The organism is Marinobacter sp. ST-43 (assembly GCF_030541085.1).
GTDB lineage: Bacteria > Pseudomonadota > Gammaproteobacteria > Pseudomonadales > Oleiphilaceae > Marinobacter > Marinobacter nauticus.
In genome coordinates this window covers 228,781-340,939 of sequence record NZ_JASSVO010000002.1, presented here as the reverse complement: position 1 = coordinate 340,939, position 112,159 = coordinate 228,781, and the positions used below count along the sequence as shown (strand labels likewise).

The 112,159-nt window shown below is 57.3% G+C and carries 114 protein-coding genes and 1 pseudogene (2 of these 115 running past the window's edge); 54 read left to right on the top strand and 61 right to left on the bottom strand.

The features are described 5' to 3' along the window. The 7 genes from QPL98_RS05820 to mtgA form a co-directional block, all read left to right on the top strand. Positions 1-386, top strand: partial view of a diguanylate cyclase gene (locus tag QPL98_RS05820; RefSeq protein WP_303292886.1) — the final stretch only. The gene continues 1,234 nt to the left of window position 1, outside the view; the window shows 386 of its 1,620 coding nt (coding positions 1,235-1,620); the start codon falls outside the window, past its left edge; its stop codon occupies positions 384-386. A gap of 149 nt (positions 387-535) precedes the next feature. Beyond that, positions 536-865 carry a YqjD family protein gene (locus QPL98_RS05815; protein ID WP_011786381.1) on the top strand — a complete coding sequence of 110 codons (330 nt, stop codon included), beginning with the start codon at positions 536-538 and terminating at the stop codon, positions 863-865. Between the two features lie 20 nt (positions 866-885). After that, complete coding sequence (locus QPL98_RS05810) at positions 886-1,374, top strand: hypothetical protein (RefSeq protein WP_227501119.1); 489 nt, start codon at positions 886-888, stop codon at positions 1,372-1,374. A 17-nt stretch (positions 1,375-1,391) separates the two neighbouring features. Further along, the gene (locus tag QPL98_RS05805; protein ID WP_303292885.1) at positions 1,392-2,699 is read left to right on the top strand and encodes an MFS transporter; all 1,308 of its coding nucleotides are present in this window, start codon (positions 1,392-1,394) and stop codon (positions 2,697-2,699) included. A gap of 77 nt (positions 2,700-2,776) precedes the next feature. Beyond that, the gene (locus QPL98_RS05800; protein ID WP_023011197.1) at positions 2,777-2,956 is read left to right on the top strand and encodes a hypothetical protein; all 180 of its coding nucleotides are present in this window, start codon (positions 2,777-2,779) and stop codon (positions 2,954-2,956) included. Continuing rightward, positions 2,953-3,564 (top strand): amidohydrolase family protein, encoded by a 612-nt coding sequence (locus QPL98_RS05795; protein ID WP_023011196.1) that lies wholly within the window; start codon positions 2,953-2,955, stop codon positions 3,562-3,564. Before QPL98_RS05800 ends, QPL98_RS05795 begins: the two co-directional genes overlap by 4 nt. A gap of 11 nt (positions 3,565-3,575) precedes the next feature. Next, positions 3,576-4,283 carry a monofunctional biosynthetic peptidoglycan transglycosylase gene (gene mtgA, locus QPL98_RS05790; protein WP_011786377.1) on the top strand — a complete coding sequence of 236 codons (708 nt, stop codon included), beginning with the start codon at positions 3,576-3,578 and terminating at the stop codon, positions 4,281-4,283. A gap of 21 nt (positions 4,284-4,304) precedes the next feature. On the opposite strand, the gene QPL98_RS05785 is transcribed toward mtgA, so the two are convergent. Beyond that, positions 4,305-5,234 (bottom strand): helix-turn-helix domain-containing protein, encoded by a 930-nt coding sequence (locus tag QPL98_RS05785; protein ID WP_023011195.1) that lies wholly within the window; start codon positions 5,232-5,234, stop codon positions 4,305-4,307. Positions 5,235-5,357: 123 nt separating this feature from the next. On the opposite strand from QPL98_RS05785, the gene QPL98_RS05780 reads away from it, so the two are divergent. Next, positions 5,358-6,263: a DMT family transporter gene (locus QPL98_RS05780; protein WP_023009181.1), complete on the top strand. Its 906-nt coding sequence runs from the start codon at positions 5,358-5,360 to the stop codon at positions 6,261-6,263. A gap of 16 nt (positions 6,264-6,279) precedes the next feature. Here the strand turns inward: QPL98_RS05780 and QPL98_RS05775 are convergent, their stop codons facing one another. The 5 genes from QPL98_RS05775 to merT all read right to left on the bottom strand — a co-directional run bounded on the left by QPL98_RS05775 (position 6,280) and on the right by merT (position 9,457). Beyond that, positions 6,280-6,771, bottom strand: a complete 492-nt coding sequence (locus QPL98_RS05775) for a hypothetical protein (RefSeq protein WP_011786374.1) — start codon at positions 6,769-6,771, stop codon at positions 6,280-6,282. A gap of 358 nt (positions 6,772-7,129) precedes the next feature. After that, the gene (gene merA / locus QPL98_RS05770; protein WP_011783483.1) at positions 7,130-8,536 is read right to left on the bottom strand and encodes a mercury(II) reductase; all 1,407 of its coding nucleotides are present in this window, start codon (positions 8,534-8,536) and stop codon (positions 7,130-7,132) included. Then, positions 8,526-8,786 (bottom strand): mercury resistance system transport protein MerF, encoded by a 261-nt coding sequence (merF, locus tag QPL98_RS05765; protein WP_014421551.1) that lies wholly within the window; start codon positions 8,784-8,786, stop codon positions 8,526-8,528. The genes merA and merF overlap by 11 nt, the downstream gene beginning before the upstream one ends. Beyond that, positions 8,783-9,085, bottom strand: coding sequence for a mercury resistance system periplasmic binding protein MerP (gene merP, locus QPL98_RS05760; protein WP_011783481.1), 303 nt, complete (start codon positions 9,083-9,085; stop codon positions 8,783-8,785). The genes merF and merP overlap by 4 nt, the downstream gene beginning before the upstream one ends. Positions 9,086-9,100: 15 nt before the next feature. Continuing rightward, complete coding sequence (gene merT, locus QPL98_RS05755) at positions 9,101-9,457, bottom strand: mercuric ion transporter MerT (protein WP_011783480.1); 357 nt, start codon at positions 9,455-9,457, stop codon at positions 9,101-9,103. 73 nt (positions 9,458-9,530) lie between these two features. On the opposite strand from merT, the gene merR reads away from it, so the two are divergent. After that, positions 9,531-9,965 (top strand): Hg(II)-responsive transcriptional regulator, encoded by a 435-nt coding sequence (gene merR, locus QPL98_RS05750; RefSeq protein ID WP_303292884.1) that lies wholly within the window; start codon positions 9,531-9,533, stop codon positions 9,963-9,965. Positions 9,966-10,165: 200 nt separating this feature from the next. Here merR and QPL98_RS05745 read toward each other — a convergent pair whose 3' ends face one another. Together QPL98_RS05745 and QPL98_RS05740 are read right to left on the bottom strand one after the other, a co-directional pair. Beyond that, the gene (locus QPL98_RS05745; RefSeq protein WP_011786646.1) at positions 10,166-10,780 is read right to left on the bottom strand and encodes a tyrosine-type recombinase/integrase; all 615 of its coding nucleotides are present in this window, start codon (positions 10,778-10,780) and stop codon (positions 10,166-10,168) included. 159 nt (positions 10,781-10,939) lie between these two features. Further along, complete coding sequence (locus QPL98_RS05740; protein WP_072678514.1) at positions 10,940-11,956, bottom strand: AraC family transcriptional regulator; 1,017 nt, start codon at positions 11,954-11,956, stop codon at positions 10,940-10,942. A 291-nt stretch (positions 11,957-12,247) separates the two neighbouring features. Here QPL98_RS05740 and QPL98_RS05735 point away from each other — a divergent pair, with 291 nt between their 5' ends. Continuing rightward, complete coding sequence (locus tag QPL98_RS05735; RefSeq protein WP_165794768.1) at positions 12,248-14,086, top strand: alkyl/aryl-sulfatase; 1,839 nt, start codon at positions 12,248-12,250, stop codon at positions 14,084-14,086. A 17-nt stretch (positions 14,087-14,103) separates the two neighbouring features. Continuing rightward, a complete protein-coding gene (locus QPL98_RS05730) occupies positions 14,104-15,498 on the top strand; it encodes a hypothetical protein (protein WP_072678512.1) in 1,395 nt (464 codons plus the stop codon). A gap of 59 nt (positions 15,499-15,557) precedes the next feature. On the opposite strand, the pseudogene QPL98_RS05725 reads toward QPL98_RS05730, so the two are convergent. Together QPL98_RS05725 and QPL98_RS05720 are read right to left on the bottom strand one after the other, a co-directional pair. Beyond that, a pseudogene (locus QPL98_RS05725) lies at positions 15,558-16,185 on the bottom strand (transposase). 178 nt (positions 16,186-16,363) lie between these two features. Continuing rightward, positions 16,364-16,537 carry a hypothetical protein gene (locus QPL98_RS05720; protein WP_023011188.1) on the bottom strand — a complete coding sequence of 58 codons (174 nt, stop codon included), beginning with the start codon at positions 16,535-16,537 and terminating at the stop codon, positions 16,364-16,366. 301 nt (positions 16,538-16,838) lie between these two features. On the opposite strand from QPL98_RS05720, the gene QPL98_RS05715 reads away from it, so the two are divergent. Then, complete coding sequence (locus QPL98_RS05715) at positions 16,839-17,735, top strand: hypothetical protein (RefSeq protein WP_303292883.1); 897 nt, start codon at positions 16,839-16,841, stop codon at positions 17,733-17,735. A 181-nt stretch (positions 17,736-17,916) separates the two neighbouring features. Here QPL98_RS05715 and QPL98_RS05710 read toward each other — a convergent pair whose 3' ends face one another. Continuing rightward, positions 17,917-18,504, bottom strand: coding sequence for a sterol desaturase family protein (locus QPL98_RS05710; protein ID WP_114434123.1), 588 nt, complete (start codon positions 18,502-18,504; stop codon positions 17,917-17,919). A gap of 321 nt (positions 18,505-18,825) precedes the next feature. Here QPL98_RS05710 and QPL98_RS05705 point away from each other — a divergent pair, with 321 nt between their 5' ends. After that, on the top strand, positions 18,826-20,382 hold the full coding sequence (locus QPL98_RS05705; RefSeq protein ID WP_303292882.1) for a BCCT family transporter: 1,557 nt from the start codon (positions 18,826-18,828) through the stop codon (positions 20,380-20,382). Here the strand turns inward: QPL98_RS05705 and arfB are convergent. Beyond that, on the bottom strand, positions 20,379-20,792 hold the full coding sequence (gene arfB, locus QPL98_RS05700; RefSeq protein ID WP_114434125.1) for an alternative ribosome rescue aminoacyl-tRNA hydrolase ArfB: 414 nt from the start codon (positions 20,790-20,792) through the stop codon (positions 20,379-20,381). The two genes, QPL98_RS05705 and arfB, sit on opposite strands and share 4 nt — an antisense overlap. A 97-nt stretch (positions 20,793-20,889) precedes the next feature. On the opposite strand from arfB, the gene QPL98_RS05695 reads away from it, so the two are divergent. The 3 genes from QPL98_RS05695 (at position 20,890) to QPL98_RS05685 (ending at position 24,848) form a co-directional block, all read left to right on the top strand. Then, positions 20,890-21,567 carry an NAD(P)H-binding protein gene (locus QPL98_RS05695; RefSeq protein ID WP_303292881.1) on the top strand — a complete coding sequence of 226 codons (678 nt, stop codon included), beginning with the start codon at positions 20,890-20,892 and terminating at the stop codon, positions 21,565-21,567. Positions 21,568-21,630: 63 nt separating this feature from the next. Further along, the gene (locus tag QPL98_RS05690; RefSeq protein ID WP_303292880.1) at positions 21,631-22,485 is read left to right on the top strand and encodes a hypothetical protein; all 855 of its coding nucleotides are present in this window, start codon (positions 21,631-21,633) and stop codon (positions 22,483-22,485) included. Positions 22,486-22,706: 221 nt separating this feature from the next. Next, a complete protein-coding gene (locus QPL98_RS05685) occupies positions 22,707-24,848 on the top strand; it encodes a methyl-accepting chemotaxis protein (protein ID WP_303292879.1) in 2,142 nt (713 codons plus the stop codon). Positions 24,849-24,906: 58 nt separating this feature from the next. Here QPL98_RS05685 and QPL98_RS05680 read toward each other — a convergent pair whose 3' ends face one another. Both QPL98_RS05680 and QPL98_RS05675 read right to left on the bottom strand, forming a co-directional pair. Then, complete coding sequence (locus QPL98_RS05680) at positions 24,907-25,650, bottom strand: ABC transporter substrate-binding protein (protein WP_022991511.1); 744 nt, start codon at positions 25,648-25,650, stop codon at positions 24,907-24,909. A 140-nt stretch (positions 25,651-25,790) separates the two neighbouring features. Continuing rightward, complete coding sequence (locus tag QPL98_RS05675) at positions 25,791-26,729, bottom strand: sensor domain-containing diguanylate cyclase (protein ID WP_014422268.1); 939 nt, start codon at positions 26,727-26,729, stop codon at positions 25,791-25,793. Positions 26,730-26,860: 131 nt separating this feature from the next. Between QPL98_RS05675 and QPL98_RS05670 the strand changes: the two genes are divergently transcribed. Together QPL98_RS05670 and QPL98_RS05665 are read left to right on the top strand one after the other, a co-directional pair. Continuing rightward, entirely contained in the window at positions 26,861-29,440 is a 2,580-nt protein-coding gene (locus QPL98_RS05670) for a DUF2339 domain-containing protein (protein ID WP_303292878.1), read from the top strand. 96 nt (positions 29,441-29,536) lie between these two features. Beyond that, positions 29,537-30,235: a crotonase/enoyl-CoA hydratase family protein gene (locus QPL98_RS05665; protein ID WP_303292877.1), complete on the top strand. Its 699-nt coding sequence runs from the start codon at positions 29,537-29,539 to the stop codon at positions 30,233-30,235. A 38-nt stretch (positions 30,236-30,273) separates the two neighbouring features. On the opposite strand, the gene QPL98_RS05660 is transcribed toward QPL98_RS05665, so the two are convergent. Then, positions 30,274-32,139 carry an alkaline phosphatase D family protein gene (locus tag QPL98_RS05660; protein ID WP_303292876.1) on the bottom strand — a complete coding sequence of 622 codons (1,866 nt, stop codon included), beginning with the start codon at positions 32,137-32,139 and terminating at the stop codon, positions 30,274-30,276. Between the two features lie 203 nt (positions 32,140-32,342). On the opposite strand from QPL98_RS05660, the gene QPL98_RS05655 reads away from it, so the two are divergent. Both QPL98_RS05655 and yeiP read left to right on the top strand, forming a co-directional pair. Next, positions 32,343-32,840, top strand: a complete 498-nt coding sequence (locus QPL98_RS05655; RefSeq protein ID WP_022991506.1) for an acyl-CoA thioesterase — start codon at positions 32,343-32,345, stop codon at positions 32,838-32,840. 73 nt (positions 32,841-32,913) lie between these two features. Then, positions 32,914-33,480, top strand: a complete 567-nt coding sequence (gene yeiP / locus QPL98_RS05650) for an elongation factor P-like protein YeiP (protein WP_011786351.1) — start codon at positions 32,914-32,916, stop codon at positions 33,478-33,480. A gap of 15 nt (positions 33,481-33,495) precedes the next feature. On the opposite strand, the gene QPL98_RS05645 is transcribed toward yeiP, so the two are convergent. The 5 genes from QPL98_RS05645 to QPL98_RS05625 all read right to left on the bottom strand — a co-directional run bounded on the left by QPL98_RS05645 (position 33,496) and on the right by QPL98_RS05625 (position 39,255). After that, positions 33,496-34,188 (bottom strand): pseudouridine synthase, encoded by a 693-nt coding sequence (locus QPL98_RS05645; RefSeq protein WP_014422264.1) that lies wholly within the window; start codon positions 34,186-34,188, stop codon positions 33,496-33,498. Positions 34,189-34,246: 58 nt separating this feature from the next. Then, entirely contained in the window at positions 34,247-36,160 is a 1,914-nt protein-coding gene (locus QPL98_RS05640; protein ID WP_023011180.1) for a hypothetical protein, read from the bottom strand. 135 nt (positions 36,161-36,295) lie between these two features. Then, positions 36,296-37,057 (bottom strand): spermidine synthase, encoded by a 762-nt coding sequence (locus QPL98_RS05635; RefSeq protein WP_303292875.1) that lies wholly within the window; start codon positions 37,055-37,057, stop codon positions 36,296-36,298. Continuing rightward, on the bottom strand, positions 37,057-37,770 hold the full coding sequence (locus tag QPL98_RS05630) for a lytic transglycosylase domain-containing protein (RefSeq protein ID WP_303292874.1): 714 nt from the start codon (positions 37,768-37,770) through the stop codon (positions 37,057-37,059). Before QPL98_RS05630 ends, QPL98_RS05635 begins: the two co-directional genes overlap by 1 nt. A 129-nt stretch (positions 37,771-37,899) precedes the next feature. Beyond that, positions 37,900-39,255, bottom strand: a complete 1,356-nt coding sequence (locus tag QPL98_RS05625; RefSeq protein WP_153740982.1) for a dicarboxylate/amino acid:cation symporter — start codon at positions 39,253-39,255, stop codon at positions 37,900-37,902. A 181-nt stretch (positions 39,256-39,436) separates the two neighbouring features. Between QPL98_RS05625 and QPL98_RS05620 the strand changes: the two genes are divergently transcribed. Both QPL98_RS05620 and QPL98_RS05615 read left to right on the top strand, forming a co-directional pair. Beyond that, positions 39,437-39,676: a TIGR02647 family protein gene (locus QPL98_RS05620; protein ID WP_011786345.1), complete on the top strand. Its 240-nt coding sequence runs from the start codon at positions 39,437-39,439 to the stop codon at positions 39,674-39,676. A gap of 95 nt (positions 39,677-39,771) precedes the next feature. Continuing rightward, positions 39,772-40,668 carry a DMT family transporter gene (locus QPL98_RS05615; RefSeq protein ID WP_303292873.1) on the top strand — a complete coding sequence of 299 codons (897 nt, stop codon included), beginning with the start codon at positions 39,772-39,774 and terminating at the stop codon, positions 40,666-40,668. Between the two features lie 2 nt (positions 40,669-40,670). Here the strand turns inward: QPL98_RS05615 and QPL98_RS05610 are convergent, their stop codons facing one another. From QPL98_RS05610 to QPL98_RS05595, 4 genes are all read right to left on the bottom strand, one after another. Then, on the bottom strand, positions 40,671-40,847 hold the full coding sequence (locus QPL98_RS05610; RefSeq protein WP_011786343.1) for a DUF1328 domain-containing protein: 177 nt from the start codon (positions 40,845-40,847) through the stop codon (positions 40,671-40,673). Between the two features lie 129 nt (positions 40,848-40,976). Further along, positions 40,977-41,432 (bottom strand): hypothetical protein, encoded by a 456-nt coding sequence (locus tag QPL98_RS05605; RefSeq protein WP_199452390.1) that lies wholly within the window; start codon positions 41,430-41,432, stop codon positions 40,977-40,979. Continuing rightward, positions 41,432-43,090 carry a murein L,D-transpeptidase gene (locus QPL98_RS05600; RefSeq protein WP_303292872.1) on the bottom strand — a complete coding sequence of 553 codons (1,659 nt, stop codon included), beginning with the start codon at positions 43,088-43,090 and terminating at the stop codon, positions 41,432-41,434. The genes QPL98_RS05605 and QPL98_RS05600 overlap by 1 nt, the downstream gene beginning before the upstream one ends. Positions 43,091-43,252: 162 nt before the next feature. Then, on the bottom strand, positions 43,253-43,918 hold the full coding sequence (locus tag QPL98_RS05595) for a hypothetical protein (RefSeq protein ID WP_278350312.1): 666 nt from the start codon (positions 43,916-43,918) through the stop codon (positions 43,253-43,255). Between the two features lie 176 nt (positions 43,919-44,094). On the opposite strand from QPL98_RS05595, the gene QPL98_RS05590 reads away from it, so the two are divergent. Then, complete coding sequence (locus QPL98_RS05590; RefSeq protein WP_303292871.1) at positions 44,095-44,754, top strand: protein-L-isoaspartate(D-aspartate) O-methyltransferase; 660 nt, start codon at positions 44,095-44,097, stop codon at positions 44,752-44,754. Positions 44,755-44,767: 13 nt separating this feature from the next. Here QPL98_RS05590 and QPL98_RS05585 read toward each other — a convergent pair whose 3' ends face one another. Next, the gene (locus tag QPL98_RS05585; protein WP_278350310.1) at positions 44,768-45,568 is read right to left on the bottom strand and encodes a DUF1338 domain-containing protein; all 801 of its coding nucleotides are present in this window, start codon (positions 45,566-45,568) and stop codon (positions 44,768-44,770) included. Further along, positions 45,558-46,658 (bottom strand): arginine N-succinyltransferase, encoded by a 1,101-nt coding sequence (locus tag QPL98_RS05580; protein WP_011786332.1) that lies wholly within the window; start codon positions 46,656-46,658, stop codon positions 45,558-45,560. Before QPL98_RS05580 ends, QPL98_RS05585 begins: the two co-directional genes overlap by 11 nt. Positions 46,659-46,773: 115 nt before the next feature. Here QPL98_RS05580 and QPL98_RS05575 point away from each other — a divergent pair, with 115 nt between their 5' ends. Continuing rightward, entirely contained in the window at positions 46,774-47,202 is a 429-nt protein-coding gene (locus QPL98_RS05575; RefSeq protein ID WP_014422248.1) for an Lrp/AsnC family transcriptional regulator, read from the top strand. Between the two features lie 315 nt (positions 47,203-47,517). Further along, positions 47,518-49,200 (top strand): AMP-binding protein, encoded by a 1,683-nt coding sequence (locus QPL98_RS05570; RefSeq protein ID WP_183576608.1) that lies wholly within the window; start codon positions 47,518-47,520, stop codon positions 49,198-49,200. A gap of 85 nt (positions 49,201-49,285) precedes the next feature. Here the strand turns inward: QPL98_RS05570 and QPL98_RS05565 are convergent, their stop codons facing one another. Then, positions 49,286-49,480 carry a hypothetical protein gene (locus tag QPL98_RS05565; protein ID WP_014422246.1) on the bottom strand — a complete coding sequence of 65 codons (195 nt, stop codon included), beginning with the start codon at positions 49,478-49,480 and terminating at the stop codon, positions 49,286-49,288. A gap of 127 nt (positions 49,481-49,607) precedes the next feature. Here QPL98_RS05565 and QPL98_RS05560 point away from each other — a divergent pair, with 127 nt between their 5' ends. Then, entirely contained in the window at positions 49,608-50,507 is a 900-nt protein-coding gene (locus tag QPL98_RS05560; protein WP_031210210.1) for a LysR family transcriptional regulator, read from the top strand. A gap of 1 nt (position 50,508) precedes the next feature. Here the strand turns inward: QPL98_RS05560 and QPL98_RS05555 are convergent, their stop codons facing one another. Continuing rightward, positions 50,509-51,237, bottom strand: a complete 729-nt coding sequence (locus QPL98_RS05555) for a lysozyme-like domain containing protein (protein ID WP_303292870.1) — start codon at positions 51,235-51,237, stop codon at positions 50,509-50,511. A 90-nt stretch (positions 51,238-51,327) separates the two neighbouring features. On the opposite strand from QPL98_RS05555, the gene QPL98_RS05550 reads away from it, so the two are divergent. Next, positions 51,328-52,155, top strand: coding sequence for a DUF2059 domain-containing protein (locus tag QPL98_RS05550; protein ID WP_303292869.1), 828 nt, complete (start codon positions 51,328-51,330; stop codon positions 52,153-52,155). 57 nt (positions 52,156-52,212) lie between these two features. Here QPL98_RS05550 and QPL98_RS05545 read toward each other — a convergent pair whose 3' ends face one another. Beyond that, positions 52,213-52,491 carry a peptidylprolyl isomerase gene (locus QPL98_RS05545; RefSeq protein WP_008939100.1) on the bottom strand — a complete coding sequence of 93 codons (279 nt, stop codon included), beginning with the start codon at positions 52,489-52,491 and terminating at the stop codon, positions 52,213-52,215. A 180-nt stretch (positions 52,492-52,671) separates the two neighbouring features. Here QPL98_RS05545 and QPL98_RS05540 point away from each other — a divergent pair, with 180 nt between their 5' ends. Together QPL98_RS05540 and QPL98_RS05535 are read left to right on the top strand one after the other, a co-directional pair. Continuing rightward, positions 52,672-54,258, top strand: coding sequence for an ABC-F family ATPase (locus QPL98_RS05540; RefSeq protein ID WP_288033505.1), 1,587 nt, complete (start codon positions 52,672-52,674; stop codon positions 54,256-54,258). Next, complete coding sequence (locus tag QPL98_RS05535; protein WP_303292868.1) at positions 54,255-54,806, top strand: DUF1415 domain-containing protein; 552 nt, start codon at positions 54,255-54,257, stop codon at positions 54,804-54,806. The genes QPL98_RS05540 and QPL98_RS05535 overlap by 4 nt, the downstream gene beginning before the upstream one ends. A gap of 133 nt (positions 54,807-54,939) precedes the next feature. Here QPL98_RS05535 and QPL98_RS05530 read toward each other — a convergent pair whose 3' ends face one another. Further along, on the bottom strand, positions 54,940-56,352 hold the full coding sequence (locus QPL98_RS05530) for a sodium-dependent transporter (RefSeq protein ID WP_303292867.1): 1,413 nt from the start codon (positions 56,350-56,352) through the stop codon (positions 54,940-54,942). Between the two features lie 90 nt (positions 56,353-56,442). Continuing rightward, positions 56,443-57,540 carry a Glu/Leu/Phe/Val dehydrogenase dimerization domain-containing protein gene (locus tag QPL98_RS05525; protein ID WP_303292866.1) on the bottom strand — a complete coding sequence of 366 codons (1,098 nt, stop codon included), beginning with the start codon at positions 57,538-57,540 and terminating at the stop codon, positions 56,443-56,445. Between the two features lie 303 nt (positions 57,541-57,843). Here QPL98_RS05525 and QPL98_RS05520 point away from each other — a divergent pair, with 303 nt between their 5' ends. From QPL98_RS05520 to QPL98_RS05510, 3 genes are all read left to right on the top strand, one after another. After that, positions 57,844-58,590 carry an AzlC family ABC transporter permease gene (locus QPL98_RS05520; protein ID WP_303292865.1) on the top strand — a complete coding sequence of 249 codons (747 nt, stop codon included), beginning with the start codon at positions 57,844-57,846 and terminating at the stop codon, positions 58,588-58,590. Beyond that, positions 58,580-58,891 carry an AzlD family protein gene (locus tag QPL98_RS05515; RefSeq protein WP_011786320.1) on the top strand — a complete coding sequence of 104 codons (312 nt, stop codon included), beginning with the start codon at positions 58,580-58,582 and terminating at the stop codon, positions 58,889-58,891. The genes QPL98_RS05520 and QPL98_RS05515 overlap by 11 nt, the downstream gene beginning before the upstream one ends. Before the next feature lie 85 nt (positions 58,892-58,976). Then, a complete protein-coding gene (locus QPL98_RS05510) occupies positions 58,977-60,284 on the top strand; it encodes a hypothetical protein (RefSeq protein WP_303292864.1) in 1,308 nt (435 codons plus the stop codon). A gap of 216 nt (positions 60,285-60,500) precedes the next feature. Here the strand turns inward: QPL98_RS05510 and QPL98_RS05505 are convergent, their stop codons facing one another. Beyond that, complete coding sequence (locus QPL98_RS05505) at positions 60,501-61,274, bottom strand: DUF3750 domain-containing protein (protein ID WP_303292863.1); 774 nt, start codon at positions 61,272-61,274, stop codon at positions 60,501-60,503. 156 nt (positions 61,275-61,430) lie between these two features. Here QPL98_RS05505 and QPL98_RS05500 point away from each other — a divergent pair, with 156 nt between their 5' ends. Continuing rightward, positions 61,431-61,646: a dodecin gene (locus QPL98_RS05500; protein ID WP_014422233.1), complete on the top strand. Its 216-nt coding sequence runs from the start codon at positions 61,431-61,433 to the stop codon at positions 61,644-61,646. Between the two features lie 6 nt (positions 61,647-61,652). On the opposite strand, the gene QPL98_RS05495 is transcribed toward QPL98_RS05500, so the two are convergent. From QPL98_RS05495 to QPL98_RS05485, 3 genes are read right to left on the bottom strand one after another with little or no spacing between them, the layout of a single operon-like run. Then, positions 61,653-62,315: a hypothetical protein gene (locus QPL98_RS05495; RefSeq protein WP_303292862.1), complete on the bottom strand. Its 663-nt coding sequence runs from the start codon at positions 62,313-62,315 to the stop codon at positions 61,653-61,655. 47 nt (positions 62,316-62,362) lie between these two features. After that, positions 62,363-63,529, bottom strand: coding sequence for a GNAT family N-acetyltransferase (locus tag QPL98_RS05490; RefSeq protein ID WP_153740997.1), 1,167 nt, complete (start codon positions 63,527-63,529; stop codon positions 62,363-62,365). 58 nt (positions 63,530-63,587) lie between these two features. Further along, positions 63,588-63,947, bottom strand: a complete 360-nt coding sequence (locus QPL98_RS05485) for a hypothetical protein (protein WP_303292861.1) — start codon at positions 63,945-63,947, stop codon at positions 63,588-63,590. A 166-nt stretch (positions 63,948-64,113) separates the two neighbouring features. On the opposite strand from QPL98_RS05485, the gene QPL98_RS05480 reads away from it, so the two are divergent. Together QPL98_RS05480 and QPL98_RS05475 are read left to right on the top strand one after the other, a co-directional pair. Then, a complete protein-coding gene (locus QPL98_RS05480; RefSeq protein WP_226595575.1) occupies positions 64,114-64,800 on the top strand; it encodes a response regulator transcription factor in 687 nt (228 codons plus the stop codon). Next, a complete protein-coding gene (locus tag QPL98_RS05475) occupies positions 64,797-66,116 on the top strand; it encodes a HAMP domain-containing sensor histidine kinase (protein ID WP_303292860.1) in 1,320 nt (439 codons plus the stop codon). Before QPL98_RS05480 ends, QPL98_RS05475 begins: the two co-directional genes overlap by 4 nt. Here the strand turns inward: QPL98_RS05475 and QPL98_RS05470 are convergent. Beyond that, positions 66,093-66,299 carry a hypothetical protein gene (locus QPL98_RS05470; protein WP_223268788.1) on the bottom strand — a complete coding sequence of 69 codons (207 nt, stop codon included), beginning with the start codon at positions 66,297-66,299 and terminating at the stop codon, positions 66,093-66,095. The two genes, QPL98_RS05475 and QPL98_RS05470, sit on opposite strands and share 24 nt — an antisense overlap. Before the next feature lie 10 nt (positions 66,300-66,309). Between QPL98_RS05470 and QPL98_RS05465 the strand changes: the two genes are divergently transcribed. The 4 genes from QPL98_RS05465 to QPL98_RS05450 all read left to right on the top strand — a co-directional run bounded on the left by QPL98_RS05465 (position 66,310) and on the right by QPL98_RS05450 (position 69,190). Next, entirely contained in the window at positions 66,310-66,915 is a 606-nt protein-coding gene (locus QPL98_RS05465; RefSeq protein WP_022991475.1) for a YigZ family protein, read from the top strand. Between the two features lie 71 nt (positions 66,916-66,986). Next, a complete protein-coding gene (locus QPL98_RS05460; protein WP_219193741.1) occupies positions 66,987-67,514 on the top strand; it encodes a DUF4136 domain-containing protein in 528 nt (175 codons plus the stop codon). A 26-nt stretch (positions 67,515-67,540) separates the two neighbouring features. Further along, a complete protein-coding gene (locus QPL98_RS05455) occupies positions 67,541-67,894 on the top strand; it encodes a translation initiation factor Sui1 (protein WP_303292904.1) in 354 nt (117 codons plus the stop codon). 42 nt (positions 67,895-67,936) lie between these two features. Beyond that, positions 67,937-69,190, top strand: coding sequence for a D-amino acid dehydrogenase (locus QPL98_RS05450; protein ID WP_303292859.1), 1,254 nt, complete (start codon positions 67,937-67,939; stop codon positions 69,188-69,190). 83 nt (positions 69,191-69,273) lie between these two features. Here QPL98_RS05450 and QPL98_RS05445 read toward each other — a convergent pair whose 3' ends face one another. From QPL98_RS05445 to QPL98_RS05375, 15 genes are all read right to left on the bottom strand, one after another. Next, entirely contained in the window at positions 69,274-70,920 is a 1,647-nt protein-coding gene (locus QPL98_RS05445) for a fatty acid--CoA ligase (protein WP_303292858.1), read from the bottom strand. Positions 70,921-70,983: 63 nt separating this feature from the next. Further along, positions 70,984-71,265 (bottom strand): pyrimidine/purine nucleoside phosphorylase, encoded by a 282-nt coding sequence (locus tag QPL98_RS05440; protein ID WP_011786306.1) that lies wholly within the window; start codon positions 71,263-71,265, stop codon positions 70,984-70,986. Between the two features lie 66 nt (positions 71,266-71,331). Continuing rightward, on the bottom strand, positions 71,332-71,742 hold the full coding sequence (gene mnhG / locus QPL98_RS05435; RefSeq protein ID WP_153741003.1) for a monovalent cation/H(+) antiporter subunit G: 411 nt from the start codon (positions 71,740-71,742) through the stop codon (positions 71,332-71,334). After that, complete coding sequence (locus QPL98_RS05430; protein WP_011786304.1) at positions 71,735-72,007, bottom strand: monovalent cation/H+ antiporter complex subunit F; 273 nt, start codon at positions 72,005-72,007, stop codon at positions 71,735-71,737. Before QPL98_RS05430 ends, mnhG begins: the two co-directional genes overlap by 8 nt. Positions 72,008-72,017: 10 nt before the next feature. Then, positions 72,018-72,491, bottom strand: coding sequence for a Na+/H+ antiporter subunit E (locus QPL98_RS05425; RefSeq protein ID WP_153741004.1), 474 nt, complete (start codon positions 72,489-72,491; stop codon positions 72,018-72,020). After that, the gene (locus QPL98_RS05420; RefSeq protein ID WP_153741005.1) at positions 72,488-74,002 is read right to left on the bottom strand and encodes a Na+/H+ antiporter subunit D; all 1,515 of its coding nucleotides are present in this window, start codon (positions 74,000-74,002) and stop codon (positions 72,488-72,490) included. Before QPL98_RS05420 ends, QPL98_RS05425 begins: the two co-directional genes overlap by 4 nt. Continuing rightward, positions 73,999-74,346: a Na+/H+ antiporter subunit C gene (locus tag QPL98_RS05415; protein WP_153741006.1), complete on the bottom strand. Its 348-nt coding sequence runs from the start codon at positions 74,344-74,346 to the stop codon at positions 73,999-74,001. Before QPL98_RS05415 ends, QPL98_RS05420 begins: the two co-directional genes overlap by 4 nt. Before the next feature lie 34 nt (positions 74,347-74,380). Beyond that, positions 74,381-74,806: a Na+/H+ antiporter subunit B gene (locus QPL98_RS05410; RefSeq protein WP_011786300.1), complete on the bottom strand. Its 426-nt coding sequence runs from the start codon at positions 74,804-74,806 to the stop codon at positions 74,381-74,383. Next, positions 74,803-77,112 carry a putative monovalent cation/H+ antiporter subunit A gene (locus QPL98_RS05405; protein WP_113879971.1) on the bottom strand — a complete coding sequence of 770 codons (2,310 nt, stop codon included), beginning with the start codon at positions 77,110-77,112 and terminating at the stop codon, positions 74,803-74,805. The genes QPL98_RS05410 and QPL98_RS05405 overlap by 4 nt, the downstream gene beginning before the upstream one ends. Before the next feature lie 121 nt (positions 77,113-77,233). Then, the gene (locus QPL98_RS05400; protein ID WP_011786298.1) at positions 77,234-77,566 is read right to left on the bottom strand and encodes a Na+/H+ antiporter subunit G; all 333 of its coding nucleotides are present in this window, start codon (positions 77,564-77,566) and stop codon (positions 77,234-77,236) included. A 15-nt stretch (positions 77,567-77,581) separates the two neighbouring features. Then, complete coding sequence (locus QPL98_RS05395; RefSeq protein WP_011786297.1) at positions 77,582-77,851, bottom strand: K+/H+ antiporter subunit F; 270 nt, start codon at positions 77,849-77,851, stop codon at positions 77,582-77,584. Further along, positions 77,848-78,336: a Na+/H+ antiporter subunit E gene (locus tag QPL98_RS05390; RefSeq protein WP_023009135.1), complete on the bottom strand. Its 489-nt coding sequence runs from the start codon at positions 78,334-78,336 to the stop codon at positions 77,848-77,850. The genes QPL98_RS05395 and QPL98_RS05390 overlap by 4 nt, the downstream gene beginning before the upstream one ends. Then, complete coding sequence (locus QPL98_RS05385; RefSeq protein ID WP_153741010.1) at positions 78,336-79,853, bottom strand: monovalent cation/H+ antiporter subunit D; 1,518 nt, start codon at positions 79,851-79,853, stop codon at positions 78,336-78,338. The genes QPL98_RS05390 and QPL98_RS05385 overlap by 1 nt, the downstream gene beginning before the upstream one ends. Next, complete coding sequence (locus tag QPL98_RS05380; RefSeq protein WP_011786294.1) at positions 79,850-80,221, bottom strand: Na+/H+ antiporter subunit C; 372 nt, start codon at positions 80,219-80,221, stop codon at positions 79,850-79,852. Before QPL98_RS05380 ends, QPL98_RS05385 begins: the two co-directional genes overlap by 4 nt. Then, a complete protein-coding gene (locus QPL98_RS05375; RefSeq protein WP_022991463.1) occupies positions 80,221-83,022 on the bottom strand; it encodes a monovalent cation/H+ antiporter subunit A in 2,802 nt (933 codons plus the stop codon). Before QPL98_RS05375 ends, QPL98_RS05380 begins: the two co-directional genes overlap by 1 nt. Before the next feature lie 351 nt (positions 83,023-83,373). On the opposite strand from QPL98_RS05375, the gene QPL98_RS05370 reads away from it, so the two are divergent. Beyond that, positions 83,374-85,428, top strand: coding sequence for an NADPH-dependent 2,4-dienoyl-CoA reductase (locus QPL98_RS05370; protein ID WP_113879972.1), 2,055 nt, complete (start codon positions 83,374-83,376; stop codon positions 85,426-85,428). Between the two features lie 66 nt (positions 85,429-85,494). Here QPL98_RS05370 and QPL98_RS05365 read toward each other — a convergent pair whose 3' ends face one another. Both QPL98_RS05365 and QPL98_RS05360 read right to left on the bottom strand, forming a co-directional pair. After that, the gene (locus QPL98_RS05365) at positions 85,495-85,659 is read right to left on the bottom strand and encodes a hypothetical protein (protein ID WP_011786291.1); all 165 of its coding nucleotides are present in this window, start codon (positions 85,657-85,659) and stop codon (positions 85,495-85,497) included. Positions 85,660-85,799: 140 nt separating this feature from the next. Next, positions 85,800-86,792, bottom strand: a complete 993-nt coding sequence (locus tag QPL98_RS05360) for a GlxA family transcriptional regulator (protein ID WP_014422212.1) — start codon at positions 86,790-86,792, stop codon at positions 85,800-85,802. A gap of 290 nt (positions 86,793-87,082) precedes the next feature. Here QPL98_RS05360 and QPL98_RS05355 point away from each other — a divergent pair, with 290 nt between their 5' ends. Together QPL98_RS05355 and QPL98_RS05350 are read left to right on the top strand one after the other, a co-directional pair. Beyond that, positions 87,083-88,885, top strand: a complete 1,803-nt coding sequence (locus QPL98_RS05355; RefSeq protein ID WP_303292857.1) for an acyl-CoA dehydrogenase — start codon at positions 87,083-87,085, stop codon at positions 88,883-88,885. A 410-nt stretch (positions 88,886-89,295) separates the two neighbouring features. Next, positions 89,296-90,075: a crotonase/enoyl-CoA hydratase family protein gene (locus QPL98_RS05350; protein ID WP_303292856.1), complete on the top strand. Its 780-nt coding sequence runs from the start codon at positions 89,296-89,298 to the stop codon at positions 90,073-90,075. A 227-nt stretch (positions 90,076-90,302) separates the two neighbouring features. Here the strand turns inward: QPL98_RS05350 and QPL98_RS05345 are convergent, their stop codons facing one another. Then, on the bottom strand, positions 90,303-91,604 hold the full coding sequence (locus tag QPL98_RS05345; protein ID WP_011786287.1) for an alkane 1-monooxygenase: 1,302 nt from the start codon (positions 91,602-91,604) through the stop codon (positions 90,303-90,305). 182 nt (positions 91,605-91,786) lie between these two features. On the opposite strand from QPL98_RS05345, the gene QPL98_RS05340 reads away from it, so the two are divergent. From QPL98_RS05340 to QPL98_RS05320, 5 genes are all read left to right on the top strand, one after another. Continuing rightward, on the top strand, positions 91,787-92,038 hold the full coding sequence (locus QPL98_RS05340; RefSeq protein WP_011786286.1) for a hypothetical protein: 252 nt from the start codon (positions 91,787-91,789) through the stop codon (positions 92,036-92,038). A 79-nt stretch (positions 92,039-92,117) separates the two neighbouring features. Then, positions 92,118-92,432 carry a hypothetical protein gene (locus QPL98_RS05335; protein ID WP_011786285.1) on the top strand — a complete coding sequence of 105 codons (315 nt, stop codon included), beginning with the start codon at positions 92,118-92,120 and terminating at the stop codon, positions 92,430-92,432. A gap of 179 nt (positions 92,433-92,611) precedes the next feature. Next, positions 92,612-94,627, top strand: a complete 2,016-nt coding sequence (locus QPL98_RS05330; protein WP_303292855.1) for a PhoX family phosphatase — start codon at positions 92,612-92,614, stop codon at positions 94,625-94,627. A 237-nt stretch (positions 94,628-94,864) separates the two neighbouring features. Then, positions 94,865-96,505, top strand: a complete 1,641-nt coding sequence (locus tag QPL98_RS05325) for a methyl-accepting chemotaxis protein (protein WP_011786283.1) — start codon at positions 94,865-94,867, stop codon at positions 96,503-96,505. Between the two features lie 61 nt (positions 96,506-96,566). Continuing rightward, positions 96,567-96,935 carry a membrane protein gene (locus QPL98_RS05320; protein ID WP_011786282.1) on the top strand — a complete coding sequence of 123 codons (369 nt, stop codon included), beginning with the start codon at positions 96,567-96,569 and terminating at the stop codon, positions 96,933-96,935. A 15-nt stretch (positions 96,936-96,950) separates the two neighbouring features. On the opposite strand, the gene QPL98_RS05315 is transcribed toward QPL98_RS05320, so the two are convergent. The 5 genes from QPL98_RS05315 to QPL98_RS05295 form a co-directional block, all read right to left on the bottom strand. After that, positions 96,951-98,264, bottom strand: coding sequence for an MFS transporter (locus QPL98_RS05315; protein ID WP_011786281.1), 1,314 nt, complete (start codon positions 98,262-98,264; stop codon positions 96,951-96,953). Between the two features lie 80 nt (positions 98,265-98,344). Further along, positions 98,345-99,439 carry a DUF1513 domain-containing protein gene (locus QPL98_RS05310; RefSeq protein ID WP_222534448.1) on the bottom strand — a complete coding sequence of 365 codons (1,095 nt, stop codon included), beginning with the start codon at positions 99,437-99,439 and terminating at the stop codon, positions 98,345-98,347. Between the two features lie 12 nt (positions 99,440-99,451). Continuing rightward, positions 99,452-100,486, bottom strand: coding sequence for an imelysin family protein (locus QPL98_RS05305; protein WP_303292854.1), 1,035 nt, complete (start codon positions 100,484-100,486; stop codon positions 99,452-99,454). 9 nt (positions 100,487-100,495) lie between these two features. Next, entirely contained in the window at positions 100,496-101,905 is a 1,410-nt protein-coding gene (locus QPL98_RS05300) for a di-heme oxidoredictase family protein (RefSeq protein WP_303292853.1), read from the bottom strand. A gap of 139 nt (positions 101,906-102,044) precedes the next feature. Further along, positions 102,045-103,340 (bottom strand): imelysin family protein, encoded by a 1,296-nt coding sequence (locus QPL98_RS05295; RefSeq protein ID WP_011786277.1) that lies wholly within the window; start codon positions 103,338-103,340, stop codon positions 102,045-102,047. A gap of 169 nt (positions 103,341-103,509) precedes the next feature. On the opposite strand from QPL98_RS05295, the gene QPL98_RS05290 reads away from it, so the two are divergent. The 3 genes from QPL98_RS05290 to QPL98_RS05280 are packed head-to-tail and all read left to right on the top strand — an operon-like array spanning position 103,510 to position 106,401. Further along, complete coding sequence (locus QPL98_RS05290; RefSeq protein ID WP_011786276.1) at positions 103,510-104,352, top strand: 23S rRNA (adenine(2030)-N(6))-methyltransferase RlmJ; 843 nt, start codon at positions 103,510-103,512, stop codon at positions 104,350-104,352. A gap of 16 nt (positions 104,353-104,368) precedes the next feature. Beyond that, positions 104,369-105,580, top strand: a complete 1,212-nt coding sequence (locus QPL98_RS05285) for a hypothetical protein (protein WP_011786275.1) — start codon at positions 104,369-104,371, stop codon at positions 105,578-105,580. An 11-nt stretch (positions 105,581-105,591) separates the two neighbouring features. After that, on the top strand, positions 105,592-106,401 hold the full coding sequence (locus tag QPL98_RS05280) for a mechanosensitive ion channel family protein (protein ID WP_011786274.1): 810 nt from the start codon (positions 105,592-105,594) through the stop codon (positions 106,399-106,401). Between the two features lie 15 nt (positions 106,402-106,416). Here the strand turns inward: QPL98_RS05280 and dctP are convergent, their stop codons facing one another. After that, the gene (gene dctP / locus QPL98_RS05275) at positions 106,417-107,478 is read right to left on the bottom strand and encodes a TRAP transporter substrate-binding protein DctP (protein ID WP_303292852.1); all 1,062 of its coding nucleotides are present in this window, start codon (positions 107,476-107,478) and stop codon (positions 106,417-106,419) included. A 155-nt stretch (positions 107,479-107,633) separates the two neighbouring features. Then, positions 107,634-108,023 (bottom strand): DUF4168 domain-containing protein, encoded by a 390-nt coding sequence (locus QPL98_RS05270; RefSeq protein WP_014422193.1) that lies wholly within the window; start codon positions 108,021-108,023, stop codon positions 107,634-107,636. A gap of 221 nt (positions 108,024-108,244) precedes the next feature. On the opposite strand from QPL98_RS05270, the gene QPL98_RS05265 reads away from it, so the two are divergent. The 4 genes in view from QPL98_RS05265 to QPL98_RS05250 are tightly spaced (each overlapping or abutting the next) and all read left to right on the top strand, a layout consistent with a single transcriptional unit that may run on beyond the window. Continuing rightward, positions 108,245-109,717 carry an ATP-binding protein gene (locus QPL98_RS05265; RefSeq protein WP_022989986.1) on the top strand — a complete coding sequence of 491 codons (1,473 nt, stop codon included), beginning with the start codon at positions 108,245-108,247 and terminating at the stop codon, positions 109,715-109,717. Then, positions 109,714-111,099: a sigma-54 dependent transcriptional regulator gene (locus QPL98_RS05260; RefSeq protein WP_183576541.1), complete on the top strand. Its 1,386-nt coding sequence runs from the start codon at positions 109,714-109,716 to the stop codon at positions 111,097-111,099. The genes QPL98_RS05265 and QPL98_RS05260 overlap by 4 nt, the downstream gene beginning before the upstream one ends. After that, entirely contained in the window at positions 111,092-111,997 is a 906-nt protein-coding gene (locus QPL98_RS05255) for a DMT family transporter (protein ID WP_036219955.1), read from the top strand. The genes QPL98_RS05260 and QPL98_RS05255 overlap by 8 nt, the downstream gene beginning before the upstream one ends. Beyond that, on the top strand, positions 111,990-112,159 hold the 5' portion of the coding sequence (locus QPL98_RS05250) for a GIY-YIG nuclease family protein (protein ID WP_014422188.1). Its footprint extends 109 nt past the window's final position; the window shows 170 of its 279 coding nt (coding positions 1-170); the start codon lies at positions 111,990-111,992; its stop codon lies beyond the right edge, outside the window. Before QPL98_RS05255 ends, QPL98_RS05250 begins: the two co-directional genes overlap by 8 nt.

The following is a 112,159-nucleotide window of genomic DNA, read 5'->3' as shown; positions in this document are numbered from 1 at the left end:
TCAATGACACCCATGGCCACAATGTGGGCGACCTGGTTCTGGTAGAAGTTGCCTCCGTATTTCGTCAGTTCAGCCGGGACAGGGATCTGGTCGCGCGCTTCGGTGGCGAGGAATTCGTCATTCTCCTGCCGGGTGCGGATCTGGCAGAGGCGTTTGGCTGTGCTGAACGTATCAGGAACGCTGTCGAAGCCATGATCATTGATGGAGGCGATGGGTTGGTGGTTCAAGTCACAGTAAGTGTCGGTGTGGCTGAGGTAAACCCCCTTCTGGAATCTGTGGAGGGGGCGGTCAAACGGGCCGACCGTTCACTGTATGAGGCCAAGGCCGGGGGCCGCAACCGGGTTTGTGGCTATGATGGTCCGGCAGGCAAGGCCCTACCCACTTGAAGGAGGAGATCCTCCAATGGCGTCCCGCACATTAAGAAGCGCTAATCACGTTGTTTGAACCCTGTGCTAGAGTTGGAGTGACCGTGGTTGCTTTTGGATACACGCAGCCATAGCCGAAATAGCAGTAATCATACTGATAAGGAGGCAAGATGATGGAAGCGAAATCCGGTCAACAAAATGAGTACGAACAGGTACGTGAGGATCTGCGCCGTCTTCAGGAAGATATGGCCAAGCTGACCAGAAGCGTCGCTGAAGGCCAGAAGAACAACATCAGTCATCTCCGAGACGAGATACGCCGCGAAAGCCGGGAAGCGTTTGACCAGGTAAAGCGGCGGGGCGATGAAGCCCTTGATCGCGCAAAGGATGTCAGCGGCAAAGCGGTGGAAAACGTGGAACACAAAATTGAGGAGCGTCCCTTCCTCAGTATTGTTCTTATGTTTCTGGCCGGGTTGTTGGTGGGTCGCTTGTTGGATCGCTGATGATGCCTGACTCGGCCTGGTTGCAGGGCGCGCTGCGCAAGGTAGTCGCGGCAGTTCTGGGTTTACTGCTGGCGCTGGTTTTGCTGGTGGCCCTGCTCATTACCGGTTTTTACATGCTCGTCAACGCCGCCACGCTGGCCCTGGCTCCTGTCGTGGGAGAAGCTGGTGCGATGGCGATGACGGGTTTTTTCTGTATTCTTCTGCTCGTGCTTTTTTTCTATCGCATGACACGGCCGGCCAAATCTCGCGCACAGGCCGATGCCGGCGAAAGTTCAGGCATGTCATCGCCGGTAGAATCTTTACGGAACCTGATTCGAAAGAACCCTCTGGAATCGGCCTCCATTGCTTTTGTGCTGGGCATTGCCGAACAGGGAGATCCCCGGTTGAAGTCTCTGTTGCTTCAGGGCGGTATGGTTTTGATGAAGGAAGCTGAAGCTGAACGTGCTGCTAACCCCGAGCATACCTCTGGCTCACAACCTTCCGATAGCAAGTCTGAAACAACGCAGTAACAGACTAAGAGCAAGACATGCCACCATCATCAATACAGTCCAGCCTACCCGGTGCGAGGGAGAATAAGCCCGCACTCTGGTCATGGGCGCTCTATGACTGGGCCAACAGCGCCTTCTTCACGATCATTCTCACGTTCGTCTTTGCTCAGTATTTCAGCGTCTCGGTGATTCAGGATGAAGTGGCGGGCACGCGGGCATGGGGCAACATCGTTGGTATAGCCGGGGTGGTGATTGCCATACTTGCTCCAATTCTCGGTGCTATTGCCGATCAGTCAGGCCGGCGCAAACCCTGGTTGATCAGTTTTACACTCCTGTGTGTGGTTTCGTCGGCCATGTTGTGGACGGTGACGCCGGATCAGAGTCAGTTCTGGACGGCCGCTCTGTGGGTGGGGTTGGGTACACTCGGGGCTGAGTTCGCTTTCATCTTCTATAACTCGATGTTGCCGGATCTGGCTCGGCCGGAGCGTACCGGACGGTGGTCTGGCTGGGCCTGGGGACTGGGTTATGTGGGCGGTATCGCCAGTCTGGTGGTGGCGCTCTATGGCTTTATTGAAGCGGACGGTACGTTTTTTAACCTTGATCGAGACGCCGCAGAGCATGTGCGGGCAACCTTTGTTCTGGTAGCGGTGTGGTATCTGGTGTTTGCGTTGCCGGCGTTCTTTTTTATCCCGGATCGGCCATCAACCGGTTTGAGTCTGGGGGCAGCGACGCGGGCTGGACTGGTCCAGCTGAAAGAATCCATTGCTCACGTGCGGCAGTACCGGGACATCGTACGGTTTCTGATCGCAAGGATGCTGTACACCGATGGCCTGGCGACGATTTTTACCTTCGGTGGCGTCTATGCAGCCGGCACGTTCAACATGAGCCCCACTGAAGTGCTGCAGTTCGCCATTGCCCTGAACGTCACTGCCGGGCTGGGCGCGCTGGGCTTTGCCTGGATTGATGATGCCCTGGGCGGCCGCAACACCATCCTTCTGTCGTTGCTGGGTCTGGGCTGCAGTGCGTTCGCGATTCTGGTGGTAGATGGGGCCACCGCGTTCTGGATATGGGGCATGATTCTGGGCATTTTCGTTGGGCCGCTGCAATCGGCCAGTCGTTCTCATCTGGCCCGTGTGGCCCCGCCGCATCTGCAGACTCAGATGTTCGGCCTGTTCGCCTTTTCCGGGAAGGCAACCGCGTTTGCCGGCCCGTTGCTGGTGGGTTGGGTGACGTCGGTTACCGACAGCCAGCGTTGGGGCATGAGTACGATCTTGCTGTTCCTGCTGATCGGGTTTGTGCTGATGCTGAAAGTGCCTGCGACTGAGGCCCGAAAAGCGGAGGACTGACACGGTATCTGCCCCAGCTTCGGCTATTCTGATTCATAGCCATCCCACAACAACAAGATCCTAAGGGGCGTTTTGCCATGGCCAGATATGACTTCATCATCAAGGGCGGCCGCTATTTCGACGGCACCGGGGCACTCTCGTTTACCCGCAATCTTGCTATCAAGGATGGCCGGGTTGTCCGTGTGACGGCCGATCCGATTGCTGATGACGATGCCGAGCGCGTGATCGATGCCTCCGGGCTTTGGGTGATGCCATGATTATCGACTGCCCGGATGCAGCCCTGATCGGCAAGAATTTCGAAGAGGTGACCAGGGCCCGTGGTGTGCATGTCGTCGATCTGTTCCTGGATCTGGTGGTGGAGTTCGGCAGGAATATTCGTTGGTACACCACCGTCGGAAACCATCGAAAACAGGTACTCAAACGCCTGGTGAAAGACCCCCGGTCGCTGATTACCTTCAGTGATGCCGGCGCCCATATTCGGAATATGGCGTTCTACAACCTGCCACTGCGCATGCTCAAGCTCGTTCATGAGTCTATCAATGACGGAGACCCCATCATGACCACGGAGCAGGCCGTACATCGGTTGACGGGAGATCAGGCCGACTGGTTCGGTGTGGATGCGGGCAAGATTCGTGAAGGGGACCGCGCCGATGTTGTGGTTATTGATCCGGCGGGGTTCAATCAGGACCTTGAGCAGGTGCACTGGGGCGAGATGGAAAACTTTGATCTGCAGCGTTTGGTCAATCGCAATCCCGGCATCGTAAAAACGGTTCTGATCAATGGACGGCTGGCGGTCGACGACGAGCAATTCTCGCCGTCATTTGGCCGTGAAATGGGCTATGGACAGTTTATCCCGGCGAGGTAATTAATCAGGTTATGGCCAAGGCCTCTTTTGCTAGAAAGTCACTGCGGCTGATGTTCTGGGTAGTTGTAGCCGCACTGGTGCTGATGTTTTCAATTATCCTGCTGTTCAGGTTCGTGAACCCTCCGACCTCGGCCTTCATGCTGGGTTATCAGATGGGTGATGCCCGCGAGCCTTTGCAGCACGAATGGGTGCCAATATCTGAGGTATCCGAATGGATGGCGCTGGCGGTGATCGCCAGTGAAGACCAGCGATTTCCGGAGCACCACGGGGTTGATTTCAAGGCTGTTCATAAGGCGGTCTCTGAATATCAGGCTGGAGAGGGCTTGCGAGGTGCCAGTACCATCACGCAGCAAACGGCCAAGAATCTGTTTCTCTGGAATGATCGAAGCTTTGTCCGAAAAGCCATCGAGGCGGGTCTGGCACTGGCAATTGATGCGATCTGGCCTAAACAGCGGATTCTTGAAGTCTATCTGAACATCGCAGAATTCGGACCGGGCATCTACGGTGTACAGGCAGCCAGCCGCGCCTACTACCGAATTCCGGCGGGCGTGCTGTCGCCACTCCAGGCTGCACATCTCGCTGCAGTCCTTCCTAACCCGAACGTGTTGAGCGTGCTTTCGCCCACGCCTTACGTTCAGGAACGAGTGGCCTGGATTGAGGGGCAGATGGCTCGGTTATCGAGGGCGGGGTATCTCGCCGAAATCAACGCTGGCAGGTAATGCCAAACCGTTGTTGATGGTTCACCGGCTCTTTGATGAGTGGGCCTCGCTCCGGCACTGGGATGGTGTCATACCAAACCGGGCTTTGAATGCCCGGCTGAATTGGCTGGCGTCGTTGAAGCCGCAGGCGAGAGCGATGGCAGTGATTTTGGTGGTTGATTGGCGCAGATGATCGCGTGCCCGGATGAGCCGTTGTTCCTGTACATATTGGTAGGGGGCGCAGCCAAACGTGGCCCGGAACAGTCTTGCGAAATGGTAGGGGCTGAGATTCACCCAGCCGGCCATTTCCGACAGTGTGAGAGGCCGGTCCAGTTCCGCATGAATCTGCTCCTGTAACAGTCGCCGGTACTGATGGGACAGTTGCCCGGTAACTGCGGGAGGTGCTTTGGTGACGCTGGCGTGTCGGCTGACCACCTGTAGCAGGAGCCACTGTGCCAGGTGATCCATCGCCATTGCCTGGCCGGGTGCCTGCCAGTCGCTCAGCACCAGGAGTTTACCTGCATGGGCCAGGATAGGATCCTCACGGTGGTAGCGCTCGTTCAGTTGAATCTTATCCGGGTCGGAATCCCAGGTTTGACTGGCACATCGAGCGACATCGACATCATTGAAATAGAAATGGAAAAACTCGAATTGCCCGCCGATTTGCCAGATGGAGCGGCTGCCCGCAGGAAACAGGCACATGGCGCCGGGAAAGCCGCGGCTGACCGCCTTTCCGTTGACCATCCGCTGGGCTTGCTGGCCCTTGTCGATGTAGATGCTCAGGGCGTGATGACGAGGGCGCTCGTAGCGAACCTCCCCCTGACGGTTCTGCCATTGGGCGAGGGTTTTTCCATGCTCCAGGTTCATCATTCGCTGCGGCGCAACGCCCGCCGTGCGAAGGCTGTCGGCAATGTCCAGCTGCCCCCGTCTGTCTTGCAGCGGTGACGGGTTTGTTGTCGTTGGGTTGTCCATAATGCAAGGCCTCCGCAAGAATCATCCACGGTTCCGCAGGATCTGACAAGCTATCGCGCGTTCGTTTCCATAATCTGACCACCTGACGCCCGAACTTGCCATTTAACTGGGAGCCTCTGAATCATGCCCATTAGTGCCCATTATGGACTGACTGTATTGATATGGGGTCTGACCTGGACGGCGATTCGACTGCAGGTCGAATCTGCGTCTGTGGATTTGGCAGTGTTCTATCGCTTTGTGATGGCTTCTGTGGTTGCACTTGCGGTTCTTGCCGTTACCCGGCGGCTGAGCAGGTTGACGCCTGGCCAGCATGGCTGGCTTTTTTTGCAAGGGCTGACGCTATATAGCGTGAATTTTCTCCTGATCTATCGGGCCGCCGAATCGATGACCAGTGGGTTGTTGGCGGTCGTGTTTTCTCTGGCGGCACTGTTCAACGCGTTCAACGGTTGGCTCTGGTTGCGAACCAGACCGACAGCGAGGCTCTACCCCGCCGTGGCCCTTGGTGTGACCGGTGTCGCGCTGCTGTTCTGGCATGACCTCCAACTCGGCAATGCCACTGGCGCGAGCATACTGTTTGCGGTCGCTGGAACCTTCTGGTTTTCCATGGGTAACCTGGTGAGCGTGAAGGTGAGGGCCGCAGGGGTTCCGTTGTTTACGGCCAATGCCTGGGCAATGGTTTATGGAGCACTTATTCTCGGATTGTGGTGCCTGATCCAGGGGGTAGAGTGGATGCTGCCTGCCACCTCAGTATTCTGGGGAGCGACCGTGTTCCTTGCCGTTCCCGGCTCTATTGTGGCGTTCTACTGCTACATTACTGTCATCCAGGTGCTGGGCGCCGACAAGGCAGGCTATGCCGCGGTACTGTTCCCGGTTGTCGCTCTTTCGGTCTCCACCTGGCTGGAGGGATTCGAGTGGACGACGCCGGCTATGCTGGGCGCCCTGCTGGCCATATTGGGAAACTATGTGTTGTTTCGTCCCGGCAAGCGTCAGAGCGTCAGCGCAACCAGCGTTCCCGAGCAACGGACCTGACTCTGTTGCTATGGGCTCACTTTGTCGTGCAGGACTCATCGCACCCGTTCGCACCGATCTCTTTGGGGGCCATTTTTAAAAACACACCCAGTGCGGCCAACAACAATGCTGTACTCGCAATAATAGCAACCGGATAAACGAGATTCCCCGCCAAATCAAGCTGGCTGTATTTGATGATCATGATCAGGCCTTCAAGCGACATGGCCACGCAAACGGTACTGATGAAGCGGGGCAGGGTGCGGCGCATCATAGTCACTATATCGTGAGTTTCTGAACGGCCGCTGTATTCCGAGCGGATCACCATCGCCAGTTCGTAAACTGCCAGTGCGATAATGCTGCCGTTGACGCCATTAATCATGGCCTGCATCAAGGGCTCATCGGAATTCAGGAGCTCAAAGACATCGACGATGGTTGCTGCCACAAGAGCGAAGGCCAATCCGAAAAACAACCAGGAGAACAGCCTGGCGAACAAACCGCGTACTGGAATACTTCTCAACCTGTCGAGCATGCGTTTTCACCGTGACCTGTGGATGTGATGAGACAGGCTACGGATATTTCGTCGAGGCTGCGATTACAGGTTGCACACAGCGCGGTAACCTTGAAGCAAAGGACGAGTTGATTATTTTACCTCCGCTCATCGCCAGGCCTTGTGGTTGCGCCATTCACACCGGCTATCCTTGGGTTGCCAACACAGTTATCCACAGATTCTGTGGGAAAACTCTTTGCTGTTTGATCATTGTTTCGCTGGTTGTGGAGGCGGTTATTGAAACCATAACTTGGCCGCTTTCAAGGCGTAGTCAACGCTAAGGTCGCAAAGCGAACGTTCAAATTTTGGACAGTGCTCGCGTTGACCAGAGCCGGAGCGATTAACCGGCACAGCAGGACAACTGCTTTACATCCTTGGTGAACGTTTGCGCACAGAGTTTGAGTCCTTCAACCATGGTCAGATAAGGGAACAAGTCATCGCCGATTTCCTGAACGGTCAAACCTGCTCGTAACGCCATCACTGCCGTTTGGATAATTTCACCGCCTTCCGCTGCGACAACCTGCACCCCGAGCAAACGGCCTGTGCTGCGCTCTGCTACCATTTTAATAAATCCATGGGTGTCAAAGTTTACTAGCGCACGCGGCACGTTTTCCAAGTCGAGCAGCCTGGTGTCCACGCTATAACCCCGAGCAACTGCTTCGGCTTCAGTGAGGCCAACGGTGGCGACTTGAGGATCGGTGAACATGACCCCGGGCATGGCACTGAGGTCGAGTTTGGCCTCGCCTCCCGTCATGTTGACGGCGGCTCGGCTGCCTGCGGCAGCTGCGACATAGACAAACTGCGGTTGATTGGTGCAGTCACCAGCAGCGTATATTCCGGTGACCGTGGTTTGCAGATGCTCATCCACCTGAATTGCGCCGCGTGAAGTTTCCACGCCAATGCTCGCCAGGTTCAGGGCCTCGGTATTGGGCGTTCGACCGGTCGCCACCAGTAGTTGGTCGGCTCGCAAGGTGCCGGCAGGCGTCTCGACGATAAACTCGTTGTCGCTATAGTCCACGTTGCTGGGCGTGGTCTGGCGAAGCACCTCAATCCCTTCCCGTTTAAAAGCCGCCTCTATGGCCTCTCCGATCGTAGGATCTTCGCTGGACAACACACGGCTCCGGGCTAAAACGGTAACCTTGCTGCCGAGTCTGTCGAATGCCTGAGCCAATTCCAAGGAAACGAAACCGGCACCAATCACGATCAGCCGTTTGGGAACGGTATCCAGCGCCAAGGCACTGGTTGATGTCAGGTAAGGAGTGTCTGCCAGCCCCGTTATTGGCGGCTCTGCCGGTCTGGCTCCGGTTCCAATAAAGGCGCGATCAAAATGAACCGGTTTTTCACCACCCTCAGCCAGCGTGACTACCAGGCTATTGGTATCGACAAACCGGGCCTCACCGTTCAGGACTGTGATGTCCTTGTGTTCTCGAAGTATCTTTTCGTACTTGGTGTCACGCAGCTCCTCCACTCGTGCCTGCTGTTGCTGAAGCAGTTTTGCTCGGTCTACCTGAGGAGCCTCAGCACTGATGCCCGCGTCAAACGGGCTTTCTTTTCGCAGGTGCGCGATATGTGCTGCACGAATCATAATCTTCGAGGGCACGCAGCCAACATTTACGCAGGTGCCGCCGACAGTCCCACGTTCAATCAGGGTGACGCGGGCACCGCGCTCTGTTGCCTTCAGGGCAGCCGCCATGGCGGCACCACCACTGCCGATTACCGCAATATGCAGTTTGTTGTCATTTTTCACTCGGGAAACTCCTTGGAGCTTTGAAGTTGCTCTCGTAGCTGGCGTCATAGTGCTTTTTCCGCCAGAACGCATAAACCGTCAGGCCGATGAATACCGCCAGTGCCGGAAGAAGCACATAGTCGAGATAGCCCGTCAGGGCGGCCAGTCCCACGGTGGCCATCAAAATGACCAGAATCGGTGTGAAGCAGCATAGTGCAACCAGAATAGTCCCTACTATGCCGACCCTGAGCAGGTTCTTCGGATTCTTTATTGCCCCTCCGGAGTCGCCTCTGAGGCCGTGGGAGTGGAGGGGTAACCAGCGTCGCTCGTGGCCTCGGTGAGCGCCTCTATGGAAGTGAGCGCATCGTTAAAGGTGACGACGGCTTCTCGATCAGGGTAGCTCACGGAAACTTGCGACACCCCTTCCACCTTACTTAAGGCCAACTTGACGGTGATCGGACACGCGGCACAGGTCATGTCAGGCACCGAGAGAGTTACTGTTTGAGACGCAGCCCAGGAGGACATGCTGAGCAAAGTGAGGAACATGGCAAGTACAAACTGTTTACGCATGAGAAAAATCTCCGTTTAGTAGAATAGAGGCAAAATGTAAGGGAACACTAATGCGACCAGTACCAGAGCCGTAACTACCCAAAAGATCACCTTATAGGTCTTTCGGACTTGAGGGATCGCACACGTTTCACCGGGTGAGCATTGCTCTACAGGGCGATAGATTCGTCGCCAGGCAAAGAACATGGCGACGGTGGCCGCGCCAATGAACAGCGGTCGATAGGGCTCCAAAGCTGTCAGGTTGCCGATCCAGGCACCGGAAACGCCCAGAGTGATAAGTACCAATGGCCCGAGACAGCACGCCGAGGCGAGAAGTCCAGCCATGCCCCCGACAGCGAGAGAAGCACCTCCGGATTTAGATTTGAATTTCGACATGACGCTGACACCTGTTGCCCATGGACTCGATGCGATAAGGTTACTTCCGTAGTCAAGTACGGAGTCAAGCAGTATGTCGGTTAAAGCCAGTTCACTGACTATTGGCGGCTTGGCCAAGGCGGCCAATGTAAATGTCGAGACGATCCGCTATTACCAGCGGCGAGATCTGTTGTCGGAACCCAAACGACCTCTAGGTGGTATTCGACGCTACGGTTCCGCCGATATTGATCGGCTAACATTTGTTAAAACGGCGCAGCAGCTGGGTTTCAGTCTCGACGAGGTCGGCGACCTTTTAAGGTTGGAAGATGGCACTCACTGTCAGGAAGCCAGTGCGCTCGCCGAGCACAAGCTGAAGGATGTGCGTGAAAAGATCGAAAGGCTGGTCAAAATTGAGAAGGCTCTGAGCGACATGGTCAGTCAATGCCACGCACGGCCGGACAGCATCGCGTGCCCGCTCATTGCATCTCTACATGAGGGAGACATTGGAACAAAAAGCCAAAGGGATTAGCTTCTGAACCAATCGACCTCTTGAGGCTCTACCCCGTCACTGCGGACACTACGAAAAGATAGGCAGATTTATCGAACCGAGGTGCGCGAACGTTCGCTTTTGTTTACGACTGAAGGAGCCTGATCGAAACCCGAAGGTGTTCATCAACCGGATCTGCCAGCGTCTGCAACATCCAGCGACCAAGGAGCCAAGTTACGCATTTAGATCTCAATACTCTCGGCTATCTCCAGAGCATCCTCAACCTCCACACCAAGGTACCGCACGGTGCTCGACATATTCGTGTGTCCCAACAGCAACTGAACGGCTCGAAGATTTTTGGTCTTCTTGTAGATCAATGTCGCTTTGCTGCGTCTCATTGAATGGGTTGCGTAGACCGAAGGGTCAAGTCCGATGCTGGTAATCCACTTTTTGACAAGACGGGCGTATTGGTGAGTAGTGATATGGTCGAACTTTCGCATCCGGCTCGGCCACAAATAATCCATACCCGAAAGTCCGCGCAACTCGATCCATGCCTCGACCGATTCGCGCGTCTTTTTGGTTATCTCAAACTGAACAGGCTGACTAGTCTTCTGCTGGATGACTTGCGCCCGGTCCAGAACCTCACCGTTTCTGGAAATATCTCGAACCAATAGCTTTACCAGATCGCAGGATCGGAGTTTGCAGTCAATTGCCATGTTGAACATCGCCAGCTCGCGGATGTTCTTTGCTATCTCTAACCGAATACGGATAGCCCATATTTGTTCGAGTTTGAGCGGCAGCTTCTGGCCGACGAGCTTCCCTTTGTTCCAGGGAACTTTGCTGGTAGGAAACGTCATGACGTGGCCCTCTTCGGAGGGTAAGGGCCTTTAAGTATGGCTCAAAAGATTGTTCTCTGCTGGCCAACCTGGTCGCAAAGCGAACATTGAGATTTGGGGTTGACGCTGAAACACAGTGGGGCCCGACGGATTCTACCCCGTTAATACTGATACATCCTTTTATCGGGGTGCTATGCGATAAGCCGAGGGCGTCTTTCCGGTCCATCGCTTGAAGGCTTTCGTGAAATTGCTCTGGTCGGAAAAACCCAGCAAATAACAGATATCCGTCAGTGACAGTTCTGGGCGGCTCAGCAGTTCCTCAGCCATTTCACGCTTCGATTTTTCCAGAAGCTCGCGGAAACTGTAGCCCTCCTTTTCCAGTGCCCTCTGCAGCCGGCGGGCGCTCATGCCCAGCCGGCGGGCGACTGTGCCCTGATCCACGTTCCCGTCAATCGTGCCTTCAAGGAGCAGCTTCTGAACCTGGCCGGTGATGGAAAGCGAGTCTGTGCGCTCAAGGTACTCCTTCATCCAGCGGTCCATATTCTGAACCAGCTCCGGATTTGACTGGTAGCAAGGCAAGCGCAGCACCTGCTCATCGACGACAAACTTGCAGACCGGTGCATTGAAAAAAACCGGCGCCTCAAAAAAAGCCTCAAATTGCGCCCTGAGCCCAGACTTATCGTGACTGAAATGAACCTCGCGAGGGCGGAATTTGTCGTCGGTAATCTGTTTCAGAATGCGGCTGCCACAGGCCATGAAGGCCTCAAGGGCTTCGCCCGCCACCGGCATCTGCAGGTGGAAAACCACCTCCAGTGAGTTGTTCTTGCGGGGAATGGTTTCTAGATGGGCGGCACTACTGGCAACGCCGCTGTAACGGCACATTCGTTCGATGGCCTCACCCGTCGTATCGCTGAACATCATGGCCAGGCTGAGCCCGCTGAACATATCGGCGCGCGCAAGATCCGCAAGACGGAGAGTAAACAATGGGTCGGCGCTGTCGCGCGCAGCCAGCTCCCACAACTGGGTCATGTGAGCGACCTTGATCCGGCCATTGGGATTTTCAAGATCGCTGCTACGTATACCTGCTTCGCAAAGCAGTTTATCGGTATCAAGCCCTTTCAGCTTAAAACCGGCAAGGATGAAACGTGCCCAACTGGCAATCGTGGAAAAGTCTGCGACGGGTCGAGTTTTTGTCACTGTCGTAATTTCACCAAAGATTGGCGGCGTTCAACCAGCTTTAGCTGGTTGCGCCCTTATATCATTTTCAGTTTGTCATAGAACGATAACACGACCAACGTGACCGGAGCGCATTGAATCATGGAAAAGGTATCGGCTCGAAGCGGATTGTCCGCATTATTTGTCGGTTTATTCGCAGCAACACTTGGAGCCTGCAGTGGTGAGACAGGCAGGGAGCTCAGCGAGCACTCCCAAGGCTTCACTGCGGCCTCCACTTACACAGCCTCGAGCAATCAAAAGGCAATAGAAAGCTTGCCCCAACGCGACACCACCGACCATGAAGCCGCAAATCGTGGCTTCATCGGTACCTTCGAAGGTGAGAAAGCCATCATCAGGAATAAGCAGGGCGACCTAATCTGGGACCTCAACGAGTACACCTTCATTGACGGCGCATCACCGGACAGCACGCACCCTGGTCTCTGGCGCCAAGCCGGCCTGAATAATCTTCACGGTCTTTTTGAGGTTACCGACCGCATTTTCCAGGTCCGCGGGTTCGATCTGGCCAATATGACCATCATCCAGGGCGACACCGGACTGATCATCGTCGACCCTCTGACCTCAGAGGAAACCGCTGAGGCCGCACTCGCGCTGGTTCGGGAACACCTCGGCGATGTACCAGTGGTTGCCGTGATTTTCACTCACAGCCACATCGATCACTTCGCCGGTGCCTGGGGTGTTATCAACCGCGACGATTACGATGCCGGCAAGGTTCGCGTGATTGCCCCGATTGGCTTCATGGACGAGGCAACCAGTGAAAATATCATTGCTGGAACGGCCATGGCGCGGCGAGCTTCGTTTATGTATGGCCGCCGACTGGCGAAGGGTCCCCATGGCCATGTGGGCTCGGGGTTGGGGAAGTCACCTGCTTACGGCACCTTTGGCATTGCCACACCCACCGAAATTATCGACACCACCGGGCAGCGCCTGAACATCGACGGGCTGGATTTTGTTTTCCAGAATGCGCCCGGCTCTGAGGCACCGGCAGAGCTGACCTTCGGAATACCCGAACTGGCCGCATACTGCGGTGCCGAAATCGCAACCCGGACTATGCACAATCTGTACACGCTGCGTGGAACGAAAGTCCGGGATGCGCTCAAGTGGAGTGCCTACATCGACGAGATCATCGATCTTTCCGCCGACAGCGACGTCTACTTTGCCAGTCATCACTGGCCTGTGTGGGGGCGCACCGAAATCGTTGACTACCTGGAGCTGCACCGCGACACCTACAAGTTTATCCATGACCAGACGGTAAGGCTGCTCAATAACGGATTCACCTCCAGGGAGATCGCCGAACGGTTGCAACTGCCGCCAGAACTGGCTCAGACATTCTCCAACCGAGGCTACTACGGTACGCTGAAACACAACAGCAAGGCGGTCTATCAGTATTACATGGGCTGGTACGACGCCAACCCCGCGAACCTGGATCCGCTGCCGCCAGAGAAGGCCGCCAGCCGGTATGTCGCTCTTGCCGGTGGCGCTGATGCCCTGCTGGAAAAAGCGCGTGCCGCGTTTGACGAGGGTAGCTATCGCTGGACCGCAGAAATTCTGAACCATCTGGTCTTCGATGAGCCAGACAACGAATCGGCCAAAACCTTACTCGCCGAAACCTACGATCAGATGGGGTATCAGGCCGAATCGGGACCCTGGCGAGACGTCTATCTCAGCGGTGCCTACGAATTGCGCCATGGCGCACCCGAAGAACCACTGATGGATATGTCCACCCTACTCGGGATTCTTCAGCAAACACCGGTCGAAAAGTTCTTTCAGACTATGTCGGTGCGCCTGAATGCGGAGGATGCCGAAGGCGTGGAGCGACGCATTGCCATTGTGTTTACCGACCTCAATGAATCCTATCTGCTGACGGTTAAGAATTCCGTCCTGCATGTCCACAAAGATGCCAGCCTCGACCACGCCGAATCAACGCTGAGAGTCACTCGGGAGCTGTTCACCCGTCTGCTGATTGGAGAAGTCGGCGTGACCGAAATGCTGACATCCGACGCCCTGGAACTGGAAGGCAGCACGATTCAACTGGTGCGGTTCCTGTCGCTGTTCGAGACACCGAACAGTGAATTCAACATCGTAGTACCCTAAAGCAAAAGGACCATGAAATGACCATGAAAACAATGAAAAACAGGTTTCCCGCCAGGAGTCTGCTTCTGGTTGCGGGTACAGCAGCCCTGATGATGGGTTGCAACGGCTCTAGCAGTTCTGACACGACCATGGTGTCTGATACCACGGCGTTTTCAGCACCGCCCAGTGATTGTCTGTGGGTTGGGCCTTACGTCAAAGAGAACGAGGGTTTCAACTTCGCCTACCCGGATAGCGGCGCCATCTATTGGTCTGCCGCCTATACGCTTCCGGAGGACGGTGCCTACATCACCCTGGAAGCAGATTTCCCTTACTCCCGATACATGTCCTTCAACAGCTACCGGGCCAACACAACACCGGCGCAATCGTTGACAGACAAAAACATCATTGCCGAAGCCGGCTCTATCAATCCTTTTATTGATGGCGCGGTTCGCACCGATCCGTCCCGCCGTTATCTGGTCACGGTCAAACCCGGTGACCCAAACGACCCGGCAAACCCGTCTGAAGACAACACGTTGTATGACGCAACCAGCGCGGCGGGCGAGGAAGCGGTACTGATTTACCGCAACTACGTGCCCAACATCGGTGCCGATTGGACCGGCGATGTGGGGCTGCCAAGAGTGACGCTACACCTGGCCGACGGTAGCACTCTTCAGGGCGAAGAAGCCTGTGCTGCCATGTCTGCCGGCACTGACCCGCTTGGCATTCCATTTGTGCCAGCGGACACTTATGAAACCTTGCGCGCCAATTTCGAGCCGGCCCGTGAAACCCCGGCGTTCAGGGCCAGCTATGGAACGGCGTTTTTGTTTCAATGCGACTTTCAGGGCAACTGTAAAAACAACCCCCCACGGAACACCGCCTTTTACGCCAACGCAGATAACCAGTACCTTTACTCGTTCCTGAACCAAGATTTCGGGGACGTGGTCGTTATCAGGGGGAAAATTCCTGAAATCCCAGAAACGCTGAACGATCAGGAATTTTTCAACGAAAACGACCTGCGCTACTGGTCACTTTGCCAGAACGAATACTACTCCCAGGCGGTGAAAGAATGCCTGTATGACGAGCAAATCTTCATCAACCCTGACGGTTTTTACACCATCGTGACCAGCGAGCCCGAGAATCGCCCCGAAAATGCCGATTCTGACTGCGGGGTTGGCTATCTGCCCTGGCCCAACAAAGGCGACGGTTTCAGCATTGTTGACGGAAAAACCGACGACCCTGATTCCGCGTTTCTGATTGTGCGCAATATGCTGCCAGCTGATGATTTTAACCAGGCAATCCAGAACACTATGACCGCTGGCGATGAAGCGTCAGTATTGGGTGACTTTATGCCAAAAGCGACCTACATGAGCAAGGCTGAGTTTGAAGACTTGGGCTGTGCGCCCTATACGTCATTGGCCTACGACCAACTGTAGACATGAAACCCTGGCCACATCAAAAATGTGGTCAGGGTGGTTTGTAGTGGTCAAGTGTTTTAGGCCACCGTCTTTTGAGTTTTCCAATAGGCCTGTTCTGCCTCATTTGGCGGCAATCCGCCGTTGTATTTATGAGGCCGCAGTGCGCTGCAATAACCGATCATATAGTCCGTGACCGATTGCTTCGCCGTGGCAAAGCATGGACATCCGATTTCCGGCCCCCATTCTGCTTTCAGACTCCAGAAGATTCGGGATATCCAACTGTGGCTGATCCGCCTTCTTGTAAGCGTGCCCTAGCGGCTGCGAGCGCCAGCAGATCCGTTGCTGACAGCATGCGCCTCGACAACCTCGTCCAGCAGCGCTTTCTCAGCCTCGCAAGGCTCTCTGTCTCGGTCACGCCAGGCCCGGTAGCTGCTGCGGTACACCTCAAACACCCGACGCAGGCGCTGCACCGCATAGCTCTCTTCAAGTCGCTCGATTATCGAGAATTGCTCAGGGAGTCCGAGCTTCACCTTTTTGTGGTGCCTTGCCTGATCGCTCGGCTCGAAGCCTGCGCACCCAATACTCCATGATTGATTTACCAACCCCCATGGCATCGCAGGCCGCTTTCATTGTGTAGCCCTGGTCAATCACCAGCTGGGCCGCTTCCAGACGGAATTCCGGACTGAAATTTATTTTCTTTGGCATCCAATCCACCTGACTTGCTCTACGAGTGATCATACACTTAAAATCAGGTGGCCAGATTCACTATGCCACTACTCTTATAGTCAATTCGGTCGTTTCTGAATGTTCGCTTTTGTTTAGGTTCGGACAATTTATGATTGCACTACCAAAAAAGACGATGAAATAGACGGTTCAACGGTTGTTAGACAAAGGTGCGTAACTTCACTCCGAGAGGGTTGCATTCCGCGAGGTCCGGGTTCGCTTTAATGCGGGTCCCCATGATGTAGTCGAACCAGGGACGGGTGACGCACCAGTTGGCGTCCTGATTGGTGTTCATATGGTGATTGTAGTGCCAGGGAATGGCCTTCTTTCCCACTCGGGTTCCTCATAGACTTCGTCGCGGTCATCCTTGGTGCGCACGATCTTGTGATGCTGCCAGTGGCTTTTCATGGACTTTGCCAGCCTTTCTTGGGGCATTGTTGGCTTTGATTGGAAACTATGTGCTGTTTCGGTCTGCGGGACGGTAATCCAGCTTTGTGGTTCAATGGACAATGTCCTACAAGGAAGCAGGACAATATTGGGCATTGCTAAACGGCAGGTTTTGTTAACGTCCGCCCCCTTGGACGGGCCATCTACATGGTCGACATTCCTGGAAAACACATTAAGGACTTCCTGCTGTGAGCACCCCAACTGATACTTCTTACGACACCCCTGTTATCCCGAGAAAAGTTCCGGCCGGCCCACCACTGAACTGGATTTCGGCGGCGGTGCGACTGCTGCGCAGTAACTGGGGCGTGATTCTGCCCGCCTATCTGCTGGTGTTTCTTGTTCCGGCGCTGATTCAATATGGTGCGATGGAGATGATTTCCGGTGGCAGTGTCTTTGGCACCGTGGTGCTGGTGATTGTCAGCATTTTCGTAACGCTGCTACTCAACGCCGGTATGGTGGCTCTGTTCCACAGCGCAGCCGAGGGGACTCCCCGGTTTACCCAGGTGTTTTCCGGCTTCAGCGGGCACACGATCATTCATACTTTCCTGATGGTAGTGATGATGATTGTCGTCGGCATTGTACTGTCCGTTATTGGCTACGTGATCGCAAGTATTGCCGATTTTTCGTTTTCATCTGTTAGCCGCTATGGCATGGGTGGTTTCATGGATGATGGCTTCGGGCCCTCAGCAGGTATTGCTGCGATTCTGATCATGTTCATTGCAGTGCTTGGCGCGCTGGTTTTGTTCGGTGCGTTGTTCTTCTATGCAATCCCGTTGATTGTGGTTGCCAGACAGGGGGCTTTAGAGGCTGTTCGTAACAGCCTGCGCGCGTGCTTCAAGAACTTGTTTGTACTGCTTTTCTTTGCTGTAAACGCGATGGTTGTTACTCAACTGGTACTGTTCCCCACGTTCGCAATTGGTGCTTCAACCGCATCGGTTGTTGGCATGACGGTGATTACAATTATCGTGTCATTTGTCTGGGGTGCGGTTCTCGCGGGCGCGTATTATCTTTCGTTCCGGGATATTCTTTTGGGCAAAGGTGATACCGAATCAGGCAACGCTATCGAAGCCACTGTTCCCGCCTGAAGCGACCAAAAAACAAGCTATTGGTGGGTGTGCCAACACCCACCCAACCTGGCGAAGCGCCCATCTGTTCAGATTGATCATTTTACCTGCGCTTTCCGCCAGGGCCTGCCACTGCACGCTTTGCACTGCCTATCCTGTCGTTGCCAACAACGTTATCCACAGATTCTGTGGGCAAAACCAATCAGCCCTGTTGGTTCATCCGTAGCTGTGGAAAACACTTGTTCAAAAACCGGTTCATGGGGTTCTCGATGATCGAGGGCAGGTTGATACCCAAAGGGTTGGACTCGGCAAGCTCCGGATTTGCTTTGATACGGGTCCCCATAATGTAGTCGAACCAGGGACGGGTGACGCACCAGTTGGCGTCCTGATTGGTGTTCATATGGTGATCGTAATGCCAGGGAATGGCCTTCTTTCCCCACTCGGGTTCCAGGTGAGAGCGCCGGTGCACATAGAAGTACCGGCCGGCCGCGTAGTAGGTGCCCAGTGTAAAAAACGGGGCTACCGGTAGCGCCAGAGAGGTAACCGCAGTGAGCGCAAGCAGGGAGGCGACTTCGTTCCGGGTGCGCCAGTTGGACAACCCTTCTTCATAGCCTTCGTCGCGGTAATCCGTGGTGCGCACGATCTTGTGATGCTGCCAGTGGCTTTTCATGGACTTCGGTACCGGGCTGTATCTGGGTTTTCCCGGCCGTGGGGTCCCGTGGAGGATGTATTTATGGGCATACCATTCAACGCCGTTGGCAAAAATCAGGGCGACCGGAAAGCCAATCATGAATCACCTCTTTCAGAGAGTGGCTGAGTTTTCATCGTGCCATAGCCGCCTTGAATTTCTGTGCTCATTTGCGTCAGCTTGTCAGGCCCCGTTGGCGGAATCGGACAACCTGATCAAATTGCCTCCAACATCGGGTGCCCCAGGGATGACGAGGGTCGGGCGAACCTATCCTGAGACTTCGCACAGAGTTATCCACAGATTCTGTGGGCAAACCGCTGAGTGATCCGCAGCCGTGCAGGTTCGTAATTCCCCGTAGTTGGGTGCAATCGCTTGAGAGTTCCGGTAGTGTCGCGCCCTTTTTGCCGCAAGGACCCATTCCCAATGACCGCCGAGACTATCCCTAAACCCAAGGCAGGCGAGAGCGTCTGGAGCGACAGTGACCCCGTTGTGCTGGTTCTGACCATTGGCTTTATTCTGCTGTTTGTTGGTGCTTCTGTTGTCGATGCCGATTACGTGGCTGACCTGATTGGTCACGGTTTTTCGTGGACCGCAAAATATCTTGGTTCTTTTTTCCAGCTGCTCCTGCTGCTCACGTTTTTTGTGGCGGTTGCCACGGGCGTAAGCGGGGCCGGTCGGGCCAGGATTGGAGGGCTGGATGAGCCGGAGATTGGCCGGTTCCGCTGGTTATCGATGATCATGTGTACGTTGCTGGCCGGTGGCGGAGTCTTCTTCGCAGCCGGTGAGCCGATCTATCATTTTGTGGTCACCCCGCCGGCGTTTGATACCGAAGCCGCATCCCCTGCCGCCGTTGCACCTGCGCTAGCCCAGTCATTTATGCATTGGGGGTTTCTCGCCTGGGCTGTGCTTGGTTCATTAACGGCCATCGTGCTCTCTCGCGCGCATTACTCCCAAGGGCAGCCGCTGCAGCCACGTACGCTGCTTTATCCCGTTTTAGGTGAGCGCGTCGTCCGCGGGCGCCTGGGCGGAGTCGTGGATGCTGCCTGCGTGATCGCCGTGGTTGCCGGCACCGTGGGCCCGATCGGCTTTCTGGCGACACAGATGAGCTTTGGCTTGCATGAGCTTTTTGGTGTCTCCGATGATTATGGCACCCAGCTCATGGTTCTGACCGTGCTGGCCGGGGTATACATGACATCCGCAATGACCGGACTGCATCGGGGTATCCAGCTGCTCAGTCGTTTCAACGTCATCCTGGCGCTGGTCATCGCCGGCGTTATATTTGTGTTTGGCCCAACGCTATTCCTTACGGATGTCTACGTGCAATCCATGGGGCAGTATCTGGGCTCGTTTTTCTCCATGGCCACGATGACAGCACAAACGGCGCCCGATTGGTGGATGAAGTGGTGGACGGTGTTTTTCTTTGCCTGGTTTATTGGCTATACCCCCTTGATGGCAGTGTTTGTATCGAGAATCTCACGGGGTAGAACCGTCCGTGAAACCATCATGGCGGTCGCCATACTGGCACCCATCGCTACGACCATCTGGTTCACGTTGCTGGGTGGATCCGGCATCTATCATCAGCTGTCTGGCACGTTTGATTTGACCGACGCCCTCAACAGCTTTCAGTTTGATGTCGCCACATTGACGGTTGCTCAGGCACTGCCGGGGGGCACCTGGATGGCGGCTGCCATCCTGTTGTTGACCACTATCTTTGTGGCGACAACCGGAGATTCGATGAGCTACTCCATTGCGATGGTGGGGGCCGGCCATGACGAGCCGCAACCCTGGATTCGCGTTTTCTGGGGTGGCGCCATGGCACTGATGGCCGCGATTCTTCTCTATATGGGGGCCGGTCAGATTGGGGTGTTGCAACAGTTCATTGTCATCACAGCCATTCCGGTGTCGTTGATTATTCTCCCTTCTTTGTGGACCGGTCCCCGGGCCGCATCAGCCCTGGCGAAAGAGCAGGGGCTGACTTAGCCTTTTACTTTTCCCCTCAGGGATTTGATCTCCCCACGGCGGGTTTTGTTATCCACACGCCGCCGTTGGGAGGATTTTGTCGGTCGTGTTGGCCGGCGGGCTTTTTGCGGTTTTACTGCCTCCTGAATAAGAGTCTTGAGTCGGTTCAGCGCGTCCTCTTTGTTCTGCTCAAACGTGCGGAAAGACTGCCCCTTGATCACAATCACGCCGTCTTTACTGATGCGCTGGTCGGACAATGCCATCAAACGTTCTTTGTAAAACGGCGGCAGGGTGGAATGCAGGATGTCGAACCGGAGGTGAACGGCAGAGGCAACCTTATTCACATTCTGGCCGCCGGCCCCCTGGGATCGTATCTGCGTAATCTGGATTTCCCAGTCTGCCAGTTCGACGGCATTGGATAATTTCAGCATAGTGGCACGTGTTGAGAGCTCGGATTCGGGTGTTTACGAGTATCATCCTACGCAATCCGGCAACCAATCAGAAGCGATGAACACAGGGAGACACCGAATGAAGGTGATGGTTTTAGGCGCTACCGGCCTGACCGGAGGCATGGTGGTGGAGAAGCTCCTCGAGCAGCCGGAGATATCGACTGTGATCGCTCCGGTTCGCCGGCCGATGGTCGTGGAAAATTCGAAACTGGAGCAGCGCTTCATGGATTTTGATGCGATGGAGGCTCAGCCTGACGCTTTCCAGGTGGATGTCCTGATCTGTTGTCTTGGAACAACCCTGAAAAAGGCAGGCTCCAGAGAAGCCTTTCGCAAGGTCGATCATGACTATGCATTGAAGGCAGCTCAGATGGCCCGTAACGCAGGTGCACGGGCATTGATTCTGATGTCGGCCATCGGAGCATCTTCGCAATCCCCGGTTTTCTACAATCGAGTCAAAGGAGAGCTTGAGGAAAATGTCCGGGCGCTGAAATTTCCTTATCTTGCGATCTACCACCCGAGCCTGTTGCTGGGGCAGCGCAAGGAGGCTCGAACGGCCGAGGCTCTTGGTGTGGCCGTCATGCCGGTTGCGAATCGGGCGTTGATCGGGCCACTGAGAAAATATCGGGCGATTGACGCGGAAGCCGTAGCGTCGGCCATGGTCAACGAGCTTGAGACCATTAGCGGAATCACTTCGGGCGGTGCAGTGGTGAGAGTGTGGGAGTACGACGATATCTTAACGATGGGCAATCGTCGCTAATGCTGTCCTTCACCTGATGTAAAATCCGGGTCACTGTTCCCGAGCGATCGATGAGGTTGATCAATGAAATATGTACTTTTTCCTTTTCTGGTGTTTTTCGTACTCATGGCGACAGGGTGCAGTCGCCCGGAATCGCCCCAGGAAGTATCGGAAGCGTTTTGGCAAGCTGTACTTGAAGAGGATGCTGAAGCGGCCGCAGATTATTCAACCCTGGTCGATGAAGCGGCGTTCGATGGTTTTGAACAGCAATGGCAGAACGTGAGTGTTGAGTGGGGGCGTGTGGTCATTGACGACAATCTGGCCCGGGTAACCACCACCCTGAGTGGTCTGGAGGGCCAGAACGAAGCCACGGAGTCCTTAACCTATCTGGTACGTAAAGGTGACGACTGGCTGGTGGATTATTATCGCACCGGCGATGCCCTGAAACAGGGCCCGGTTTGGGGAAGTCTTGTTGGGCAGTTGGAAAAACTGGGTGAAGATCTCAAGAGTCGCTGGGCAAATCAATCTGATGAGATGGCGGTAGAGCTTGAGAGGCTGGGGCGGGAGTTGCAGCAACAGGCCCAGAGTATGAATGAAGATATGTCGGCGTTGGCTGAAGAGTACGGTGACCAGCTGAGCCAGCATCTGGAAGAGCTGTCTGAATCCCTGCGGGAAGCCCTTGAATCTACCCCATCTGCAACGCCGCAGGACAGACGTACCTTGAACGAAACGGTAATCAGGCTTGAAGACCAGCGGGAGCAGTTGTCTGAAGTCAACTTGAAAACGCTTGCGGAGAGCACTGCGACCGCCGCCGAAGCCCAGCTGCAATTGAGCGAATTGAGCGAGGAGTTTGCGGCCTACAAGGCGGAATGGCGGCAACGTGTTGTCGACATGCAAGCAGAAATGGCTGAGTTTCTGGAGAATCTGAAGACCCGCTGAGCCCAGGGGCGCCTCGCCCTTCTTTAGTGCATTTTTTTGATGGCGCACCTCGATGGTGCGCCTCTCTCATCGTTTGAATCCGGCAGTTGCTACTTCCCTTCAGGTTTTGACCGGTCCGCCGGTTCAGGCCCGCTCTTTGCTTAGCTTCCTTCTGAAAGCAGGTATGTTTGCACCACATCGTTGTCGTGCAGGCATGCAGTACCGATTGAGGAAGGCGCGCTATGACTTTACGCAGTGATTCCATGAACCTTTCATCCGATGAGCGGGGCTGGTTGCCCTGGTTTGGGGCCACAGGTAAATTGCGGATGGGATGGTCCTGTTTTTTGAACCGCCAGCAATATGCAACGAATGAAGAGATATTCGAGAGCATCGCGAAAACCCGTCGCGAAGCGCTGATTAACTGGGCAAATGGCAAGTGGGCCTTCCTTGAGGGGCTTGCGGCACGACTTGAGGGTAGCGAACACGATAGCATTTCAGAGGTACTGGATTCGGCCGTTACGCGCCTCCGGGAAATTTCCGAGCTTTTCGTTGTGAAAGAAGATGGCTCTGTTGTCGCCTCGACGGTGACCGGCAGAAACGGAGCCGCAGGCCTCATGCCCGCGGCCGTGCAACGAGGGGTGAGAGAGCGGTTTCTCCACGGGCCCTACAGTGACCCGGTCACCTTGCAGCTTGGTGCCACAACTTCCAGATTTCATGACGATGTCACGCTGATGTTCTACCAGCCGGTCGCTCTTGCTGGCAATCAGGCAGCGGCAGTCTGTGCCCGGGTTCCGAACGATGTCATGAGTGACCTGATTCAGCGCGAGGCCGGGCACATTTTTGAAGAGTCTGGCGACAACTACATTTTCATGATCGACAGTCAGTTTGATCCATCGATCAGACCGGGAGTTGCCCTGTCGCGCTCGCGGTTTGAAGACGCTACCTTCAGTCACGGCGACAACCTCAAAGACGGAATCCGTACGGGCTTCGGTACAGTACGGATTCGGGAACACACCGAATTCGAAATACGTTTTACCGACCCGGCTACGGGGCAGTTGCACCCGGGGGTACGGGAAACCATGGCCCGCGGTGAAAACCTCTACGTTAAGTACCCCGGCTATTCCGACTATCGCCACATACCGGTGATTGGCAAAGGCGTGACCTTCCAGTTACCCGGGTCTCCTGATCGTTGGGGCATGATGTGTGAAGGCGACCTGGAGGAGGTGTATCGGAAACGTTCGGTCAGCTATCGACTGACAGCGCGGCTCGGGGTCCTTATGGCGCTTATCTGGGCAGCCAACGTAGCGGTTTCGGCAAGCGGTGCTCCCCTGTGGCTGGAAGCCTCCGTGAACGCGATGGTTGCGCTCCTGGGTCTTGTCATCTTCCGGGCAAGTTCCGCCAAGCCATTGGCAGATAGCCTGTCATCACTCGCGGATGTCATACGAAACATTGCCGAAGGAGGCGGGAATCTGCGCCAGCGTCTCGATGTTGGCAAGACCAAGCGGGATGAGAGCGGGGATCTCGCGCGCTGGATGAACAGCTTTCTGGATACCCTCGACGGCATGGTGGGGCAGGTCATCAGTCTTGCGGGTGAATCCCGCTCCGCCAGTGAACACCTTGTGGGTCAGAACCGCCAGGCGGATGAAAAGATTCAGCAGGTGGTACACGACATAGAGCAGATGCTGAAGGGCGCAGATCTGCAGCAGAACGAAATCGAAAATGCCTCGACCACCGCACAGGAAATGCGGGTAAGCATGGAAGATGTGGTGGCTCGCGCTAAAGATCAGTTTGCCCGTGTCAGCCGTGAAACCGAGAGCATTCGCGACGTTATCGTGCGTTCGGCCGAGGGTATCCGCGCCGCGAGTGAACGCACGGATGAGATCGGCAAGGCGGCTGAAATGATCAACGACATTGCTGCCCAGACCAATCTGCTAGCGCTCAATGCGGCCATAGAAGCGGCTCGGGCCGGTGAGGCAGGGCGGGGATTTGCAGTCGTCGCCGATGAGGTACGGCAACTGGCCAGTCGGACAGCCCAGGCCACGACGGAAATTGATGAGCGTCTGTATCGGGTGCGGGAAGAAACTCAGCGCGCCGTAACCACGATGGAAGACGGCATGGCAGAAATGGAGACCCGTCTGGCTCAGGCCCGGGCAGCGTCGGATGACAATGCCGAGCTGCATCACATGGTCGACAAGCTCTTCCGGGCGATCTCGGGCATTGCGGAAACCAACGCGGTCCAGAGTGCCCAGACCAGTGGCGTTGCTGACAGCGTAAGCTTCATGACGACGGTGATCGCGGGGTTGACGGCCAGTTCTGAGATGACGCACGTGTCGGCAAACAAGCTGAAAAACCTGACCGGTCAGTTTCAGGTGAGCAATGCGTAAGCTGCTGGCCCCGCGTTAGCCTGAGAGCTGGCGGGGCCGGCAAAAAGCCACTTGGCGATCAGAGCCCGTAAGAACGCGAAATGGTGTCTATCTCACCGCTTTCCTGCATGGCCTGGTAAGCCGTATTCAGGGCTTTGATCAGGTCGGGATCAGAGTCCTTGTTAATGGCCAGATACATCGGGGTTTCGCGGAAAACAAGAACTGCCTCAAGGCCGGTCACGTCGGAGGCATCGGCGGCCAGGTAGGGGCCTGCCAGGCCATCGGCCACCCATAGATCGATCTGATCCTGTTCCAGCCGCTTGGCATTCAGTCCATTGTTGGTGATGGCGGAAACATCGAATCCTTTGTCTTCCAGGTATCCCGTCATCACATCGCCCTTGTAGCCACCGATACGGTAGTCACGGGCATCCTCAATATCGTCCAGTTTGATGCTGGAGCCGGGCTTGGCGAACAGGGTCCACTTGATGCTGGAGAGTGGTCCCACCCATTCAAAGAAGGGTTCCCGCTCGTCTGTCTTGGACACGCAGTAGATACCATGGTCTTCGTGCCGTTGAGCGCGGTTCATGCCATAGCTGAGGTCTCGCAGCTTGATGCTGTAGTCGACCTTGGCATTCTCTAGAACAGCTTTGAGCACATCGGTGCAGAGGCCGGTGATTTCGGATTCTGAATGGGCAAAGGGCTGACCATTGGTGGTCATGTTATAAGGAGGATACTGTTCGGTGTAAACGCGCAATTGCTCGGAAGCAGTGGCACAGCCGGCCAGAACCAGCATGGCGGCGAGAAGTCCGAGTTTCCCTTTCATGAGAATGCTCCGTTTTCGGTTGAGAATTTGGGAGCTCACTATGATATTCAACCGGTGTTCAATGAGGCAGCTCGGATTCCTCTGCTTTACATTTGTGTCTTTCAGTGGTTGCGGTTAGTTAATGTTGTGTCCTGAGTGATTCAGGCCGCAACAATACGGTTTCTCCCTGCGTCTTTTGCTTCGTAGAGCCGTCCATCCACAGTGGCCAGAAATTCGGTTAGTGAATCATTCTGCGACGGAATAATGGTACCGATACCCATGCTCAAGGTTACCAGCTGGCTCGCCGAATTATCTGCATGGGGAATCTGTTCACGAAGCAGCTCACTGATGCATCGCTCCGCCACTCTCACGGCGGCATCGGCATCGCTTTCCGGCAGAACAATGACGAACTCTTCGCCACCGAATCGTCCCACAAAGTCTTTGGGGCGTTTAATGGCTTTTGCTAGCACGGAGCTAACCCGTCGCAGGCATTCGTCGCCCTGAATGTGGCCATATAAATCGTTGTATTGTTTGAAATGGTCGATATCGAGAAGAATCAGTGATAACGGCTGACGGTTGCGCTGTGCGCTGAGCCAGGTGTCTTCAATAACGGTGTCGAACATCCGTCGATTGGACAAACCGGTCAGGCCATCCTTGAATGAGTACTCTTCGAGTTTCTTCTGAAGGGCTATCAGCTTCTCCTCGGTTTTCTTGCGTTCGCTGATGTCGAACATGAAGCCGATCAGGGCTTCTACTTCGCCACTGTCATCGCGAACAACATGCACGACGTCACGTATCCAGACATAGTGACCGTCCCGATGCAGAGCGCGGTAGTCTGCTTCATGATCGACGCCGCACTCCGATTGTTTGACGCAGAAATTGACGACCCACTCCTGATCCTCCGGATGCATACGGGTGGCCCAGTCTTCGACACTTTTCCAGCTATCCTGGGGCCAGCCCAGCAATGCATCTATCTGCGGGCCGATGTATTCGAACGCCATGGTCTGCCAGTTGATTTTCCATGGAATCGCCTTTGTGGATTCCAGCAGAGCCTTGTAGACAGAGCTGTCCGGCGTCATTTCGATGGATTGTTCTGGCATGTCTGGTTCCCCCGGAGATGTGCGCGGGCTACGGTCTGATATGTCGAGTATGTCATGACTTTGCGGCTAGAATACTGCTTTTATGTCACTGACAGTGATCTTTCGCAACTGACAAGACAAGGAAACGTCCATTGGAAGCATTACTCTTTCTCGTTATCGGAGCTGGCGTGCTGCTGGTGCCTGTGGGCTCACTTCTGGGCTTTCTGGCGTTCCGGCAAAGAGACCGTCACGCCTCCCGGGTCGAGGATCTGGCTCGGGAAGTCGCCGACCTCCGGGCAGAGGTTTCCAGGCTTCGCGATACCGGGGGTTCTCTGCTGGATCCGGTGACGCCGGCCACCCCGGATGTGCCGGCGGATGTCGGGTACGTGCGGGAGCCAGCAAGTTCGGTGGCAGAAACGACAGACGCAGAGACATCTCGGGAGCCGGTCGCGGAAGACTCAGCAATTGCCGTTCCCGTGAATCGGTCGGATGCTCTGGTATCCCGTGGCGTGGCGGCATTCAAAGCCAACTGGATGGTCTGGATTGGCGCGCTGAGTGTCAGTCTTGCCGGGATCTTTATGGTGAGCCATTCGATTTCCGCCGGACTTATCGGACCAGTGCATCAGTTGCTGATGGCGTTGTTGACCGGGTTGGGGCTGCATGCAGGCGCGGAATATCTTCGTCGGCGTCACATGGGTTCGTATCAGGTCTTTGCAGCACTGGCCGGCGGTGGCAGTGTCACACTCTATGCAGCCTTGTTGGCGGGCGTTCATCATTATGGATTGATCGGGCCCGTACCGGCGCTTTTCGCGCTGGCACTGGTTTCCGTCGTGACCATGTTTCTGGCGCTTGTGCATGGCCCATTACTGGCCATTATGGGGCTATCGGGTGCCTATCTGGTGCCGCTGCTGGTCGGGGGCGAAGGCGGAAGTGCCGTCTTTGTGCTGAGTTACAGCGTTGTGATCACCGTCAGCTCCCTGCTGTTGATGCAGTATGTCTACCGTCCCTGGCTTTGGTTTGGCACCCTGGCCGGCGCCGGACTCTGGTGGCTTCTGGTTGCCGTTAGTGGACGCCACGGCCTGGCGGTGTCCTGTTATCTTCCCGTGCTTTTCCTGTTGTTTTCGGTCTTGCCCGGAGATGGCCTGCTTCCCCTGCAGCGTCGAAGAGACGCCTTGCTGGCAACACTGTTGGCCTGGGGAGCGTCTATTGCCTGGCAATCGACGGATGATCCCGCTTTTCTGGCGTGGCTATGGATGCTACCGGTCGCCGTATTGTTGCCCCAAAGCCGACAGCGACTGTGGTTTTTGCCCTGGGCCGCGGTGTTGGCCACGTTTGCCGGCTGGCTTGTCTATTCTGCCGATCTGAGTCAGGACGTTCTGTTCAGGCCGTTGGGACAGAGTTTCCAGCAGCCCTTCATCACCTATCTGATTCTTGCCTCTGTGCTGGTGGTATTGAGCGTCCTCTGGCAGTGGCGGACGCAGCTGGAGCTGAGGCGGTGGGCGTCGCTGGCGATGCTGGCGCCCGTTATCTGGCTGTTACTGGGGTGGTTGCTTGTTCAGGGCGGGCAGGCTGCAGGCAACTGGGCGTTGGTCGCGCTCCTGGCGGCGGCGGTCTATGGTGTCGTTGCCTGGCGCTTGGAGCACTCGCAAGGTTATCGCGTTGGCCTGGTCTGGGCGATACTGGCTGCCCACGCGTGCTATTCCATGGCGGTTGCCATGTGGTTGCAGGAAGCGTCAATGACATTGGCGCTGGCCACTCAGTTCGTCAGCCTGGTCTGGCTTGGACGCCGATACCAGGCGCCCGAGCTGTTCCTGATTCTCAAGGTTTTACTGGCCATTGTGGTGGCGAGACTGACCTTCAATCCATGGTTGCAGAGCTACGATGCGGGTGGGCATTGGTCCCTTTGGACCTACGGAGGGGCCACGCTGTTTGCTGGCGCTGCTACCTGGCTGGCCAGAAAGGAGGCCATTCGGCCCTGGCTGGAAGCTGTCACCTTGCATCTGCTGGTTCTGTTCCTGGGCGTGGAGCTTCGTTACTGGCTATACAATGGTGATATTTTTGCGCGGCAATATGGCGTAACCGAGGCGTCAATCAATACCGTGCTCTGGGGCGCTTTGAGCATCGTCTACGTTTTCCGGTCCAGGGTCGCGGGAACGCTGGGGTGGCTTTACCGGTTGCTGGCGAGGGCACTGACGGTGATCGCTGTTCTGAGTTATCTCGTTGTTGCCGTGGTGCACAACCCCTGGTGGACCGACGGCACTATTGGCAGTACTCCGGTATTCAATCTGCTGTTGCTGGCGTATGGCGCGCCGGTCCTTCTGGCTCTGGCCAGCGCTCGATACTCCGATCTTGTGCCCGTTCGCTGGTCTCTTTGTACGGCTGCAGTGGCTTTCGGGGTGTTCACTTTGCTCGAAATCCGGCATCTGTGGCAGGGCAGTGCGATGACTCTGTCCAGTGGAATGGGGGAGGGCGAGCTCTATACCTACTCGGTGATTGGTATGCTCTACTCGATTGCCGCGATCCTTTGGTCCACACGTAACCAGAGCGAACTGCTGCACAAGGCAGGAATGATTCTGCTTGGTCTGGTCATCGGCAAGATCTTTCTGGTGGATATGGCCGGGCTGCAGGGACTGTGGCGGGTTGCTGCCTTTATGGGGCTGGGGCTGGCGCTGCTTGGCCTGGCGTGGATGTACCGGCGAACTTCCGGCTCCGGGAAGGCGTCAGAATCCTGAGACCGTTGATCGGGATTTTGGCGTTGCCCATGACCGGTGTTCGCTATACAGTTAACAAACACTCACTTAATTCTGGCAGTAGATGAGGAAATTCAGGTGACAGAACTCGTAACTTACGAACTGAACGACGGCATTGCCACCATTACCGTGAACAATGGCAAGGCTAATGCTCTGAGCCATGAGGTATTTGACGCGCTGAATGCCGCGCTGGACCAGGCAGAGCAGGATAAGGCCATTGTCATTCTCACGGGCCAGCCGGGGATGTTTTCCGGCGGCTATGATCTCAAGGAAATACAGAAAGGCCCGAAAGAGGCCATGGCGCTGGTTAAGGTGGGCTCTACGTTTACCCGTCGTCTGGCTGCATTTCCGCTGCCGGTTATTGCCGCCTGCAGTGGCCACGCCATCGCCAAGGGCGCGTTCGTTCTGCTTTCAGTGGATTATCGAATCGGGGTAGAGGGTGGCTTCAAGCTGGGCCTGAATGAAGTGGCCATTGGTATGACCATGCACCATGCGGGCATTGAGATTGCGCGCCATCGTATGCCGGCTCCTTACTTCTACCGCTCGGTGGTAAACGCTGAGATCTTTAACCCGGAAACGGCTATCGCGGCCGGCTTCCTGGATGAAATTGTGGCGCCGGAACAGTTGGCGGAGCGCGCCACAGAGGTGGCAACGCAAATGAAGCAACTGAACATGCGCGCCCATAAGCAAACCAAGCTCAAAACCAAGGCCGCTTATCTGGAGAAGCTGGACTGGTGCATTGAGCAGGATGCAGCCCACTTCGACGTACTGGGCTGATCCCTGCCGGGGCCACCTGTCTGGTGGCTCCTGTCGCTTCAGTTGGTTTCCCGGTAGTTCACCAGATCGTAACGCTTCTGGTAACTGCCGTTTTCTCCCGCACACAGCAATCCCGCCTGGACCGGGCAGCCCTGATCGTCAAGCATCAAGGTGCCGATATTGCGGTCACTGGTCAGGAAGAAGTCGCTGTCTTCCGGCAGCAGGTAACTTTCCTGGTTTTTGCCCAGTAACTCGCCGATCCTGTTGATGGCCCTCAAGCCGATATTCTCACCCATGGGTACGTTGTTGCAGGCGCTGCTGCAGATCTGCCAGAGAACGGGCCCCAGGCTGGTTTGACGCCTTCGGGCAAAGGCGTAGTGTACGTCGCCAGAGAAAACCACCACATGCTCAACACCGGGTAACTGACAGCAGGATGATTTCAGAGCCTCGAGCGATGCCGTGTCCGCATTCCAGGGTTCCCGATCCAGAGTGCGTTTGAACATGGGAAAATTCAGCTGCAGGTATTCGATATGACTGAACCCGTAGGTGGGGGTCGGTGAGACCACAATCAGAGTGCGACACTGATGAAACCCGGAGAGTCGCTGGCCCAGTTGCTGGATCTGCTGATCAGACATCAGGCCAAGGGAGTGTTTGCCTCGCTTGCTGAATTCCCGGTGGGTGCGGGTATCCAGCACCGCCACCGGCGGTGTCTGCTCCAGTTCGTAGCCCCAGTACCGCTCAAGCAACCAGTCCCATTCTTTGTGGTCGGCTGGCGTATCCTGTTCGAGAAGCGTTTTGAGTTTTGCCACTTCGGACTTCACCAGAGAGGGCTGATTGCCCCAGTGCTGGCAGAGGAAGTAAGTCTGCAGAGCGTTGATCAGCACGTACCGGCCAATGGGCGTGGTGCTCAGTTGCCGGGCGTTCTGTTTCGAGATGTTCCAGTCGTCGGTTACTTCATGGTCATCAAAGATCATGTAGGTCACCGTGTTGGCGAGCAGTTGGCGGACCTCCGAACGGGCCAGATGTGCAAAGCCAGACAGATTACGGTGGTCTTCTGCGTGTTGTCGCTCCGTGTAGACATATTGCACCGGCGGGTTCCGGCCATCCCGGGTATTGGCGGGCTGTTTGGCAAGCCGTGGCTTGAGTTCGTCGTGGCCCGCGAAGTCGAGGCCAAACTGGTGTCCGGCGCCTGAGAAGGCAAACAGGTACATGCTCAGATATTCGGCACGGGTCAGCAGGTGAGAGCTTTTGGCGCTGGAGCTGAATCCGTAGGGGCTTCGGGTTACCCAGTGCCGGTCATCCAGTTTCGACAGCCGGTGCAGGTCTTTGCCCGCCGGCAGGTTTTTCAGATCGTCGGCCAGTCCAAGGTGTTTCTGCAGCTTGCCCAGATAATCCAGCAGCAAGGGTGACACATCGTCGGCGTAGATCTGGTCGCCGGTCAGAAACAGCTGGCTTGGCCGGCTCTCCTCGCGCAGATTCTCCGCCAGCAAACGGGCGCCCCGGGCGAGTTGGTCCGGCTTTTTGTCTTGCCCCGGGGAGTGAGGACGCCGGCAGGAGGCCTGAATGAAATGCCGATGCTCCCGGGGCAGGTAAACACTGGGCAGCTTGTCCGTGCCAGGGCAAAGTGTCGCCAGCAGCTGGCTGTCTCCAAAGGGCTCGCCATCCAGTACTATTTCGTAGAAGAGCTCATTGGTTTGGTGATAAGGCTCGGCGTTGTCGAGGGGAAGGTCCGTCGACAGCATGCAGATATAGCAGTTATCGCCTGCTGGTATGAACTCGGCGTCGCAGTCTCTGGTAACTGGTGATGCTCTGGCATCATCCAGATAGGTATTCAGTTGAATGCTCTCGGGACGCTGGTCTAATACCAGCCATAGGTTGAGCATGGTGCGATTGGAGTGGCGTACGATAGGGCCGCAGACGATCATTGGAAACTCCTTTCCGGTATGTGAATCCTTTCGGGGGTAATGCCCGCTTTGTTGTTGTCATTAAAACGTGCAGTATATCTGATCAAATTAACCGCAGGGATCGCAAACGCAGTGTTTATGCTGCCTGTGATCGCATGTCCTTGCCTTGCTAACAAAGTTATCCACAGAAAGTGTGGGTAAACACACACAGGAATGACCGTTTCATGACCGATAAACCTGCAAAAGCTGTTTCTGCTTCAGCTATTGAAAAGCATGTGTATAAAGTGTTTCCGAACGATATGAACTCCCACAATACGGTGTTCGGGGGCATGATCATGGCGAAGTGTGACCGCTTGGCACTGGTGGTCGCGGAGCGGCACTCGGCCCATGTCTGTGTGACGGCGGCGGTGGATTCCATTCATTTTCGCGCTCCCGCCAAAGGCAATGACACCTTGTTGTTCAATCTGTCACTGAACCGTAGTTGGGGCTCCTCGATGGAGATCGGTGCGAAGGTGGAGGCCGAGAACAGCTATACCGGCGAGACTCGCCATATTTTGTCCGCCTTCTTTACCTTTGTGGCACTCGATGAACAGGGCAAGCCGGTGGATGTGCCCCAGGTAATCCCGGAAACCGAGGACCAGAAGCGCCGTTATGCCAAGGCACAGATACGCCGTGAAGGGCGTTTGCGCACCCGGGATGAATTGTCAAAGGCGAGTGGCTGAGGGCTATCGCATATTACCGCCAGTCGTGGTATACCAGCGCCCGTGATGACTAACTATTCTGGAACCGGATGTCATGCCTAAAGCAAGTGAAATCAAAAAGAATCAGGCGGTTGAATACGAAGGCCGCGTCTATTTCGTGAAGGATATCGAGCGCTCCGTGCCCCAGGGCCGTGCCGGAGGCAGCCTTTACCGGATGCGCATGTACGATGTGGTCACCAACCAGAAACTGGATGAGACCTTCAAGGACTCGGACATGCTCAATCTGGCGGATCTGGTGCGCCGGGAAGCGACCTTCTCCTACGCTGATGGTGATGAGTATGTGTTCATGGATACAGAAGACTTTACTCAGTACATGCTCAACCGCAGTGCCATTGAGGATGAGTTGCTGTTCATTACGGAGGACACCCAGGGGGTAATGGTGATTCTGGTCAGCGAAAACCCGGTGGCCATTGACCTGCCGCCGACGGTGGAACTGACCATTGAAGAAACCGATCCGTCCATCAAGGGTGGCTCGGCAACCGCCAGAACCAAACCCGCCCGCCTGACCACAGGCCTGGTGGTACAGGTTCCTGAGCACATTTCCACGGGTGACCGAATTCGCGTGAACGTGGAAGAGCGCAAATTCCTCAGCCGCGCCTGATGATATGGCAAGAGGTCAGCCGATTGAGCTGACCTCTTGTGCGCTGAGATGGCGGTAGCTGCCTGGCTCTAGCCCATCCACAGTCAGCCCGCCCATGCTTTCCCTGTGCAATGAGGTCACCCGGTTGCCCACGGCGTGAAACATGCGTTTCACCTGATGATAGCGGCCTTCGTAGATCGTCAGCCGTACTTCCCGCTCTCCCAATGGCTCCAGCGACGCGGGCGAGGTTCTGAGTTGTTCGTACTCGAACCAGATGCCTTCCCTGAACCGATCCTCTGTCTCCGGTGAGATGGCGTAAGCCGTGGTTACCCGGTATACCTTGGGGATTTTGACCGCCGGTTCGGTCAGCCGTCGGCTCCAGACTCCGTCACTGCTGAGAATCAATAGCCCGGTGCTTGCCCTGTCCAGTCGCCCTGCGATGTGCACATGTGGCCGAAGCGATGGGTCAATCAGTTCCATAACGGTGGGGTGCTGGTCATCGCGGGTGGCGCTCAGATAGCCCGATGGTTTGTTCAGCATCAGGTAATACGCAGGGGCCGCGCTCTGGATGATTCGCTGGTCAACGCACACTTCACGAAACCGCTGGATGTCCAGGTCCGGGTCATGGCAGCGCTCGCCATCAACCTGAACACGGCCGGCGGCGAGCAGGGTCTTGGCCTGTCGGCGGCTAATACCGTTCTGATTGGTGAGTATCCGTAAGAGTTTCATGTTGTGCCCGACAAAAAAGGAGCTCCGAAGAGCTCCTGGTGTGCTGTCTGATTTGCCATCAGTTATCGGCTGTGTCGCCCTCCCAGCGGGCAATCTTCTCACGGTCCTGATCGGACACCACGTCTGATTCCAGTGATGCCCGCTGCTCTGGTGCAACCAGGCCCTGGGCAGCCATATCCCCGGTTCTGCGCGCTTCCTGCTCCTGGCGGATATAGTCGAGCCGCTGTTCGCGGTCGGCCTGCTTTTCGTTCTTTATTTCGTCGTTGCGGCGACGGAACTGGTCTTCCAGGTCGCCAACCACGCTGTTGATGAATCCATCGCATGGCGACAGGGACAGCAGATACCTCGGCTGCTCCAGGTTTTGCTGGCCAGAGACTGCAAACGTTGAGCTGACCGCTTCAGTTGCCAGAGCGAAGTAGGTGGCGTCGAAACTGAATACATCCTGTTCACTGGACGCACTGTGACGGTCGGCGCCGCGGTAATGAGTTGCCCGCATCACCGTGCCTTCACAGTGCATATCGAACAGGTTGGACTTAAAGAAGATCTCGGCCCAGAACAGATGGCAGATTCTGGACAGTGTCCGGCCGAAGCCGAGCAATAGCAAGCTGGCAAGCAGGATGGCGGCCGTGGCGCCCGCGGGGACGAACAGCAGGTTCAATGCCTGGTCGACATCGAGCCGGGTAGCGCGAAGCTGATCCAGAGCGTAAACATGGTCCATCACGCGATCGGCACCCAGCCAGAGCAGCAGGGCACCCGCCAACAGGAGTATCTGGCCAGCGATGGTTCCGCTTGCCCGGGCCCAGCGCAGGGATTTTGGCTCTTCGCGGTCTTCGACAACAGGCTGTATTTCGACCAGAAGGTCGCCGTTGAACTGCTCATTCTCCCGGTTGGCATCACCGGTGTCGTTGCTGTCCAGATATACCCGGTTCGGCAGCTCCTGCTGACGTTTTTGCATCAACACCAGGTCGCGCAGCGTCGTGAAGATCTGGCGTGGGTGCAGATCGAATCGCCAGCTATTGTTGAGTTCAGAGCTGCTGGTTGCGATGGGCACCATGCCAATGCGTGCTTTGATCAAAACCACCGCAATGGCCGCTGTCGTCAGAGCACAGACGATAGTCAGGGTCAGCAGGGACCCGGTACGGAAAACCGGTTCAAGCAGGGGCATCAGGCCGGCCAAATCCTGGCGGGCACTGACGTGCAGACTGTCCCAGAAGCCAAGCCAGCCCTGGGCAGTCAGGATGGGCACTGCGATGGCACCAATGATCACCAGCGCCAGTCCCTTGCTGGTGGTCTGGCTCAGGCTGGTCATGTTACTGCGGGACAGCGGGTTGCCGAGTTTGACCCACAACAGCCCCAGGTACACCAGCAATGACGCTTGCAGGATCAGTGAGATAACCGTGCTGCCAACATCCGCACCTTCGGTGCCTGAGAACACCATGGTGACCACCAGGCTGGCCACCAGAAAGGCGGCGATGGCCACGAAACTCTTGGTCAGTTTCATGGCCAGATTCTGAGCGACGTTGCGAATTGGCCAGGGCGTGACAATCAGGTTGGGAAAGACCGAGTGAACCGCCCGGGCGAACCAGCCGGTGGGCTCGATAAAGGTCGGGTTGCTCTTGCTCATGAGCATGTTGTGGAGCATTTTAGAGTTATACAGGGTCGGCTCGCGTTCGTTCACGGCTTCACGGGCAACGTTTTTGGCCAGTGAGGCCGGCGCGGCGCGGCCCACGAAGAAACGCATGACCTGGAACAGGCCTCCGCCCAGCGCCTTCAACCCGCCCATTACAAACAGGCCGCCGATCAACAGGTTAACCCAGGCCCTGGGTTTGTCGGTACCAAGCAGGGGTTGAATCTGAAACAGGAGATAGACGCCAATCGCCAGCAGAATTGCACCACGAATGGACCGGACCAGCCCTTCGAACCGGAATGGATTCCGGATGTTGAGTTTTTGAGCTCCGTACTCAAATGCCATGCTTTGTTCCTTTACATGAGTAAGAGAGGGTGTAGAGAGGCGCAGAGTTTAGCCTGAAAACTATGAACAATTACCGGCAATTACATAAAAAAATGTAAAACGGAGTAAGATTTTTCGTGGTCGGCAGGGCGGATTTTATAAGACCCGGATTTTTTTCATCAGCGCGGGCCATCCAACCGGCAGTTGTTCTTCCAATGCCTTGAGGACTGAGTCGGGTATCTGCCAGGGATCAAACACCCGCTTGCAGCCATAGATAACCCAGTTGTTGGTTTTGCTTTTGAAGGTGAGCAGACACGGGAACTGGCGTTTCAGCTCGCGCAGCAGGTTACCGTCCGGCTCCGGCATGCGGTGATAGTTCAGAACGAGCCAGCCGTCAGGTTTGAGTGCCCGGGCACAGGCCTTGATGAACCGGCGTTGCGCTTGAAGGGGCGACATCCGGTCTGCGCTGTACAGATCCGTGACAATCATGGCGGTGCTGGCCCCCGGAAGCGTTTCCAGTGTATGCCAGGCATCGGCGACGGTGACATGAAGGCGCTCATGTTGCGGGAACGAGAACCAGTCCCGTGCGGTCTCGAACACCTTTTGACGCAACTCCACCACATGAACCTGACTGTCGGGTAACAGGCGGTGTATGCCGTGGGCGACGACGCCTGCACCCAAACCAAGCACAGTGATGTGGTCGGGCCTGGCGAAGGCAATGGGCAGCAGCATGGCACGGCTGTATTCGTGGACGGGAACATGGGGTGCCCGACGCAGAATTTTGCTTTGCTCAAACACGGAATCAAAACTGAGAATCCGGTGTTTGCGATCATCAATCACCAGAATATTGCCGTAGCGGTCGTTGGCGACATGCACGATATCGCCCTTGATCTCGGGCCGTTTGATGATGGTGCCCATCAGTTGGCGGCGTAGCGCTGGTGCAGGATACCTACACGTTCCACGTAGGCTTTGGTTTCCGCGTAAGGCGGAATGCCCCTGTAGCGGCCAACGGCGCCGGGGCCGGCGTTATAGGCGGCGGTCGCCAGGCGAGTGTCACCATTAAAGCGTTTGAGCATTTTGGCCAGGTAGTCGACACCGCCGCGGATGTTTTCGCTGGCCTCCAGTGGGTCTTTTACGCCCAGTTCCTGTGCCGTCCCCGGCATCAGCTGCATCAGTCCCTGGGCACCGACCGGTGAAATGGCCTTGGGGTTGAAGGCAGACTCGGCATGTATAACGGCTCGCACCAGGGCCGGGTCAACATTGAATTCAGCTGCCGCGGTCTGGATTTCACTGCGATAGGGGCTCAGGAACAATGGCGTTTTGTGCCAGTCGACGCTGGATTCCGGGTCACAGGCGTAGCAGTGGAAGCGGATAACATCGAAGTCGGCGTTGCCCGGGCGCTGGCTGCTGTAGGCCACGACACCGTGTTCGTCGGTGTAACGATACACGGTTTCACTCTTGGTGGAGGCTCGTGGCTGGCTTTTGCTTTTCACATTGGTGAATTCCACTCGTCCGTCCGGATGCACGATGCGTTTGATGCTGTCGGCATGGGCCGTAGCTGCCGCGAGAAGGAGTCCGGTGACTAGGGCAATGGTGACTCTGGTTGTCAAGGATGTACCGCTGAAACTCATCAAGAACCCGAAGCTTTGTTTCTGAATGACACACTACGTCTATTATCGCGGTAGATGGCCGTTCAAGTGTAGGAGTTTCGTGCCTTCATGATACCGATTGTTCATGGGGTCACAAATTGGCCGTTGTCTTCAGGCATCGCCGGCAATCGGTCCGGCTGGCGGCGGAAGTCGCTTGCCCGACCAGTTCTCCAGCAGCCGGCAGGCAACCAGGTCGCCGGTCACATTGATGGCGGTTCGGCACATATCCAGGATTCGGTCCACGCCCATGATCAAGGCAATGCCTGCGGCTGGTACACCCACCGATTGCAGTACCATTGCCAGAATGACAATGCCGACCCCCGGGGTAGCCGGCGACCCTATGGAGGCACCTACTGCCATGGCGACCACCAGGGCCATACTGCCAACACTGAGGTCGATGCCGTAGACCTGGGCCAGGAAAACGGTCGCGACGGCCTGATAAAGCGCAGTGCCATTCATGTTGATGGTGGCGCCCAGGGGGATTACAAACTGGGAAACCGACGGGCGCACCCCCAGTTTGTCCTCTGCGGTGCGGATAGACAGGGGCATGACAGCGGCGGAGCTGGAGGTCGAAAATGCCAGCAGCAAGACATCACGGGTATCCCTCAGGAACTGCAGTGGCCGTACACCTGCCAGCAGTTTGAGAATGACCAGATAAAACCCCATCAGGACGGCGAGGCCGAACAGCACCGTTGCCACATACGAGGCCATGCCAATCATGGCACGAAAACCCAGGGTAGTCGTCAGTTGTGCCATCAGGCCAAACACGGCATAGGGGGCGAGGCGCATGGCCCAGCGAACCACGGTCATGCAGATTTGCTGCAGTGAATCGAGCAGGTCGAGCATCGGCTTGGCTTTGTCGCCCGACATACTGACCAGCGCAACGCCGATGATGATGGAGAAAATCACCACCTGCAGCATCTGCCCTTCCACCATGGCGTCCAGGGGGTTGCCGGGCAGAAGTCCAATCAGTGTCTGGGGGATGGCGTCCAGGCCGGGGATGTCGGCGGCCACCGGCGCGGCATCGGCTGGCGGTGTGGTCAGGCCGGTCATCAGATCTCCCGGGTTAACCAGGCCGCCCACCCAGAGGCCGATAGTGGCTGCAATGGCGGTTGTAATGACAAAAAACAGGGTAACCCGGGTACCCATTTTCCGGAGTTGTTCCAGGTTGTCGCTGGCGGCCAGTCCTCGCACCACCGAGGCAATCACCAGTGGTATGACGATCATCTGTATAGTGGCGAGGAAGAGCTGTCCCGGAAACGCCAGCCAGTTACCGATCAAGGTGCCCGTGTCCGGTTCGACCAGGCCGACCGAAGGACCAAGCAGGGTGCCCACCACCAGACCAAGCCCCATGCCAATGAGCACTTTAAGCCAAAGCCTGCCTTTGACCAGTGTGGCCAGGTAGACGCTCAGATGGCGCAAAGAACGAGGTGCATTGTCGGTGGTCTGAGCTGGTGTGTTATCCATGATCAACGTGTCCGTGTTGCCGTTTTTCTGTGCCGGTGACAGGCAGGGATCGGGCCTTTGAAGACAATAACTTTAGGATAGTCAGGCAAACTATGCATCTGGATCAATTTCTTTGTGATTCTGCTTCGGTCCACGACTGTTTGGGCTAAACTGCAGAGAACGCTGACCATAAGGAGCTTTTATGCCGTTCTCTCCGAACCACCTTGCTGAGCTGAACCTGTTACTGCAGTTTCCGTCCGCCTCTACCCAGGAGGGCATCAAGGTGCACGCTCACAGTGCGGCGCCGGAAACGCTGCGCGCGGCGGAATCCTTGTTTGCCAAAGGGCTGATAAGCCAGAAGGATGGTGGTTACCTGACCCCGCTTGGTTGCGAAGCGGTGGAGTTTACCCAGAAGCTTCAGACAATGCTCACCGCCCCATAGGGTGACTGTGTCTCTGTAATGGCAAGGCTGTACCTGTTCCCGGCCTGATTGGCCGGGTATAGTCGAGGCTCTTTTTCCAGCCTCTGCCGGTACTTATGCCACCGATCTATTACTCCTTTTTTGTGCCCGCCCTGTTTGTCTGGTTGTGGAGCACCGGGTTCATTGGCGCCAAGTATGGTCTGCCTTATGCGGAACCCTTTACCCTTCTGATGATCCGTATGTTGCTGACGCTGGTGCCGTTGGCAGTCCTCGCGGTGGCCATGAAATCCCGTTGGCCGGGCTGGCGTGGGGCCGGACATCTGGCGATTACCGGGTTGTTGGTGCAGGGAACCTATCTGGGCGGCGTGTTCTATGCCATCGATCAAGGCATGCCTTCGGGCCTGGTCTCACTGATTGTTGGTCTGCAACCGCTGGTAACGGCGCTGGCAGCGGTTCTGATTCTTCGTGAGTCGGTTGCTGGCAGGCAGTGGCTGGGGCTGGTCATGGGGCTGGCCGGTGTGGCGTTGGTGCTGGCGGAAAAGCTGGGCAGCGGTGCTAATGGCGGTAGTTTTTCACCGGTCACCATACTCTGGGCAGGCTTGTCGTTGATCGGCATTTCCCTGGGTACGGTCTATCAGAAGCGCTTCGGAACCGGAGTGGATCTGATATCGGGCACCATGATTCAGTATACGGCGGCTGCGGCGTTCTTCGCCATTGGTGCCTTCACCCTGGAGACCCGGCACATCGAATGGACACTGCAATTCCGTCTGGCCCTGGGATGGCTGGTGTTCGGGCTGTCGGTGAGTGCCATTCTGATTCTGATGTGGCTTATTCGTCGCGGTGCGGCTTCGCAGGTGGCCAGTCTGTTTTATCTGGTGCCACCGGTAACGGCACTGGAAGCTTTTATTCTGTTCAATGAGCGGTTGGGGCCGTTGGCCATTGCCGGGGGAGTGGTGGCGGTAGCCGGGGTGGCCCTCGTGGTTACCGGAGGGCCACGACCGTTAAATCGCTGATGCTATACCTTTGGCCCCTTACCGCGCAGGGCGTTAACGACCAGCGACACCACCAGAAGCACCAGAAAGACGAAAAACAGTATCTTCGCGAAGCCGGCTGCTGTGCCTGCAATACCGCCAAAACCCAGAATACCTGCGATCACTGCAATTACGAGACAAACAATAGCCCAATAGAGCATTTCGTGTCCTCCTTTCAAGGGTTGCTTTTTAACCGTGGCACAGGGCTTCCAGGTACGCAATTTTCAGCGGGTTTTGTGGAGGGATGGTAACGGCCCCGTCATTTGGCCATCGCCGCAATAGAGTTCTTTTCAGTCCGTTTTTCGGGTCGGAAACACCGACGTGGAGAGTGTTGGCTGGCAGCCAACCACCCCTCTTGCTTGCTCATGGGCATGCAGGTACCAACGCTGGCCGCCTTCCGGAAACGTGGTGCTGTCCACCTGAAACTCTGCGGTGCCCACGGTTGCAGGAATCGGAGTGCCATCGGCATGGCGGTAGACACAGCTGGTACCGAGGGTTACAGGCCGGGCAACGGGCAGCTCAATAAAGCCGTCGCTGCGCACGGTCGGCGCTTCTCCATTGATGTCGGTAATCTTCAGGCAGGGGCCAAAATGAATACGATCCTGGTCGCCGACGGGTTCCTCCAGACAGTGTGTGGCCTTGAGAAAAACAACATTACGGTTGGCCCCTTCCTTTGCGTTCGGAAGGTTCTGGCATCCGGACAGTACGATGGCCGAGATCGCCAGCATTGTAAGCTTCAGTCTCATCAGAGGCTCCTTGGTGTCAGTGACGCTTTACCCTCAGAATCTGCACGCAGTGCCTGCAGCAAACGGCGGTCACGATCATACACATCGTTCCGGAACTGGAGAACGCCGGCCGGATCAATCCAGGTGGTCCAGTATTGCAGGTACACAGGCACCGGTTCCGATAGCACTACGGTTGCCGGTTCGGCGGTTGCCAGGGTCTGCTCAATTCGCTTTTTGTTCCATCCGTTGGTGTTTGCCAGCAATCGTTCGGCCAGCTCAAAGGGGCGTTCCAGACGGATGCAGCCGGAACTCAGGGTTCGCTCCAGACGAGTGAACAGCGATTGCGCCGGTGTATCGTGGAGGTAGATATCGTACCGGTTCGGGAACATGAATTTGACCTGGCCCAGCGCATTCTGGGGGCCGGGCTGCTGAATCAGCTGGTAGGGAAAGTTGTTCTTCGAGAGTTTCGTCCAGTCGATTTCTGCTGGATCGACTTCGCTCTGGTTTGCGCCCCAGCCTCTGAAAACCTTGAAGCCCAGGCGCTCCAGATACTCCGGATCTGACCGTATGATCGGTAGCTGGTCTTCGATCATCAGCTTCCGGGGTACCGTCCAGGTCGGATTGAAAACCAGGTAGCGAATGCGATCGCTGAATACTGGCGTCTGCCGGTATGGCCTGCCAACAATTACCCGTTGGCGATGGACCTGCTCGCCGCTCTCTACGAGCACCAGCTCAAAACCGGCGATGTTAACGACGACATAGGTTTCTCCCAGGGATTCCGGTAACCACCGCCACCGTTCCAGGTTGGCGTCCAGGCGGTATATCCGTTCCAGGGGCAACAGGTTCAGCGCTGTCAGAGTGTCCCGGCCGACGATTCCATCTGGTTCCAGGCCGTGTCGGGCCTGGAATAAGGGGATCGCAGTGGCCAGGGCGTCGTCGTAGTGTTGGTGATTCGAGGCTTCTGGCGAGTCGCCGGAGAGGTCGCCCAGCATTGCCAGGCGACGACGAATGTCGGGTATGCGGTTATCGGTATCGCCTGGTCGGATACTTGGTCCCGAAACGATAGCCGGCCAGTCTGCGCCGATCAGCTCACCCAGCGCTTTACGTCGTTGTACCAGTTGATGGTAGGCCGCAGAGCGGGGTTTGAGATCCTGCAGAGTGGTGTAGACGGTGCCGCTGGCCAGGGCTTCGGACAAGACCGACTGCATCTCCCTTTGCTGGCGGTTGGCGGTCCATTCCGCATGGATGGTTGTGGGGTTGACCTTGCCGTGGTGCAGGTGGGACGCCAGTAGCAGGAAGGCATCCGAGAGCACAAGGTCAAGGTCGGTCTGTAATTCCTCGGCACTGTCATTCAGGTCTTTCAGGGCGAGTGCTGCAAGGGTGTCGTAGTGGTAGTCGCCGGGGCTGAGACCGTCACCGGCCACTGCCCGGATGGCTTCGAGTAATTCCCTGCGATTGCTCGGGTCCTCCCAGGCCAGCGTGTACCCTCTGGCTTCGTAGAATCGCGTCAGTGCTTCCTTGGCATATAGCCGGGATTCCAGCACCGATACCGGGTAACCAGCCTGCAGGGCTTCAATGCGGTTGATCAGTCCATCATTGCCCTGGGCCCTGGCCGGAACCGCAAGCACCAGAGCCAGGAGAAGCCAGTACAGGGTGAGTGGGTAACGAGCTTCCTGCATTCTGCGCCTCCATTGCGGTGTACGATCAAAGGCTGTCCCTGTGGTGTCCGTAATGCCTGGGCAGTCTATCTGACGGCAGTATAGCCTGATCGTTCAATCCCGGTAGGGGCAAATCGCGGTTGGCTTCTGCCGCCCGACGCTGCGGGCGGCAATGGCTGGGGCTTAGCCGGCGCGCCCAAACATACGTTCAAGGAAACCCAGTTCCCTGACATCGGGCACAGGCAGTTCATCCACCTGCTCCATGGCCTGGCGCCAGAATACCTCAGGGGTGTCCAGGTGCTCCACGGTCTTGCGTTCTTCCGGGCTGTAATGATTGTGTTCCCCGGTCATGCCGGCGTCGGCCAGGGACTCTGTCCAGAGGTAGATCGCCGAGCGGATGGTACGCAGCAGGCGGCAGTAAACTTCACGGCTGAGGTTGATCGCCAGTTCCGCCTTGAGGTTGATTTGCTTTTGCACATGGGCCATGTCGTCTTTGTCCAGCAACGCCCGATGACCATTGCCTTTCTTGCAGTTCAGGCACACCTGCTCCAGGGACTTGATGCCCTCCGGAAGGTTCAGGTGACCGTATTCCGCGGTCTGGCGCTCATCCACCGGCGCTGGAATCCAGCCGTACTGGGGTGATTTTGCAACAATGTGACCGGGCAGGTCGCGTCGGTAGGGCGGGGCCTTGTCCTTGTCGGTGTAGCCATCAAATTCTTCCCGCAACCAGGCCGCCATTTTCCGGTGGCGTAGCATGGTGGCGAGAGTAATGGCCGAGGGTACGATGTCCGTTAGCAGGTCGCTGGCGTCCTGGGTACGTTCCTGAAGATGATCCACGGATGTTGACATGGTCTGCGCTCCATTCGGGCCGGTTTATGGGCCCTGATCTTTTTGTTGTTGTCTGGTTCTCCTGTGTCGGTATCGGGAGTAACCTATGGTTAAAAAGTAGTCAGTCCCGGGTGTTCGCACTGTTGTAAAAAAGTTATGCCTTTGTAACGACAGGTAAGCATGAGGAGGGACGCCTTATGAACAAAGACGGACAAGATCTGAGTGATATCCGACGGGCCATGGTCCGGTGCCAGCTGGTGCCTCGGGGTATTTCCGATGGACGGGTGCTGGAGGCCATGGAGCGCGTGCCCAGAGAGCAGTTTGTCCCCGAACATCTGCGCTTCGAGGCTTATGAGGACCACCCGGTACCCATTGGCCAGGGTCAGACCATTTCTCAGCCCTACATCGTTGCCCTGATGGCAGAAGCTCTGTGTCTCAAGGGCCGCGAGCGAGTGCTCGATATTGGCACCGGTTCGGGCTACGCCGCCGCCGTCCTGGCCAGTCTCGCTCTGGAAGTTTTTTCCATTGAGCGTATTCCGGAACTGGCGGCCCAGGCGCGCAAGAATCTGGACCGAACAGGCTTCACCCAGGTGCATGTGAAATGCGCAGACGGTACGTTAGGCTGGACAGAGGCGGCGCCATTTGATGGCATCTGCGTGGCTGCCGGAGCCCCTGCGGTGCCGGCGGCCCTCAAGCAGCAACTGGCGGTCGGCGGGCGGCTGGTGATTCCGGTGGGCACAGAGGGCGGCCTTCAGGAACTGCTCTGCATCACCCGACTGTCGGATTCCGAGTATGAGCAGGCGAGCTACGGCGATGTTCGCTTTGTCCCGCTGCTGGGTGAGGAAGGCTGGCCCTGAAGCCTTCCCTGGTTTAACTATGGGTGCTCTCGAAAATCCGATCGGCGGAGGCGGCAACAAAACCGCTATAGAGTTTGCCGTTGGCCATTGGGTAGCGCTTGGCAAATTCGTAAAAGCAGCTCGGAATGACTGCGTCCTGGTCGCTAAAGTGCGCGGTAACACGGTCGGCCATAGTGGACGACTGTTCCAGGCAGTCCTGCGGTGAACCTTTCACTTCTCCACCACTGGCATTCACGGAAAAACCCTGTTCTTTCAGCAGCGTGTTGATGTCTGGTACCGAGTGAATCGTGTCCAGGTGGTTTATGCTCACGGTAAAGTGGTTGGCGCGATAGCCCCAGGCTGCCAGCCAGCCGGCGTATTCACTTTCCTCAAGAAACTGTCGATAGGTTGAGTAATCCAGATTCCAGTGTCGGCCTGAGTAGAGAAAGTCATCAGCCTGCACCCTTTTCGGGTCGATCTGGTCTACCAGACCCTGCACCACCGCTTGTAGCTGGTCTGAGCATTGTTCGACCAGCAGTTCGGAGATAAACACTTTTGGCACCTCCGGGTCCGGGTGCTCGTAATGCCGGGCGTATAGCTTCTTGGCTTCAAAATGGTATTCGCCACCGGGTTGGTAACCTAAAGCCAGAAAATGCGCAGCCAGGGCGTCCAGACCCACCGGCGCCAGGTTGAAGGTTCTCAGGGCGATGTGATCATTCACGATGGCGGTGTTCTCGCGCTCGGCCAGCAGGCCATGAATGCGGTCTGCCGAAGGTGTTACGGCCCGGTAGTCTTCCCAGAGCGCGCGAAACAGGGTGTCGACGTCAGAGTGCATAGTGAACCTCCGCAGAATCTGTGACATGGATTGAGGCCGCCGGAATGGCTTGCTGGCCCAGGGGCAGGGTTCGTACCGATGCGCCCACACTGAGGCCCAGCGCATCGGCCTGCTTGGTTGAAAGCTCGATCCGGCCGCTGGCCAGGGCGTGAATGTCTGTATTCACAACCATCGCTCGAAAGTCCTCGAGCCCGGTATTGGTCACAAGCACCGGGCGGCCTGTGTCTGGAAGGTGTTGGTTTCCGGTTGTGCTGATCTCTGCCGACATCAGTGCAGCTCCCCGGACACTACGGATGTTATCTGTCCGGCATTCAACGGTGGGGCCGGCGTCGAACAGATCCACCATTCCACGATGGCGGAACCCCTCTGCCTTAAGCATGGCCAGCGCGGGCCTGGTGTCCGGATGCACCTGACCGATGACAGCCCGGGCCGGGTTGCTCATCAAATGAGTGTAGAGCGGTAATGAGGGCATCAGGTCCTCGACGAAGTCCAGTGAACCGGCACCCGCCAGTTGCGTGACCTGGCTGAAATCCAGATCAATAAAGTGATCCCGCAGCCAGTCCCAGAAGGGCGACTGGCCGTGTTCATCGGCCACACCCCGCATCTGGGCAATGGCCAGGTTTGGAAAGCGGTCCAGATGTTGGGCGATGAAGGCGAAGCGGACTTTGGAGAGTAATTTGCCGGCATTGGCGCGGCGAAAAGCCGGGCGCAGATACAGTGAACAGAACTCCGTACAGTTCCGATAGTGCACGCAGCGGGTGAGCGCGCCCACGGAGCGCCGGAGCCCCAACTCTCTGGAGTGATGAGTGAGGGTGCTGTGGCGAAAATGGTAAAGCGGTTGCGACCGGCCGGTTCCAGAGGTAATGCCGGTTGTACCCATGATCTGCCCGGAAGTCTCCTCTTCAAGCACAAACAGGTAGCGTTGTTCGCTGTGGTCGACGGCCTGTGAGCGGAAGCTGCGAATTGAGCCCTCAATTTTTCGGGATAGCCGGTCTTTGTCCGGCATCAGGGAAGTAAATCCCGGGCCGGACTCGCAGGCTATCTCGTACAGATCGTTCAGGTCGTCATGACGAACCGGGCGAATAATCATGGCGGCACCTCAAAATTGTTTTTTATCAGTATGAGTGCGTAAGCCGCCGGTTTGCAGTGTCAGAATGTTCGAAATGATCTATTGTTTTGTTGAAATGATAAGTTTAGGGGTCAAAATGACAGAAAGTCGCGATCAGAAACTGCTTGCCCTGCTCCGGCGCAATGCCCGTACGAGTGTGACCGAACTGGCCAAAGCACTGCACGTGTCCCGATCGACGATTCAGAATCGCATTGCCAGGCTGGAGGCCAGCGGTGTCATTCGAGGCTATTCGGTGATCCTGGGAGGGGATTATCTGGAAGGGCAGGTGGAAGCCCACGTGTCTATCAAGGTCCGGCAGAAGCTGACCGCACGAACCAACACGGAACTGGAGCGTATCAGTCAGGTGGCACAGTTATTTGCCGTGAGCGGGGAATATGACCTTATAGCGATTGTCCAGGCCCGTACTCTGGAGGAGTTAAGTAAGGTGCTGGACGACATCGGCAATCTCGAAGGCGTCGAACGAACCAACTCAGCCGTCGTGCTGGAAACCCGCTTCAAACGTTAGCGTTTAACGGTCAGGAACCGAGCATGCCTGCCCAGGCGCTGTAGAGAAAGGCACCGGAACCGACCAGAATCAGGGCCCAGGCCGGAAAGATCAGAACAGAGCGCGTTGACGATTTCATAACGACCTCCTGAGGTGATGACAATCTTTACGCTGCAACTTTCAATCTAGACCAGACTTGACGGATGTCACGAAGTATTTTGAGTGACAGGTCTCAGATTCGAGCTAAACGGCCAATCACCGGGATTGTTATTGCTATTGAGGGGGCCGGAAAGTTGGCTAGTATGGAGAGGAAGAAAACAATAACAAGGACGCACAATGGCCGTAGATCCGAACAAGCAGACTTCGCTGCATTGCCTTTATTACTGGGCAGAGCATACTCCCGACAACGTTTTTTTGACCCAGCCCTACCCCGACGGGCGTGTTGAAGATATTACCTGGCGTGAAGCCGCCGACCAGGTGTCGCGCATGGCCGCCCACCTGAACACGCTGGGGCTGCCGCAGCGAAGCAATATCGGGATTCTGGGCAAAAACAGCGCCCACTGGATTCTGTCCGATCTGGCCATTTGGGCAGCAGGGCACGTCAGCGTGCCGCTCTATCCAACTCTGAATGGCGAGACCGCAGCCTATATTCTGGACCACAGTGAAGCTCAGATGCTGTTTCTCGGCAAACTCGACGGCACGGCCGATGGTTGGCATGACATCAAGGGCCATATTCCCGAGCAATTACCGATTATCTCGCTGCCGCTATCGCCTCGGGACGACACGCCCAAATGGCAGGACATTGTCGCCGAACAGTCCCCGGCGAAACCGAAACTGCCCGATCCCGATGATCTGGCCACCATTGTTTACACCTCTGGCAGTACCGGGCGGCCGAAAGGCGTGATGCACAGCTTCCGGACCATGATCTCGGTTGCCGACGGGCTGCAGCAGCTATTCCCCGTATCGGCCAGCGAACGTATGTTGTCCTATCTCCCCCTGGCCCATGTGGCCGAACGGGCGGCGGTAGAGACCCAGTCACTGTATTACGGTTTCCATCTGTACTTTGCCAACTCGCTGGATACCTTCCAGGAGGATCTGCAGCGGGCCCGGCCAACCCTGTTTTTCTCGGTGCCTCGCCTGTGGATGAAATTCTACCTGGGGGTGAATGCGAAGTTGCCGCCCAAGAAGCAGAAACTGCTGTTCAATATCCCGATTCTGAACACGCTGGTTAAGAAGAAGGTGCTCAAACAGCTGGGGCTGGATCATTGCCGGGCGGCACTCACCGGTGCGGCTCCGCTCTCGGCAGAGATCATCGGCTGGTACCGAAGCCTTGGTCTGGAGTTGCTGGAGGTCTACGGCATGTCGGAGAACTTCGGCTATTCCCATGCCAACCGTCCGGGCCAGGCCAAGGTGGGCACCGTTGGAATGGCCAACCCGGGTGTTGAACATCGGATTGGGGAGGGCGGCGAAGTTCAGGTGAGGAGCCCGGGCCAGATGCTCGGTTATTACAAGAACGAGGAAAAAACCCGGGAAGACCTGACGGATGACGGTTTTCTCAAAACCGGTGACATGGGTGAAATTGACCGTGATGGATGCCTGCGCATTACCGGGCGGGTTAAGGACCTGTTCAAAACCTCAAAGGGCAAATACGTGGTGCCGGTGCCTATCGAGAACCGGTTCAATCACCCCAAGGCGGAAGTGGTGTGTGTGGCCGGTGCCAACCAGCCCCAGCCGTGCCTGATGGTACTGCTTTCCGAGGAAGCCCGCGATGAACTGGAGCGGGGAGGCAGTCGCAGCGAGCTGGAACAAGAGCTGGCGGAGGAACTGGACTCCGTGAATGCGGAATGTGAGTCCCACGAAAAGGTGGCTTTTGTAGTCGTGGTGCGTGAACCCTGGACCATGGAAAACGGTATGCTCACACCCACCATGAAGATCAAACGCAATGTCATCGAGGATTTCTACAACCGCAAGATGGACGAGTGGTTTGAGCAGAAACGCAAAGTGATCTGGGAATTCTGACCAGGTACAAGCGAACAAAAAAACGCCGGCATGGAAACATGCCGGCGTTTTTTATTCAGCAACCCCGAAAGGCGTGCAGTCTGTTTTAGTGGCCGCCCTGAACCTGGGGCATATCCTGCGCCACGGCTACCGCCTTGCGATTGAAAATTCGCACCTTGCGGCTGATAAACTGCATCGCCTGCCTTGCGGCAGCGCGGGTATACTGGCGCCTGACCTCAGTACTGTTGTGGAGGATACTGGACGGCAGCGGTTTAACGGTTGCGATATGGTTCTGAGTCATAGCGCCTTCCTCCTTCATCTGGTGGATTGTTAGCGATCTATCTTTAATTTACGTTCAATTCTAAGGATTCTTTTTTGCAGCTTGAATACGTTAAAATCCGTACCCTTGTTGCAAATATGCAGTGATTATGGACTGGGATTATCTTCGATATATAAGGGCCCTTGCAATAGGCGGAACGCTTGCAAAAGCCGGTGAAATTCTGGGTGTTCACCAAACGACTGTTTTACGGCGACTTGATCAGATGGAAGAGTCGCTGGGGGTGCAGTTTTTTGAGCGTAACCAGAGCGGATTGCAGCTCACCCCCGTGGGAGAAATGGCCTTTCGGGAGGCTGAACGGCTGGCTACCGATATGGAAAACCTTGAGCGCAAACTGGTGGGGGATGATTCCGCACCGGTTGGCAAGGTTCGTGTGGCCGCTGAAGACGTGATGATGAATGAACTGCTCAGCCCGATTCTGGCCGAGATGGTGCGCACCTATCCCGAGATTGAGCTGGAAGTTCTCACCGATAACGATGTGGCTAATCTCAGCCACCGGGAAGCCGACCTTACCCTTCGGCCGGAGAACAAGCCCCAGGCAACGCTGGAGGGTGAACGGATTGCCGCAATCGAATCCGCGGTCTATGGCGCAGCAAAATACTGCCGCCGGCACAGGAACATGGATATTGAGAATCAGCCGGAAGGCTGTACCTGGATACTGCCAGACGAATCCTTTAGCCACCTGGCAACGGGGCGCTGGTACCGCAAACAGCTGAAAAATGTCACGTCGGTGATTCGCTGCAATAGCCTGCAGTCCATGCATGCCCTTGCCCGGGCCGGGGCAGGCCTGGCGGTGCTACCCTGTTACCTGGGCGACGCCACCAGGGAATTGCGGCGGCTGTCCGATCCTCTGGAGGGCGAAAGCATCGACCTCTGGCTCCATGTAAACCAGGATACCCAGCAGATGGCCCGGGTCAGAATGGTCATGGAGTTTCTGGTAGAGCGTTTGCAGGGTCTGGAATCGGTGATCGAGATTTCGGGAGCCCTGTAGCTCAGTCTTCAGCCGAGCAGAACGGCCAGAACTGGTACCAGCGCCAGCACTGGAACTCCGCTTCGCACTGCTGCAACTGGTTGTGGTAGCGGTAAGCCCTGGCCCGGACCCGGCTGGCCAGAGCCTGAAGCTGCGGCTTGCGGTCGAAGGAGCGCCGGGCATAGCCGGTTCTGCCTTCATGGTAGGCCAGGTACAGTTCCCTCGGGGCGGTATAGGGGATACCCAGTTGCTGGTGACTCAGGCGGTTATACCAGCCGACGAAATCCAGGGCATACTTCATATCGCTGCGCACCGTCAGCCAGTCACCATCGTTTGCTGCCAGGTATTCCTGCCAGGCTGGATCAAGCGCCTGGGCGTAACCGAAGGCTGTGGTTGGTCTTGCCCACGGAATCAGACCCCATAGCCGGGTACGCGGTGGTCTGGCATGGCTTCGAAACGATGATTCGTAATAGACAAAGGCCATCTGGGTGGCAATGGGGGTTCCCCAGCGCTGTTGCGACGCGCTGGCATAGTCGTACCAGACCGGATGCTCCCGGAAAATGTCGCAAAGATTTTCCGGTCTCGCCGGGGGATCCGGAGCCAGCAGGCTGAAGCGGAGCGTGGCCCAGATCCCGATCAGTAAGCCGGCCACCGGTGGCCCATACCATTTGGCCAGGCGACGCCAGCGTGCTTTTTCAGCCTTATGGCGGCCCTTTTTCTTTCGGCCTGACCTGTTGCGTATTCCTACCAAACTGTCATCTCCTGAACCCCTGGATTGCTTGCTGCCAGCCTTGGGCCCATGGCATAAGAGAGTCATTGCATTAGCCAGGATGATAGGTAAATGAAGCGATTGGCCCTAGTTAAACCTGTTTTAGTCGTTGCCATGCTTGGCGTCGGCTCAGCTCAGGCGGCCCCGGATGCCGCCAGTGTGCTCGAAGCCTCCCCGATTGACGACATTGTTGAGCAATACCCGGCGATGCTAAGCCAGGGTATTCGGGAAGGGCTGAAACAACGCGGTCAGGTGCCACCCATGGTGGCGGATACCGTTGGTTATGTGGTGAGCAGCAGTTTCAGCGCCGACAAAATTGAGCAACAGATCATTACCGATCTGCAAGCACAGCTCACGGACGAACAGCTTCAGGCGGTGAGTGAGTGGTACCAGACACCCGTCGCCCGGAAAATCTCGAACGCAGAGATTGCCGCCTCGGCGCCGGAAGCCTGGCCGCAGATACGGGCCCGCGCACCGGAATTGAATCGAAAGTACAAAGGCACTCGCAAAGCCGAGATGTTCGATCGATTCGACCGGGCCGCTCGGGCAACTGAAAGCGCGGTGGATACCACCATTGCTGTCCAGCTGGGGTTGGCCACCGCCATGTCGGCGCTCAGTAGCGAATCAATGCACTATGAACAGCTGGAGCGCCGTATCGAAAACCAGCGAGGAATGCTTCGGGGTGTGGTTGGCCAGCAGGTCTACGACAGCTATCTTTATACCTACGACAAGATCAGCGCCCAGGAGCTGGCAATGTACCTGGACTTCCTGGAAAGCCCCGCCGGTAAGCAGTTTTCTCAGGTTGTGACCAGCAGTATTCAGCAGGCCATCATGGAGCCTGTCGAGAGCATTGGACGGCAGATATCGAGGTTTATGGCACCGCCGGCAGGGTCAGAATAGGACGCACTCCGGCCGGCGTCGGAGATATCCCGAACACCGGCCGGGCCGATCATCGGATCAGCTGCGGCTGGTGACTTCCAGCAGGTGGTAGCCAAACTGGGTCTTGATGGGGCCGATCACAGTATTGAGCTCGCTGTTGAAAACGGCTTTGTCGAACTCCGGAACCATCTGGCCCGGCCCGAAAGAACCCAGGTCGCCGCCGTTACGGCCGGAAGGGCAGGACGAGTGCTGCTTGGCGACTTCGGCGAAATCCTGGCCACCTTCGATGGCTTTCTTCAGTTCCTCACACTTGGCTTCACTGTCTACCAGAATGTGGCGTGCGGTTGCTTGTGCCATGATCAATTTCCTGTCGTTGGGTGAATGGAACACAGACCGGAATGCTGCCCGCAGCGGCGCCCTGAGGCAAGTGGTTTTTGTCCGTGTTTCTGCGGCCTCACAGTCTCTGGTGCAAACCTGTACAATGCCGGCTTTCTTTTCGCCGGCTCTCGTCGGCCCTTACTTCGACAGGTTTGTTTCTTGATTTCCACCGCCAATCTCACCATGCAGTTCGGGGCTCGGCCCCTGTTTGAAAATGTGTCCGCCAAGTTCGGCAACGGCAACCGTTACGGCCTGATCGGGGCCAACGGCTGCGGCAAATCCACCCTGATGAAAATTCTGGGTGGTGATCTGGAGCCATCGGCGGGCCAGGTTATGCTGGAACCGAATACCCGGCTGGGTAAGCTCCGTCAGGATCAGTTTGCCTATGAACAGTGCTCAGTGATCGACACTGTGATTATGGGCCACGAAGAACTCTGGAATGTGAAAAAAGAGCGGGACCGCATTTACTCGCTGCCGGAGATGAGTGAGGAAGACGGTATGGCCGTGGCAGACCTGGAAGTGCAGTTTGCCGAAATGGATGGCTACACCGCGGAATCCCGAGCCGGTGAGTTGCTGCTGGGCCTGGATATTCCACTGGAGCAGCATAACGGCCCCATGAGTGCTCTGGCGCCGGGCTGGAAACTGCGTGTGCTGCTGGCACAGGCTCTGTTTTCTGACCCCGACGTATTGTTGCTGGATGAGCCCACCAACCACCTGGACATCAACACCATCCGCTGGCTGGAAAACATCCTGGTGGCCCGTAACAGCACCATGATCATCATCTCTCACGACCGTCACTTCCTGAACAGTGTGTGTACCCACATGGCGGACCTGGATTATGGTGAGCTGCGCCTGTTCCCGGGCAACTACGACGAATACATGACCGCCGCCACCCAGGCCCGCGAGCGCATGCTGTCAGATAACGCCAAGAAGAAGGCCCAGATTGCCGAACTGCAGCAGTTTGTCAGCCGCTTCTCGGCCAACGCCTCCAAGGCCAAACAGGCTACCTCCCGCGCACGCCAGATCGACAAGATCCAGCTGGAAGAGGTGAAGCCCTCCAGTCGCGTGAGTCCCTTTATCCGCTTCGAGCAGGGCAAGAAGCTGCATCGTCAGGCCGTGACTCTGAAAGGTCTGACCAAGGGCTTTGACGAGGGCCCCCTGTTCAAAAACCTGGATCTGCAGATTGAAGCGGGAGAACGCGTGGCTGTTATTGGCCCGAACGGGATTGGTAAAACCACACTCCTGCAATGCCTGGCTGGCGCTTATGAGCCAGATTCCGGCGAGGTGAAGTGGACCGACAGTGCCGAGGTTGGATATTTCGCACAGGACCACACCGCGGATTTTGCCCGCGACGAGACCCTCACCGACTGGATGGCGCAATGGACCACCGGCGGCGAACAATTAGTGCGCGGCACGCTGGGGCGAATGCTGTTTTCCGGTGATGATATTGGCAAGTCTGTAAAGGTAATCTCGGGGGGGGAGCAGGGCCGCATGCTGTTCGGCAAACTGATCCTTCAGAAACCGAATGTGATGCTGATGGACGAGCCCACCAACCACCTGGATATGGAGTCTATCGAGGCTTTGAACCTGGCGTTGGAGAACTATCCGGGAACGCTGATTTTCGTAAGCCATGATCGTGAGTTTGTCTCTTCGCTGGCGACGCGGATTATTGAGCTCACGGCTGATGGGGTGACTGACTTCAGTGGCTCCTATGACGATTATCTTCGGAGCCAGGGCTACCTATGAATGAATCACAGGTTGTAAGCGCCAGCCGGCAATGGGTTGAAGAAGTGGTGGTTGGTTACAACCTCTGCCCCTTCGCCAGGCGCGAGTTGGTCAAGAACCGCGTGCGTTTTGTCGTCAGCGAGGCGGAGAACGAGGATGAGCTTTTACAGGCGTTGCAGTCAGAGTTGCAGCGCCTGGAAGATGAGCCGGACGTCGAAACCACGTTGTTGATCCATCCTGGTGTGTTGCAGGATTTTTTCGCCTACAACGAATTTCTCGATGCCGCGGATGCCTTGCTGAGCTATCTGGAGCTGGAAGGTGTCTTTCAGGTTGCCAGTTTCCATCCGGACTATCAGTTCGCCGGCACCGATGCAGAGGCCGCGGAAAACTACACCAATCGATCACCGTACCCCATGCTGCACCTGTTGCGCGAGGCTAGTCTGGAATCGGCTATCGATAACTATCCGGACGTGGATGGCATTCCTGACCGGAATATTGCGTTGATGAATGAGCTCGGTGCGGAGAAGATGCGTACTATTCTGAAACGGTGCACCGACGCCAAAACCTGACATTCCGAGCCACTGAGTTGTAACGGCAATGACTGAGCATCGAGCCCGTCCCACCACTACATTTTGGATCTGAAACTGAACGCGAGGATCGGGGAGACCCTGAAGGCCTCCCTCGATCAGTTGTGAGCGTTATTTACATCAGGTTGTAGATGAACACCACGCCCACCGCAATCGGGGTGATGAAGCGCACGGTGACAAACCACAGGTTGAATGTACCCGGTGACAGGGCCAGCTCCTTCTCCATGGCCGGTTTCGACATCACCCAGCCCGCCATCAACGCGACCAGTAGCCCGCCCAGCGGTAGCAGGATGTTGGCGGTGAAGAAGTCCAGCAGGTCGAAGATGGTTTTGCCTTCCAGCATCGGGATGAAGCCCAGTGGTGCGAAATCCGCCCACAGGTTCAGCGACAGAATAGAGGCAATACCCAGAGCCCAGCACACCACACCGGCACCCAGCGTACTGACGGTGCGGTTCATGCCTTTTTGTTCTTCCAGCCATTCAACGATCGGTTCCAGCAGGGAAATGCCAGAGGTCCAGGCGGCGAAAATCAGGAGTACAAAGAAAAGGGTGCCGAACAGTGAGCCCATGGGCATCTGACCGAAGGCCAGGGGCAGGGTCTGGAAAATCAGGCCAGGGCCAGCACCTGGCTCGAGGCCGTTGGCAAAGACGATCGGGAAAATGGCCAGGCCGGCCAGCAAGGCGACACCGGTATCAATCACCGAGACGGTAATGGAGGTTTTGGCGATGGAAATCTTCTTGGGCAGGTAGGAGCCATAAGCCATCATCACCGCCATACCCAGGCTCAGAGTAAAGAATGCGTGTCCCAGTGCCACTAGTACGCCGGAGGTGGTGAGCTTGGAGAAGTCCGGCTGGAACAGGAAGGCTGCCGCCTGGCCAAAGTGGCCGGTGGTCATGGCGTAGCCGACCACAATCAGTAGCAGTACAAACAGTGCCGGCATCAGAATGCTGACGGCTCGCTCCAGGCCGGAGCGCACACCTTTCGCCACCACCAGCATCACCAGGGCCATAAACACCGTGTGCCACAGCAACAGGGTGCCGGGATTGCTCAGCAGGCCGGAGAAAATCGCACCCACGGCATCTGCGGTCTGGCCGGAGAGCTGGCCGCTGGCGGTGGTGCCAACGTAGGAAATGGCCCAGCCACCAATCACCGAGTAAAACGACAGAATCAGGAAGCCTGCAAGAATGCCCACGGCGCCGACCAGTTTCCAGGCCGGGTTCAGTCCGTCCCGCTGGGCAATGGCTTTGATGCTGTTAACCGGGCTGTGGCCACCACGACGACCGATCATCACCTCGGCCATCATGATGGGTATACCGATGATGGCGATGCACAGCAGGTACACCAGCACAAAAGCGCCACCGCCGTTTTCGCCGGTTACGTAGGGGAATTTCCAGATGTTTCCGAGGCCCACAGCGGAACCGGTGGCCGCGAGGATGAACGCGAACCGTGATGACCAGAGCCCGCGCTGGGCATTGGAGCCCTCAAGGCTGCCGGAATAGGCAGCAGAACCGGATGATGAGACAGACATGGTTTTCTCCCGAAGGTCTTGTTGTTGTTACTGGGGTTAAAAATGGAGCCGCAGAGACTGCGGCTCCCAAGGGGAAGCACCGGTGTCAGGTTATCCGGTGCGAGACAGCCGCTGGGGCGCCAGCCCAGCACCCGCGGCATGCTTGGTGAACCGCTCTTCAGCCAGTTCATTGGCGATTTCACCGGTAGGGAGCCCGGTGCGGTCAGAACGGTTAAAAATTTCGGTCAGGGTGTCGCCGATGGTTTCCACATGGGCGCGCACTTTTTCCGGGGATGCCCCTGTGCGTTCGTAGAACACATCAATGATGCCGCCGGCGTTAATCGCGAAGTCCGGAGCGTACAGAATGCCCCGCTGTTTCAGTGCCGCGTCGTGTTCCGGGCGATCCAGCAGGTTATTGGCCGCCCCTGCAACGATACCGGCGCGAATGGCAGGAATACTACGGTCGTTCAGGACGGCGCCCATGGCGCAGGGTGCGATAACATCCACGGGCAGAGTCAGTATGTCTTCCGCCGAGGCGGCGTGTGCACCGAGCTGGTCGACAGCCCGCTGCATGTTGTCGGTGTGAATATCGTTCACCCAGAGTTCAGCGCCAGCGTCTTTCAGGTGTTGGGCCAGACGGAACCCGACATTACCGATGCCCTGGATGGCCACTTTCAGGCCGGTGAGGTCATCGCTGCCGAGCCGGTGTTTTACTGCCGCTTTGAGGCCAACAAAGGTGCCGTAGGCGGTAACAGGAGAAGGGTCTCCGTTACTGGGGTTGCCATCGAATCCGGTGCGGTAGGCAACGCCGGCCACATGGCGGGTATGGCGCCCCATCACTTTCAGATCCGGCACGCTGGTGCCGGAGTCCTCGGCGGCAATGTACTGGCCCCCCAGGCTTTCCAGGTGCTTGCCCATAGCTTCCAGCAGGGCTTGCGTCTTGTGCTTTCGCGGATCGCCAATTATCACCGATTTGCCGCCACCCAGGTCCAGATTGGCCAGGGCCGATTTGTAGGTCATGCCCCTGGACAGGCGAAGCGCATCCCGCACAGCTTCTTCATCACTGGCATAGGGAAACATTCGGCAACCGCCTAAAGCGGGGCCGCGGGAGGTGTTGTGAATAGCGACAATGGCTTTGAGGCCGGTTTCGGCATCGCAGAAAAACGACAGGTGTTCGTGGTGATCGAACTCCGGATGGCTGAACAGCATGTTGAAATCCTCTCCCGTGCAGCCGGATCCCGGCGGCAGGTTCTGTCTTGTTTTTGTCGGTCTGGCTTGTGGCCAGCGTGTCGATTTCAGGTGTCCTCCCGAAGGATTGGTCGGGCTGCCCTTTTGGGGCTGGACGAAATTCAAGCTAATTCAAGTTTACGTGAACGTCAACCGTGGAGGCCGTCGGAATTGTGACCTTGTTTGATTTAATCATCTAACTGCCTGAGCGTCGGTAAGAAAAAAATCGCCTGATGGTGGTTTCTACCTATACGCGTTTTGCACTATCCGGCTTAGCTTCTTCAGATGTCTGTCGCCTCCTATCCTTATCAGTTCGATTCGCGGAAAGTCCGATCCGAGTTCTTCCGCCTGCTTCCCATCTCATTATTTGTGGTGGCGTTTGGTGCTGCCTTTGGCCTGGCCGCCATTCAGGAAGGACTGACGCCGCTGCAGTCGATTCTCATGAGCACGACCGTGTTTGCCGGCGCTTCGCAGTTTGCGGCGGTGGATATCTGGGGCGCTGAGGTGTCGGTTCTGCCATTGATTGCCGTGGTTTTCGCCATCAATTCCCGGCACTTGCTGATGGGCGCCTCGCTTTACCCGATGCTGAGAGAAGTCTCGCCCGGACACCGCTACGCGCTTTTATTGTTGCTCACAGATGCCAACTGGGCGGTCTCGGCCCAGGATTACCAGAATGGCAGGCGAAACCTTGAAGTGATTATCGGTGGTGGCCTGGTGCTGTGGCTGGCCTGGATTGTGGGTACAGCCCTGGGCGTCTACTTCGGTGGTTTGTTACAGAACCCCAAGGCATTCGGGCTGGATATGGTTCTGGGTTGTTTCCTGCTGGCCATGGCTTTGGGCGGTAAGAAAACTCCACGGGTGCTGGTCGCCTGGTGCGTTGCCGGCGCGGCCTCCCTTGCCGCCTGGAAGTGGCTGCCACCCAATATGCACGTGGTGGTTGGCGCAATCGCCGGTGGTTTGGTCGGCTTGCTCTGGTTGGAACCAAAATCCGCGGTGGCGGATAACCAGCGGGAGGTGACCGGTGACCATTGAAACCACAACCCTTGGCGTGATGGCGCTGATCACCATCATGACCTTGGTAACTCTGATTACCCGTTTTGGCGGTGTGTTTGTGATGTCGTTTGTACGCATCAATCCGCGGGTGGAGAGTTTCATCAATACCATGGCCAGCTCGGTGCTGATCGCCATCATCGTTCCCATGGCGGTGGCCGGCGATCCGGGCGCGCTGGCGGCACTGGTGGCCACGGCGGTTGCCATGCTGGTGCTCCACAAGCCGCTTCCTGCTATTGCTATTGGCCTGCTGGCCGCCGCAACGGTTCGTTATTGGCTCTGAGTTTATTGGCGGTCGTGGTTAAAAACTGCTCAAGTTTCTGGTGGTAGTGCCGTTAAGTGACCCAGTGTCACTGAGGTACCGCACCATGATTTCATCCAGCCAGATTTCCCTGTTCCAGGACAGCAGCCGCCAGGTATCGGCGTTCGACAGCTCCCAGCTGAGAATCCGCCAGTCTGCCGCCCCGGTACCGGAAGGGCAGACTAACCGGGGCACCGAGTTGTCATTGTTCCGGCAGGCGGCCTATCGCTACAGCAGCCAGGAACAGATGGCGTTTTCCAGCACCAGTGAGGTGACTGGAGACAACCGAGCGGCCACCTTCACCAGTTCGGAACTGGTCGAAAAGTCTTCAGAGCTGTTCCTGATGGGGCAGCAGGCGCTGACGGTTAGCCGCGCCGCCCTGGGGGGCGAAGCGGCTGCGGAATCGCCGAAGAGCCTGTCGGTTTCTGCCGGTCGCTATATGTTCTACTCCGAAAGCGAAACCCGCAGCTTCGCGTCGACTGGCAGCATCACCCTCGACAATGGTGAAACCATCGACTTTACCCTGTCGCTCAGACAGTCACAGTCCCGCAGCTATGAATACTCCGAGCTGATCCAGATTCAGGAGCGTCCCCTGACCGATCCGCTGGTGATCAACTTCGGCGCTTCTACCGTGCGACTGACCGACACCCTGTTTGAATTCGACATGACCGGCAACGGCGAGACTGCCCAGTTCGCCTCTCTGGGGGCGGGCAGCGGATATCTGGTTTTTGACCGCAATGGCAACGGTAAAGTGGACGATGGCAGCGAATTGTTTGGCCCGGAGAGTGGATCTGGCTTCAGCGAGCTGGCCGCGTTTGATGACGACGGGAATCGCTGGATAGACGCTAACGATGAGATATTCCAGTCCCTGTCGGTGTGGGTACAGACAGCTGATGGCGGCCAGGATCTTCGTTCACTGGCGGAGGTTGGGGTCCAGGCTCTGTACGTTGACAGTGTGGACGACCGCTTCACCCTGACCAATCCTCAGGGCGTGCCTCTGGGCCAGATCAAGGCCTCCGGTATTTACCTGACCACTGACGGTGAAGTCCGCACTCTGGAAGAACTGGACCTGGCGGAGCAGAACACCGAGTCGGCCCCGGCGGTGGAAACCGTTCTTGGGGTTCGTAACGCTGAACCCGAGATGAGCGGCGCAGCTTCTGCACGAGAGGAAGCGATCCGCAATGCCATAGAAAAACTGAACGAAATTCGTGAGAAGCAGCAGGTGTTTATTGAGGCTTCAAAAGAGCAGGGCGAAGAAAAGTCCCCGCTGGATGGTTATCTGAAGATCATTGATAAATTGCGGCTGGAGTTGCTGAACAGCCAGGATGAGAAGAAGCAGGCAGCCAGTCGGTATCTGGAATTCGCCAAGCTTTGAACTTGATGCCGAAGCTGAGCCAGCTCTGGGTTGGGGGTGGCCTCCCAAAAACCGCTACAAGCACCCGCAATCGGGTCCAGCCAGCAATCACAGATTGCTGTCGTTCGGCTGCGTATGAAGCTTCGATTCATAAACACTTGCCTTACCCATGTGCGCTTCTCTCCGGCCATCCATGGCCTCCCACATTTTTGGGAGGCCACCCCCAACCCAGAGCCCCTAGCGCGCGGTTTCTTCGGGCATCGGGTTGGTGTCAAGCAAGGCCAGCTCGCCGAGTCCCGGTAATTTGATACCCAGCGCCATGGGATTGATACCCAGCGACAACCCCAGAATATTCACTTCCAGACCCTCTCGAACCCCGGCCAAGACACCGAAATATCCACCCAGGGATAGCTGATAGCCCGCGCCACCGGGGCTTGGGGCAACCAGCCGGTCCCCCAGGTAGTCCTTGCCGATGGCATGGCTGGGCAGGGCTACGTCGAGCCCCGGCGTTTCCCGTATCACCCAGGCTACGAAGGTATTGCTGTTTGGCCCCGGCCAGGCTTCGTATTGGGTGGGGTAGGGATAGTTTTCCACTGCCTGGTAGATCTGCGGAATCAGGGTCGCGGCTTTCTCTCCCCGGATGTCTGCATACAATTCCGGCCTGGCGCCGTACCAGTGCCTGTCCGGGTCGCCGGGGCGGGAATTGACCACGTAGTTGCGCCAGCCGGTGACCTCGTGCACCTGATAATAATCAGCGCCCTGTTCTTTGGTAGCAATCCAGGTATGAACCGCAAAGTAACCTCGCCAGCTCCAGGCGCGCGCCCCGTAGACCTGGACAATGGCTTCTTCCACCTGTTCCGGTCGGGGCGTGATGCCGGCGCTTTCCCTGCTGGCGGTACGCCAGCTCTCCGCAACCTCAAGGCTGCTGCTGGCGGCCAACAGAAGGGGGCCGCCCAGGAGCAACAGCAGGGCGCTAAGCAGGCCGGCGGCGTATTTGAGTAGTCGTTTCATGCACAGGTCCGGTTCGAGTATTTGCAGCATGCTACAGGCAAGATGATACGCCTTTTGAAGGCCGGTGGATGAAGTGGATTAACGAACGGTAGTTTGCCCAAGCTCGTGCTGGCTTCTAGGCTCATGGTATAGATTCTGCGCAAACAGGAGACCGTCATGTCTGATCACCATGTCTACAAAAAAGTGGAGATCGTAGGCTCGTCAAAGACGAGCATTGAAGATGCCATTCAGAACGCGCTGGATGAGTGCGGGAAGAGTATTCGCAATATGGAGTGGTTCGAGGTAACGGAAACCCGTGGCCATATTGTCGACGGAAAGGTGGGGCATTATCAGGTGGGCCTGAAAATTGGTTTCCGGATTGCCGACAGCTAAACAAGTTTAGCCACTTCGTATGGCGCGGTGCCGGATGGTGGTCACCAGGTGATTCAAAAGTTCCCGCGCCTCGCCGTCATGCAGGCTGTGAAATTTGTCGTGCAGGACTCTCCGGTCGTGATCGGAAGCGCCGTGCCGGACTTCTTTCACCAGGTCCAGGTACTGGCAGGCAGCGAGGTGGGCCTTGATTTCCACGTCAATGATCCGGGTGAGCAGTTCATCCACCGTTTCGTGGCAGAAGGGGCGGTGCTGGTTCAGGTGATTTCGGGCGTCCAGCGCAGCGTTTCTGGCCTCCAGACGTAAGTCGTTGGCGGATTCACCGGTTTCGACGGTTCGCAGAAACTGCCCCAGGCGTTCGTGCAGATGCCAGATGGCCGGCCAGGTCTTCTGGTAGGCTTCCATTTCGGTTTGGTAACGGGTCTGATCCAGTAAAGAATGGCTGGTCGACGGGCTGTGATCTGAGCGGTTGAACTGGCTGACCCGGATGTCATCCATTTCACGCCAGAGGGTGTCTGACCTTTCCCTCAATGCGTTGAGCTGGCTCTGGTTTTTGTTCCGTAACCGGGCCGCCAGTATCAGGCTGAGCAGCGCCAGCACGAAGGCGCCCATTGCCACCATCAGGGGTGGGTCCAGTGAGGTGAGTATGCTTGCTGGCAGACCGGTATCCATGGCCGTTCACCTGATTGAAGTCCTGTCCTGGTCAATCAGTATACAGACTATTGCGGCGTTTGTTGTTTAAACGGCAGTAAGGTTTCCGCCTCGGCAAAATACCCTTGTACCTGCTCTGCTTCTTCCCGGGTGAAGTTGGCAATGGCGTCCCGGAATCCCGGATGCTGTATGCCGTGCCAGGAGTGGGTGATCACCGGTTCAAACCCCCGAACCAGTTTGTGCTCGCCCTGGGCGCCGGCATCAAACTGTGTCAGCCCAAGCGCCAGCGCCAGCTCGATTCCCTGGTAGTAACAGGTCTCGAAATGCAGGTGATTGTACTCGTCCAGGCAGCCCCAATACCGGCCGTAAAGTGTGGTTTTTCCCGCCAGAAACAGAGCCCCGGCAATCATTTCGCCCTGTTTGACCGCCATGATCACGTGCATATGCTCGGGTAGCCGTTCTCTCAGCAATTCGAAAAAACGTTTGTTCAGGTAAGGTCTCTGACCCCGTTTCAGGTAGGTGGCCTGGTAGAACACATAAAAGGCGGCCAGAACCTGGTCTGGAATATCCTTGCCATGGAAGCGGGCAAAGGTGATGCCCTGTTCCGCCACATGCCGGCGTTCCTTGCGGATGGATTTACGCTTGCGGGAATTCAATGCTGCCAGATAATCCTCGAAGCTGCGGTAATTGTGGTTGTGCCAGTGGAATTGGCAGCCGATGCGATGCAGTTCATCGTCATGCGCCAGCAGTTGCTGGTCCTCGGCGTTGGGAAACAGTAAGTGCCAGGAGTGTGCGCCCAGTTGGTGTGTCAGGGTATCCAGCAAGTCGTGCAGGCGTTCGGGTGTCAGCTGTCGTCGCCCCCCGGTGTCCAGCAACAGTCGAGGTCCGGCAGAAGGCGTGAACGGAATGGCGATCAACAGCTTTGGATAATAGGGCAGGCCGTATCGCTGGTAGGCGTCGGCCCAGGCCCAGTCGAACACATATTCACCCATAGAGTGGGTTTTCAGGTAGGCGGGGGCCAGGCCTGCAATCCGGCCTTCGTGTTTGAATACCAGGTGGCTGGGTGTCCAGCCCGTTTCGGTGCGGGTACAGCCGCTCTCTTCCAGTGCCTGAAAGAATTCGTATCGAAGAAACGGGTTGGAGACCCCCGCCAGTCGTTGCCAGTCCGATTTCGGGATGTCGGCAATACTGGCTCGGGTCTCCAGAGTGAGTTCGCGTGGCGCGTTTTCTGACATGGTTGGTTTCAGGTCGTTGACGAATACCTTCTACCATACGCCAGAACCCGCCATTTGATCACTCCTTGTCTTGCTTCCCACCTTTGTCGCAGCGTTCCTGCATTTTTTCCTGCCACTGGTTCATGCGTTTTTCCTGTTTGGCCTGTCGTTCCTGATGGATCTCCGTCCAGATCTGGCGCTGTTCCTCGTTCAGTTTCAGGCGATCGGCCATTTCTGCCCGGTACTTTTCCCTTTCGGCCTGGCGCTCTGCACGGTTAAAGGGGCCTTTGCCGTCACGGAAGTTCTCGCACAGTTCCTGTTTGTCCCACTTGCCGTTCTGGTGGTGTTTGCCGTGTCGTTCCGCGAGAACAGCCGGGCTGGCGGCCATCAGGCTTGCCATCAGTACACCGGCGGTTAACAGGGTGGTTTTTGCCTTCATGGGTCTTTCCTCGTCGTTGGTCACAATGGATGATGACCATGCTACGTCGGTGCAACGTCAGATGGTGTCAGGGCTACGTAAAGGTTCGGTAAAGGCCGGGAGCCCGCCCGCAGCGGTACAGAAGGGCCATGCTAGACTGTGGCCGTCACATCCCAGAGAGAAGACTATGCAGAACCGGGTACTGTTGATTGAAGATGACGACGAGTTACGGGAGCTGCTGGCCCGCTACCTTGCCAGCCAGGGCTTCAGTGTGCGTGAGGCCGCCAATGGTCGTGATGGACTGGCTCTCGCTCTGGGTCAGGATTGTGACATTGTGGTGCTCGATATCATGCTGCCTGATATCAATGGTCTGGATGTTCTGAGGCAACTTCGGGGCAAGACGCACCTACCCGTGATCCTGTTGACGGCCCGTGGCGATGAAACCGACCGAATCGTCGGCTTTGAAGTGGGCGCCGATGATTACATTCCCAAGCCCTGCAATCCCAGAGAGCTGGTGGCGCGGCTTCAGGCCCTGCTTCGTCGTATCGCCTGGGATCAGAAAACCGAGGTAGACGCCAGCCGGACTTATGGCGACTTGCGGGTGGAGCCCGGCCAGCGCCGCATCTACCAGAATGACGCGCCCCTGGAACTGACGGGCACCGAGTATGAAGTGCTTCAGGTGTTGCTGGCCCATGCCGGCAGTGTGGTCCGCAAGACCGATCTCATGCAGTGGGCGCTGGGGCGCCGCCTTGAGGCCTACGACCGCACTCTGGATATGCACATCAGCAATCTTCGCAAGAAACTGGGCAATGATGACCCACCCCGCATCGAGACGGTGCGAGGACTGGGATACAGCTACCGGATACCCACATGATGAAGCGTTTCATGTTTCCTCTGTTCTGGCGGATTTTTCTATCCATCTGGCTGGCCATGGCGGTAACCGTGGTGGCCAGCCACCTTGCCTCGCGTTATCTGTTGGACCGGGAACGGCAGGCGATTGAACGCCAGGTGGGTTTACAGGAACTGGCTCGCGAAGCTCTAGTCATTCGTGAACAGCGGGGTCGGGGGGATGCCTGGCGCTTTTTGCGTTCGGAAGGTGAACGCCTGGATTTGCACCTGATGCTGATCGAAAAGGAGCAGGGCCAGCATCGACTGCCCCGGGCGATTCGGGAACGCATACAGTCCGGTTGGTACCCCCACAAACCAGCCGTTCTGGATCTGCAGGAGGGCTATCAGCTAGTTGCCTGGCCCCGGATGGGCGGCGATGGTTGGCTGGACCCGAGAATGTTCCGGTTTGTGGAGATGGGGCTGGCGTTCCTGTTGATCTCCCTGGCCTGTTGGTGGATTGCGCGAATGGTCTCGCGGCCGTTGAGACACATGGAGGGAACCGCCCGGGCGATTGCCGGGGGGGATACTGGTCTGCGGGTTGCTGGTCGCATTGCCCGGCGCCGTGATGAAGTGGGCCAGTTGGCGACGGCATTCAACGGTATGACAGACCGGCTGTGCCAGCTGCTGGACCGTCAGAACCAGCTGTTGCGGGATATCTCCCATGATCTTCGTACCCCGCTGGCACGCCAGCGGGTGGCGATTGAACTGGCTTCGGACAGCGGCGCCGATGAGGCATTGATGACCAGTATTCTGCGCCAGAACGAGCGGCTGGAAACCATGACCGGCCAGATTCTGACCCTGTACCGGGTGTCCGAGAACGGCGGTGATATGGCGCGTGAGCCGGTCAAGCCGATGGTCCTGGTCAATCACGTGCTTCAGGATGCCGCCGATTATGCTGAGCACCAGCGCGTGGAGTGCAAACTGGTGGCCTCGGAGGAGAGCAAAGCGGTGTCTGTGCTTGGCGACGGTGGTTTATTGCAGCGTGCGTTTGATAACGTGCTGCAAAATGCCCTGGACCACACGCCGCCGGGCAAATCGGTGAGGCTCTCTCTGTCCACGGGCAATGAGAGAATCCGTTTGATCGTCGCTGATGAGGGACCGGGTGCTCCTGAAGACCTGCTACAACACTTGTTTGAGCCGTTTTTCCGGGCTGACAAATCCCGTGGTGGCAAAGGTTGGGGGCTGGGGCTCGCTATTGCCCGTGATATCATTCAGGCCCACGACGGGCACATCAGTGCCCGCAACCGGGACGAGGGTGGCCTGGAAGTGATCCTTGAGCTACCGGTCTTTGTCGGAGGCTGAGGAATCGGCGTTCGGGCTTTGATCCGGTGCGTTGTCACTGCCCGGTTTCAGCTTGCTGGCGGCAGAAAAATCAATGCCTTCCTGCAGCTCGTCCTCATCAAACCGGATGCCGCAGGCGGCCTTACGTATCCGCGCAGGGGCCGCGGTCCCGGGTTGGGTCTGTTCGTTGTCTTCGGTCGTCATAGGATCGCCCATGAGTAAGGATTACCCGATTCCTGCAGGATACCTTGAGCGGGAAACGGAAGTGAAGAAAAGCCGTTTTATTGCCCGAGTGTATCCCGTCAGTGACCGGGACGACGTACGAACATACGTTGACCAGGCCCACCGTGACTACCCCGATGCCCGTCATGTCTGCTGGGGGTATCAGATCGGCCGGCCCGGCTCTGCGGCCGAGGCTGCCATGAATGATGATGGTGAGCCTTCCGGAACCGCCGGCAAACCCATTCTGGGCGTGATCCAGCACAAGGATATGGGAGACGTGCTGGTGATCGTTATCCGCTATTTTGGTGGTATCAAGCTTGGAGCCGGTGGCCTGGTTCGGGCCTATGCCGGCGCCGCTGAAAGTGTCTTGTCCGCCGTTGACCGCGTGGTGCAGCAGGCACGTGTGCAGGCAACGGTGCAGTTCGGGTTTGCCGATGAGCAACCGCTGCGGCACTGGTGCGACGGGCATGAAGGGCGCATCGACGCGATTTCCTATACTACGCGGGTGACAGCCAGCGTTTCCTTGCCTGTGGCTCAGCAACAGGACTTCAGTGCGTTTTGCGAGTCCCAGAAGATGGATTACCGTTTTGAAACCTGACTCACTGAGGCAGGCCGGTAGCCCTGGGCACGCGTATACTGGAGACATATGAGAGCAACGGAGTTAAGCCTATGCGTATTATGATGATCGCTGCTTTGGCGTTTGCCATCACCGGCTGTGCCAGCAATGTGGTGACTGACTACAATCCAGCCACCGTTTTTGGCAATTACAGCAGCTGGGCCTTTGCCAGCAACGCCCAGGACTCTGGTTTCACCTCGCTGGATGACGCCCGGGTTCGGGACGCGGTAGAGCGCGAGCTGAACCGGAAGGCCATGAAAAAAGTGACGGAAACTGAAGCTGATCTTCTGATCAGTTGGCAGATTGTGGCCGAGGAACGGCTCGAGCAGGTAGGCGTTGGCCTGGGATTCGGGTTCGGCCATGGCAACTTCGGCTGGGGCCTCTCATCGCCGCCACCGGTGCGAGAGGTAACCGAGGGCAAGCTGGTGGTGAGAATGGTTGATCGGACCACCGAGGAAGTGGTCTGGCAAGCCGCGAGTCGGCGCTATCTCAATGAAAACCAGTCGCCGGAAACCCGTCGGAAATTGATTGACGAGGTTGTCTCGGAAATGTTTTCCAAATACCCTCCGGGCCTGAACTGATTGCAGATAAAGGCGTAATCATGGGTATGAACAAGCGCAGGGGCGGCCTTGTGTTCTCCACGGACCAGGGGCGGATGTGCTCGGAGTGCCGTAACCCGGTGGATGACTGCACCTGCCAGGCGGCGCAGAGGCCGGCTGGAGACGGTATTGTGCGCGTCAGCCGGGAGACAAAGGGGCGCAAAGGCAAGGGCGTGACCCTGGTGACCGGTATTCCGCTCGACGACAAAGAACTGAAAGCCTACGCCAAACAGCTAAAAGCCAAATGCGGTACAGGTGGTACAGTAAAAGACGGCGTGGTGGAGATACAGGGCGACCAGCGAGATATTCTGGTGCCGTTACTGGAGCAGAAAGGCTGGACCGTCAAGCGCGCGGGCGGCTAACGGTCTGAAGCTACCACAGTTGATCAATCAGGGGAGGCAGGCATGCACATAGCGGTACTTGGGGCAGGCGTCGTTGGTATCACCACCGCGTGGTACCTGCAGAAACAGGGGCACCAGGTAACCGTGGTCGACCGACAGAACCAGTCAGGGCTGGAAACCAGCTACGCCAATGGCGGGCAGGTGTCGGTGTCCCATGCCGAGCCGTGGGCCAATCCTTCTGCGCCCCTGAAAGTCGCAAAATGGCTTTTCCAGCCGGATGCCCCACTGTTATTCCGGCCGCGGCTGGATCTTTACCAGTGGCGCTGGGCGCTGTCATTCCTGGCTCAGTGTACCTCTGCCAAAGCTGCCCATAATATCCGCCAGATGGTCAATCTCGGTACTTACAGCCGTTCATGCCTGCAGTCACTGCGAGACGAACTGAGTCTCGATTATGACCAGTTAGCCAAGGGCATTCTGCATTTCTACACCAACCCTGCCGAATTCGATGCGGCCCTGGAACCTTCCCGCATCATGCGTGATCTGGGCTGTGACCGTCAGGTTATCGATGCCGGCCGTGCAGTTGAGCTGGAGCCGGCCCTTGAGCCGATCCGTCATCGTATTGCCGGCGCCACTTACACCGCCGATGACGAAAGCGGCGATGCCCGTAAATTCACCCAGGCTCTGGCTGAGAAATGTAAAGAAGCAGGGGTGGCCTTTGAATATGGCACCGAAGTGCTGGGTTTTGATCGGGCGGGTGACCGGATCCTGGGCGTGCTGGCACTGAAAGACGGCAAACATCACACCCTTCGGGCGGACAGCTATGTGTTGAGCCTGGGCAGTTTCAGTGCGGTACTTGCCCGCCAGCTCGGGATGTTCCTGAATATCTATCCGGCCAAGGGCTACTCTATTACCGTGCCGGTGAAAAACGAAGAAGCGGCCTTTAACGTCAGCCTGACCGACGATGAATACAAGCTGGTTTACTCGCGCCTGGGCGACCGAATGCGTGTCGCTGGCACAGCAGAACTGAATGGTTACCGTCGCGACCTGAACTTTACCCGTTGTCGGGCGATTGTCCGTCGGGCTGCGGAAGTCATGCCCGAGGCTGGCTATTGGGATCAGGCCGAATTCTGGACCGGCTTGCGGCCGGCAACGCCATCCAATGTGCCCTACATCGGTAAAAGCCACTTCAGCAATCTGTACCTCAATACCGGTCATGGTACCCTGGGCTGGACCCACTCCTGTGGCTCGGCAGCCGCTCTGGCGGATATTGTTGCTGGGAAGGATCCTGAGGTGGACTTCACCTTCTCAGGCCTCTGAGCAGCCGACGATTCCGGTAGCACACAAATAAAAACGCCGGCGTCTGTTGCCAGGACGCCGGCGTTTTTTGTTTCCCCCGGAGATTAGTCTTTCAACTGATCCCGAATCAGTTTTTTGTTGATCTTGCCGACGCTGGTTTTGGGAATGTCTTCCACAAAACGCATCTGCTCGGGAATCGCCCATTTATTGATGTCGCCGCTGTCGACAAACTGTTGCAGGTGCTGCTTGATATCCTGCTCCGAGATGGATTCTCCGGGCTTCAGGGTGATCAGGGCGTAGGGACGTTCCCCCCATTTCTCATCAGGCACACCTACCACCGCAGCCCCGGCAACGGCGGGGTGCTGGCTGATCATGTTCTCCAGGTCGAGCGACGACAGCCATTCGCCTCCGGTCTTGATCACATCCTTGATGCGGTCTTTGATGGTCAGCGTGTTGTCCGGCTCCATGGAGGCGACATCACCGGTGTGCAACCAGCCGCCTTCCCATAGCTCCTCGCCTTTGTCCGGCTGTTTGAAGTAGCTCTGGGTCAGCCAGGGGGCCCGGGCGACCACTTCACCCTTGGCTTCGCCATCATGGGGTACCGGTTTGCCATCAGGATCGACAATTTCCAGTTCCACCATGGGCACGGCTTTACCGGTCTTCACCCGGATTGCGGTTTGTTGCTCCAGGGGCAGTTCAAGATCCGCCGGGGTGAGGTGTGTGGTGCTCAGCAGCGGGCAGGTTTCGGACATGCCGTAGCCGGTGAACATCTTGATGCCGAGTTTCGCCCCCGCATCGCACAGGCCTTTGGTCAGTGCGCTGCCACCGATGAGCACATGCCAGTTGCTCAGGTCGGCGGTCTTGATGGACTCGGTGGCCATCATCATCTGCATGATGGTGGGCACGCAGTGGGAGAAGCTGACCTTGTGCTTCTTGAGCAAATCCACCAGCAGTTCCGGCTCATAACGGCCGGGGTATACCTGTTTGATGCCCATCATGGTGGCCGCGTAGGGTACGCCCCAGGCGTGAACGTGGAACATGGGCGTGACCGGCATATACACCGAGGATGAACGCAACAACGGCATCTCGTCGAAATGGGAGATGCTGCCGGCCATGGAAAGCGTATGCAGAACCAGCTGGCGGTGGCTGAAATACACGCCTTTCGGGTTACCGGTGGTGCCGGTGGTGTAGAAGGTGGTGGCGACGCTGTTTTCGTCGAAGTCCGGGAAGTCGAAGTGGTCGCTGGCCGCGGCCAGCAGGGCTTCGTACTCGCCGTGGGTGTCGAAAGAGGCGTTGCCCGGCTTGTCGCTGTCGGTTACCTGAATCCAGGTTTTGACGGTTTTGATCTCGTCTTTCACGCCCTCGATGATGGGCAGGAAGTCATCGTGCACCAGTACCGCGTCGTCTTCGGCGTGGTTCATGGTGTAAACGATCTGCTCCGGCGACAGGCGCACGTTGACCGTGTGCAGTATGGCGCCAATCATCGGAATCGCAAAGAAACACTCCAGGTACCGTGGGGTATCCCAATCCATCACAGCCACGGTATCGCCGGGTTTTATACCGGCATCTGTCAGGGCATTGGCAAGTCGATGGATGCGTTCGACAAGGTCCTTGTAGGTGTACTTGCTGCGATCGGCGTAAACGATTTCCTGGTCCGGGTTGTAGCGGGGGCCGGACATCAGTAACCGCTTGATCAGGAGCTGGTACTGGTGGGCATTGTCAGCCGGTTTGAGAATTCGGGGTTGAGCCATGTTGTTGTCCTCTTTCTCTGCTTATGTTTGTTGTCACGGTAAGAAAGACGGGCTGAGTGGGGCTTATCCGTAGGTACAGAGATAAGCAGTATCGGCATCCGTTTTTGCTTTGAAGCTTGCTTGCCCCGCTACCTCAAAGCTCTCGCCGGCGCCGAAAGTTTGCCAGTCTTGCTGGCCTGGCAGCAGCACGGTCAGTTCACCGCTGACGACCGTCATGGTTTCTTTTTCTGAGGTGCCGAATTCGTATTCTCCGGCACTGATAACACCGATTGTGGCAGGCAGTGTGCTGGACTGGAAAGCCACTGATTTTACCTTGCCATCGAAGTATTCATTGACTGTCAGCATGTCTGGTATTCCTTGAAATGGTTTGCAGCCTACTATACTGGAAATTCCTGTGCTGCCAATCACAAACTATTGGTTTGAGGTACCTTTTCCAGTTCGGGTTGGCTGCCCGTGCTTTAGCTCCTCGAGCCCGCTATTGAGTTTGTGGGTAACCGGGTCATATCGTTCCTGCAGCTCATCCTTGATGGTGCCGGCCCAGAGTTTGGTGCCGGTGAAATAACCGGCCCGGCCTATGACATGAGCGGCGATCGGAGCTGTCAGAAAAATGAAGATAACAATGGCAACCGCCCGCGCGGCCACGGTACTGTCCCCGAAATAGAACGCCACGCCACCCATGGTCATCATGGCGCCCAGGGCACCGGCTTTGGTGGTGGCGTGCATGCGGGTGGGGAGGTCGGGCAACCTCAGAACGCCGATGGCGGCCAGTACCATGAAAGCAGCGCCCACCAGGAGCAGGACCGATACCAGTATTTCAATCATTCTTTACGCCTCCCCGCTCGACGAATCTGGCGAAGCCGATGGCTGCCAGAAAGGCAGTCAGAGCGATAACGATGGCAACATCCAGAAAACTGGCCACGCCGGTGTCAATCGCGTGCACTCCCACATAGCCGACCACGATGGAGGCGATCAGCTCCAGTGCGACCACCCGGTCCGGCAGGGATGGCCCCCGGGTGAGCCGAATGAAGGCGAAGAGCAACGCCAGTGACAGCATGAGATAGACAATATTGATCACCACATTCAGCATGACTGGCCTCCTAGCGCGTCACCTTCAGGATTCGGCGTTCGAGTTCTCTCAGGTCGTTTCTGAGCTGCTCTTCGTCGTGAAGAAACATGGCGTGGATAAACAGCACCTTCCGATCGTCAGAGACATCCAGGCTCAGTGTCCCGGGTGTGAGAGAAATGACACTGCTGACAAACAGAATTTCCATGTCGGTCTCAGCCCGGAGCGGAAACGCGATCACCCCCGGCTTCATATGCCAGACGGGCGTTGCGATGTCATAGGCGACCCGCAGATTCGACTTCACCAGTTCTTTCAGAAAATACAGCAGGAAAGCGACAAGGCGGGGTATCCGGCGGGAATACCCTTTCAAAACCGGGACCTGTTTTTGCAGCACCATGAGGGCGACATAGCCAAAGATAAAACCAGCGAGCAGGTTCATGGCTGTGATACTGCCCGTGAGGGTTACCCACGCGAGCGCCAGCAACAGGTTCCAGAACAGACCGATCATTCAGGCTGCCCTCCCAGAACGGCTGCGATGTAAAGCTGCGGGTTCATCAGCTGTTCGGCGGCGGATTCTGCAAGCATGTATATGGGCTGACCATAGAGGCCGATAATCAGAGTGCACACCGCAAGCGCCACCACCGGGGTGTAGTAGGCCCAACTGCGTTTTTCCCTGATCTCACCATTGAGCCGGCGCACATCAGTAACGTGCTCCGGGACTTTCTTCCAGAACACTTCCGCCCAGATCTTGATCATGGAGTAGAGCGTCAGCAAGCCCACCAGCAGGGCGACCGCTGCGACAAGATATTCGCTGGATTCCAGTGTGGCACGGACAACAACGAACTTGGCGAAAAAGCCGGACAAGGGCGGAATACCTGCCAGCGACAGGGCCGGAATCAGGAATAGTAACGCCAGGTAAGGGCGCTGCCGATACACGCCACCCAGGTCTTTCAGCTCATAGCTGCCCAGCAGGCGATAGGTGATGCCGCTCACCAGGAACAGATTCGTTTTAACGATGATGTGATGCATGATGTAAAACACACCGCCAATCAGCGCCAGGGGCGTAAACAAGGCTAGTCCCAGAAGCATGTAGCCGATCTGGCTGACGATGTGGAAGGACAGAATCCTGCGGAACTCGAACTGTGCGGCGGCGCCGAGTACACCGGTCAGCATGGTCAGTGCCGCCGCCCAGAGCAGGATGGTGTGGGTGTATTCCACATCCTGGGTGAATATCAGTGTAAATACCCGATAGAGCGCATACACCCCGACCTTCGTCAGCAATCCCGCAAACAGTGCGGATACTGCGACCTGAGGGGTGTGGTACGAGGCCGGGAGCCAGAAAAACAGTGGGAATGCCGCCGCCTTGATGCCAAACGACACCATGAACATCAGCGACACAACGGTGATCATGCCGGGATCTTCAACCCGGCTTACCTTCTGGGCGATATCCGCCATGTTGAGGGTGCCCACCATGCCGTACAGCAGGCCGACGGCTGACAGGAATAGGGCCGATGAAAACAGGTTCAGGGTAACGTATTTGATGGCGCCTTCCATCTGGGCTCGCTCGCCACCGAGGGTGAGCAGGGCGAATGAGGCCAGTAGCATGACCTCAAACCAGACGAAGAGGTTGAAAATATCGCCGGTCAGAAAGGCGCCAGCGACTCCGGCAAGCAACAGGTGCATCAGCGGGTAGTAGCCGAATCTTTCATGCCCCGGAGGCGTTGAAGCCAGAGAATAGACGGCGATGGCGAGCCCGATCATGCCAGTCAGCACAATCATGATGGCGCTGAGGATGTCCGCTACCAGCACAATACTGAACGGTGCCGGCCAGCTGCCCATTTCCACCACCAGGAAACCTTTGTCGATGGTTGAACGCAGCAGCCAGATGCTGGCAACAAGCAAAAGAGCGGTGGCCACCACGGCAACCAGGCGTTGCAGCTGAACCGAGCGCCACAGCGCCAGGGACAGGGCACCGGCGGTCAGGGGGATCAGGATCGGGAGAACAACTTCCAGGCTCAAGTGTCGGTATCCTTCATCTTGTCCAGATCATCGGTGCCTACTACCTCGTAGGCCCGGCGGATCAGAACCACGGCAAAAGCCAGAACACTGAATGCGATCACAATGGCCGTAAGGATGAGCGCCTGGGGTAGCGGATCTGCCACCGTTCCAGCCACCTGTTTCGCGCCGTCGGCTATGAGAGGCGGTGCGCCCCGGGTAAGCCCCGACACTACAAAAATCAGCAGGTTTGCCGCGTTACTCAGAATGATCAGGCCAATTACGATTTTCACGATCGAGCGCCTGAGCATCATGTAGATGCTGGCCGCGAAAAGGGTGCCAACCACCAGTGCCATCAGGCTCCCCATTGCAAGGCTCCCCGTTCCAAAAAGTGTGTTCGACTCATCCCTCAACCTCCATCAGACCGATCACGAATGTCATCAGTGTGCCAAGGACCGCCAGATACACGCCAATGTCGAAGACGAGTACGGTCGATAACTTCAGGTAGCTGTCACCCGGCAGCGGAAGCTCCCACCAGTGGGCGGTGAGCATGGCCTGACCAGACAACAGGGCCGGAATTGTGGATGCCAGCCCGAACAGCAGGCCGGCTGCCAGGAGATCCTTCGGGTGCACCCGAAGGAGTTTGCGGGTGGCTTCCGCGCCGAAGGCGAAGGCGTAGAGAACAAACGCGCTTGCAGCGACCAGGCCCCCGATGAAACCGCCGCCGGGTTCGTCGTGCCCGCGCAAAAGCAGGAACACCGAAAACATCAGCTGCAGCGGCATGATCGCCAATGCCGCGGTGTGGAGAATCACGGTGTTGGATTTCATGGCTTGTACTGGTCCTCCGCCCTGAGCTTGATCATGGAGTAAACGCCAATTGCGGCAAGACCCAGTACAAATATTTCCCCCAGAGTATCCAGTTGCCGGAAGTCCACCAGAATTACGTTGACGATATTTTTGCCAAACGCCAGACCATAGCTGTTTTCAACGTAGTAGCTGGAAATGCTGTCAAAGTACTGGATATCCAGAACAGCAAGAATGATGAGCGTCATCACCACGCCCGCAAACACTGCGACAGACAGGTCCCGGTAACGTTCCCAGGACGAGGACAGCTTGGCAAACGGTGGCAGCCGGAACAGCACCAGCACAAGCAGAATGACGGTGAGGGTCTCCACCAGTAGTTGGGTAATGCCCAGATCCGGTGCACTGAAGTGAATGAAGGTCAGGGCCACACCAAAGCCCAGTACCCCCAGCGAAGCAACCGAGCCAAGCCGGGACCGGGTGACACAGGCAAAGACGGTCGCAGCGACAATCAGGAGCGCGATTCCCCACTCGTAGAAATAACTGTCACTGAAGTCAAAATCCAGCTGGAGACCATGCCGGGTCAGCAGGGTATAGCCTGCCAGAGAGAAGGTGACAAGAACCAGTACCAGAAGATAGATTCCGAGAACGCCGTTCTGCAGGAGCCGGGTCTGCCAGCCCGCAACCTGACTGATCCCTTCCATAAAGCGGAAATAACCCGCCTCGGGGCCGATTCGGCTGGCGGCGGTATTAAGCGCATACAGGGTTGGCTGCAGTCGGCGCCAGCCTACCACCAGGAACGAGCCTGCCAGGAGACTGAGACCGGAAAGCATCAGGGGAAGGTTGATGCCATGCCAGAGGGCGAGGGCGGTTTCTACCGGGTAGCCGGAGACTGCTGAAATAGCGGCGTCCAGAACCAGATTTGCGGGCAGAGATGGCATGATTCCGAAAACCAGGGCGAGCAGTGCCAGCACGCCGGGGCCGATCAGCATTGCAAACGGAGCCTCGTGGGGCAGTTTGGGCGTTTTAACAACCGGCCCGAAAAAGGGCTTGATAAACACCAGACCGGCGACGGCCACCACCAGCATGGCCGAGAGAACGGCGGCCACCAGAAGCCCGGTTTGCCATATTGGCGCATTCAACAGCGACTCCAGTAACAGTTCCTTGGCCACGAACCCGAACAGTGGTGGAAGCCCTGCCAGGGATAGGGCGGCAAGCCCGGTAATGACGGCCGTTTTGGGCATGCTGTGCCTCAGGCCACCCATCCGGGTAATATCTTTGGTGCCGGTTTCGTGGTCCAGGGCGCCGGCGAGCATAAACAAGGCGCCCTTGTACAGGGAGTGGGCCACCAGGAAGCAGATAAAAGCTGTGATGGCCAGTTCAGTACCCACACCCACCAGCATGGTCAGGGTGCCCAGCGCCATCACCGTGGAATAAGCCAGAACCTTCTTGATGCCGGTGCTGCTGTAGGCAAGATAGGCGCCGGTGAGCATGGTTAATGCACCAAACACCAACAGCGAGCCGCTCCACAACATGTCTCCGCTCATTGACGGATTCAGGCGGGCCAGCAGATACACGCCCGCCTTCACCATGGTCGCAGAATGCAGGTAGGCCGAAACCGGGGTGGGTGCCGCCATGGCGTTTGGCAGCCAGAAATGGAAAGGCGTCTGCGCGGATTTGGTAAAGGCGCCAATCAGTATGCAGACCGCGGCCGCGGTGTAATGCGGATGCTCATGAATGGACAGTTCTGACGCCAGAAGGCCCGAGAAGGAGGAATCCCCGGTGATAAAAATCAGCAGGATCAGGCCCGCCATCAACACGAGCCCGCCACCGGCGGTTACGAACAGGCCCTGGAGCGCACACTTTCGTGCCTCGGCATCTTCATGGTTGAAGCCGATCAGCATGTAGGAAGTGATGCTGGTCAGTTCCCAGAACACAAAAAAGGTAATGAGATTGTCCGAAAGCACCAGTCCAAGCATGGATGCCATGAAAGACAGCATGATGACGTAGAACCGGGCGAGGTCTTTGTGGCCTTTCAGGTAAGAACCGGCGTAGATCAGAATGAAGGTGCCGATGCCGCTGATCAAAAGGGCAAACACCAGGGACAGGCCATCGACCATGAAGTCCAGGGTTATCCCGAGCCCCGGCATCCAGGGCGTTTCAATCAGGAGCCTTTCACCACCACGGATCGTGGGAATCAGGCTGGCGAAGTAAGCTGTGAGGGAAGCGGGGAGCAGAGCCAATACCCAGCCAATGTAACTGCCTGCCAAACGATAAAGCGCCGGTACCGCGACCGCCAGCAAAAAACCGGATAGCACAGCCAGTAACATCATGGGAGATGGCTCCTTTAAGGCCTTACTTTAAGTGTTTTTACAGATTCTGGTTGCCGGTAGCCCTTTGATAAATACGATCCTTTTTTACAAAAGGCTCACCGAGCCCATGGTTGCAAGGGACTCACTGATCCCAGCTTTGACCGCGAGTGTTCTTGGAGGTTCTGACTTCCAGGTGCATCGCGGCTTTTGCCAGGAAGTTGGCGCTGATGGGCGCCGTCATGAACAGGAACGCCGTGATCAGGATTTCCTCTATCCCGATGCCTCGTCCAAGCGTGCTGAAGTAAATCACGGAGCTGATCACGATGGCGCCAACGCCAACCGTGGTGGCTTTGGTTGGGCCGTGTAGTCGGGTGTAGAAATCCGGCAGTCGAGCCAGACCAATGGCACCGATCAGGGTAAAAACGCCACCGATAATCAGCATGGCGGAAATGGCGTATTCTGCGAAGGTGCTCATAGGGTGTCCTCCGGGTTATTCAATGACGCTGCCGCGCTTGAGGTATTTGGCCATGGCGACGGTTCCAACAAATCCCATAACCGCAATCAGCAGCGCAGACTCAAGGTACATGCGTGTTTTCAGCGTGATGCCCAACAGAATGATCAATGCGATGGCGTTAATGTAGAGGGTGTCCAGCGCCAGTATCCGGTCCGGCGCATCCGGGCCCTTGATCAGGCGGTACACGTTCAGCAAGGCGGCCAGCGTGACCATGGCAATGGTGATGTAGAGCGCGGTTAGCATCATTGGAACATCTCCAGCAAAGGCTTTTCGTACCGGTTCCGGATAGTGTCGATGACTTCCTGCTCGTCCTCGGCGTCCAGGGCATGAATCAGCAGCAGTGTGTTGTCATCGCTCACATCCGCGCTAACGGTGCCCGGCGTCAGGGAAATGGTGCTGGCTAGAATGCTGATAGCCAGCGGATCCTTGAGTTCCAGGGTGTAGCAGATGAACATCGGGCGTGGTTCGCGAGGGCTCAGTATCAGCCTTGCCACATCAACGCTGGCGACCACAATGTCCCACAGAACCCGCAACAGGTAGGCGGGTGTCTTCCAGGCCTTGAGCAAGGTGGGTGGATCTGGCCAGAAACCCTGGGTCATCAGGGGGATTATCCAGGCCAGGATCAGTCCAAGAACAATACTGCCGCCACTGATGCCGTCACTCAGAAATTGCCACATGACGAACAGGGTCAGGCTCAGCCAGGGGTGGGGAAACCTCAGTCGATCAAGCATCAGTCATCCTCCCCGACCATAGGCATCTGCAGGATTTCGATATAGGCATTGTTATTGTGTAGCTGTTCGGCCGTTGCATCGGTATAGCGTGTTATTGGACCGGCAAACACGACCAGGACGATCGCCAGTGCGGTGAGCGCGCCTGCTGCTACAGAAATCCGACCATTCAATGGGTCCGGCTTTTCCAGGTGGCCGTCGACGGTTCGCCAGAAAACAATACTGCCGGCCCGACTGTAGGCAATGATTGTGAGGAAGCTGCCAACCAGCAGCACTGACCAGAGCCAGGCCATTTCGAAACCGGGCTCAACGGACTGTAGAATCAGCAGCTTGCCAATGAAGCCGCTGAGCGGAGGCAACCCGGCGGCGGCAACGGCACCGATCAGAAACAGCACGCTCAGGAAGGTGCGGTTATGCATCCTGGGCGCGGTGATGATGCGATCGTTCGCGCTGCCGCGCTGGTTGGCTATCAGTTCCGATACAAGGAACAGGCCGCCGACGGTCCAGGTCGTGCTGAGCATATAGAACAGGGCGGCAGACAGGCCGGCTTCGGAGCCCAGAGAGATGGGAGCCAGCAGGGTGCCCACGGATATGATTACCTGCCAGGCCACAAGCGTCTTCAGGCTACCAGAGCCCAGAGCGCCTATGACGCCCATGGCCAGGGTGGCCAGAGCGATCGGGAACAACCAGTCCATGCCGAGATTGGCGAGCTCACCGGCTTCGTCGCCAAACACCAGTGGGTACACCCGCAAGATGGCGTAGATGCCCACCTTGGTCATGACCGCAAACAGAGCCGCAACGGGCGCCGTGGCTTTGGAGTAGGCACGGGGCAGCCAGAAACACAGCGGCAGAATGGCGGCCTTCAGGCCGAAGACTACCAGCAACATCATGCCGCCGGCCTTGACGATATTCAGGCTTTCACCGGTTACCTGGGGAACCTTGACCGCAAGGTCTGCCATATTCAGGGTGCCGGTGACGCTGTAGATCATGCCCACACTGATCAGGAAGATCGCCGAGCCGATCAGGTTGAGAACCACGTAGTGGAGGCCAGGCACAGTCCTTATGGTGCCTCCACCATGCATCAGCAAGCCATAGGAGGCGATCAGCAGCACCTCGAAGGCAACGAAAAGGTTGAACAGGTCACCGGTCAGGAAGGCGATGTTGAGTCCCATCAACTGGAACAGGAACAGGGCGTGGAACTGTCGGTTACCCTCGTCGGCGCCGCCGATGGCATACAGGTGGCAGAACAGGGCCAGAACGGAGGTCATGATCAGCATCAGCGCGGCCAGCCGGTCCAGAACCAGGACAATCCCGAACGGCGGCTGCCAGTTGCCAAAAGCATAAATGCGGTAACTGCCGTCGTTTGCCAGCACCAGAAGGACTATGGCCGAGACCAGGATCAGCACGGTGGTTGCCAGTGCCAGAGTCCGGCGCAGCGTGATGGGGGCATAGCCCATCAGTGCCTGCAGAATGCCGCCAAGCAGAGGAATCAGAATCGGAGCGGTAAGCCAATGGTTCATTTACCGGTTACCTCCTCGTCTTCCTGCTCCGGTGCTGGCGATTTATAGGGTTGTTTGCCATCAACATGGTCATCTTCGTTATCCGCAAGGTTTCGTAGTGACATCACCACCACAAAGGCCGTCATGGCGAAGCCAATCACGATGGCCGTTAAAACCAGCGCTTGCGGCAGCGGGTCGGCATAGCTTTCCGCAGTGCCGATAATCGGTTGCTTGCCGGTAGCCAGCCGTCCGGTGGAGAACAGGAAAAGGTTTACCCCATAAGACAGCAGTGTCAGGCCAACCACCACGGGGAACGTGCGCGCCCGCAGCAGAAGATAAACGCCGGAGGCAGTGAGGGCACCAATCACCAATGCATAGACAAGTTCCATTACGCGCCCTCCCTCTTGCTCTTGATGGCCGAATGCGGCGATATGCGGCCAATGGTCACCAGCGCCAACAGGGTGGCCCCGATTACCGTGAGATAAACACCCAGGTCGAAGACCAGTGCTGAGGCTACCTCGAACTTGCCGACTACCGGCCAGGTGATATAGCCGAATGTTGAGGTCAGGAACGGATAGCCGAAGGCCAGGCTGGCTGCGCCGGCAATGGTTGCGAACAACAGGCCCAGGCCAATGACGTTGTGATATTTGAACGGAATCCGGTCCTGGGTCCAGTTCATGCCACTGGCAATGTACTGGAGGATCAGGGCTATCGAGGTGATCAGGCCCGCGATAAATCCGCCGCCGGGCAGGTTGTGGCCACGCAGGAAGATGAATGCCGACACCATCAGGGACAGCGGCAACAGTGGCCGGGCGATCAAACGCAGCATTAACGGGTAGGCATCCCGGGACCAGGCATGGCCTTCGCCATCACTGGGTGGTGGCGTCAGCGGCGTATTTTTCAGCAGCGCGTAAATGCCCAGGGCAGCAATCGCCAGAACCGTGATTTCGCCCAGGGTATCAAAGCCCCGGAAGTCCACCAGGATGACGTTGACCACGTTGGTGCCGCCACCGCCCGGTTTGCTGTTCTCAAGGAAGAAATCGGAAATCGAACTGAACGGTTGCGTCAACATGGCCAGGGTAACCAGAGTCATACCAATACCGGCAATACCCGCGATGGCGATATCCCGGAAGCGACGTTTCAGTGGGGTTTCCACGGGTGTCCAGCCAGGCATGTAGTAGAGCGCCAGCATGAGCAGAACAATGGTCACCACTTCCACCGACAACTGGGTCATGGCCAGGTCGGGCGCCGAGAAGCGGGCAAACGCCAGTGCAACGATCAGGCCCACCACGCTCAGCACAACCAGCGCGTAAAATCGCTGCCGGTGCACGGCAGCCGTCAACAGGGCACAAATGATCAGTACGCCTGCGGCAATGGCCGTGGGCCAGTCCACAGGGCTCAAGCCGGTCTCACCAATGAAGATACCCAGATCCAGCAGTGGCATGGCAGCGACTGCCAGTACGCTGACCACAAGCAGCATGCCGTATCTTTGCAGAGAGCCGTTCTCGATTCTTGCCGTAAAGCCGTTCGCCAGGTCGACAATCCGCAGTACGATCGCTTCGAATACGGCCTTCTCGTCGATTTCCTTGAAGCGCGCGTGGAAATCAAAGAACTTCTGGCGCTGGCTATACATGATCAAACCGCCAAAGAAAGCCGCAAAACTCATGATCAGTGGCAGGTTAAAGCCATGGATAACCGCCAGTTGATAATCCGGCACCTCGCCGCCAAGGGTGGCGTGGGCGGCAGCGTATAGCAGAGGCCCGACCGATACCGCCGGGAACATGCCTACCATGATGCAGGCGAAGACCAGGATCTCCACCGGGATTTTCATGTACCGGGGCGGTTCGTGGGGCGGGTAGATGGGCAGATTGACGGGCTTGCCGTTAAAGAACACGTCGTGAATAAAACGTGCGGAATAGGCGACCGCAAAAATACCGGCCAGCGTGGCGACGATCGGTGGCAGCCAGGCCCAGATGCCGGGCAGATTCAGTTGCAGGGACTCGGCAAAGAACATTTCCTTGCTCAGGAAGCCGTTCAGCAGCGGAACCCCCGCCATGGATGACGCGGCCACCATGGCCAGAGTGGCAGTGTGGGGCATATATCGCCACAGGCCGTTAATCCGGCGCATGTCCCGGGTACCGGTTTCATGGTCGATAATACCGGCGGCCATGAACAGTGAGGCCTTGAAGGTGGCATGGTTGATGACGTGGAATACCGCTGCCACCGCCGCCAGCTCGGTACCCATACCGAACAGCAGCGTGATCAGGCCAAGGTGGCTGACAGTGGAATGCGCCAGCAGCCCTTTCAGATCGTGCTTGAACATGGCCACGTAGGCGCCAATCAGCAAAGTTGCCATGCCGGTAAAACTGACCATGTAGAACCATTGTTCCGTACCAGCCAATGCCGGATACAAACGCGCCATCAGGAAAATCCCGGCCTTGACCATGGTTGCGGAGTGCAGGTAGGCCGAAACCGGCGTTGGCGCCTGCATGGCATGGGGTAGCCAGAAATGGAACGGGAACTGGGCAGACTTGGTAAAGGCGCCCAGCAGTACCAGCGTCAGGGCGACGGGGTACATGGCGTGGGCTTTGATAACATCGCCGGCCGCCAGCACATCGTCCAGTTCAAAGCTGCCGACAATGTTGCCGATGATCAGAATGCCCGCGAGCAACGCCAGCCCACCGCCACCGGTCACCGCCAGCGCCATGCGGGCGCCACGACGAGCGTCCTGTTTGTGGTTCCAGAAACTGATGAGCAGGAACGAGGTGAGACTGGTCAGTTCCCAGAAAATCATCATCAGCAAGAGATTGCTGGAGAGTACGATGCCCAGCATGGAGCCTTTGAAACAGAGCAGCAGCGCGTAAAACTTCCCGATATTCTCGGCCGGCTTCAGGTAATAGCGGGCATAGAGAATGATCAGCACGCCAATAATCAGAATCAGCAGTGCGAACAGCAGAGACAGTCCATCGAGGCGGAAGCTGAAGGAAATGCCGATCGCCGGTAACCACTCCCAGGATTGCAGGACGGTGCCACCGTTGGCCAGTGTTTCCCAGTGCGGAAACAGGGCAGCCAGGGCAATAAGCGCCGGAACAGAAGAGGCAATCGCAATTGCTGTTCGCCCTCCAAGGGCAAACAGCGGGGCAGCTATAGCCCCCAGAAATGGCAGAAATACAACCAGCGGTAGCGACATCGCAACCTCGTTATCGGTGTTCTTTTACATGAGTACCAAAGGCGTGTTTGCCTGAGTCTAGTCTCCGACCAGCCACCGTGCACGATGAGCATCGGGATCGGGTCGGCATGGATCGGGTGGATTCAGCAGGAAACAGGCGGGTCCGGGAAATACGGAAGGCGTCCCCGATGCCGCGCGATGTCAGCGGTAACGGGTGGGCGGGTGATTCTAATGCAGCCGAAGGACCTTGCGGTCATGGTTGCTCCGTCAGTCAAACTTGAAATGCGATGATACGTGGCCCGTCGGTCAGGTCAAGTCAACTTGCCATTGATCAAGTGTATACTCCCGATAAATATTCGATGAGAGTGCGCCATGACCAACGCCTATCCCAACCTGCTGAAACCGCTTGATCTGGGGTTCACTGAGCTCAAGAACCGGGTGCTGATGGGGTCGATGCATACCGGCCTCGAAGACCGTTTCTGGAATATCCACAAGTTCGCCCGGTATTTTGCCGAACGGGCGGAAGGTGGCGTCGGGCTCATGGTAACCGGGGGCTTTTCCCCCAATCTGGTCGGGCAGCTCGCGCCATTGGCTTCAACCATGAACAACCGCGCGACCGCCTTGCTGCATCGCCATGTGACGGGGGCCGTGCATGAAGCGGGCGGAAAAATCTGCCTGCAATTACTGCACGCCGGGCGTTACGGTTATCAGCCGCTGATTGTGTCGGCCTCGGCCACCAAGGCACCGATCAGTCCGTTCAAGGCCAGAGCCCTCTCGACAAAAGGTGTGGAACGGCAGATCAATGACTTCGTGAATGCCGCCAAGCTGGCTAAATTCGCCGGCTACGACGGCGTTGAGGTGATGGGCTCCGAAGGCTATTTTATCAACCAGTTCCTGTGTGAACGCACCAACAAGCGAACCGACAAGTGGGGTGGGCCTTACGAAAACCGAATGCGCTTGCCGGTGGAGATCGTTCGCCGCATGCGTGAGGCGGTCGGGCCGGAATTCATCATTATTTACCGCCTGTCCATGCTGGATCTGGTGGAAGGCGGCCAGACCTGGGAGCAGATCGTCACTCTGGGCAAGGCTATCGAGAAAGCCGGTGCAACCATTATCAACACGGGTATTGGCTGGCACGAGGCCCGCGTTCCCACCATCGTGACCTCGGTACCCCGCGGCGGCTTTGCGGATGTGACAGCCAAGTTCTATGGTGAGGTGGACATCCCGGTGTGTACCACCAACCGTATCAATACGCCTGAAAAAGGCGAGGAAATCCTTGCTGCCGGTAAGGCTGACATGGTGTCCATGGCACGCCCGCTGCTGGCCGACAGCGAGTTTGTCCGCAAGGCGGAACAGGGGCGCGGCGACGAGATCAATACCTGTATCGCCTGCAATCAGGCGTGTCTGGACCATGTGTTCCAGGCCAAGCGCGCCTCCTGCCTGGTAAACCCCCGCGCCTGCCACGAGACCGAACTGGTGCTCACGGTAGCGCCTGTTGTCAGGCGCGTAGCCGTGGTCGGCGCCGGTCCCGCTGGCCTGGCAGCAGCCACCACGGCGGCAAAACGGGGGCACAAGGTGACCCTGTTTGAAGCTGACGATAAAATTGGCGGCCAGTTCAATTACGCCAAACGCATTCCGGGCAAGGAAGAGTTCTACGAAACCCTGCGTTATTTTCAGCGTCAGATTGATGTGCTGGACATCGACCTGCGGCTCGGAACCCGTGTGGGGGCCGACGAGCTGATCGAACAGGGCTTTGACGACGTGATCATCGCCACCGGCGTCAAACCACGAACACCGAAGATTGAAGGCATCGACCACCCGAAAGTGCTTGGGTACCTGGATGTACTACGCCACAACAAACCGGTGGGCAAGTCGGTGGCTGTGATCGGGGCGGGTGGTATCGGTTTTGATGTCAGTGAATTCCTGACTCACGACTTTGGCAAACACCCGGAAGGCGAACAGGTGAGTGTGGCTGAATGGCAGGCGGAATGGGGGGTGAATCCCACGTTTGAGGGCCCCGGTGGCCTGGCTGAACGGGCGCAGACCCCATCGCCCCGCAAGATCTATCTGATGCAGCGTAAAACCGGCAAAGTCGGCGGCGGCCTGGGCAAAACCTCAGGCTGGGTGCACCGAAGCAGCCTCAAGCATCGGGACGTCGAAATGCTCCGGGGTTGCCGTTACGATCGAATCGACGATCAAGGCCTGCATATTACCCTGACCGACAAGGACGGAAAGACCGGCGAGACCAGAGTTCTGGCCGTGGACAACGTGATCATCTGCGCGGGACAGGAAAGCTATCGGGAACTGTTCGACCAGCTTGCTGATAAAGGCGTGAAAGCGCACCTCATTGGCGGTGCTGATGTGGCGGAAGAGCTGGATGCCAAAAGGGCCATCCGTCAGGGAACCGAAATCGCGGCAGCCATTTAAAAAGTGACCTGCTACGTCATCAGTTGACCGGAAGTGGCGTTCGATAGCTGTTGTCTGGATAAATGGCTATCGAACGGTTTTCAGGGCATTGGAAATCGCCTCTGCTTCGGCTTCCAATACCTGGCAACGCAGGCTGTTACCCTGCTGACTGGCCTGCGCGAGCTGCTTGCGCTTCATATCGTACAGCCGGTTAAGTACATCGGCCCGGCTCTGCTTCAACGGTGCGTTCATGGAAACGACCTCCCCCGAAGGGTTAAAACTGTCAAGATTATTTACGTACGGCGGCAAAAAAACGCCTACAAGACAGTTTGATGCATAACCCGCGCCACAGAAACGCTACCAAAGACTGAATTGTGACCTGTAACACCATACTATCGACCGAATTTTGCCCGATAGGCGCCCGGTGAAAGCTTCGTATGCCGACGAAACAGCCGGCTGAACGAACTCACATCCTCGTATCCGACCGCCCGGGTGACCGACTCAAGCCCCCCCGTTGAGGATTCGAGTAGCCGGCGAGCCTCCTCCACACGGAGTAGTTGCAGATAGCTGGACGGTGAATCCCCTGTCGCCTGCCGGAACCGACGTAACAGCGACCTTTCGGACAACCCGGCGAAGCTGGAAAGCTCTGGCAATGAAACCGGCTCTTTGAAATGCGCCTCCAGCCAATCCTGAACCTGGTGAATCACCTTGTCTGAATGGTATCGCTTGGCCTGCAGCACGCTATAGGGAGCCTGGCTCGTGCGCCCGGCGTCAATCACAAACGCCTTCGCCAACTCACGGGCCACTTGCGCACCTGCCAGCCGCTCAACCAGATACACCCCCAGATCCCACCAGGCCATACCACCCCCGGCGCAGGCCACAGGGCCATCAACCGTGACCAGCTTGTCGGCATGGAGATTTACAGCCGGAAACTGCCGTCTGAACTGTTCACCAAACCCCCAGTGTGTGGTGGCCTCCCGACCGTCCAGTAACCCCGCCGCCGCCAATAAAAACGCGCCGGTACAGTTACTGGCCACCCGAACATCGCCGGGCGTCGCAGTCTGAAACTTTGAAAGCCACTGAATCAGGAGGGGGTTGGTTTGCAGAACTTCATCAATGGGTGCACCAATGGTCGGAATAATCAGCAAGTCATCGGCACCCAGTTCGTCAATATCCTGCCAGGAACCATCCGCCAACAGGGTCACGCCATTGATGCATCGGCAGGGCTCGCCATCCTCGGTCAGCAGCCGGGTTCTGAACCATGCCGTCGGCTGCTCGCCATGAATTCGGGCCCAGGTCACTCCGGCCAGGCGAAACAGGTCAATCATACCGGTGATGGCGCTGGCCAGAGCTCCGTTAAAGCCGATGATGGTGACGGTTTTCACTGGGAAAATTCCTGTTTTCTGGCTTGTGGCGTTGCATGAACTGGCATGACGGCATTCTCTAAATCAGGCCGCTGGCATGGGGATTCTCTTCCGGGAGTGTGCGCAGCAAGGAAGCTGCGCTCAAGCCCCCAGGGATGGGTTCACGGCGTCTCCCGGAAGAGAATCCCCATGGCAGTGGCCGTCTTGCTAACGCAAAGGTTGGCGGATTCAGCCAAGAATAAGTCAGAAATGACAATTCCAACAACCATAGCCGTTATGAGACGCTATGGCCAATCAACAGGAGACCAAGAATGACCGACACCCTGATCGACCGCCGCGACCTTGCCTTCCAGCTTTATGAGGTGATGGACACCGAATCCCTCATCCAGCGCGAGCGCTTCAGCGAACACAGCAAAGAAACCTTTGACGCCGTCATCGAAACGGCCGACAAAATGGCGAAAGAAAAATTCGCCAACCACAATAGCGCCGCCGACAAAGACGAACCCAAATTCGTCAACGGCCAGGTGGAAATGCTCCCGGACGTCAGACAGGCCTTCGATGCCTACGCCGAAGCCGGCTTCCTCGCTGGCCGATACGACTACGACCTCGGCGGCATGCAACTGCCGGAATCCGTCATGGCGGCCTGCAACGGCTTCTTCACCGCCGCCAATCCCGGCACCGCCGGCTACCCGTTTCTGACCACCGCCGCCGCCAACCTGATTCGTGTATTCGGCAACGACGAACAGAAGACCAAATTCCTGTCCAATATGCTCAGCGGCCGCTACAGTGGAACCATGGCCCTGACCGAGCCCCACGCCGGCTCCAGCCTGGCAGACATCCGCACCTCCGCCACGCCCACCGCCGACGGCCACTACCTGATCAAAGGCGCCAAAATCTACATCTCTGGTGGCGAGCAGAGCATCACCGAAAATATCGTTCACATGGTGCTGGCGAAAATCAAAGGCGCACCGGCGGGCGTAAAAGGCATCTCCCTGTTCATCGTCCCGAAATTCCATGTGGACGAGAACGGCAACCCGGGCGACCGCAACGGCGTCAGCCTCGCCGGCCTGATCCACAAACTCGGCTATCGCGGCACTACCAGTACTGCCCTGAGCTTCGGCGATGATGCCCCCTGCCACGGCTACCTGGTAGGTGAACCCCATCAGGGCCTGAAGTACATGTTCCAGATGATGAACGAAGCCCGCATCGGCGTTGGCTTTGGCGCCGCTGTGATCGGCTATCGGGGCTACATGCACAGCCTGGAATACGCCAAGGACCGCCTGCAGGGCCGCAAGGCCAGCGAAAAGAATCCGGAAAGTCCGCAAGTACCCATCATCGAACACGCGGACGTACGCCGCATGCTTCTGGCCCAGAAAGCCTACAGCGAAGGCGGCCTGGCGCTCTGCCTCTACGGCGCTCGCCTGATGGATGATCAGCACACCCACCCGGATGACCAGAAACGAATGGAAGCCGGCAAGCTGCTGGATTTGCTTACCCCGGTGATTAAAGCCTGGCCCTCGGAATACGGTCCGAAAGCCAACGATCTGGCAATCCAGGTCTACGGAGGCGCCGGCTACACTCGCGAATACCCGGTCGAGCAGTGCTGGCGCGACAACCGCCTGAACCCCATCCACGAAGGCACCAACGGCATCCAGGCTCTGGACCTGTTGGGCCGTAAAATCTGGCAGGACCAGAGCCACGGCCTGCAGTTGCTGATGCAGGAAATGCAGGTGGATCTGCAGGCGGCCACCACTGAGCGCTGCCAGCAGTGGGCGTTGTCTCTGAGTGAGACTTTGCAGCAGGCGGTAAAAGTCACCCAGAGCCTGGGTAAATCCCTGATGGGCGGCGAAGTCGACAAAACCCTGGCTAACGCCAGCTGCTATCTGCACCTGTTCGGCCACATTATCGTGGCCTGGATGTGGCTGCGGCAGGCCAATGCCGCAGCCCACGCACTGGGGTCTGCCAACAGCGACAGCGAACGCAACTTCTACCAGGGCAAATTGCAGGCCGCCCAGTACTTCTTCCACTGGGAATTACCCACCGTGGCTCAGGATCTGGTGCTGCTGCGGAATCAGGATGATACGTGTCTGAATATGAAGGCTTCGTGGTTCTGAGTTTGCCCCCTTGCAGCCTGCATGTTTCGGCGTAGGCACGATCGGCTGGGAGCCCTTTCAGGGACACGCTACGAGCACTTCCCTGTGCGCTCGACTTTGGCCATCCATGGCCAAAGACGGTCCCTGAAAGGGCTCCCAGCCGCTCGCGCCCGAGCAGGGGTGCATTTCGCAGGACAGTAAAGCGAAGCTTGGCAAAACCTGAGTTCTATTTATGGAACTGTGGCCTGGTATATCGCAGAAGTATGACGCGCGGGCGACGGGGAGGGCTTTTCAGGACCGTTGAGGGCCATGGACGGCCCGAAACGAGCCTACAGGGACGTACTTGTGGCGTGTCCTGAAAAGCCCTCCCCGTTGACCGTGCAAGCCACCCAAGCAACCAGGCTAGGATCCCAAAGCAGAGGAAAACACCAATGCCACTGGTAAACGTAGAAAAACAGGGCCACATCCTGAAAATCGGCCTGAACCGCCCGGAAAAAATGAACGCGATGAACCGGGCCATGTACCACGAAATCGCTGCCGCCTATTACCAGCTCCAGAACGACCCCGAACTGCGCGTAGCAGTTATGTACGCCGAAGGTGACCACTTCACCAGCGGCCTGCAACTGGACGACTGGGCCGGCGTATTCGCTAACGGTAAGGGTATCGAACCCGGCGAAGGTGAACTTGATCCGTTCCATATCACAGGCGAGGGACTTACCAAGCCGGTAGTCTTTGCCGCCCAGGGCATCTGCTTCACCTGTGGCGTCGAGATGATGCTCAACACCGACATCCGCGTGGCCGCGAAAGGCACCCGCTTCGCTCAGCTGGAAGTGAAACGCGGCATCTTCGCCTGCGGTGGCGCCACCATTCGCCTGCAGCGGGAAATCGGTTGGGGCAACGCCCAGCGCTACCTGCTCACCGGCGATGAATGGACCGCCGAACAGGCTTACCAGTGGGGCCTGATCCAGGAACTCGTGGAACCCGGCGAACAGTTCAACAAAGCCATGGAAATCGCCGAGAAGATTGCCAAGGCAGCTCCGTTAGGCGTTCAGGGCAGCCTGAAATCGTCCAAGATTGCCGTGTCCGAAGGCCAGGAAGCGGCCAAGGAACGCCTGTTCCCGGAACTACGCCCGGTCATGGCCAGCGAAGATGTAAAAGAAGGAATCCAGTCATTCCTGGAGAGAAGAGAGGCGGTGTTCAAAGGCAAGTAGCAGGATTGCCCTGTTAATCGAGATTTAGTCCTTAGCGAATCGTCGAATCAGCGACTATCCCACGGAAGCGAAAGCGGCGGGTTGGGGCCACCCTTCCGGGAGTGTGCGCAGCAGGGATGCTGCGCTCAAGCCCCCATGGATGGGTTCACGGCGTCTCCCGGAAGGGTGGCCCCAACCCGCAGCCGGCACTCAACCAACAGGCTGGGACCGGCAATCAAACCACGAAATCAGGCAGCCTCAGACTCAGAAGAAGAGCCAGCCCGCCGAGCCGCAGCCTCCGCTGCCACTTTCGCAGCATAGTCCGCATACTTGGCCATCAACTCCTCCTTGCGATCAGGGTCCCAGTTGATCTTCGACAGATCCCCTTCATAGTGGTCAATCACCCGCTTATCCATCGTCTCGTACCACCACTGGGGCAGGTAGGCCGGCAACAGCATCGATGCGTACCCTCCCGGCAACTGGGGCGCCTTTTCAAAATGGCGCAAGGCCTGGAAACTCCGGGTCGGATGGGCGTGGTGGTCAGAATGCCGTTGCAACTGATACAGGAACAGGTTGGTCACAATGTGATTACTGTTCCAGCTGTGTTCCGGCTTCGTGCGCTCATACTTGCCATTCTTGTCCTTCTGCCGCAACAGACCATAGTGCTCGATGTAATTCACACTCTCCAACAGACTGGCGCCATAAACCGCCTGTGCCGCCAGGAACGGCACCGCCCTCGGGCCGCAGACCAGCGTCGTGGCGCCAAAGAACCCGGCCGTCATGGCCCAACCCTGTAGCAGTTCGTTATCAAGACTCCAGAAGCTCTTACCCTTGCGTTCCAGGCGTGCCTTTTCGATCTTGATCGACGACTTGATGCCGCCGAACACGGTTCGGGGCAGGAACTTCCAGAAACTCTCGCCCATTCGGCTGCTGGCGGGGTCCTCCGGTGTGGCTACCCGCTTGTGATGACCAAAATTATGTTCCACCACAAAGTGGGTGTAGGCGGTGGGGGCCAAGGCGGCCATGGCCATCAGTTTGTTCAGTTTATTGGACTTGTGGCCCAGCTCATGGGCGGTGTTGATGCCTACCCCGTTGATGGCGCCTACGGTCAGGGTCAGGCCGATCTTGTCCTCAAGTGGTGTGTTTTTCCGGCTGGCCAGCCAGGCGCCCATGAAGGTCATGGCGTACTGGGTGGGGATAAACGCCTTCACAATACGGTCGTAATACTTGTCCTGCTCCAAGGTCTTTACCGCCGATTCAGGAGGATTGCTTTTGTCTTCACCAATCGCCCGGTCCAGTGCCGGAATAATGCCGTGCACCAGTGCCGGCCCGGTCCAGGCCAGAGCCTTCAGTCGTTTCGGGGCCAGGGCGTAGCCAGTCAGAGCGGCAAGGCCAATGCCTGGAAGCGCAGGCCCCAACAGCCACATATAGCGCTTGGGATCTTTCCAGGTCTCGGCCTTGGTGGCGGTGTCTTTTGAATCCGATGTCCCGGTTTTCCGGGGCGCGGCGACCTGGTGCGTGTCGAGCGAGGATTTCACTTTGGCGTTCATATGGGCTCTCCGTGGAACTCGTTGTGTTTGTTTGTTCAATGTATGTCGGACAATCTGGCAATACAACAAGTAAGAGAGTCTGGTTAAGCGAACTGGCCTCTAATGACAATCAGGCTCCAGCTGGCGAATCCAGAGCTTGTGGTCCAGACTTTCGGAAACAAAAAAAAACAGGGAAGCGTCGAATGAGTGCCTCAAATCCATCTCCGGCCACCATGTCCTGGACGTTGCAGCAGCGGCTCCAGGAATATGCACGGGCCATGAAGCTGGCGGAAATCATCTATCAGGATCCAAACGGACAGGTCTGCGTGGTTCACGGCGTTATCCGTGATGTGCTCAGCCGGGCCGGGCGGGATTTCGTGGTGCTGGGAAAAGGGCAGGTGGTCTCGGCGGACCACATCATCATGATCGACGGCGAGCGGTTAACGAAAGAGTAATCGCCCGGTAATTGCTATTGACCGCGGGCTGCCTCTACTCTGTTGGCGTTGTACACATATACCGACAGAGGGACATGTTATGAACAAGTTTACCTTGAGCGCACTCGCACTGGTTGCCACGCTTGGGCTTTCTGCCTGCAGCTCTGAGAGCGATGAAGGCGCGGATTTTGAAGAAGCGGGTGAAAATGCCGAGGAAATGATGGACGACGCCGCTAACGCCACCGAAGAGACCTGGGAAGAAGCCACGGGTCAGGATGAAGGCGTGATTGGTGAAATGCAGGAAGGTGCCGAAAACGCTGGCGACGAGATTGAAGAAGCCGCGGATGAAGCGGGTGACTCCATGGAAGAAGCAGCTGACTCCATGGAAGAAGGCTACGACGAAATGACTCAGTGATCACCTGAGTTGCGTCGCGCGGTTGCGGGGCCTTTTGGCCCCGTTTCTGTTTCTGCCTCACCGGTTGTCATCGAACGTTCAACATTATGACTTAAATCTGTTTACGTCCTGTCACATTACTTGCCGACACTTGCCTCTCGAAATAAAGGACTCGTCCACCAATCCGAGAGAGGCAAACCATGGCCAAGCACGATCTTGATCCCAATTACCTGGACCCGAACTACGAGCCAGTCGTCAATCATTCCGAAAACACCCCGTTCCATCAGGTACTGTCTGCCAGAATGCAGCGTCGTACCGTCATGAAAGGTAGCGTAGGCGCTGCTCTGGCCAGCGTTATGGGGTTGGGGCTTGCCGGTTGTGGCAGTGACAGTGATAGTGACAACGATGGCGGTACTACCGGTGGAAACACATCCAGCACTGAACTGGGTTTCAAGGCTGTCCCTACTTCAACCGCGAATCAGGTCGTTGTTCCCGAGGGATACTCCTCCGAAGCGTTTCTTCCCTGGGGCACGCCAATTACCGGGTCTTATCCAGCCTACAAGCCGGATGGCACCAATACCGGAGAAGAGCAAGAGCAGCAAATGGGCATGCATCATGACGGCGTGCACTTTTTCCCGATTGACCTGAAAGCCGGTGGTAACAGCTCCAGCGAAGGTCTGTTGGTGATGAACCATGAGTACATCAATCAAGGCGCTTTGCATGCCAACGGGGCTACCTACATCAACGGTATGCGTCCGGCCGATGAAGTGCGCAAGGAAATCGCCGCGCACGGTGTGTCTGTGGTTCATATCAAACGCGACAACAACGGCAAGTGGGATATTGTTTTCGGGAGTCCGTTTAATCGCCGGGTTACGGGTAATACCGAAATGGATATCCGTGGTCCGGTGCGTGGTTACGACAAACTGGTCACCAAATACAGCCCGAATGCAACGGAAACCCGCGGTACTCTGAACAACTGCGCGATGGGCCCGACGCCGTGGGGAACTTACCTTGCGGCTGAGGAAAACTGGCACGGGTACTTCGCTAATAGCGATGCAACGCAGCCCCGGGAGCAGACTCGGCATGGCGTCGGCGATTCAAGCCGCTACGACTGGGAGTTGGCTGACAGCGGTGCGGATCAATACGTGCGCTTTGATGTTACCCCGACGGGTGCGTCGGCGGCGGATGATTACCGGAATGAGGCCAATACCTATGGTTTCATGGTGGAAATTGATCCGTTTACTCCAGAGAGCAAACCACAGAAGCGAACTGCGCTGGGCCGCTTTGGTCACGAGGGTGTGATTTTTGCGCCGGTTAAGGAAGGTGAGCCGGTCGTATGTTATTCCGGTGATGATTCCCGTTTCGAGTACATCTACAAATTTGTCTCCTCAAAGCCTTATTACGCTGCAACGGCTGGTGGCTACCTCCTGGACGAGGGTACGCTCTACGTGGCTCGCTTTAACGACGATGGCTCAGGCGACTGGCTGGCGCTGGATCTGAACGATACGGATTTTGCTGCCAAAGTGGCTGCGGCCCAGGGCGAAATGGTTGGCAACGTTCAGTTTGACGGTTTTGAGAATCAGGCTGATGTTTTGTTGAACACTCGGCTGGCTGCCGACATCGCAGGTGCGACCCCGATGGATCGCCCGGAGTGGGGGGCTGTAGATCCGAATTCCGGTCAGGTTTACTTTACGCTGACCAATAACTCCCGCCGGACGGAGGAGCAGGTTAACGCGGCAAATCCGAATGCCAACAACCGCACCGGTCATATTATTCGCTGGAGCGAAGACGGCAACGATCACACTGCGACCAGCTTTGACTGGGATATCTTCGTGTTCGCCGGTGAGCAGGGCACGGAAACCGTGGTTGACGACCAGGTTATCGTATCTCTGACTGATGACAACATCTTCAACAGTCCGGATGGCCTCTGGTTCGATTATAACGGCCGCCTCTGGATTCAGACCGATGGCTCCGATGCAGCACCTTATCAGAACAACATGATGCTGGCGGCCAACCCGGAAACCCGCGAGATCAAGCGTTTCTTCGTTGGGCCGGTTGGCTGTGAGGTTACAGGCGTTGTCTCCACACCGGATGTGAAGACCATGTTCGTCAATATCCAGCACCCGGAAGCAAACTGGCCGGATGCCAACGATCCGCGTCCGCGTGATGCAACGGTTATCGTTACCCGCGATGACAGCGGCGTTATCGGTGCCTGATCAGCCATAACGGTTGTCAGGCTCTGCCAAAAAGCCCGGGCGGACTCGTTCCGCCCGGGCTTTTCTCTTCTGTATTTCAGATTTCCTTCCAGATGCCGATAAACTCCTTGGGCCCTGCAATAGTGGTATCTTTAGTCCACTAAAGTAGGAGTTATTAACCTATATCATTTCTTTAACCTCAGGGATGGCCTGCAATAACAACATGCTTGCGTTAGCAATGACAAAGATGAGGGCACCATGGGTTTACTCGATCGCACTGCAATTTTATGGGGGGTGGGCATTGCTGTTGCGCTCGGTATTGCCTGCATTCTGGTGGCTCCGATGATGGGGCTCGATGCCGCGTCTCTGTTGATCGGACTCCTGGTTGGTCTCGCCGCCGCGGCCGGCTATCTGATATTGAGGGTGCTGGAACCAATAGAGCGTGGGATTAACGGCCTGAATGATGGCTCCCTGGCTGATAACCACCCGTTGCGGGCTCAATGTGCGCAGCTTCTGGCCGATGCCCGGGCTGGCAAGGCCCTGGTTGAAACGCTCTCGGCCAGTGCCGACAAGAGTGCCATCTCGGCCGCCGAAGTCTCGTTTGCGGCGGATCAGGTGAAGCAGCGCCTGGACAGACAGGTGGAAGAAACCGCCCAGATGGCCGATTACGCCGGCCAGATCACAGAATCGGTTCGGGAATCGTCGGAACAGGCCACCAACGCTGCCACCATGGCTCTGCAGAATCGCGAAGTCAGTGTGGAAGGGCGTCAGTCATTGGTGTCGGCCATTGAAAGTGTGCGCCTGGTGCATCAGCAATCGGAAGAAAACCTCCGGCTGATTCAGGCCTTGCACGAAAAATCTGGCAAGATCCAGGGCGTGACCTCAACCATTCAGGGCATTGCCGAGCAGACCAATCTATTGGCACTGAATGCCGCTATTGAGGCGGCCCGCGCCGGTGAGCAGGGGCGAGGGTTTGCGGTGGTGGCTGATGAAGTCCGGCAGTTGGCCGGGCGCACTGCCCAGGCCACCAGTGAAGTGGCGGACACCCTCGACGAAATTCAGAATGACACAACCAAGATTGTGTCCCGCATTGAATCTCTGGCGAAAACCGTGGAAGACGGGCTGACATCTGTAGAGAGCGTTGGCGGCCAGCTGGATCAGATTCGGGATCAATCCGACCGGGTTCAGCAGCAGGTTGCCCGTATTGCCGAGATCGACCAGAACAACGAGCAGAGTCTGGCCCAGGTGTTTTCGGCTATTGAGTCTGTCCGTGACCATATATCCGAAAGTGATACCAGTGTGGCATCGCTGGCGGACCAGGCTTCCACGTTGATGGAGCTGGCGGAGAAGGCGAATGCTGCCTTTGCGCTGAACAGCAGCGAAAGCTACCACCGGCCGTTTTATGAGAAAGCACTGGAAGGGGCGCAGCAGATTGGCCAGTTGTTTGAGGCGGCAATTCGAGAGGGCCGTTTGAGTGAAGCGGCGCTGTTTGACAAAAAGCGAACACCGATTGCCAACACCCAGCCCCAACAGTATTCCAGCAGCTTCGATCGGTTTACTGACCAGATGTTTCCGGCAATACAGGAGCCCATCAAGAAATCCCATGAGGCCATTGTGTTCTCCATCGCCTGCGCGCCGGACGGTTATGTGCCTACCCATAACAAGGATTTTGCCCACCCGCCGAGTGGTAATCCGGAAGTGGACCTGGTGAAAAGCCGGAGCAAGCGACTGTTCAATGATCGCACTGGCATTCGCTGCGGGAGTCATACCGAAAGTATGCTGCTCCAGACCTATCGCCGGGACACCGGTGAAATCATGCACGATCTGTCGGTGCCCATCTATGTGAACGGCAAGCACTGGGGCGGGTTCCGGGTTGGGTATCGGCCGGCGGGGAATTGATCGCACTGGGCACCCGCCAAGGCTGTGATAGACTGCCGGGGACGTAACAAGGAGAACGCCTGTGCCCGAAACCGAGTATATCCCCGCAAAACCTGACGGCCAGCAATCACAGGAGCCCAGCTCCACGAGGAATCTGGCGGTGGTGGTTTACATCCTGCAGGCGTTGTCTTTTTTCCTGGGGGGGGTGACGGCACTGGTGGGCGTGATCATCAACTACGTCAAACTGGATGATGTCCGTGGTACCTGGATAGAGCCCCATTTCCGCTGGCAGATCCGCACCTTCTGGATTGGTTTGCTGTGGACAGTCATCGGGGTGATTACCACCATGCTGATTGTGGGCTGGTTTATTCTGCTGGGTATTGCGATCTGGGTGATCTACCGAATTGTCAAAGGTGCCCTGGCCCTGAACGATGGCAAGACCCCGATGTAACGGGGTCTTGATGGCTCAGTCTTCCGTCACTTCTTCAAGGCGTAATGCGCTCAGCATGCCCGCCAGCCCCATCAGTCCCAATACCAGAATCACCGCCACGTCCGAAATCATGGAAATGGCGGCTGTGAACCCCCCGGTTACCAGCAGCAACACACCGATAACGGTATTGCTGACCGCTGTGTAGTCTGTCCGTTTGTTGCCTCCGGCCATATCCACCAGATAGGTTTTGCGCCCCAGGCGCACGCCGGCATGGGCAATACTCAGCACAAAAAACGCGACCGGATAGAACCAGGCACCGCCAAACCCGGGGCCCAGCACCAGTGCAAGAACACCAACCACCAGGCAGACCGAGCTGGCCATGGCGGCACCCCGAATCATCACTCGGCGGCTGGAGGTGTCGGCGGCCCAACCCCAGAAGCTGGCGCTCAGGGAGCTGGCCAGACTGCTGGCGAGCAGAAAGACGCCCAGCATCCAGCCAATATCGGATTCCTGTTGGGCGAGCACCACGAAATAGGGAGACGCCAGAGCCGAACACAAAAGCAGTGCACGAGTGATGACAAAATGCCTGAAGGGCGCATCGTCCCGTAGCAGCGACAGACTTTTAAAAGCCTCGTTGATCGCGTTGCCACCGCCCCCTGTTTCCCCGGCATACTCTTCCACATTGGCAAACAGAACCCCGGCAATCACCCACAGCGTAGCTGCCAGGAGCAGCAATGTGGTGTAGAACGCAATGCTGGGGTCGCCCCGATCCCAGAACAGCAGTCCTGTGAGCACCACCGTGGCGGTGCCCCCAATGGTGGTTGCCAGCCCAGACAGCCGGCCCCGGCGGGTTTTGGGGATACACTTGCCCTGAACGTCTTTCATGGAGACCGAGCAGAATCCCCGGGCCAGTGAAAACACAATAAGCGCCGCGACAATGCCGCCACCTGCCGCATAGCCTTCAAGAAACCACACGCTTGCCGCCATCGCAGCCACGCTGACGGCCTGCCCGAAACTGCCCAGGGTCCAAAACCATTTGCGCACCGCCTTGCGACGCACCCAGGCGGCGATCACCATCTGCGGCACCATGGAGCCGGATTCCCGGATAGGCACCAACCAGGCTACCAGAGCCGGTGCGCCAACGGCACTCATCAGCCAGGCCAGCACGGTCTTGGGGCTGATCAGCAAGTCGCCGAGTTTGGTGAGCACATTGCTGAACAGAATCAGGAAGAAGTTTCGGGGTACTTCCCGACAGGCTTCCTCCGGGATGTCTTTACAGACCCGTGCGTCCTCTTCGTTGGCAATCAGTCCGTAGAGCTGGTCGATGGTGTCGGGTTTGGTTGCTGGCAAAGGGCCGTCCTCCGGAAAAATGTTTGCCAAGCATACCAGTTAGCTCGGGTGTGCTTAAGCGGGAGGACCAGCGGTGCCGGTCAGACCAGGTGGTGGTCCCACTGTACCGGTAGCCGCGCGATGTCTTTCGCAGGTTGTCCGGCGCTCAGTTGCACCAGTCGGCCCTGTCCCGAGGACACCAGGAAATCGCCTCCTGCCAGAGTCTGAATGCCGGCGCAGTCAGTGATGCGGGCTTTGGCAACCAGCTCCCCGGTCTTGCCGCGGAAGACAATAGCGGTGCCGCCCACGGGGGAAGCGGCGGCGATCAGGTCGTTTTCAGGATGGGCCACCACGCTGGCGATGTAGTTGCCGAGAGCGGCCTGGGTTTCCGGGTCAAAGCGATATTCCCGGAGTTGCCCATCTTCTATGCGCGCCAACAGCGGAGGTCGCTTGTAGAGCGGTCCCTGGTACTGGTAGGCAACATAGACTTTGCCTTCGGTACTGACGCTGACGTGGCGGGAGCTCTGCTGGTGGTGGGCAGGGGGAAAGCGGCCAACGATCTGGCCGGACCGGCGGTCCATCAGAATCAGGGCCGGTTGCATGGTATCCAGATTGAGTTTGATGCGGTCGTAATCAGGGTGAGTCAGAATGCCGCCCAGGCCGATGACCAGAGTGTTGCCGTCAGGATGCAGGGTAAGCTCATGGGGCCCGATGCCGGCCAGTTCAAAGGTGTCCACCCGTTTATAGTCCTGCTCGGCATCGTAGACGGCGACAATGCCTTCGCCGGGCTGGTAGCGGCTGGCCGTGGCGTAAAGCCACCGGCCATCAGGTGAGAACACGCCGTGGCCGACAAAGTGTTCGCCTTCCGGGGCCATGATGCGGTGTCTGCGTTGGCCGGTTTCTGCATCAAACACATAGAACGACCAGCCCGGTCGGCGTTCAAAAAACAGAGTATCGTTTCGGCCGGGCCGGTTACAGCCGCTGTGGCATCGCGTGTCTACCGGCGCCTGCCACTGAACGTTGCCGGATCGATCAAAGGCACTCACGCCAAAGCGTCCATCCGGCAGGCCAACCGCGCCGGCATAGCGTTCGGGCTGTGGGCCGGTTTTGCGGGGGAGCAACGAGCACCCGGTGAGGGTGGCGGCCATAGCTCCGGCGACGGTGGCTTTGATCAGGGTTCTGCGATAGATGAGCATGGGTATACCTGTTCAGTCGCCGTCACTTGAGTTGAAGCCACGCACTACGCCAAGCGCCACGGCGGCTTCGTCATTGACCAGCGTTGAAAGCTGGGAGACATCCACAAAGGGCCCTTGCAGAATGCGGAACCGCTCATCACTCTCCATGAGCGTTGTCATGGCAGCATGGGCTTCCGGAAAGTTGTCAGCCACTTCCTCAAACTGCCTCTGAATGCGCTCTGCCAGTTCGGCCTCGCCGTCGGTTTTCAGCAAGGTGATCAGTCCGGGAAGGTAGAATTTCTCGAGCCCTGCCACTGTTGCTTCCACCGCCATCAGGCTCTGGCCACTGCGCCAGGCATCGGTGATGTAAGGGTTGCGTTTGCCATTGCCCCTTAGCCCCATGGGCTGCGCCAGTCGTCGCTCTTCCAGTATTTCAAGCGCCGTCATGCCGGCTTTGATGGTGGTGTCGCGGTATGGCCCGGTGTCCAGATAGTGTTGTTTGAAACTCGCCCAGCTGTCTGCGAGCCCCCGGGCATTACGTGCCATATGCCGGGTGACCGCCGAGAGCACCTCACAGTTTTTGGCTGCGGGCAGGGCGTTCTCCCCACTGTTGAGTTGCTCGTCGAACAGCAGGTATTCGGCCATGGGAAAGCCCTGAACCGCCACCCCGGATTGGTTGATCACCTCGGCGTTAACGGGGGCTTCGGTGCCAAGCAGATACCGGGCCTTGCGAGCGACCAGGTTTTTCGGGTCCGGCCAGAACTGGAATTGCCAGGACAGGTTGTTGTTCTCCACCGGGCCGAAGTCAACAAAGCGGACCCGCTGCCAGGCCAGGAAGGCATCGAGCCAGGCATCGTTCAGGGCCGGTCGGCTGTCGGACGTCGGTGCGTTGCAGTAGCCGACCGCCGCTGATGCGAGTTGTTCGGTTTTGGTTGCCAGCGATTCGTAGCCGTTTTGAATTGCGCCATGCCACTGTTCGCGGGCCTGGGTATCGGCGTTGGCCCCGAGTGCCGCCGTAGTGCAGACAAGCAGGGCGGAGGCGAAGAACAGTCTGGTGATCGGTTGCATAGTGGATCCTCAGAGTGAATTCAGAAAATCGATCAGGGCGCTGCGCTCCGACTCGGCCATCTGACGATAGCGGTCAGCTGCCGGCCGGGCTTCGCCACCGTGCCAGAGAATGGCTTCTTCCAGCGTGCGGGCGCGGCCGTCATGCAGAAAACCGGACTGGGGGTTAACCACCTGGGCCAGGCCGATGCCCCAAAGCGGTGGCGTGCGCCACTCGTTGCCGTCAGCGAGGAACTCGTCCCGGCCGTCTGCCAGGGCCGGGCCCATGTCGTGCAGCAACAGGTCGGTGTAGGGCCAGATGGTCTGGTTGCTCAGATCCGGGCGGTCGGCCACTTCTCCGGTCTGATGTTTCGGGGTGTGGCATCCGGCACAGCCGGTTTCATTGAACAGCCTGGCGCCTTTCTGCACGGATTCAGCGCCCAGATCCCGACGGGCAGGTACCGCCAGACTCTTGGCGTAGAAGGTGACAAAGTTGGCGACCTTGTCGCTCACTTCGGGCTCACCACCGTGAGTAAACCGTTCGCACTGTTGTTCCGGGGTGCAGTCCGTGGTGGGCTTGATGGACGACGTCAGGCCCATATCGCCGGCGAAGGCGCCCATGCTTTGCTGGTGCACATCCGGTTCCGCGGCTTTCCAGCCAAACCGGCCCGGCAGCGTTTGCTGGCTGGCGACATCCCACACCTGATTAAGCTTGCCGGAAATCCCGTTGTTGTCGGTGTCTTCCGGATCGGCCAATGCCTCAAGATCGGCAATAGGGATGGCTTCCAGCAGTCCCATGCCGATCATTTGTGGTGCCACCCGGGGAGAGACCAGCAAATTCGACGGCATAGGGCCATAGTTGGGGTTTTCGATGCGATATTCCGGTTTGCGCAGTTCAACCACCGTTCCATCCCCAAGTGTTTCCTGAACTGGCTCCCAGTCAATCACCAGATCCGCTTCCGGTTTTGCGGCCGGCAGGGCCGCAGTCTGCAACTGACTACCGTAGACCGGTGCGGGTTTGAAACCGTGCTTGCGCAGGAGTTCTGCATCCTTGACCGGATCGGCGGGTACTGCCAGCCGCAGGAACAGGGAGACAGGCGGTTCATCAACGCCGGGCGGGTGTCCACGGCCATCCTTGATGTGACAACCCTGGCAGGAGTTGGTATTGAACAGGGGGCCCAGGCCGTCCCGGGCATCGGTGCTGGCCGGTGCTTCCACCCAGGGATTGCGGAAGAAACTGTTGCCAACGCTGAAATCCAGGCGTTTGGTCATGGACAGGTTGCCCTGGGGCAGCGAGTAGGCGTTGGTGTCGGCCTGATTGACCGTGCCTTCACCGCCTGTGGCCGGTGTAGTTTGTATCGGGTAACCAGCGTGAGTCTCTGCAATCAGGGGTTGAGTGCTGAAGGCCAGCGGCAACAGACAGAAGATGAGTGCTCGTTTCATAACTACTCGCGTTTCAGAATGGAAGAAGCCATGGAAAATCGACCTTCGGGCATAAAGGAGGGTTTTCCATGGCTTGTTCTTGTTAGCAGGATACCGGGAGTTTCTATCTCCCGGTATCCGCTTACTGCAACCGGATCAATCAGAATGAATGGCCGGCGTCGTCCGGGGACAGGGCTTGAATGCCCAGTTGCCGTGCAGCCTGCTCGATAGAGCCGGTCTGCTCAACCAGGGCCATGATAGCACCGTTGATAATGCGGGTGCCTTCCGCGTTGCCCGGGGCGATCATGGTGTCAAAGGCCATCGGGTTCTGGCTGCTTTCGGCGCGGGCTTTCATGAGCGCCAAGGCTTCCATTGATGCGTCCAACTGACGGTTCAGGCGAGCATCCAGCTCCGGGTTGGTCTGCTCAACCAGATCAGACAGGGACGGGCCTGAAACCACAGAGCCATCTACGCGACGATAGGTGCCGGTATACACGTTCTGGATGCCCTGGCCGTTGTAGTAGTGCGAGTTGTGGGTGTTATCGCTGAAGCAGTCGTGTTCGTCCTCATAGGAGTTGGCTTCCAGGGCAACTTTCATGCGCTCACCGGCCAGCTCGCCGAGGGACAGGGAACCCATACCGAACAGCATTTTCTGGATGCCCTCGTCGGCGTTTGCGGACGTCAGCTGGGAACGGTAGTTGTCTGAGGTGCCCGGGGCCCACTGGGCAACCATCCACTCCAGATCATCGACCAGCAGATCAGTCACGGCATCCAGGTACTGGGCACGGCGCTCACAGTTGCCGTTGGTGCAGTCGTTGCCTTTGGCGTAGTCAGTAACCGGGCGCTCGCCTGCGCCACCTTCAAAACCGTGCAGATCCTGGCCCCACAGCAGGAATTCGACCGCATGGTATCCGGTGGCTACGTTGGCTTCGGAACCGCCCACTTCGTTCAGGTCAGCCAGCAGTTCGGGGGTGAGTGTTGCCACATCCAGAGTTTCCCCGCCGACGTTAATGCTGTTGCTGGCAACGATGTTGGCGGTTGCACCGGCATTACCGAGTTCGTGCTGGTAGTCGTCGGCTTTGACGTAGTCGATCAGGCCTTCGTCCAGTGGCCAGGCGTTCAATTGGCCTTCCCAGTCATCCACGATGGCATTGCCGAAGCGGAAAACCTCTGACTGCTGGTAAGGAACCCGTGAGGCCAGCCAGGCTTCTTTTGCCGCTTTGAGGTTGGCTTCGGTGGGGTTGGCAATCAGACGGTCAGTAGCCTCGTCCAGCGCACGCGCAGTAATCAGGGCATCCTCGTAGGTGGCATGGGCCAGATCGGCGTAATGGGTTACCACCGATGCTTTGGTGGCCTGCGCACTTTGCTCGGCGGACCAGGGCGCGTTTGCGCAGCCCGCGGTAAGGGCTGTGGCAATGGTCAGTGCCAATGGGGCTGGGCGAAACAGGTTTTTCATTTCAAACTCCATGTTGATGAGGTCTTTTTGTAAATAAGAAATATTAGCGTTCAGATTATGGGTTTGGAAACCCTACATAGCAAGGGGTTTTTGATATAGGTGATTGTTGGGCCGCTTGCGTGGTCAAGGTGACTGCGGCTTAATGGGCTCCTGATTCCGGGAGCCTTTTATGCTGAGTTATCTTCACGCCTTCCACGCCGGCAACTTTGCCGATGTTCAGAAGCATGCTGCACTGTCACTGGTGCTGGCCATGATGCAATCCAAGAAATCTGCCATAGCCTGTTTTGACACCCACGCGGGCAGCGCCCGTTACGATTTGGGCAGCGAGCGGGCAAGAAAAACCGGCGAAGCTGATGCTGGTGTTCAGGCCTTGTGGCGGATCCGGGAGCAACTGGCCACCGGCGACTGGCAGCCGGTTCTGGAGGTATTGGCGCGGTACAACCCAGGCAATGGGCCGCTACGGACGTATCCGGGCTCACCGGCATGGTTTGCGGAATTTTGCCGTCCGGGTGATTCCGTCACCGCTTTCGAGCTGCACCCTTCTGAAGAGCGTCAGCTGGCTCAGTGGGCGGATGAAGTGGGGGTGAAGGTGCGCCATGAGGATGGCCTGAAAGGGCTCCTGAAATGCTTGCCGCCGGCACAGCCGCGACTGTTGGCGCTGATTGATCCTTCTTACGAAATCAAAACCGATTATGAGGCCGTAGCCCGGACATTGATGGACGCGTGGAAAAAATGCCGCCATGGCGTCTATCTTATCTGGTATCCCCTGTTAACCAGTGGCCTGGAGCAACAGCTGATGGATTCGCTGAGGGCGTCCGGTTCGGTGCGCAAGATTCTTCAGTGCGAGGTTATGCTGGATCAGCCGCCCGAACGGGGCATGGTGGGTTCCGGGATGCTGATTGTGAACCCGCCCTGGGGGTTCGATGAACGTTTTGCGGCCATGATGTCGGATCTGACCGGCCCCGATCGGCTCGGTCTGTCGCCTTCCATGGATTGGCTGGTGCCTGAATAGGCCCGGAGTATCTCCTTTGACAGACAACAACCAAGCTGATCACCCATGCCTGCCTGGCGGGCTGATTCCTCTGGAGCAATGGCGGGTTCCGGAGACCTCCGTCCGCAGAACCATTCGCAGTGGTCTCCGGGATATTCTGGATCAGTTAAAAGCAGGCATTCATCCCGACGAACAGGCGTTCAGAAGTCTGGATGATTTGCCTACCCTGTCGGAACGCCAGATTCAGGACTATGCCCCGGTACCGGATCGTGAAGAACTTGCCCGGGCTTTATTGAACGCGCTGGAACAGTTGCGCCGGTCAGGCGGGCAGTCACGCAAGGCCAGTTTTCTGGTGGCACCACCATTCTCAGGTATTGCCGAAGCTTTGGGGGCCTCGGGTCGGCGGGTGATCGCCCCGCCGGACAATCTGTTAATGCCTGAAAGAGACATTACCGGCTGGTGGGATCACCAGCTTCAGGACGATGACTGGGTAATACCGGAACTGGCAGATTTCTGGCTGCGACACCGGTCCGGTCTTGGCTTGCTGCGTGAATTATTCGCGCGCCTGGCGCGGGATAAAGTGGGTGAGGGCATCATTGGCTGTTCCAGCTGGTGTTGGCAGTTCTGGACTCAGTACCTGCCAGAGCTCCACCTGGCGCCATTGACTCCCAGCCCTTTGTCGGGGGATCGTCTTACCAACTGGCTTGGACATCTGGCGGGGGAGCGCCCGCAAGGACCACTGACGGCGAGAATGACCCAGGATGGCCTGTATGTACTGCCGGCGCCAACCGGGGACGACGAGCGAAAATACAGCCTGTTTACCCGGGATCTGGCCACTTTGGCTCGGGGAAATCCGGGCGTTGCCCTGGCTATCTGGCGCCGAACTCTTCGGGCACGGCCCGAGGACGAGACGCAGCAGCAAGGGGAAGAGGATGCACATCAAGATGGCCGCCAGTGTTGGGTGGCGCCGCTGGATCAGCTGAGTTTGCCTGCCGTGCCCCAGAGTTCAGCCCGGCAGTCCGGCTACCTGCTGCATGCGTTGTTGATGCATGGCGGCCTGAGCCTGGGGCAGCTGGAGCTGACTTCGGGGTTGCCTGGCGAGGAACTGCGGATAGCGCTGTCCCGGCTGGAACGAGCCGACGTAGTGACCGGCGATGAGCAGGAAGGCATCTTTCGGGTGCAGGCATTGGCGTATCCGGCCGTCCGGCGGTATCTGCAATCCAAAGGGTATCCGGTGGACAGCTTCTAGGAGAAACGGTTATGGGCGATTTCGGTATCAAGGACGCGCTGTCTTCAATTACCTCCGAGGCTTTGCTGGAAGCCCTGGCGGTCATTGTTGCGGCTTCGTTGCTGATTCTGATGGTTCAGAAAGCAGTTCCGGTACTGGCTGCGAAACTATCGGGAAAACCGAGGCTGTACCTTCTCGCATCCGTTCCTCTTTTCCGGCTTCTGGTCATTGTTCTGACGATCATTGTGGTGGTGCCCATTCTGGTGGAACCCTCATTCGAGAACATGATTGCCATCTTCGGTGCCCTGGGTCTTGCCTTGGGTTTTGCGTTCAAGGACTACGCCAACAGCCTCATTGCAGGTATCGTTACGCTCTATGAAATGCCTTACCGACCGGGTGACTGGATCGAAGTGAACGGTCGCTACGGTGAGGTGCGGAGTATCGGTACCCGGGCCGCAGAAATCGTGACGCTGGATGATACCGTGATTGTGATTCCCCACAGCCTGCTGTGGAATACACTGCTGGCCAATGGCAATGACGGCACGGATAACCTGATGTGCGTGGCCGAGGTTTTTCTGGACCCGAACCACGATGTCGGCCGGATGCTGGGCCTGTTCCGGGATGCGATCTTTGCCTGCCCGCTCACCAAAACCTACCAGCCGGTGCTGGTCACGGTTGCCGCACGGGAAGCCGGTATGTGCTATCGGTTGAAAGCCTACCCGCTGGAGCCCAGAGAGCAGGCGCGTTTCATTTCAGACCTGACCGCAAGGGCCGCGGAGATCTGTGGTGACGAGGGTGTCCCGATGGTCTCCTACCCTTATCTGCAGGCTCAGAAAGCCTGATCCGGGCAGGGCTGATCAGTTACCCGCAATCGACGTTGCCCGCTGAATCAGCGCCTGGCCTTTCTCTCCGGTCAGTTCGATAAAGCGTTGCCGGGCGGGCAGGCTCGCATCGCGGAAGGCCGCCCTTTCATCTTCCGTCAGCCGTACGACCCGGATACCGCCCTGTTCCAGTATGGTCTCCAGCCGCTCCTTGTTCAGGTCCTCCTGGAGAGTCCAGGCTTCCTCGGATAACTGTGCAATGGTTTCCTCCAGCCATTTCCGTTCCTGCGAGGGGAGTCCTGCGAACCAGTCCTCATTGGCCACAACAGATGCGATAAACCGTGAGGCCCTGGCCATGGTCAAGACGTTCTGGACTTCATGGAACCCCATTTCCTCAATAGCAAACACCGGGTTGCTCTGGCCGTCGATGTTGCCGAGCTGGAGATCGCTGTATACCTGGGCGAAAGGCGTCTGTACGGGGTCAGCACCATAGCTTCGGAAAGCCTCTGCTGCGGTTTCCGAGGTCATGGTGCGAAATCTTAACCCCTGGAAATCAGAGGGGGTTCTCAGGGGGTTGTTGGCCGTCCAGGTCATCCAGCCTTCCGGCACGAACCCCAGCAGTTGCAGGCCAGCGTTGTGGTAGGCCGGTTCAAATGCGGAAATAAACGCGGGCGCCTCCAGAAGGCGACGGGCCGGTTCCTGTTCTTCCGGAAGCAGGAAGTGAAGATTAAAAAGGCCGGTTTCCGGAACGGTATCGGCCAGGTGGCCGGGCGAGGCAAAGGCCAGGTTGACTGAGCCGTTGCGAGTCAGTTCTGTCAGTTGGGCCGAGGTGCCCAAAGAGCCATAAGGAAAGACATCGACCTCAATCCTTCCACCAGACAGCGCTTCGACCTGTTCCCTGAACTGCTGTGCGTAAAGATGCTGAACACTGCCTTCAATCTCTTCCAGGGCAAAGCGCCAGGTGACCGGATACTCTGGTTTGCCGTCCGCCGAACTCTGCGCGGCTGACGAGGAGCCATTGTCGGAGCAGCCGGTCAGCAGCATCACTGCCGCAGTGGCAACGAGGCTGAAGCTGAGAAGCGGGTGGCGTTTGGTCATTGTATTCAGGGCTCCAGAATCCGGCGCATTTGAGTCTAGAGGGAAAAGGTAACACAACAGACCGAGGAGAAAAGGCCGATGTGTAAACGCCAGACGAACAGCCACAAAAAAGCCCCGCCGAAGCGGGGCCAGACGACGAACCGGATGCAGGAAATTTACATCAGAGCGTCAACGCGGTTGCGTACCTTCGGCTCACTGCTGTAAGCGGTGGCAATGGCGTTATAGGTGGGGATATCGATACCCACGTCTTCGATCACCGAGACCATTTCATCATTGGCTTCCATCTGCAGTTCCTGGGCCTTCTGCTGAGACTCGGCTGATTCGATCTTCTCGATGTATTCCTCTCGCACTTCCATAACACCGGATTGTGCCTCAATGAATTGTTTCAGCTCAGCATCGCTGTAATTGGTGCTTTGGCTGCCTGCGGCGGCGGGGTTGCTGTAACCGGAGCCCTGTTCGGCCGGGGCCGGGTTCTGTTGTGCTATCACCGGTGCGGTTGCCAGCAGTGCCAGAGATGCGGTGATGGATACAAGCAGTTTGTTCATAGCTTTACTCCTGGTTTTAATGAGGCCGGCTCGGTCGTCCAGCCACAAACTTGTGAATGTCGATGTGACAATAGCGATTCCCGTGCCAGGTTTTAATTTCTCTATAAAGGCAATAAAAACAGTAGTTTATGGATGCTCTATGGTTAAAGCTCAGTAATCTGTCTTGTGGCAAAATGCCACATGTGGCAGAAAGGCTGTGACATTTCTGCAGAGTGGTGTTTATGGCGTTGATGGGAAAACGGGTGGGAGCACTGTTCCGGTCGCTGCAATTAACGTTGGTGCTCAGTATTGTAGTGCCGCTGCTGCTGTTCAGTGGCATTGCTATCTACATTGGCATGGGGGCGGTAGAGCGCGCTCTGAACGATCGCCTTCGTGAAGACCTGGAACTGGTGGCGCGAGCGGTCAGCGGGCCGGTGAGTAAGGCGCTGGCCGAAAGCGATGAACTGGTCCTGGGCGAATCCCTGAAATCCATCTTCCAGATCGGGCGCATTTCCGGGGCCTCGGTGTTTGACGCAGAGGGTGATCGGGTGGCCAGTCTCGGTGTTGCTGACTCCGATGTCACCAATAGCGCCAGCGCCGAAAAGGCAATCGCCAGTGGTGAGCTCGGGGGCGCGTTTCGTTGGGTGGATGGCGAGTCGGTGTTTTCCCAGTTCACGCCGCTGGTTGCGGAAGACGGGCGGATTCAGGGTTTGTTGCAGGTAACGCGGCAACGCAGTGATTTCCATGACCTGGTGGCCACCAGCCGTTGGTGGGCAGTGGTGATCTGGTCGATGATTGCGGCCACCATCATCCTCGTTGTCGTTCTGGGGCATTACCGCACCGTGGGGCGACATGTGAACCGTTTGCTGGAGAGCATGGCTTCTCTGCAACCGGGCGCCTGGCGGTTGGAGACTCCGGAGGCAGGGCCACAGGAGCTGCGCCAGATCCAGCAGGGCATTCGTGCTCTGGGCGAACGAATGGCCGAGGCCGAGGCCGAAATCGAAGACAGGATTGCCCGGGAACGGGCGCTGGCAGAACAGCTGGAATACCAGGAGAAAGTGGCGATGATTGGCCGGGTCGCAGGCGGGGTAGCTCACGAACTGGGGGCGCCTCTGAACGTTATTCAGGGCCGGGCCCGCATTCTGGCCAGGGCCGGGCTGGAGCAGGAGCAGCAACGGCATCTGGATGATATCGAACATCAGGTGGACCGGATGACCATGATTATCCAGCAACTGCTGGACTGTTTCCGGCATGTGCCCGAGTCCCGGCGACCCGTAAACCTGGCAGACATTCTCGAGGACGTCGTTACCCGCGCCCGTGAAGACAGGCGCTGCCAGGCGGTTTCGCTGCAAGCCGACGCTTTTGACAGGCCGATGCCGACACGGGCAGAGCCGCTCCGGGTTGGCCTGGCGTGTCTGAATGTGGTGAGAAATGCCTGTCAGGCTGGCCGGAAACAGGTCGCGCTCTCTGTCGGCGAGACCGGGGAGTTTTGGGTGTTCCGGGTCGAGGACGATGGCCCTGGTATACCGGCGGAGCATCACGCCAGGGTTTTCGAGCCGTTCTTCAGCACCCGCCCGGCCGGCGAAGGCACAGGGTTAGGGCTGGCAGTGGTTCAGAGTGTCATGAAAGAACATGGGGGATCCGTTGAGGTGATTGATAGCGAGTTGGGTGGTTGTGGTATGGCGCTGTATTTTCCGAAAGAGGTGGGCCAATGAGCAGCCGGCCTGTCACCATCTTGCTGGTAGAAGATGACGCCAGCCTTGGCCAGCTGCTGATGGAGGAGTTGGAAGTGGATGGTTACCGCGTACGCAGGGTCAGTATGGTGGCCGAGGCGCGGACTGCTCTGACAGACGAACGCCCGGGCCTGATCGTGTCGGATCTGCGCTTGCCCGATGGTGACGGTCTGGAGATTCTGTCGCTTCAGCAGGCCGAGCATCCAGGTATTCCCTTTATCGTGATTACCGCGTTTGGGACGGTGGACCAGGCGGTCGATGCTTTGAAGGCCGGCGCTGATGATTTTCTGACCAAGCCGCTCTCAACGGATCATCTCCGGTTAAAGATCAAACGGTTGCTGGCCCAGGCAGATCTGAACCGGCAGTTGGCGGAATATCAGTCCGGGCGCGGCGGCGATGAAAACATGGGCTTGATCGGCGGCAGTGCGATGATGGATCGCCTAAGGTCAGACATTCGCCAGGTTGCCCGCAGTCAGGCCGCGGTTCTGATTAATGGCGAAAGTGGAACCGGGAAAGAACTGGTTGCGAGGGCAATCCACCAGCAAAGTGAGCGCTCAGCACGGCCGTTCCTTGCGGTGAATTGTGCCGGTATACCGCCAGACTTGATGGAAAGTGAATTCTTCGGTCACGAGGCTGGTGCTTTTACCGGTGCACGGCAGGCCCGTAGGGGGCTGTTTGCAGAGGCGAACGGTGGCACCTTGCTGCTGGACGAGATTGGTGAAATGCCATTGGCGCTGCAAGCCAAACTGCTTCGGGTGTTGCAGGAGGGCTGCATCAAACCAGTGGGGGCTGACCATGAGGAAATGGTGGATGTTCGCATTCTGGCGGCAACGCATGTGGATTTGCTTCGGGCTGTTGAGCAGGGCCATTTCCGCGAAGACCTGTATTATCGTCTCGAAACCCTGTCGTTAACGGTGCCTCCCCTGAGGGAGCGGGATGAGGATGTTGAATTGCTGGCCATGCATTTTCTGGGTGAGGCAGCACGTCGTCACAGCCGGGGGTTCCTGAAGTTCAGTGACGTCACGTTAAGGATACTCCGCGATTATCCGTTCCCGGGCAATGTGCGTGAGCTGTCCAGTGCGATTGAGCGGGCGGTCACTTTTTGTGAAAGCGATACCATACAGCCCGAGCATTTGCCCGAACGCATCCGGAAGCGCCAGGGCGGGATTGTTCAGGCTGCCGTTGCCGCTTCGCCCGGGAAACTTTCCGAATGGCCCACCCTGGAGATGCTCCAGCAGGATTACGTGCGCCGGGTCATGGCTGCCGTTGATGGTAATAAACGCCGGGCGGCCCAGATACTCGGCATTAATCGCAGAACACTGTATCGCTGGCTGGAGTCGGATTTGGAGCATGGGCATGACTGATCAGAAACAGGCCATGATGTACGGCCTTGCCACGGTGCTGCTGTGGTCGACCGTTGCTACCGCCTTCAAATTGTCACTGGCGGATCTTGCGCCGGTTCAGATGCTGCTGGTGGCCTGTACCGCATCCATCGTCGTGATGGCGGCTATCCTCATGCTACAGGGGCGCTGGGGACTGGTGTTCCGTTTGCGGCGTGGCCAATACCTGCAGTCCATGCTGATGGGGCTGATCAATCCCTGTCTGTATTACTTTCTGCTGTTTGGCGCGTTCGACCGTCTGCCCGCCCAGGAGGCCCAGCCTCTGAACTACACCTGGGCACTGGTGCTGGCCTATCTGTCGGTGCCGTTTCTGGGGCAGAAACTGCGCAGGATCGATATTCTGGCGGGGTTGGTGTGTTACGCCGGAGTGGTAGTGATCGCCACCCGCGGTGCGGTAACCTCGCTCTCATTCTCGGACCCGCTCGGTGTCTCGCTGGCGTTGGGCAGCACGCTGGTTTGGGCGTCTTACTGGATTATTGCCACCCGGGATACCCGGGACCCGGTGGTTGGCCTGTTTCTGAATTTTCTATTTGGACTGCCGGTCATTGTGCTGGTGTGCTGGCAGACGGCGGGGTTGGTCATGCCGGTCGGGAGTTCGATGGCCGCTGCGGTTTACGTCGGCGTTTTTGAAATGGGCATAGCCTTTGTGCTGTGGTCCCAGGCCATGAAAAAAGCAGAAAACACCTCGAAAGTGAGCAATCTGATTTTTATCTCGCCTTTTCTGTCCCTGGTGTTTATCTACTTCATTCTGGGCGAAGTTATTCTCACCTCGACCTACGTCGGGCTGGTGCTGATCATTGCGGGATTATGGCTGCAGCAGAAGAAAGTCCGTGACCGGGAGCAGGCGTTGAACCATGGCTGAGAACTGGTATCTGTACCTTGTTCGCACCGCATCGGGTAGCCTCTACACCGGAATTGCCACAGATGTGGAGCGGCGGTTTGCCGAGCATCAGGCGGGGGCACCTAAAGGTGCCCGGAGCCTGAGAGGTAAAGGGCCGTTAACCCTGGAGTTCCATGTACCTGC

Excerpts from the sequence above, each read along its gene's own strand:
- QPL98_RS05815 (WP_011786381.1), top strand. The coding sequence starts at position 536 with ATGATGGAAGCGAAATCCGGTCAACAAAATGAGTACGAACAGGTACGT.
- QPL98_RS05805 (WP_303292885.1), top strand. The coding sequence starts at position 1,392 with ATGCCACCATCATCAATACAGTCCAGCCTACCCGGTGCGAGGGAGAAT.
- QPL98_RS05800 (WP_023011197.1), top strand. The coding sequence starts at position 2,777 with ATGGCCAGATATGACTTCATCATCAAGGGCGGCCGCTATTTCGACGGC.
- QPL98_RS05795 (WP_023011196.1), top strand. The coding sequence starts at position 2,953 with ATGATTATCGACTGCCCGGATGCAGCCCTGATCGGCAAGAATTTCGAA.
- mtgA (WP_011786377.1), top strand. The coding sequence starts at position 3,576 with ATGGCCAAGGCCTCTTTTGCTAGAAAGTCACTGCGGCTGATGTTCTGG.
- QPL98_RS05785 (WP_023011195.1), bottom strand. The coding sequence starts at position 5,234 with ATGGACAACCCAACGACAACAAACCCGTCACCGCTGCAAGACAGACGG.
- QPL98_RS05780 (WP_023009181.1), top strand. The coding sequence starts at position 5,358 with ATGCCCATTAGTGCCCATTATGGACTGACTGTATTGATATGGGGTCTG.
- QPL98_RS05775 (WP_011786374.1), bottom strand. The coding sequence starts at position 6,771 with ATGCTCGACAGGTTGAGAAGTATTCCAGTACGCGGTTTGTTCGCCAGG.
- merP (WP_011783481.1), bottom strand. The coding sequence starts at position 9,085 with ATGCGTAAACAGTTTGTACTTGCCATGTTCCTCACTTTGCTCAGCATG.
- merT (WP_011783480.1), bottom strand. The coding sequence starts at position 9,457 with ATGTCGAAATTCAAATCTAAATCCGGAGGTGCTTCTCTCGCTGTCGGG.
- merR (WP_303292884.1), top strand. The coding sequence starts at position 9,531 with ATGTCGGTTAAAGCCAGTTCACTGACTATTGGCGGCTTGGCCAAGGCG.
- QPL98_RS05745 (WP_011786646.1), bottom strand. The coding sequence starts at position 10,780 with ATGACGTTTCCTACCAGCAAAGTTCCCTGGAACAAAGGGAAGCTCGTC.
- QPL98_RS05730 (WP_072678512.1), top strand. The coding sequence starts at position 14,104 with ATGACCATGAAAACAATGAAAAACAGGTTTCCCGCCAGGAGTCTGCTT.
- QPL98_RS05710 (WP_114434123.1), bottom strand. The coding sequence starts at position 18,504 with ATGATTGGCTTTCCGGTCGCCCTGATTTTTGCCAACGGCGTTGAATGG.
- QPL98_RS05705 (WP_303292882.1), top strand. The coding sequence starts at position 18,826 with ATGACCGCCGAGACTATCCCTAAACCCAAGGCAGGCGAGAGCGTCTGG.
- arfB (WP_114434125.1), bottom strand. The coding sequence starts at position 20,792 with ATGCTGAAATTATCCAATGCCGTCGAACTGGCAGACTGGGAAATCCAG.
- QPL98_RS05695 (WP_303292881.1), top strand. The coding sequence starts at position 20,890 with ATGAAGGTGATGGTTTTAGGCGCTACCGGCCTGACCGGAGGCATGGTG.
- QPL98_RS05690 (WP_303292880.1), top strand. The coding sequence starts at position 21,631 with ATGAAATATGTACTTTTTCCTTTTCTGGTGTTTTTCGTACTCATGGCG.
- QPL98_RS05685 (WP_303292879.1), top strand. The coding sequence starts at position 22,707 with ATGACTTTACGCAGTGATTCCATGAACCTTTCATCCGATGAGCGGGGC.
- QPL98_RS05680 (WP_022991511.1), bottom strand. The coding sequence starts at position 25,650 with ATGAAAGGGAAACTCGGACTTCTCGCCGCCATGCTGGTTCTGGCCGGC.
- QPL98_RS05675 (WP_014422268.1), bottom strand. The coding sequence starts at position 26,729 with ATGCCAGAACAATCCATCGAAATGACGCCGGACAGCTCTGTCTACAAG.
- QPL98_RS05660 (WP_303292876.1), bottom strand. The coding sequence starts at position 32,139 with ATGATCGTCTGCGGCCCTATCGTACGCCACTCCAATCGCACCATGCTC.
- QPL98_RS05655 (WP_022991506.1), top strand. The coding sequence starts at position 32,343 with ATGACCGATAAACCTGCAAAAGCTGTTTCTGCTTCAGCTATTGAAAAG.
- yeiP (WP_011786351.1), top strand. The coding sequence starts at position 32,914 with ATGCCTAAAGCAAGTGAAATCAAAAAGAATCAGGCGGTTGAATACGAA.
- QPL98_RS05645 (WP_014422264.1), bottom strand. The coding sequence starts at position 34,188 with ATGAAACTCTTACGGATACTCACCAATCAGAACGGTATTAGCCGCCGA.
- QPL98_RS05640 (WP_023011180.1), bottom strand. The coding sequence starts at position 36,160 with ATGGCATTTGAGTACGGAGCTCAAAAACTCAACATCCGGAATCCATTC.
- QPL98_RS05635 (WP_303292875.1), bottom strand. The coding sequence starts at position 37,057 with ATGGGCACCATCATCAAACGGCCCGAGATCAAGGGCGATATCGTGCAT.
- QPL98_RS05630 (WP_303292874.1), bottom strand. The coding sequence starts at position 37,770 with ATGAGTTTCAGCGGTACATCCTTGACAACCAGAGTCACCATTGCCCTA.
- QPL98_RS05625 (WP_153740982.1), bottom strand. The coding sequence starts at position 39,255 with ATGGATAACACACCAGCTCAGACCACCGACAATGCACCTCGTTCTTTG.
- QPL98_RS05620 (WP_011786345.1), top strand. The coding sequence starts at position 39,437 with ATGCCGTTCTCTCCGAACCACCTTGCTGAGCTGAACCTGTTACTGCAG.
- QPL98_RS05615 (WP_303292873.1), top strand. The coding sequence starts at position 39,772 with ATGCCACCGATCTATTACTCCTTTTTTGTGCCCGCCCTGTTTGTCTGG.
- QPL98_RS05610 (WP_011786343.1), bottom strand. The coding sequence starts at position 40,847 with ATGCTCTATTGGGCTATTGTTTGTCTCGTAATTGCAGTGATCGCAGGT.
- QPL98_RS05605 (WP_199452390.1), bottom strand. The coding sequence starts at position 41,432 with ATGAGACTGAAGCTTACAATGCTGGCGATCTCGGCCATCGTACTGTCC.
- QPL98_RS05600 (WP_303292872.1), bottom strand. The coding sequence starts at position 43,090 with ATGCAGGAAGCTCGTTACCCACTCACCCTGTACTGGCTTCTCCTGGCT.
- QPL98_RS05595 (WP_278350312.1), bottom strand. The coding sequence starts at position 43,918 with ATGTCAACATCCGTGGATCATCTTCAGGAACGTACCCAGGACGCCAGC.
- QPL98_RS05590 (WP_303292871.1), top strand. The coding sequence starts at position 44,095 with ATGAACAAAGACGGACAAGATCTGAGTGATATCCGACGGGCCATGGTC.
- QPL98_RS05585 (WP_278350310.1), bottom strand. The coding sequence starts at position 45,568 with ATGCACTCTGACGTCGACACCCTGTTTCGCGCGCTCTGGGAAGACTAC.
- QPL98_RS05580 (WP_011786332.1), bottom strand. The coding sequence starts at position 46,658 with ATGATTATTCGCCCGGTTCGTCATGACGACCTGAACGATCTGTACGAG.
- QPL98_RS05575 (WP_014422248.1), top strand. The coding sequence starts at position 46,774 with ATGACAGAAAGTCGCGATCAGAAACTGCTTGCCCTGCTCCGGCGCAAT.
- QPL98_RS05570 (WP_183576608.1), top strand. The coding sequence starts at position 47,518 with ATGGCCGTAGATCCGAACAAGCAGACTTCGCTGCATTGCCTTTATTAC.
- QPL98_RS05565 (WP_014422246.1), bottom strand. The coding sequence starts at position 49,480 with ATGACTCAGAACCATATCGCAACCGTTAAACCGCTGCCGTCCAGTATC.
- QPL98_RS05560 (WP_031210210.1), top strand. The coding sequence starts at position 49,608 with ATGGACTGGGATTATCTTCGATATATAAGGGCCCTTGCAATAGGCGGA.
- QPL98_RS05550 (WP_303292869.1), top strand. The coding sequence starts at position 51,328 with ATGAAGCGATTGGCCCTAGTTAAACCTGTTTTAGTCGTTGCCATGCTT.
- QPL98_RS05545 (WP_008939100.1), bottom strand. The coding sequence starts at position 52,491 with ATGGCACAAGCAACCGCACGCCACATTCTGGTAGACAGTGAAGCCAAG.
- QPL98_RS05535 (WP_303292868.1), top strand. The coding sequence starts at position 54,255 with ATGAATGAATCACAGGTTGTAAGCGCCAGCCGGCAATGGGTTGAAGAA.
- QPL98_RS05530 (WP_303292867.1), bottom strand. The coding sequence starts at position 56,352 with ATGTCTGTCTCATCATCCGGTTCTGCTGCCTATTCCGGCAGCCTTGAG.
- QPL98_RS05525 (WP_303292866.1), bottom strand. The coding sequence starts at position 57,540 with ATGCTGTTCAGCCATCCGGAGTTCGATCACCACGAACACCTGTCGTTT.
- QPL98_RS05520 (WP_303292865.1), top strand. The coding sequence starts at position 57,844 with ATGTCTGTCGCCTCCTATCCTTATCAGTTCGATTCGCGGAAAGTCCGA.
- QPL98_RS05510 (WP_303292864.1), top strand. The coding sequence starts at position 58,977 with ATGATTTCATCCAGCCAGATTTCCCTGTTCCAGGACAGCAGCCGCCAG.
- QPL98_RS05505 (WP_303292863.1), bottom strand. The coding sequence starts at position 61,274 with ATGAAACGACTACTCAAATACGCCGCCGGCCTGCTTAGCGCCCTGCTG.
- QPL98_RS05500 (WP_014422233.1), top strand. The coding sequence starts at position 61,431 with ATGTCTGATCACCATGTCTACAAAAAAGTGGAGATCGTAGGCTCGTCA.
- QPL98_RS05495 (WP_303292862.1), bottom strand. The coding sequence starts at position 62,315 with ATGGATACCGGTCTGCCAGCAAGCATACTCACCTCACTGGACCCACCC.
- QPL98_RS05490 (WP_153740997.1), bottom strand. The coding sequence starts at position 63,529 with ATGTCAGAAAACGCGCCACGCGAACTCACTCTGGAGACCCGAGCCAGT.
- QPL98_RS05485 (WP_303292861.1), bottom strand. The coding sequence starts at position 63,947 with ATGAAGGCAAAAACCACCCTGTTAACCGCCGGTGTACTGATGGCAAGC.
- QPL98_RS05480 (WP_226595575.1), top strand. The coding sequence starts at position 64,114 with ATGCAGAACCGGGTACTGTTGATTGAAGATGACGACGAGTTACGGGAG.
- QPL98_RS05475 (WP_303292860.1), top strand. The coding sequence starts at position 64,797 with ATGATGAAGCGTTTCATGTTTCCTCTGTTCTGGCGGATTTTTCTATCC.
- QPL98_RS05470 (WP_223268788.1), bottom strand. The coding sequence starts at position 66,299 with ATGACGACCGAAGACAACGAACAGACCCAACCCGGGACCGCGGCCCCT.
- QPL98_RS05465 (WP_022991475.1), top strand. The coding sequence starts at position 66,310 with ATGAGTAAGGATTACCCGATTCCTGCAGGATACCTTGAGCGGGAAACG.
- QPL98_RS05460 (WP_219193741.1), top strand. The coding sequence starts at position 66,987 with ATGCGTATTATGATGATCGCTGCTTTGGCGTTTGCCATCACCGGCTGT.
- QPL98_RS05455 (WP_303292904.1), top strand. The coding sequence starts at position 67,541 with ATGAACAAGCGCAGGGGCGGCCTTGTGTTCTCCACGGACCAGGGGCGG.
- QPL98_RS05450 (WP_303292859.1), top strand. The coding sequence starts at position 67,937 with ATGCACATAGCGGTACTTGGGGCAGGCGTCGTTGGTATCACCACCGCG.
- QPL98_RS05445 (WP_303292858.1), bottom strand. The coding sequence starts at position 70,920 with ATGGCTCAACCCCGAATTCTCAAACCGGCTGACAATGCCCACCAGTAC.
- QPL98_RS05440 (WP_011786306.1), bottom strand. The coding sequence starts at position 71,265 with ATGCTGACAGTCAATGAATACTTCGATGGCAAGGTAAAATCAGTGGCT.
- mnhG (WP_153741003.1), bottom strand. The coding sequence starts at position 71,742 with ATGATTGAAATACTGGTATCGGTCCTGCTCCTGGTGGGCGCTGCTTTC.
- QPL98_RS05430 (WP_011786304.1), bottom strand. The coding sequence starts at position 72,007 with ATGCTGAATGTGGTGATCAATATTGTCTATCTCATGCTGTCACTGGCG.
- QPL98_RS05425 (WP_153741004.1), bottom strand. The coding sequence starts at position 72,491 with ATGATCGGTCTGTTCTGGAACCTGTTGCTGGCGCTCGCGTGGGTAACC.
- QPL98_RS05415 (WP_153741006.1), bottom strand. The coding sequence starts at position 74,346 with ATGGGGAGCCTGATGGCACTGGTGGTTGGCACCCTTTTCGCGGCCAGC.
- QPL98_RS05410 (WP_011786300.1), bottom strand. The coding sequence starts at position 74,806 with ATGAAATCCAACACCGTGATTCTCCACACCGCGGCATTGGCGATCATG.
- QPL98_RS05405 (WP_113879971.1), bottom strand. The coding sequence starts at position 77,112 with ATGATGTTACTGGCTGTGCTATCCGGTTTTTTGCTGGCGGTCGCGGTA.
- QPL98_RS05400 (WP_011786298.1), bottom strand. The coding sequence starts at position 77,566 with ATGAGCACCTTCGCAGAATACGCCATTTCCGCCATGCTGATTATCGGT.
- QPL98_RS05395 (WP_011786297.1), bottom strand. The coding sequence starts at position 77,851 with ATGATGCTAACCGCGCTCTACATCACCATTGCCATGGTCACGCTGGCC.
- QPL98_RS05390 (WP_023009135.1), bottom strand. The coding sequence starts at position 78,336 with ATGCTTGATCGACTGAGGTTTCCCCACCCCTGGCTGAGCCTGACCCTG.
- QPL98_RS05385 (WP_153741010.1), bottom strand. The coding sequence starts at position 79,853 with ATGAACCATTGGCTTACCGCTCCGATTCTGATTCCTCTGCTTGGCGGC.
- QPL98_RS05380 (WP_011786294.1), bottom strand. The coding sequence starts at position 80,221 with ATGGAACTTGTCTATGCATTGGTGATTGGTGCCCTCACTGCCTCCGGC.
- QPL98_RS05375 (WP_022991463.1), bottom strand. The coding sequence starts at position 83,022 with ATGTCGCTACCGCTGGTTGTATTTCTGCCATTTCTGGGGGCTATAGCT.
- QPL98_RS05370 (WP_113879972.1), top strand. The coding sequence starts at position 83,374 with ATGACCAACGCCTATCCCAACCTGCTGAAACCGCTTGATCTGGGGTTC.
- QPL98_RS05365 (WP_011786291.1), bottom strand. The coding sequence starts at position 85,659 with ATGAACGCACCGTTGAAGCAGAGCCGGGCCGATGTACTTAACCGGCTG.
- QPL98_RS05355 (WP_303292857.1), top strand. The coding sequence starts at position 87,083 with ATGACCGACACCCTGATCGACCGCCGCGACCTTGCCTTCCAGCTTTAT.
- QPL98_RS05350 (WP_303292856.1), top strand. The coding sequence starts at position 89,296 with ATGCCACTGGTAAACGTAGAAAAACAGGGCCACATCCTGAAAATCGGC.
- QPL98_RS05345 (WP_011786287.1), bottom strand. The coding sequence starts at position 91,604 with ATGAACGCCAAAGTGAAATCCTCGCTCGACACGCACCAGGTCGCCGCG.
- QPL98_RS05340 (WP_011786286.1), top strand. The coding sequence starts at position 91,787 with ATGAGTGCCTCAAATCCATCTCCGGCCACCATGTCCTGGACGTTGCAG.
- QPL98_RS05335 (WP_011786285.1), top strand. The coding sequence starts at position 92,118 with ATGAACAAGTTTACCTTGAGCGCACTCGCACTGGTTGCCACGCTTGGG.
- QPL98_RS05330 (WP_303292855.1), top strand. The coding sequence starts at position 92,612 with ATGGCCAAGCACGATCTTGATCCCAATTACCTGGACCCGAACTACGAG.
- QPL98_RS05325 (WP_011786283.1), top strand. The coding sequence starts at position 94,865 with ATGGGTTTACTCGATCGCACTGCAATTTTATGGGGGGTGGGCATTGCT.
- QPL98_RS05310 (WP_222534448.1), bottom strand. The coding sequence starts at position 99,439 with ATGCTCATCTATCGCAGAACCCTGATCAAAGCCACCGTCGCCGGAGCT.
- QPL98_RS05305 (WP_303292854.1), bottom strand. The coding sequence starts at position 100,486 with ATGCAACCGATCACCAGACTGTTCTTCGCCTCCGCCCTGCTTGTCTGC.
- QPL98_RS05300 (WP_303292853.1), bottom strand. The coding sequence starts at position 101,905 with ATGAAACGAGCACTCATCTTCTGTCTGTTGCCGCTGGCCTTCAGCACT.
- QPL98_RS05295 (WP_011786277.1), bottom strand. The coding sequence starts at position 103,340 with ATGAAAAACCTGTTTCGCCCAGCCCCATTGGCACTGACCATTGCCACA.
- QPL98_RS05290 (WP_011786276.1), top strand. The coding sequence starts at position 103,510 with ATGCTGAGTTATCTTCACGCCTTCCACGCCGGCAACTTTGCCGATGTT.
- QPL98_RS05280 (WP_011786274.1), top strand. The coding sequence starts at position 105,592 with ATGGGCGATTTCGGTATCAAGGACGCGCTGTCTTCAATTACCTCCGAG.
- dctP (WP_303292852.1), bottom strand. The coding sequence starts at position 107,478 with ATGACCAAACGCCACCCGCTTCTCAGCTTCAGCCTCGTTGCCACTGCG.
- QPL98_RS05270 (WP_014422193.1), bottom strand. The coding sequence starts at position 108,023 with ATGAACAAACTGCTTGTATCCATCACCGCATCTCTGGCACTGCTGGCA.
- QPL98_RS05265 (WP_022989986.1), top strand. The coding sequence starts at position 108,245 with ATGGCGTTGATGGGAAAACGGGTGGGAGCACTGTTCCGGTCGCTGCAA.
- QPL98_RS05260 (WP_183576541.1), top strand. The coding sequence starts at position 109,714 with ATGAGCAGCCGGCCTGTCACCATCTTGCTGGTAGAAGATGACGCCAGC.
- QPL98_RS05255 (WP_036219955.1), top strand. The coding sequence starts at position 111,092 with ATGACTGATCAGAAACAGGCCATGATGTACGGCCTTGCCACGGTGCTG.